The 115,343-nt window shown below is 38.9% G+C and carries 113 protein-coding genes, 5 tRNA genes and 1 pseudogene (1 of these 119 running past the window's edge); 63 read left to right on the forward strand and 56 right to left on the reverse strand.

Going from position 1 to position 115,343, the window contains the following annotated elements; all coding sequences use genetic code 11:
- Positions 1-41: 41 nt before the first annotated feature.
- Positions 42-254: a hypothetical protein gene (locus ACRWQL_RS00920; RefSeq protein WP_434951815.1), complete on the reverse strand. Its 213-nt coding sequence runs from the start codon at positions 252-254 to the stop codon at positions 42-44.
- 943 nt (positions 255-1,197) lie between these two features.
- Entirely contained in the window at positions 1,198-1,371 is a 174-nt protein-coding gene (locus tag ACRWQL_RS00925) for a hypothetical protein (RefSeq protein WP_434951816.1), read from the reverse strand.
- 135 nt (positions 1,372-1,506) lie between these two features.
- Between ACRWQL_RS00925 and ACRWQL_RS00930 the strand changes: the two genes are divergently transcribed.
- From ACRWQL_RS00930 to ACRWQL_RS00965, 8 genes are all read left to right on the forward strand, one after another.
- Positions 1,507-1,719 (forward strand): hypothetical protein, encoded by a 213-nt coding sequence (locus ACRWQL_RS00930; protein ID WP_434951818.1) that lies wholly within the window; start codon positions 1,507-1,509, stop codon positions 1,717-1,719.
- Complete coding sequence (locus ACRWQL_RS00935) at positions 1,706-2,866, forward strand: replication initiation factor domain-containing protein (protein ID WP_434951820.1); 1,161 nt, start codon at positions 1,706-1,708, stop codon at positions 2,864-2,866. The genes ACRWQL_RS00930 and ACRWQL_RS00935 overlap by 14 nt, the downstream gene beginning before the upstream one ends.
- A gap of 2 nt (positions 2,867-2,868) precedes the next feature.
- Positions 2,869-3,231 (forward strand): hypothetical protein, encoded by a 363-nt coding sequence (locus ACRWQL_RS00940; protein ID WP_434951822.1) that lies wholly within the window; start codon positions 2,869-2,871, stop codon positions 3,229-3,231.
- Positions 3,232-3,324: 93 nt separating this feature from the next.
- Positions 3,325-3,567 (forward strand): hypothetical protein, encoded by a 243-nt coding sequence (locus tag ACRWQL_RS00945; RefSeq protein ID WP_434951823.1) that lies wholly within the window; start codon positions 3,325-3,327, stop codon positions 3,565-3,567.
- 36 nt (positions 3,568-3,603) lie between these two features.
- Positions 3,604-3,813 carry a hypothetical protein gene (locus ACRWQL_RS00950; RefSeq protein ID WP_434951825.1) on the forward strand — a complete coding sequence of 70 codons (210 nt, stop codon included), beginning with the start codon at positions 3,604-3,606 and terminating at the stop codon, positions 3,811-3,813.
- A 99-nt stretch (positions 3,814-3,912) separates the two neighbouring features.
- Entirely contained in the window at positions 3,913-5,319 is a 1,407-nt protein-coding gene (locus ACRWQL_RS00955; RefSeq protein ID WP_434951827.1) for a hypothetical protein, read from the forward strand.
- Entirely contained in the window at positions 5,316-5,711 is a 396-nt protein-coding gene (locus ACRWQL_RS00960) for a DUF2523 family protein (protein ID WP_434951829.1), read from the forward strand. Before ACRWQL_RS00955 ends, ACRWQL_RS00960 begins: the two co-directional genes overlap by 4 nt.
- Complete coding sequence (locus ACRWQL_RS00965; RefSeq protein ID WP_434951830.1) at positions 5,711-7,033, forward strand: zonular occludens toxin domain-containing protein; 1,323 nt, start codon at positions 5,711-5,713, stop codon at positions 7,031-7,033. The genes ACRWQL_RS00960 and ACRWQL_RS00965 overlap by 1 nt, the downstream gene beginning before the upstream one ends.
- 132 nt (positions 7,034-7,165) lie before the next feature.
- Here the strand turns inward: ACRWQL_RS00965 and ACRWQL_RS00970 are convergent, their stop codons facing one another.
- The 3 genes from ACRWQL_RS00970 to ACRWQL_RS00980 all read right to left on the reverse strand — a co-directional run bounded on the left by ACRWQL_RS00970 (position 7,166) and on the right by ACRWQL_RS00980 (position 8,496).
- The gene (locus ACRWQL_RS00970; RefSeq protein ID WP_434951815.1) at positions 7,166-7,378 is read right to left on the reverse strand and encodes a hypothetical protein; all 213 of its coding nucleotides are present in this window, start codon (positions 7,376-7,378) and stop codon (positions 7,166-7,168) included.
- Positions 7,379-7,385: 7 nt separating this feature from the next.
- The gene (locus ACRWQL_RS00975; protein WP_434951832.1) at positions 7,386-7,622 is read right to left on the reverse strand and encodes a hypothetical protein; all 237 of its coding nucleotides are present in this window, start codon (positions 7,620-7,622) and stop codon (positions 7,386-7,388) included.
- A gap of 700 nt (positions 7,623-8,322) precedes the next feature.
- On the reverse strand, positions 8,323-8,496 hold the full coding sequence (locus tag ACRWQL_RS00980; protein ID WP_434951816.1) for a hypothetical protein: 174 nt from the start codon (positions 8,494-8,496) through the stop codon (positions 8,323-8,325).
- A 135-nt stretch (positions 8,497-8,631) separates the two neighbouring features.
- On the opposite strand from ACRWQL_RS00980, the gene ACRWQL_RS00985 reads away from it, so the two are divergent.
- The 8 genes from ACRWQL_RS00985 (at position 8,632) to ACRWQL_RS01020 (ending at position 14,158) form a co-directional block, all read left to right on the forward strand.
- On the forward strand, positions 8,632-8,844 hold the full coding sequence (locus tag ACRWQL_RS00985; RefSeq protein WP_434951818.1) for a hypothetical protein: 213 nt from the start codon (positions 8,632-8,634) through the stop codon (positions 8,842-8,844).
- On the forward strand, positions 8,831-9,991 hold the full coding sequence (locus tag ACRWQL_RS00990) for a replication initiation factor domain-containing protein (RefSeq protein ID WP_434951820.1): 1,161 nt from the start codon (positions 8,831-8,833) through the stop codon (positions 9,989-9,991). Before ACRWQL_RS00985 ends, ACRWQL_RS00990 begins: the two co-directional genes overlap by 14 nt.
- Before the next feature lie 2 nt (positions 9,992-9,993).
- Positions 9,994-10,356 carry a hypothetical protein gene (locus tag ACRWQL_RS00995; protein ID WP_434951822.1) on the forward strand — a complete coding sequence of 121 codons (363 nt, stop codon included), beginning with the start codon at positions 9,994-9,996 and terminating at the stop codon, positions 10,354-10,356.
- Positions 10,357-10,449: 93 nt separating this feature from the next.
- Positions 10,450-10,692: a hypothetical protein gene (locus ACRWQL_RS01000; RefSeq protein WP_434951823.1), complete on the forward strand. Its 243-nt coding sequence runs from the start codon at positions 10,450-10,452 to the stop codon at positions 10,690-10,692.
- Between the two features lie 36 nt (positions 10,693-10,728).
- Complete coding sequence (locus ACRWQL_RS01005) at positions 10,729-10,938, forward strand: hypothetical protein (protein WP_434951825.1); 210 nt, start codon at positions 10,729-10,731, stop codon at positions 10,936-10,938.
- Between the two features lie 99 nt (positions 10,939-11,037).
- Entirely contained in the window at positions 11,038-12,444 is a 1,407-nt protein-coding gene (locus tag ACRWQL_RS01010; protein ID WP_434951827.1) for a hypothetical protein, read from the forward strand.
- Positions 12,441-12,836, forward strand: a complete 396-nt coding sequence (locus ACRWQL_RS01015) for a DUF2523 family protein (RefSeq protein ID WP_434951829.1) — start codon at positions 12,441-12,443, stop codon at positions 12,834-12,836. The genes ACRWQL_RS01010 and ACRWQL_RS01015 overlap by 4 nt, the downstream gene beginning before the upstream one ends.
- The gene (locus tag ACRWQL_RS01020; RefSeq protein ID WP_434951830.1) at positions 12,836-14,158 is read left to right on the forward strand and encodes a zonular occludens toxin domain-containing protein; all 1,323 of its coding nucleotides are present in this window, start codon (positions 12,836-12,838) and stop codon (positions 14,156-14,158) included. Before ACRWQL_RS01015 ends, ACRWQL_RS01020 begins: the two co-directional genes overlap by 1 nt.
- 132 nt (positions 14,159-14,290) lie before the next feature.
- Here the strand turns inward: ACRWQL_RS01020 and ACRWQL_RS01025 are convergent, their stop codons facing one another.
- The 3 genes from ACRWQL_RS01025 to ACRWQL_RS01035 all read right to left on the reverse strand — a co-directional run bounded on the left by ACRWQL_RS01025 (position 14,291) and on the right by ACRWQL_RS01035 (position 15,621).
- Complete coding sequence (locus ACRWQL_RS01025) at positions 14,291-14,503, reverse strand: hypothetical protein (RefSeq protein ID WP_434951815.1); 213 nt, start codon at positions 14,501-14,503, stop codon at positions 14,291-14,293.
- A gap of 7 nt (positions 14,504-14,510) precedes the next feature.
- Positions 14,511-14,747 (reverse strand): hypothetical protein, encoded by a 237-nt coding sequence (locus ACRWQL_RS01030; protein ID WP_434951832.1) that lies wholly within the window; start codon positions 14,745-14,747, stop codon positions 14,511-14,513.
- Between the two features lie 700 nt (positions 14,748-15,447).
- Entirely contained in the window at positions 15,448-15,621 is a 174-nt protein-coding gene (locus ACRWQL_RS01035; RefSeq protein ID WP_434951816.1) for a hypothetical protein, read from the reverse strand.
- Positions 15,622-15,756: 135 nt separating this feature from the next.
- On the opposite strand from ACRWQL_RS01035, the gene ACRWQL_RS01040 reads away from it, so the two are divergent.
- The 9 genes from ACRWQL_RS01040 to ACRWQL_RS01080 all read left to right on the forward strand — a co-directional run bounded on the left by ACRWQL_RS01040 (position 15,757) and on the right by ACRWQL_RS01080 (position 21,282).
- On the forward strand, positions 15,757-15,969 hold the full coding sequence (locus ACRWQL_RS01040) for a hypothetical protein (protein WP_434951818.1): 213 nt from the start codon (positions 15,757-15,759) through the stop codon (positions 15,967-15,969).
- Positions 15,956-16,534: a hypothetical protein gene (locus ACRWQL_RS01045; RefSeq protein WP_434951834.1), complete on the forward strand. Its 579-nt coding sequence runs from the start codon at positions 15,956-15,958 to the stop codon at positions 16,532-16,534. The genes ACRWQL_RS01040 and ACRWQL_RS01045 overlap by 14 nt, the downstream gene beginning before the upstream one ends.
- A complete protein-coding gene (locus tag ACRWQL_RS01050) occupies positions 16,516-17,115 on the forward strand; it encodes a replication initiation factor domain-containing protein (RefSeq protein WP_434951836.1) in 600 nt (199 codons plus the stop codon). The genes ACRWQL_RS01045 and ACRWQL_RS01050 overlap by 19 nt, the downstream gene beginning before the upstream one ends.
- A 2-nt stretch (positions 17,116-17,117) precedes the next feature.
- Complete coding sequence (locus tag ACRWQL_RS01055) at positions 17,118-17,480, forward strand: hypothetical protein (RefSeq protein ID WP_434951822.1); 363 nt, start codon at positions 17,118-17,120, stop codon at positions 17,478-17,480.
- A gap of 93 nt (positions 17,481-17,573) precedes the next feature.
- Entirely contained in the window at positions 17,574-17,816 is a 243-nt protein-coding gene (locus tag ACRWQL_RS01060) for a hypothetical protein (protein WP_434951823.1), read from the forward strand.
- Between the two features lie 36 nt (positions 17,817-17,852).
- The gene (locus ACRWQL_RS01065) at positions 17,853-18,062 is read left to right on the forward strand and encodes a hypothetical protein (RefSeq protein ID WP_434951825.1); all 210 of its coding nucleotides are present in this window, start codon (positions 17,853-17,855) and stop codon (positions 18,060-18,062) included.
- 99 nt (positions 18,063-18,161) lie between these two features.
- A complete protein-coding gene (locus ACRWQL_RS01070; protein WP_434951827.1) occupies positions 18,162-19,568 on the forward strand; it encodes a hypothetical protein in 1,407 nt (468 codons plus the stop codon).
- Positions 19,565-19,960, forward strand: a complete 396-nt coding sequence (locus ACRWQL_RS01075; RefSeq protein ID WP_434951829.1) for a DUF2523 family protein — start codon at positions 19,565-19,567, stop codon at positions 19,958-19,960. The genes ACRWQL_RS01070 and ACRWQL_RS01075 overlap by 4 nt, the downstream gene beginning before the upstream one ends.
- The gene (locus ACRWQL_RS01080) at positions 19,960-21,282 is read left to right on the forward strand and encodes a zonular occludens toxin domain-containing protein (RefSeq protein ID WP_434951830.1); all 1,323 of its coding nucleotides are present in this window, start codon (positions 19,960-19,962) and stop codon (positions 21,280-21,282) included. The genes ACRWQL_RS01075 and ACRWQL_RS01080 overlap by 1 nt, the downstream gene beginning before the upstream one ends.
- 132 nt (positions 21,283-21,414) lie before the next feature.
- Here ACRWQL_RS01080 and ACRWQL_RS01085 read toward each other — a convergent pair whose 3' ends face one another.
- From ACRWQL_RS01085 to ACRWQL_RS01095, 3 genes are all read right to left on the reverse strand, one after another.
- The gene (locus ACRWQL_RS01085) at positions 21,415-21,627 is read right to left on the reverse strand and encodes a hypothetical protein (protein WP_434951815.1); all 213 of its coding nucleotides are present in this window, start codon (positions 21,625-21,627) and stop codon (positions 21,415-21,417) included.
- A 7-nt stretch (positions 21,628-21,634) separates the two neighbouring features.
- Positions 21,635-21,871, reverse strand: coding sequence for a hypothetical protein (locus tag ACRWQL_RS01090; protein WP_434951832.1), 237 nt, complete (start codon positions 21,869-21,871; stop codon positions 21,635-21,637).
- A gap of 700 nt (positions 21,872-22,571) precedes the next feature.
- Complete coding sequence (locus tag ACRWQL_RS01095; protein ID WP_434951816.1) at positions 22,572-22,745, reverse strand: hypothetical protein; 174 nt, start codon at positions 22,743-22,745, stop codon at positions 22,572-22,574.
- A 135-nt stretch (positions 22,746-22,880) separates the two neighbouring features.
- Here ACRWQL_RS01095 and ACRWQL_RS01100 point away from each other — a divergent pair, with 135 nt between their 5' ends.
- The 8 genes from ACRWQL_RS01100 to ACRWQL_RS01135 all read left to right on the forward strand — a co-directional run bounded on the left by ACRWQL_RS01100 (position 22,881) and on the right by ACRWQL_RS01135 (position 28,407).
- Positions 22,881-23,093: a hypothetical protein gene (locus ACRWQL_RS01100; RefSeq protein ID WP_434951818.1), complete on the forward strand. Its 213-nt coding sequence runs from the start codon at positions 22,881-22,883 to the stop codon at positions 23,091-23,093.
- The gene (locus ACRWQL_RS01105; RefSeq protein ID WP_434951820.1) at positions 23,080-24,240 is read left to right on the forward strand and encodes a replication initiation factor domain-containing protein; all 1,161 of its coding nucleotides are present in this window, start codon (positions 23,080-23,082) and stop codon (positions 24,238-24,240) included. The genes ACRWQL_RS01100 and ACRWQL_RS01105 overlap by 14 nt, the downstream gene beginning before the upstream one ends.
- Before the next feature lie 2 nt (positions 24,241-24,242).
- Entirely contained in the window at positions 24,243-24,605 is a 363-nt protein-coding gene (locus ACRWQL_RS01110) for a hypothetical protein (RefSeq protein ID WP_434951822.1), read from the forward strand.
- 93 nt (positions 24,606-24,698) lie between these two features.
- Positions 24,699-24,941: a hypothetical protein gene (locus tag ACRWQL_RS01115; protein ID WP_434951823.1), complete on the forward strand. Its 243-nt coding sequence runs from the start codon at positions 24,699-24,701 to the stop codon at positions 24,939-24,941.
- Between the two features lie 36 nt (positions 24,942-24,977).
- Positions 24,978-25,187, forward strand: a complete 210-nt coding sequence (locus tag ACRWQL_RS01120; protein WP_434951825.1) for a hypothetical protein — start codon at positions 24,978-24,980, stop codon at positions 25,185-25,187.
- A gap of 99 nt (positions 25,188-25,286) precedes the next feature.
- Positions 25,287-26,693: a hypothetical protein gene (locus ACRWQL_RS01125; RefSeq protein WP_434951827.1), complete on the forward strand. Its 1,407-nt coding sequence runs from the start codon at positions 25,287-25,289 to the stop codon at positions 26,691-26,693.
- Positions 26,690-27,085 (forward strand): DUF2523 family protein, encoded by a 396-nt coding sequence (locus tag ACRWQL_RS01130; protein WP_434951829.1) that lies wholly within the window; start codon positions 26,690-26,692, stop codon positions 27,083-27,085. The genes ACRWQL_RS01125 and ACRWQL_RS01130 overlap by 4 nt, the downstream gene beginning before the upstream one ends.
- Positions 27,085-28,407, forward strand: coding sequence for a zonular occludens toxin domain-containing protein (locus tag ACRWQL_RS01135; protein WP_434951830.1), 1,323 nt, complete (start codon positions 27,085-27,087; stop codon positions 28,405-28,407). Before ACRWQL_RS01130 ends, ACRWQL_RS01135 begins: the two co-directional genes overlap by 1 nt.
- A gap of 523 nt (positions 28,408-28,930) precedes the next feature.
- Here the strand turns inward: ACRWQL_RS01135 and ACRWQL_RS01140 are convergent.
- The 10 genes and pseudogenes from ACRWQL_RS01140 to ACRWQL_RS01185 form a co-directional block, all read right to left on the reverse strand.
- Complete coding sequence (locus ACRWQL_RS01140; RefSeq protein WP_427759101.1) at positions 28,931-29,449, reverse strand: 5-methylcytosine restriction system specificity protein McrC; 519 nt, start codon at positions 29,447-29,449, stop codon at positions 28,931-28,933.
- A gap of 66 nt (positions 29,450-29,515) precedes the next feature.
- The gene (locus ACRWQL_RS01145) at positions 29,516-31,633 is read right to left on the reverse strand and encodes a nuclease domain-containing protein (protein WP_434951838.1); all 2,118 of its coding nucleotides are present in this window, start codon (positions 31,631-31,633) and stop codon (positions 29,516-29,518) included.
- Positions 31,596-32,132 carry a hypothetical protein gene (locus tag ACRWQL_RS01150; protein ID WP_434951840.1) on the reverse strand — a complete coding sequence of 179 codons (537 nt, stop codon included), beginning with the start codon at positions 32,130-32,132 and terminating at the stop codon, positions 31,596-31,598. The genes ACRWQL_RS01145 and ACRWQL_RS01150 overlap by 38 nt, the downstream gene beginning before the upstream one ends.
- A 6-nt stretch (positions 32,133-32,138) precedes the next feature.
- A complete protein-coding gene (locus tag ACRWQL_RS01155) occupies positions 32,139-34,370 on the reverse strand; it encodes an McrB family protein (protein ID WP_434951842.1) in 2,232 nt (743 codons plus the stop codon).
- A 2-nt stretch (positions 34,371-34,372) separates the two neighbouring features.
- Entirely contained in the window at positions 34,373-36,259 is a 1,887-nt protein-coding gene (locus ACRWQL_RS01160; RefSeq protein WP_434951844.1) for a restriction endonuclease subunit S, read from the reverse strand.
- A pseudogene (locus ACRWQL_RS01165) lies at positions 36,259-37,745 on the reverse strand (N-6 DNA methylase). Before ACRWQL_RS01165 ends, ACRWQL_RS01160 begins: the two are co-directional and overlap by 1 nt.
- Before the next feature lie 137 nt (positions 37,746-37,882).
- Positions 37,883-40,351: an EcoAI/FtnUII family type I restriction enzme subunit R gene (hsdR, locus tag ACRWQL_RS01170; RefSeq protein WP_434951846.1), complete on the reverse strand. Its 2,469-nt coding sequence runs from the start codon at positions 40,349-40,351 to the stop codon at positions 37,883-37,885.
- 260 nt (positions 40,352-40,611) lie between these two features.
- Positions 40,612-40,881, reverse strand: a complete 270-nt coding sequence (locus ACRWQL_RS01175; RefSeq protein ID WP_434926144.1) for a hypothetical protein — start codon at positions 40,879-40,881, stop codon at positions 40,612-40,614.
- A gap of 266 nt (positions 40,882-41,147) precedes the next feature.
- On the reverse strand, positions 41,148-42,404 hold the full coding sequence (locus tag ACRWQL_RS01180) for a Y-family DNA polymerase (RefSeq protein WP_434951848.1): 1,257 nt from the start codon (positions 42,402-42,404) through the stop codon (positions 41,148-41,150).
- A 2-nt stretch (positions 42,405-42,406) separates the two neighbouring features.
- Entirely contained in the window at positions 42,407-42,826 is a 420-nt protein-coding gene (locus ACRWQL_RS01185; protein ID WP_226409880.1) for a LexA family protein, read from the reverse strand.
- 241 nt (positions 42,827-43,067) lie between these two features.
- Between ACRWQL_RS01185 and ACRWQL_RS01190 the strand changes: the two genes are divergently transcribed.
- Positions 43,068-43,820, forward strand: coding sequence for a phosphatase (locus tag ACRWQL_RS01190; protein WP_434953440.1), 753 nt, complete (start codon positions 43,068-43,070; stop codon positions 43,818-43,820).
- A 200-nt stretch (positions 43,821-44,020) separates the two neighbouring features.
- Here ACRWQL_RS01190 and ACRWQL_RS01195 read toward each other — a convergent pair whose 3' ends face one another.
- A complete protein-coding gene (locus tag ACRWQL_RS01195) occupies positions 44,021-45,760 on the reverse strand; it encodes a DUF885 domain-containing protein (protein ID WP_434951850.1) in 1,740 nt (579 codons plus the stop codon).
- A gap of 537 nt (positions 45,761-46,297) precedes the next feature.
- On the opposite strand from ACRWQL_RS01195, the gene ACRWQL_RS01200 reads away from it, so the two are divergent.
- Entirely contained in the window at positions 46,298-46,741 is a 444-nt protein-coding gene (locus ACRWQL_RS01200; RefSeq protein ID WP_434951852.1) for a SirB2 family protein, read from the forward strand.
- A 135-nt stretch (positions 46,742-46,876) separates the two neighbouring features.
- Here the strand turns inward: ACRWQL_RS01200 and ACRWQL_RS01205 are convergent, their stop codons facing one another.
- Together ACRWQL_RS01205 and ACRWQL_RS01210 are read right to left on the reverse strand one after the other, a co-directional pair.
- A complete protein-coding gene (locus ACRWQL_RS01205) occupies positions 46,877-48,289 on the reverse strand; it encodes a LysM peptidoglycan-binding domain-containing protein (protein ID WP_434951854.1) in 1,413 nt (470 codons plus the stop codon).
- 238 nt (positions 48,290-48,527) lie between these two features.
- Positions 48,528-49,184 carry a glutathione S-transferase gene (locus tag ACRWQL_RS01210; protein ID WP_434951856.1) on the reverse strand — a complete coding sequence of 219 codons (657 nt, stop codon included), beginning with the start codon at positions 49,182-49,184 and terminating at the stop codon, positions 48,528-48,530.
- Between the two features lie 891 nt (positions 49,185-50,075).
- Between ACRWQL_RS01210 and ACRWQL_RS01215 the strand changes: the two genes are divergently transcribed.
- Positions 50,076-51,095 carry a GGDEF domain-containing protein gene (locus ACRWQL_RS01215; RefSeq protein ID WP_434937733.1) on the forward strand — a complete coding sequence of 340 codons (1,020 nt, stop codon included), beginning with the start codon at positions 50,076-50,078 and terminating at the stop codon, positions 51,093-51,095.
- Between the two features lie 6 nt (positions 51,096-51,101).
- Here the strand turns inward: ACRWQL_RS01215 and ACRWQL_RS01220 are convergent, their stop codons facing one another.
- Positions 51,102-52,133 (reverse strand): GGDEF domain-containing protein, encoded by a 1,032-nt coding sequence (locus tag ACRWQL_RS01220; RefSeq protein ID WP_434953441.1) that lies wholly within the window; start codon positions 52,131-52,133, stop codon positions 51,102-51,104.
- A gap of 240 nt (positions 52,134-52,373) precedes the next feature.
- Between ACRWQL_RS01220 and eco the strand changes: the two genes are divergently transcribed.
- Positions 52,374-52,922 (forward strand): serine protease inhibitor ecotin, encoded by a 549-nt coding sequence (eco, locus tag ACRWQL_RS01225; protein ID WP_434951858.1) that lies wholly within the window; start codon positions 52,374-52,376, stop codon positions 52,920-52,922.
- A 169-nt stretch (positions 52,923-53,091) separates the two neighbouring features.
- On the opposite strand, the gene ACRWQL_RS01230 is transcribed toward eco, so the two are convergent.
- The 6 genes from ACRWQL_RS01230 to ACRWQL_RS01255 all read right to left on the reverse strand — a co-directional run bounded on the left by ACRWQL_RS01230 (position 53,092) and on the right by ACRWQL_RS01255 (position 58,292).
- Positions 53,092-53,367, reverse strand: coding sequence for a hypothetical protein (locus ACRWQL_RS01230; RefSeq protein ID WP_226409889.1), 276 nt, complete (start codon positions 53,365-53,367; stop codon positions 53,092-53,094).
- Entirely contained in the window at positions 53,364-55,322 is a 1,959-nt protein-coding gene (locus tag ACRWQL_RS01235) for a RecQ family ATP-dependent DNA helicase (protein ID WP_434951860.1), read from the reverse strand. The genes ACRWQL_RS01230 and ACRWQL_RS01235 overlap by 4 nt, the downstream gene beginning before the upstream one ends.
- A gap of 24 nt (positions 55,323-55,346) precedes the next feature.
- Positions 55,347-55,715 carry a hypothetical protein gene (locus ACRWQL_RS01240; RefSeq protein WP_434951862.1) on the reverse strand — a complete coding sequence of 123 codons (369 nt, stop codon included), beginning with the start codon at positions 55,713-55,715 and terminating at the stop codon, positions 55,347-55,349.
- Between the two features lie 89 nt (positions 55,716-55,804).
- Positions 55,805-56,566, reverse strand: a complete 762-nt coding sequence (locus ACRWQL_RS01245) for a tRNA-uridine aminocarboxypropyltransferase (protein WP_434951864.1) — start codon at positions 56,564-56,566, stop codon at positions 55,805-55,807.
- Between the two features lie 69 nt (positions 56,567-56,635).
- Positions 56,636-57,949 (reverse strand): CDP-diacylglycerol--serine O-phosphatidyltransferase, encoded by a 1,314-nt coding sequence (pssA, locus tag ACRWQL_RS01250; RefSeq protein ID WP_434951866.1) that lies wholly within the window; start codon positions 57,947-57,949, stop codon positions 56,636-56,638.
- Between the two features lie 10 nt (positions 57,950-57,959).
- Positions 57,960-58,292, reverse strand: a complete 333-nt coding sequence (locus ACRWQL_RS01255) for a DUF1904 family protein (protein WP_434926131.1) — start codon at positions 58,290-58,292, stop codon at positions 57,960-57,962.
- A 229-nt stretch (positions 58,293-58,521) separates the two neighbouring features.
- Here ACRWQL_RS01255 and dacB point away from each other — a divergent pair, with 229 nt between their 5' ends.
- Positions 58,522-60,021 carry a D-alanyl-D-alanine carboxypeptidase/D-alanyl-D-alanine endopeptidase gene (gene dacB, locus ACRWQL_RS01260; protein ID WP_434951868.1) on the forward strand — a complete coding sequence of 500 codons (1,500 nt, stop codon included), beginning with the start codon at positions 58,522-58,524 and terminating at the stop codon, positions 60,019-60,021.
- A 139-nt stretch (positions 60,022-60,160) separates the two neighbouring features.
- On the opposite strand, the gene ACRWQL_RS01265 is transcribed toward dacB, so the two are convergent.
- The gene (locus ACRWQL_RS01265) at positions 60,161-61,915 is read right to left on the reverse strand and encodes an acyl-CoA dehydrogenase C-terminal domain-containing protein (RefSeq protein WP_434951870.1); all 1,755 of its coding nucleotides are present in this window, start codon (positions 61,913-61,915) and stop codon (positions 60,161-60,163) included.
- Positions 61,916-62,104: 189 nt separating this feature from the next.
- Here ACRWQL_RS01265 and ACRWQL_RS01270 point away from each other — a divergent pair, with 189 nt between their 5' ends.
- The gene (locus ACRWQL_RS01270) at positions 62,105-62,944 is read left to right on the forward strand and encodes a hypothetical protein (RefSeq protein WP_434951871.1); all 840 of its coding nucleotides are present in this window, start codon (positions 62,105-62,107) and stop codon (positions 62,942-62,944) included.
- Between the two features lie 46 nt (positions 62,945-62,990).
- On the opposite strand, the gene ACRWQL_RS01275 is transcribed toward ACRWQL_RS01270, so the two are convergent.
- The 9 genes from ACRWQL_RS01275 to aroA form a co-directional block, all read right to left on the reverse strand.
- Entirely contained in the window at positions 62,991-63,542 is a 552-nt protein-coding gene (locus tag ACRWQL_RS01275; protein ID WP_434951873.1) for a DUF2058 domain-containing protein, read from the reverse strand.
- A 14-nt stretch (positions 63,543-63,556) separates the two neighbouring features.
- The gene (locus ACRWQL_RS01280; protein WP_434951875.1) at positions 63,557-64,369 is read right to left on the reverse strand and encodes an SDR family oxidoreductase; all 813 of its coding nucleotides are present in this window, start codon (positions 64,367-64,369) and stop codon (positions 63,557-63,559) included.
- Positions 64,370-64,419: 50 nt separating this feature from the next.
- Complete coding sequence (gene pyrF / locus ACRWQL_RS01285) at positions 64,420-65,118, reverse strand: orotidine-5'-phosphate decarboxylase (RefSeq protein WP_434951877.1); 699 nt, start codon at positions 65,116-65,118, stop codon at positions 64,420-64,422.
- Between the two features lie 69 nt (positions 65,119-65,187).
- Complete coding sequence (lapB, locus tag ACRWQL_RS01290) at positions 65,188-66,348, reverse strand: lipopolysaccharide assembly protein LapB (RefSeq protein WP_434926124.1); 1,161 nt, start codon at positions 66,346-66,348, stop codon at positions 65,188-65,190.
- Positions 66,349-66,350: 2 nt separating this feature from the next.
- Positions 66,351-66,659, reverse strand: a complete 309-nt coding sequence (locus tag ACRWQL_RS01295) for a LapA family protein (RefSeq protein WP_434931901.1) — start codon at positions 66,657-66,659, stop codon at positions 66,351-66,353.
- 122 nt (positions 66,660-66,781) lie between these two features.
- Complete coding sequence (ihfB, locus tag ACRWQL_RS01300; RefSeq protein ID WP_235084747.1) at positions 66,782-67,069, reverse strand: integration host factor subunit beta; 288 nt, start codon at positions 67,067-67,069, stop codon at positions 66,782-66,784.
- A gap of 79 nt (positions 67,070-67,148) precedes the next feature.
- A complete protein-coding gene (rpsA, locus tag ACRWQL_RS01305) occupies positions 67,149-68,816 on the reverse strand; it encodes a 30S ribosomal protein S1 (protein ID WP_226409904.1) in 1,668 nt (555 codons plus the stop codon).
- Between the two features lie 137 nt (positions 68,817-68,953).
- Positions 68,954-69,640 carry a (d)CMP kinase gene (gene cmk, locus ACRWQL_RS01310; protein ID WP_434951878.1) on the reverse strand — a complete coding sequence of 229 codons (687 nt, stop codon included), beginning with the start codon at positions 69,638-69,640 and terminating at the stop codon, positions 68,954-68,956.
- Between the two features lie 191 nt (positions 69,641-69,831).
- Positions 69,832-71,115, reverse strand: a complete 1,284-nt coding sequence (gene aroA / locus ACRWQL_RS01315) for a 3-phosphoshikimate 1-carboxyvinyltransferase (protein WP_434951880.1) — start codon at positions 71,113-71,115, stop codon at positions 69,832-69,834.
- A 453-nt stretch (positions 71,116-71,568) separates the two neighbouring features.
- Between aroA and ACRWQL_RS01320 the strand changes: the two genes are divergently transcribed.
- Positions 71,569-72,759 (forward strand): amino acid aminotransferase, encoded by a 1,191-nt coding sequence (locus ACRWQL_RS01320; protein ID WP_434926120.1) that lies wholly within the window; start codon positions 71,569-71,571, stop codon positions 72,757-72,759.
- 154 nt (positions 72,760-72,913) lie between these two features.
- Here the strand turns inward: ACRWQL_RS01320 and serC are convergent, their stop codons facing one another.
- Positions 72,914-74,005, reverse strand: coding sequence for a 3-phosphoserine/phosphohydroxythreonine transaminase (gene serC, locus ACRWQL_RS01325; RefSeq protein WP_434951882.1), 1,092 nt, complete (start codon positions 74,003-74,005; stop codon positions 72,914-72,916).
- 175 nt (positions 74,006-74,180) lie between these two features.
- Entirely contained in the window at positions 74,181-76,907 is a 2,727-nt protein-coding gene (gyrA, locus tag ACRWQL_RS01330) for a DNA gyrase subunit A (RefSeq protein ID WP_434951884.1), read from the reverse strand.
- Between the two features lie 379 nt (positions 76,908-77,286).
- On the opposite strand from gyrA, the gene ubiG reads away from it, so the two are divergent.
- The 5 genes from ubiG to yfaE all read left to right on the forward strand — a co-directional run bounded on the left by ubiG (position 77,287) and on the right by yfaE (position 83,126).
- Positions 77,287-78,009 carry a bifunctional 2-polyprenyl-6-hydroxyphenol methylase/3-demethylubiquinol 3-O-methyltransferase UbiG gene (gene ubiG / locus ACRWQL_RS01335; protein WP_434951886.1) on the forward strand — a complete coding sequence of 241 codons (723 nt, stop codon included), beginning with the start codon at positions 77,287-77,289 and terminating at the stop codon, positions 78,007-78,009.
- Positions 78,010-78,037: 28 nt separating this feature from the next.
- The gene (locus ACRWQL_RS01340; protein WP_434951888.1) at positions 78,038-78,715 is read left to right on the forward strand and encodes an HAD family hydrolase; all 678 of its coding nucleotides are present in this window, start codon (positions 78,038-78,040) and stop codon (positions 78,713-78,715) included.
- A 524-nt stretch (positions 78,716-79,239) separates the two neighbouring features.
- On the forward strand, positions 79,240-81,528 hold the full coding sequence (gene nrdA, locus ACRWQL_RS01345; protein ID WP_434926116.1) for a class 1a ribonucleoside-diphosphate reductase subunit alpha: 2,289 nt from the start codon (positions 79,240-79,242) through the stop codon (positions 81,526-81,528).
- 76 nt (positions 81,529-81,604) lie between these two features.
- Entirely contained in the window at positions 81,605-82,735 is a 1,131-nt protein-coding gene (gene nrdB, locus ACRWQL_RS01350; RefSeq protein WP_226409913.1) for a class Ia ribonucleoside-diphosphate reductase subunit beta, read from the forward strand.
- A complete protein-coding gene (gene yfaE / locus ACRWQL_RS01355) occupies positions 82,725-83,126 on the forward strand; it encodes a class I ribonucleotide reductase maintenance protein YfaE (RefSeq protein WP_434951890.1) in 402 nt (133 codons plus the stop codon). Before nrdB ends, yfaE begins: the two co-directional genes overlap by 11 nt.
- A gap of 238 nt (positions 83,127-83,364) precedes the next feature.
- Here yfaE and ACRWQL_RS01360 read toward each other — a convergent pair whose 3' ends face one another.
- Entirely contained in the window at positions 83,365-84,030 is a 666-nt protein-coding gene (locus tag ACRWQL_RS01360) for an SDR family oxidoreductase (RefSeq protein ID WP_434951892.1), read from the reverse strand.
- Positions 84,031-84,284: 254 nt separating this feature from the next.
- Here ACRWQL_RS01360 and ACRWQL_RS01365 point away from each other — a divergent pair, with 254 nt between their 5' ends.
- Positions 84,285-85,694: an anti-phage deoxyguanosine triphosphatase gene (locus ACRWQL_RS01365; protein WP_434926113.1), complete on the forward strand. Its 1,410-nt coding sequence runs from the start codon at positions 84,285-84,287 to the stop codon at positions 85,692-85,694.
- Positions 85,695-86,070: 376 nt separating this feature from the next.
- Here the strand turns inward: ACRWQL_RS01365 and ACRWQL_RS01370 are convergent, their stop codons facing one another.
- Positions 86,071-86,967, reverse strand: coding sequence for a DMT family transporter (locus ACRWQL_RS01370; RefSeq protein ID WP_434931912.1), 897 nt, complete (start codon positions 86,965-86,967; stop codon positions 86,071-86,073).
- A 192-nt stretch (positions 86,968-87,159) separates the two neighbouring features.
- Between ACRWQL_RS01370 and ACRWQL_RS01375 the strand changes: the two genes are divergently transcribed.
- The gene (locus ACRWQL_RS01375; protein ID WP_434951894.1) at positions 87,160-87,750 is read left to right on the forward strand and encodes a CoA pyrophosphatase; all 591 of its coding nucleotides are present in this window, start codon (positions 87,160-87,162) and stop codon (positions 87,748-87,750) included.
- Here the strand turns inward: ACRWQL_RS01375 and ACRWQL_RS01380 are convergent.
- Positions 87,743-88,078: a hypothetical protein gene (locus ACRWQL_RS01380; protein WP_226409919.1), complete on the reverse strand. Its 336-nt coding sequence runs from the start codon at positions 88,076-88,078 to the stop codon at positions 87,743-87,745. The genes ACRWQL_RS01375 and ACRWQL_RS01380 overlap by 8 nt on opposite strands.
- A gap of 237 nt (positions 88,079-88,315) precedes the next feature.
- On the opposite strand from ACRWQL_RS01380, the gene asnS reads away from it, so the two are divergent.
- On the forward strand, positions 88,316-89,716 hold the full coding sequence (asnS, locus tag ACRWQL_RS01385; protein WP_434926110.1) for an asparagine--tRNA ligase: 1,401 nt from the start codon (positions 88,316-88,318) through the stop codon (positions 89,714-89,716).
- Between the two features lie 78 nt (positions 89,717-89,794).
- On the opposite strand, the gene uvrB is transcribed toward asnS, so the two are convergent.
- A complete protein-coding gene (uvrB, locus tag ACRWQL_RS01390) occupies positions 89,795-91,813 on the reverse strand; it encodes an excinuclease ABC subunit UvrB (protein ID WP_434951896.1) in 2,019 nt (672 codons plus the stop codon).
- Positions 91,814-92,835: 1,022 nt separating this feature from the next.
- Here uvrB and ACRWQL_RS01395 point away from each other — a divergent pair.
- The 15 genes from ACRWQL_RS01395 (at position 92,836) to ACRWQL_RS01465 (ending at position 104,439) form a co-directional block, all read left to right on the forward strand.
- Positions 92,836-92,911 (forward strand) — tRNA-Asn (locus ACRWQL_RS01395).
- 32 nt (positions 92,912-92,943) lie between these two features.
- Positions 92,944-93,019: transfer RNA gene (locus tag ACRWQL_RS01400), tRNA-Asn, on the forward strand.
- Positions 93,020-93,040: 21 nt separating this feature from the next.
- Positions 93,041-93,116, forward strand: a tRNA-Asn gene (locus tag ACRWQL_RS01405).
- Between the two features lie 20 nt (positions 93,117-93,136).
- Positions 93,137-93,212: transfer RNA gene (locus tag ACRWQL_RS01410), tRNA-Asn, on the forward strand.
- A gap of 37 nt (positions 93,213-93,249) precedes the next feature.
- Positions 93,250-93,325: transfer RNA gene (locus tag ACRWQL_RS01415), tRNA-Asn, on the forward strand.
- Positions 93,326-93,573: 248 nt separating this feature from the next.
- Entirely contained in the window at positions 93,574-95,472 is a 1,899-nt protein-coding gene (locus ACRWQL_RS01420; protein ID WP_434951898.1) for an EAL domain-containing protein, read from the forward strand.
- Positions 95,473-95,618: 146 nt separating this feature from the next.
- On the forward strand, positions 95,619-96,197 hold the full coding sequence (gene rsxA / locus ACRWQL_RS01425; protein WP_235084718.1) for an electron transport complex subunit RsxA: 579 nt from the start codon (positions 95,619-95,621) through the stop codon (positions 96,195-96,197).
- A 2-nt stretch (positions 96,198-96,199) separates the two neighbouring features.
- Entirely contained in the window at positions 96,200-96,772 is a 573-nt protein-coding gene (gene rsxB, locus ACRWQL_RS01430) for an electron transport complex subunit RsxB (protein ID WP_434929039.1), read from the forward strand.
- Positions 96,772-99,117: an electron transport complex subunit RsxC gene (gene rsxC / locus ACRWQL_RS01435; protein WP_434951900.1), complete on the forward strand. Its 2,346-nt coding sequence runs from the start codon at positions 96,772-96,774 to the stop codon at positions 99,115-99,117. The genes rsxB and rsxC overlap by 1 nt, the downstream gene beginning before the upstream one ends.
- 2 nt (positions 99,118-99,119) lie before the next feature.
- On the forward strand, positions 99,120-100,172 hold the full coding sequence (rsxD, locus tag ACRWQL_RS01440; RefSeq protein WP_434951902.1) for an electron transport complex subunit RsxD: 1,053 nt from the start codon (positions 99,120-99,122) through the stop codon (positions 100,170-100,172).
- Positions 100,173-100,196: 24 nt separating this feature from the next.
- Entirely contained in the window at positions 100,197-100,826 is a 630-nt protein-coding gene (rsxG, locus tag ACRWQL_RS01445; RefSeq protein ID WP_434953442.1) for an electron transport complex subunit RsxG, read from the forward strand.
- On the forward strand, positions 100,819-101,514 hold the full coding sequence (locus ACRWQL_RS01450; RefSeq protein ID WP_434931919.1) for an electron transport complex subunit E: 696 nt from the start codon (positions 100,819-100,821) through the stop codon (positions 101,512-101,514). Before rsxG ends, ACRWQL_RS01450 begins: the two co-directional genes overlap by 8 nt.
- Before the next feature lie 8 nt (positions 101,515-101,522).
- Complete coding sequence (nth, locus tag ACRWQL_RS01455; RefSeq protein WP_434951903.1) at positions 101,523-102,164, forward strand: endonuclease III; 642 nt, start codon at positions 101,523-101,525, stop codon at positions 102,162-102,164.
- A 403-nt stretch (positions 102,165-102,567) separates the two neighbouring features.
- Complete coding sequence (gene gloA, locus ACRWQL_RS01460) at positions 102,568-102,978, forward strand: lactoylglutathione lyase (protein WP_434951905.1); 411 nt, start codon at positions 102,568-102,570, stop codon at positions 102,976-102,978.
- Positions 102,979-103,113: 135 nt separating this feature from the next.
- Complete coding sequence (locus tag ACRWQL_RS01465; protein WP_434950041.1) at positions 103,114-104,439, forward strand: IS4 family transposase; 1,326 nt, start codon at positions 103,114-103,116, stop codon at positions 104,437-104,439.
- A 104-nt stretch (positions 104,440-104,543) separates the two neighbouring features.
- Here the strand turns inward: ACRWQL_RS01465 and ACRWQL_RS01470 are convergent, their stop codons facing one another.
- The 9 genes from ACRWQL_RS01470 to ACRWQL_RS01510 all read right to left on the reverse strand — a co-directional run.
- A complete protein-coding gene (locus ACRWQL_RS01470; RefSeq protein ID WP_434951907.1) occupies positions 104,544-107,105 on the reverse strand; it encodes a TonB-dependent receptor in 2,562 nt (853 codons plus the stop codon).
- Between the two features lie 748 nt (positions 107,106-107,853).
- Positions 107,854-108,930, reverse strand: a complete 1,077-nt coding sequence (locus ACRWQL_RS01475) for a protein-glutamate methylesterase/protein-glutamine glutaminase (protein ID WP_434951909.1) — start codon at positions 108,928-108,930, stop codon at positions 107,854-107,856.
- Complete coding sequence (locus ACRWQL_RS01480; protein ID WP_434951911.1) at positions 108,927-109,397, reverse strand: hypothetical protein; 471 nt, start codon at positions 109,395-109,397, stop codon at positions 108,927-108,929. The genes ACRWQL_RS01475 and ACRWQL_RS01480 overlap by 4 nt, the downstream gene beginning before the upstream one ends.
- A gap of 38 nt (positions 109,398-109,435) precedes the next feature.
- Positions 109,436-110,236, reverse strand: a complete 801-nt coding sequence (locus ACRWQL_RS01485) for a CheR family methyltransferase (RefSeq protein WP_434951913.1) — start codon at positions 110,234-110,236, stop codon at positions 109,436-109,438.
- A 97-nt stretch (positions 110,237-110,333) separates the two neighbouring features.
- A complete protein-coding gene (locus tag ACRWQL_RS01490; protein ID WP_434926100.1) occupies positions 110,334-110,870 on the reverse strand; it encodes a chemotaxis protein CheW in 537 nt (178 codons plus the stop codon).
- Between the two features lie 9 nt (positions 110,871-110,879).
- Positions 110,880-112,496: a methyl-accepting chemotaxis protein gene (locus tag ACRWQL_RS01495; protein ID WP_434951915.1), complete on the reverse strand. Its 1,617-nt coding sequence runs from the start codon at positions 112,494-112,496 to the stop codon at positions 110,880-110,882.
- 43 nt (positions 112,497-112,539) lie between these two features.
- Positions 112,540-114,741 carry a chemotaxis protein CheA gene (locus ACRWQL_RS01500; protein ID WP_434951917.1) on the reverse strand — a complete coding sequence of 734 codons (2,202 nt, stop codon included), beginning with the start codon at positions 114,739-114,741 and terminating at the stop codon, positions 112,540-112,542.
- Between the two features lie 42 nt (positions 114,742-114,783).
- Positions 114,784-115,098: an STAS domain-containing protein gene (locus ACRWQL_RS01505; protein WP_434951919.1), complete on the reverse strand. Its 315-nt coding sequence runs from the start codon at positions 115,096-115,098 to the stop codon at positions 114,784-114,786.
- Positions 115,099-115,139: 41 nt separating this feature from the next.
- Positions 115,140-115,343: the 3' portion of a response regulator gene (locus ACRWQL_RS01510; RefSeq protein ID WP_434926095.1), read on the reverse strand. The gene runs 159 nt beyond the window's last position; only the last 204 of its 363 coding nucleotides appear in the window; the start codon falls outside the window, past its right edge — the gene reads right to left on this strand; it ends in the stop codon at positions 115,140-115,142.

Consider the following 115,343-nt stretch of genomic DNA (forward strand, 5'->3'; position numbering starts at 1 on the left):
TGCGCACAATGTGGTCACAGATTATGTATAAAAGCCATCGCTTAAAATTTTAAAAGCGGTGGCTCTTTTGCATAATCTGCATTGTGCGAATTGATATCATAATCTTTCCCAGGAACAAACATATTGCTATCAAAAATTGTTACCGGTGTTTTGTTTTTGATATCATAATCTTTCCCAGGAACAAACATATTGCTATCAAAAATTGTTACCGGTGTTTTGTTTTTGATATCATAATCTTTCCCTGGAACAAACATATTGCTATCAAAAGTACTCGTTTAGATTCGGGCTTTTAACATTCTTTAACTTCTCAATAGCCTTATTTTTTTCTCTTTCTGCCTTGACTAATTCACACAAAATTTCATCATTTTTAACAAGTCTTTCAGCGTTTTCAATTAACCAAAGTACAGCTTTGGTTTTCGCTGCAAAGTTGCTTTTTCCATAAATGAATCAAGTGCTTTTTCTTGTTTTTCGTCTGCTCTGATTGTGAAAGTTGCCATTATTAAATCTCCTTTAAAAATTTGTTAATACATGTTCTTACGCTTGCTGCGTTGATTTTTTTGTCTGGGTATAATTTGAATTCTACTACTAAACCGTTTGAACGTTTTTTTGTTACTAAAATCGAATCTGTGTTTATTTCCCAGTAAAACTCGTATTTTGCATTTGCATAACAAGACCACCATACGCAATTTTTTGAGTTTTCAGTTTTTACTATGTTTAAGTTTTCCATTTTTTCCGCCTTTGCTATCAATTAATGTTCTTTCTATGTGTTAATGATAGCAAATTGGCAGAATAAAGCAAGTAAATGATAGCAAAATATAGGTTTTATTTGCTTTTTTGCTATCTTTTTATTAAACCGAAGGTTTGATGTAAGCGGAGCGAAACGCTCTATAACAATGATGGCGTTTTTACTCTTTGGTTGATGCGTAAATTTGAAGTTTATAAAAACTCAATAATTCCACGCCCTATAGACATTCTTTTAAGCGATCACTTATTGCAATCAAACAGACTTTTGACGGCCGAAGGCAAAACCATGCTTTGGTCTATTCTTTTGATTTTATTTTTTTGATGTAAAAACCCCCGTCTTGTCTTACGGGGGTTAACTCTACAATTGCATAGGCTTCTTATGCTTGCGGTCGGACTCTACTAGCTTTAGGCTTGGTTTTTTTCTTGCTGAATCGAATACTCTTACAGACGGCCTTACTCTTTTTTTAGATCTCTAAAATCCTCTTTTTCTATTCCCTTTAGCCCTCTTTCTATTAGCCAGTTTAAAACGTCTGTGTCTTTTATTGGCTCTCTTGTTTCAATAACCGCTTTTACGGTCATTTGTTCCACTTTTCGCCATACGGCGTCATTTATGTGTTTTGTTGGCATTAGTCCTCCTCATTCCTATTTTAATCATAAACTAATTTCTTATAATTCTTGACAATAAGATTCTTATAACTTAGATTTCGCCTATATTATAAATTCTTAGATTGTTAGATTAAGTTTTAAAAAGGACTTTTATCGATGTTAGCCACAATTTACTTTAAAGATTTAACTAGCGAAGGACAGGGCATTTTTACTCTGTCTCTTTGTTGGGGTGAATTTTGGGCTAAATCGATGAGCCATTTAAAAATGGATCTAGTACATGATTTTGGTGATGACTACTCATTAGTTGATATCGACAGCCTTTCAGATGAAAAATATAGTGAATTGGAGGCCTTACATGCAGGCAACTAATTTATTAAGTCGTTTCTGGTTAACTGATAGATTCGGCAATGTTTGCCAGTCTAGACCAGTCAATAATAACGATATTGTTTTTAAGCGTGAAAAAACGCCTTTATTGCCTTGTTTTAGAGATAAGTCGATTTCATTTGCTGAACGTCTTGGCCAAGTAGGTTTTGACCATTTAGCTTTTTCCGTTCCGTTCCGTTCTTTTCAACGCCTTGATTGTTCTGCTTGGGCAAAACTTCCCGATTATTCAACATATCCTGATACTCAAGACGGTTTAGATCTTTTTCATGAGCATGTCAAAGAAACTGAACAATTGAGAGTAGAAGAGTTCGTTATTCGCGTCTTAGGTTTACGCCTTGGCTCAACCCGTTCTTATGGTCGTTTTTTCTATACTCACTCTAAAGAAATATTAGACGCAAAAAGAAAAAAAGTTATTGGTTTTGTCGCGTTCGGTGGCAATAACGATACTGTTTACTTTCAAATATCTGGCACTGGTTGCAAACATTTATTTAGTCATACAAATGGTCATAGGCTTCACCACTGGCTTAAGTTTATGGGCGTTACTCATTTGAAACGTTGTGATTTATTTTTTGACGATTTTGACGGTAATTTTGATTGTGAATATGCAATTAAAGCTTACAAAGATGAAGCTTTTAAACGATTTAAAGGCGGTTGTAATCCTAAAAAAATTAAGATTGAAAAAGATTATGACGGTGATCAAGTTACCGGTGAAATTGTCCGAATTGGTAGCCGTCAAAGCCTGACATACTGGCGTATTTATAACAAAGCTGCCGAACAAGGCTTAAAAGGTCAGGTTTGGTATCGCTCTGAAGTTGAATTAAAAGACGTTTCTATTGATGTATTAACGTCACCAGCTGAATGCTTCGCTGGTTTGTGCGTGTTTAGTCAAAGCATGAATTTAAGTGATAAATACTCTACTGATTTACTTTTTAAAGCTAAAAAAACGGCAATGCTCACGCTCGAGGCTAAGACCGAATGGCTTCGGAAAATGTGTGGTCGTGCAATATATGATTTGGTTGAAGATTGGGGTTTATCTGCTGAAGAAACTCTAATTGCATTGGTCGGTAATGACCCCAAACACGGCGGCAAATTGTCTGCGCCTTCTTATTACTCTGAACTTATAAGGTTTTAATTATGAAAAAAACATTCTTTGTCACTGGCTTTCAATCTGCCAAGGGCGTTGGTAAATCAAGCGGTAAATCTTACGAGTTTGCTAGCCTTTTCAATTTGTCACCTGTTCGCAATTGGGAAACTGAAAAAGGTCGCAGTGAATCAAAAGGTTTTACCATTGATGATGATAAGTGTTTAAAAGCTGATATTTCTTTAGTTCGTCAATTAAGCCAGTATGAATATCCATGTTTTATTAGTGCTGAAATTGATATAGACCCTGAAGATATGACCAGTACTATCTTGGTTGAAGTCTTTGGCCATACTCCACTTGATATGAATGTTCCTCTAGATAATAAGCCTAAGGGCACTTTGTCTGCGGGTAGCTAATAATGTTTTATACGGCACTGTTTTACATATCTCTTATTAGTTTAGTGGTGCTTTTATTTATACGTTTTAGGTTGTTAAAACGAAGGAAATTCGATGCCAAGTTGTTTTGAAGTCGATACTACAGGCCGATTGATTCAATCAAATGTCTGTGACTTTGTTGTAATGACCCAAAGCGAATATGAAGCGTTTGCTATTGATAGCTTATTGCCATTAATACAAACGTATTTTGAATTTGATGTTGGTCTTGCAGGTCAATTATCAGGTGCATTTTGCTTAACGTTTTTCGCAGGTCATGCGCTGGGCAGAATGGTAAGAACGATGGGTAAACACTCATAAAAACTTTTTTATAACTCACTTATTAAGGGACATACTATGTCTAATGCACAAAAATTAATGTTAAAAATGGCCGCTGTTGGTACTACTATCGCAGCTTCTTCAACTGCTTTCGCTGCTGATTATACTGCTGCTGTCGGCTCTGCTGTTACTGAAGCTTCTGGTAACCAAACTGCTGTTATTTTAGGTGTTGTAACACTTGCGGCAATCGGTTTCGGTGTTGGCCGCTTACTCGGCTGGTTTAAGTAATTGGTTATCACAATTTTTTTTGCTTGCTCCTTATTTTACTTTTTCGTTGAGGGGTTTAGCACTGGCGTTAGAGTAAGTTAAAAAGGAACAAGCATTAAAATGAATAGGCTATTATTAATTTCTTTAGGGTTAGTAATAGCCTTTTTCATTTCTACCGTTCAGGCTAGTATTTATGATAATTCAACTTATTTACCTCCAAAAATAGAAGCTTCAGTAAAATATAAATGTTCAGCTAATGCTAATGGTCAAGCTCCATTTTTCACACCTGACTATTCTTTATCTGCTGGTTCTTCTTCAGCTTCTGAATATTGTACTGGCATAGTTTTTGATAAATATAAATCTAACACTGGGATTAAATCGTGCTCGTTAGGTGTTTACGATTATGATTACAATATAATCAACTGTAGAAATGAAGTTGTTAGCTGGGACGGGAGCACTATTGTTCAAAGCCTTCCCTCTGGACGTTTTTATCCCGACCCAATCCCAGTTGATCAATCTGCTAGTTGTCCCCCCGATGAAAACTTATCTTATATATATGGTCATGACTCTAATAATGACGGGAAAATAGATAAATGTTTTAACCCACAAGAGCTTGATAACGCTTCTAATTGCCAATCTCAGCTTGGCTCTATGCTTCCGGCTTTAACTAATACTGCTCAAACAGTTTGTAAGACTGATTCCGCTACTGGCGCATCTTGTGCTTATTCTAAAGGCTCATTTGGTAGTGCTTATCATGTCAATTTAGAGCAATCATGTTTTGGTGATTCTGATAATAAAGCACCTGAATATGACCCCGAAGATATTATCAAGCCTGTCGCGCCTGATGAATGCGCTGCTGTTAATGATGGTTTAAAAGTCTGTACAGATACCGCTGAAAACAAATGCTCGTCTCAGGGTATCTGTGATGAACAATGCGGTTATGTAGGTAACGATTTTTTATGTTTTCATGCCTGCACAGGTGATGAATGTAATGACCCTAAAAAACCTGTTGAAGCAACTCCTGAATTTTGTACTGCTAACCCTGAGCATGCTTCATGTGTTGACAACCCAAAACCATGCACAGGTGATAATTGCCCTCCTGACGGTGGCGACTCCGGCACTGGTGGCGGTGGTGGTGCTTCTATTGATTTAAAACCTGTCGTTGATGAACTTAAAAAGTTAAATGATAAGTTAGATTTTACTGTTGGTTCAAGTTCATACTCTTGTGCTGATTTAGGCTCATTTTGTGATTTGCTTGATCAATCTGATATAGACGAATTAAAGACCCAAGTTGAATCTAAAAGAGAAGAGGCTTCTCAGTTTATTGCAGAGATGCGCAATGGTTTTGGTGATTTGTTTAGTGTTAAAAATGCCTCTGGTGGCGGTTATCAACCTATTTCACTTGTTTTATCAATGGGGACGTTTGATGTCGGTTTTTGGGATATGTTAAGCGCTAATTCTGGGATTATAGGCGCTGTCATTATGTTTTTAGCGTTTTTGATGGCTGCAAGGATTATTTTTGAATGAAAATTTTAATATTTATATTTTGTTTACTCTTATCATCGAGCGCTTTTGCTGCTGACGGTATAGAAGGTTTTGCTAATTCTGTTACTGATTTTTTCGGTCTTGTTGAGTATTTCTTTACCGAAGGGATACCGGACTTTGTAACAAGATTCACGGCTTGGTTTGTTGAATATTACATGCTTTTACAGGCTTATGCTTACCTTGCTAGTTTGCGTTTTGCTTGGGATGTTGCACAGCTAATATTGCAAGATTTATCTGTTGCTGAGGCTATTGGTGCCGCTTTTAATTCGCTGCCTCCTTCATTACGTACCTTTGCCATTGAATGCCGCATTGTTGACGCTATTAATGTGATCTTAAATGCCTATGTTACTAAAATTGTTTTTCGGATGATTTAATGGCTATTTCAATATTTCACGGTGAACCTGGTTCATATAAAACATCAACCGCAATTTGGTACTCAATACTTCCAGCTTTACGCCTTGGCCGTTTGGTTATAACTAATATCGAAGGTATGAAACCGCTTGATGTCATTGAAACTGAATTAGGTGAAAAGTTTCCTGATTCCGCTAAATTGTGGCGTGTTTCATCACAAAATGAAGAGGGCATTTTTTTATTAAGAAACTTCTATAACTGGATGCCAATCGGTGCATTATTGTTAATAGATGAAGTGCAGGGCGTTTATCCCACAGATAAAACTTTTAAAGCTGAATTATTAAAAGCTCATAAGCCTGATGAATTTGAACATCTACCACAATCTTATATTGATGAATATTATGCTCGGTTATCAATAATTAAGCCTGATACTTTAGAGGCTGGTGATACTGACGATTTAGGCAAAGCTTTATTTGATGAAAATGGTCTAATCATTTATCCGAATTCAATGTCAGATGCTTTTCTGCGTCACAGAAAATATCAATGGGATATTATCGTTTGTACGCCTGATATAGCCGAAGTGCATAGTCTTATTCGTGGCTCTGCTCAAAAGGCTTATGGTCACCGCTCCTGTGATGATGTAGGTCGTGTAATACCTTATTACAAGCGCAGGCCTCGTATACTTCCGCATCACCCTAAAAAAACAGGTACTACAGTCGGAAAAAACGATACTTACTTTCACAGAAAAGTACCGATTGAAGTTCATCAATTTTATAAATCAACCGCTACAGGTGCATTTAATGAAGCAAACGAAGGACGAACCCCGTTACAAGACCCTGTTGTTATCGGTGCGCTTATTGTTACATTCTTTTCTATTTGTTATTGGGCATGGTTTATCAATAGTAAGTTTCAAGATGATGACCCTGTTCCGATTGCTTACGAGCAAGTATCTAAAGCCATTTCTAGGGATGATGTTAAAGTTCTTGATACGTCTAATCGTGCTGATATTACTTCTGAAACTGGTAAAAGCGTGTACAGTTATGCTGATAGTCTAGGCTTGCCTTTTTCGGCTTTTAACGTTTATGTGTCTGGTGTCTTAACCAAATACAATAAAAATAGATTCGTTTTAGGACGTGATTTTTTCTTTAACTTAGAAACTGAAAAAGGTCAATTTTCAGTGAATAGTGATGATTTAATAGCGATGGGTTTTGAAATTGAATATAAAGCTGATTGTTTAGTTTTACTTAAAACTTCAACAACTGTGATACCTGCAATATGTGAACCTTCAAAAGTTGTCAGTAATGATTATAAAACTATAGATAAACCAAGTATTTCATTGCTTTGATGAGTAACGCTTGGCGGCGAAGTCTGAGCAAGCCAGCGTTACGAGGCAAAGCGATAATATTTATTTACTCTATTCTTCATTTAATAAAAAATGCGCACAATGTGGTCACAGATTATGTATAAAAGCCATCGCTTAAAATTTTAAAAGCGGTGGCTCTTTTGCATAATCTGCATTGTGCGAATTGATATCATAATCTTTCCCAGGAACAAACATATTGCTATCAAAAATTGTTACCGGTGTTTTGTTTTTGATATCATAATCTTTCCCAGGAACAAACATATTGCTATCAAAAATTGTTACCGGTGTTTTGTTTTTGATATCATAATCTTTCCCTGGAACAAACATATTGCTATCAAAAGTACTCGTTTAGATTCGGGCTTTTAACATTCTTTAACTTCTCAATAGCCTTATTTTTTTCTCTTTCTGCCTTGACTAATTCACACAAAATTTCATCATTTTTAACAAGTCTTTCAGCGTTTTCAATTAACCAAAGTACAGCTTTGGTTTTCGCTGCAAAGTTGCTTTTTTCCATAAATGAATCAAGTGCTTTTTCTTGTTTTTCGTCTGCTCTGATTGTGAAAGTTGCCATTATTAAATCTCCTTTAAAAATTTGTTAATACATGTTCTTACGCTTGCTGCGTTGATTTTTTTGTCTGGGTATAATTTGAATTCTACTACTAAACCGTTTGAACGTTTTTTTGTTACTAAAATCGAATCTGTGTTTATTTCCCAGTAAAACTCGTATTTTGCATTTGCATAACAAGACCACCATACGCAATTTTTTGAGTTTTCAGTTTTTACTATGTTTAAGTTTTCCATTTTTTCCGCCTTTGCTATCAATTAATGTTCTTTCTATGTGTTAATGATAGCAAATTGGCAGAATAAAGCAAGTAAATGATAGCAAAATATAGGTTTTATTTGCTTTTTTGCTATCTTTTTATTAAACCGAAGGTTTGATGTAAGCGGAGCGAAACGCTCTATAACAATGATGGCGTTTTTACTCTTTGGTTGATGCGTAAATTTGAAGTTTATAAAAACTCAATAATTCCACGCCCTATAGACATTCTTTTAAGCGATCACTTATTGCAATCAAACAGACTTTTGACGGCCGAAGGCAAAACCATGCTTTGGTCTATTCTTTTGATTTTATTTTTTTGATGTAAAAACCCCCGTCTTGTCTTACGGGGGTTAACTCTACAATTGCATAGGCTTCTTATGCTTGCGGTCGGACTCTACTAGCTTTAGGCTTGGTTTTTTTCTTGCTGAATCGAATACTCTTACAGACGGCCTTACTCTTTTTTTAGATCTCTAAAATCCTCTTTTTCTATTCCCTTTAGCCCTCTTTCTATTAGCCAGTTTAAAACGTCTGTGTCTTTTATTGGCTCTCTTGTTTCAATAACCGCTTTTACGGTCATTTGTTCCACTTTTCGCCATACGGCGTCATTTATGTGTTTTGTTGGCATTAGTCCTCCTCATTCCTATTTTAATCATAAACTAATTTCTTATAATTCTTGACAATAAGATTCTTATAACTTAGATTTCGCCTATATTATAAATTCTTAGATTGTTAGATTAAGTTTTAAAAAGGACTTTTATCGATGTTAGCCACAATTTACTTTAAAGATTTAACTAGCGAAGGACAGGGCATTTTTACTCTGTCTCTTTGTTGGGGTGAATTTTGGGCTAAATCGATGAGCCATTTAAAAATGGATCTAGTACATGATTTTGGTGATGACTACTCATTAGTTGATATCGACAGCCTTTCAGATGAAAAATATAGTGAATTGGAGGCCTTACATGCAGGCAACTAATTTATTAAGTCGTTTCTGGTTAACTGATAGATTCGGCAATGTTTGCCAGTCTAGACCAGTCAATAATAACGATATTGTTTTTAAGCGTGAAAAAACGCCTTTATTGCCTTGTTTTAGAGATAAGTCGATTTCATTTGCTGAACGTCTTGGCCAAGTAGGTTTTGACCATTTAGCTTTTTCCGTTCCGTTCCGTTCTTTTCAACGCCTTGATTGTTCTGCTTGGGCAAAACTTCCCGATTATTCAACATATCCTGATACTCAAGACGGTTTAGATCTTTTTCATGAGCATGTCAAAGAAACTGAACAATTGAGAGTAGAAGAGTTCGTTATTCGCGTCTTAGGTTTACGCCTTGGCTCAACCCGTTCTTATGGTCGTTTTTTCTATACTCACTCTAAAGAAATATTAGACGCAAAAAGAAAAAAAGTTATTGGTTTTGTCGCGTTCGGTGGCAATAACGATACTGTTTACTTTCAAATATCTGGCACTGGTTGCAAACATTTATTTAGTCATACAAATGGTCATAGGCTTCACCACTGGCTTAAGTTTATGGGCGTTACTCATTTGAAACGTTGTGATTTATTTTTTGACGATTTTGACGGTAATTTTGATTGTGAATATGCAATTAAAGCTTACAAAGATGAAGCTTTTAAACGATTTAAAGGCGGTTGTAATCCTAAAAAAATTAAGATTGAAAAAGATTATGACGGTGATCAAGTTACCGGTGAAATTGTCCGAATTGGTAGCCGTCAAAGCCTGACATACTGGCGTATTTATAACAAAGCTGCCGAACAAGGCTTAAAAGGTCAGGTTTGGTATCGCTCTGAAGTTGAATTAAAAGACGTTTCTATTGATGTATTAACGTCACCAGCTGAATGCTTCGCTGGTTTGTGCGTGTTTAGTCAAAGCATGAATTTAAGTGATAAATACTCTACTGATTTACTTTTTAAAGCTAAAAAAACGGCAATGCTCACGCTCGAGGCTAAGACCGAATGGCTTCGGAAAATGTGTGGTCGTGCAATATATGATTTGGTTGAAGATTGGGGTTTATCTGCTGAAGAAACTCTAATTGCATTGGTCGGTAATGACCCCAAACACGGCGGCAAATTGTCTGCGCCTTCTTATTACTCTGAACTTATAAGGTTTTAATTATGAAAAAAACATTCTTTGTCACTGGCTTTCAATCTGCCAAGGGCGTTGGTAAATCAAGCGGTAAATCTTACGAGTTTGCTAGCCTTTTCAATTTGTCACCTGTTCGCAATTGGGAAACTGAAAAAGGTCGCAGTGAATCAAAAGGTTTTACCATTGATGATGATAAGTGTTTAAAAGCTGATATTTCTTTAGTTCGTCAATTAAGCCAGTATGAATATCCATGTTTTATTAGTGCTGAAATTGATATAGACCCTGAAGATATGACCAGTACTATCTTGGTTGAAGTCTTTGGCCATACTCCACTTGATATGAATGTTCCTCTAGATAATAAGCCTAAGGGCACTTTGTCTGCGGGTAGCTAATAATGTTTTATACGGCACTGTTTTACATATCTCTTATTAGTTTAGTGGTGCTTTTATTTATACGTTTTAGGTTGTTAAAACGAAGGAAATTCGATGCCAAGTTGTTTTGAAGTCGATACTACAGGCCGATTGATTCAATCAAATGTCTGTGACTTTGTTGTAATGACCCAAAGCGAATATGAAGCGTTTGCTATTGATAGCTTATTGCCATTAATACAAACGTATTTTGAATTTGATGTTGGTCTTGCAGGTCAATTATCAGGTGCATTTTGCTTAACGTTTTTCGCAGGTCATGCGCTGGGCAGAATGGTAAGAACGATGGGTAAACACTCATAAAAACTTTTTTATAACTCACTTATTAAGGGACATACTATGTCTAATGCACAAAAATTAATGTTAAAAATGGCCGCTGTTGGTACTACTATCGCAGCTTCTTCAACTGCTTTCGCTGCTGATTATACTGCTGCTGTCGGCTCTGCTGTTACTGAAGCTTCTGGTAACCAAACTGCTGTTATTTTAGGTGTTGTAACACTTGCGGCAATCGGTTTCGGTGTTGGCCGCTTACTCGGCTGGTTTAAGTAATTGGTTATCACAATTTTTTTTGCTTGCTCCTTATTTTACTTTTTCGTTGAGGGGTTTAGCACTGGCGTTAGAGTAAGTTAAAAAGGAACAAGCATTAAAATGAATAGGCTATTATTAATTTCTTTAGGGTTAGTAATAGCCTTTTTCATTTCTACCGTTCAGGCTAGTATTTATGATAATTCAACTTATTTACCTCCAAAAATAGAAGCTTCAGTAAAATATAAATGTTCAGCTAATGCTAATGGTCAAGCTCCATTTTTCACACCTGACTATTCTTTATCTGCTGGTTCTTCTTCAGCTTCTGAATATTGTACTGGCATAGTTTTTGATAAATATAAATCTAACACTGGGATTAAATCGTGCTCGTTAGGTGTTTACGATTATGATTACAATATAATCAACTGTAGAAATGAAGTTGTTAGCTGGGACGGGAGCACTATTGTTCAAAGCCTTCCCTCTGGACGTTTTTATCCCGACCCAATCCCAGTTGATCAATCTGCTAGTTGTCCCCCCGATGAAAACTTATCTTATATATATGGTCATGACTCTAATAATGACGGGAAAATAGATAAATGTTTTAACCCACAAGAGCTTGATAACGCTTCTAATTGCCAATCTCAGCTTGGCTCTATGCTTCCGGCTTTAACTAATACTGCTCAAACAGTTTGTAAGACTGATTCCGCTACTGGCGCATCTTGTGCTTATTCTAAAGGCTCATTTGGTAGTGCTTATCATGTCAATTTAGAGCAATCATGTTTTGGTGATTCTGATAATAAAGCACCTGAATATGACCCCGAAGATATTATCAAGCCTGTCGCGCCTGATGAATGCGCTGCTGTTAATGATGGTTTAAAAGTCTGTACAGATACCGCTGAAAACAAATGCTCGTCTCAGGGTATCTGTGATGAACAATGCGGTTATGTAGGTAACGATTTTTTATGTTTTCATGCCTGCACAGGTGATGAATGTAATGACCCTAAAAAACCTGTTGAAGCAACTCCTGAATTTTGTACTGCTAACCCTGAGCATGCTTCATGTGTTGACAACCCAAAACCATGCACAGGTGATAATTGCCCTCCTGACGGTGGCGACTCCGGCACTGGTGGCGGTGGTGGTGCTTCTATTGATTTAAAACCTGTCGTTGATGAACTTAAAAAGTTAAATGATAAGTTAGATTTTACTGTTGGTTCAAGTTCATACTCTTGTGCTGATTTAGGCTCATTTTGTGATTTGCTTGATCAATCTGATATAGACGAATTAAAGACCCAAGTTGAATCTAAAAGAGAAGAGGCTTCTCAGTTTATTGCAGAGATGCGCAATGGTTTTGGTGATTTGTTTAGTGTTAAAAATGCCTCTGGTGGCGGTTATCAACCTATTTCACTTGTTTTATCAATGGGGACGTTTGATGTCGGTTTTTGGGATATGTTAAGCGCTAATTCTGGGATTATAGGCGCTGTCATTATGTTTTTAGCGTTTTTGATGGCTGCAAGGATTATTTTTGAATGAAAATTTTAATATTTATATTTTGTTTACTCTTATCATCGAGCGCTTTTGCTGCTGACGGTATAGAAGGTTTTGCTAATTCTGTTACTGATTTTTTCGGTCTTGTTGAGTATTTCTTTACCGAAGGGATACCGGACTTTGTAACAAGATTCACGGCTTGGTTTGTTGAATATTACATGCTTTTACAGGCTTATGCTTACCTTGCTAGTTTGCGTTTTGCTTGGGATGTTGCACAGCTAATATTGCAAGATTTATCTGTTGCTGAGGCTATTGGTGCCGCTTTTAATTCGCTGCCTCCTTCATTACGTACCTTTGCCATTGAATGCCGCATTGTTGACGCTATTAATGTGATCTTAAATGCCTATGTTACTAAAATTGTTTTTCGGATGATTTAATGGCTATTTCAATATTTCACGGTGAACCTGGTTCATATAAAACATCAACCGCAATTTGGTACTCAATACTTCCAGCTTTACGCCTTGGCCGTTTGGTTATAACTAATATCGAAGGTATGAAACCGCTTGATGTCATTGAAACTGAATTAGGTGAAAAGTTTCCTGATTCCGCTAAATTGTGGCGTGTTTCATCACAAAATGAAGAGGGCATTTTTTTATTAAGAAACTTCTATAACTGGATGCCAATCGGTGCATTATTGTTAATAGATGAAGTGCAGGGCGTTTATCCCACAGATAAAACTTTTAAAGCTGAATTATTAAAAGCTCATAAGCCTGATGAATTTGAACATCTACCACAATCTTATATTGATGAATATTATGCTCGGTTATCAATAATTAAGCCTGATACTTTAGAGGCTGGTGATACTGACGATTTAGGCAAAGCTTTATTTGATGAAAATGGTCTAATCATTTATCCGAATTCAATGTCAGATGCTTTTCTGCGTCACAGAAAATATCAATGGGATATTATCGTTTGTACGCCTGATATAGCCGAAGTGCATAGTCTTATTCGTGGCTCTGCTCAAAAGGCTTATGGTCACCGCTCCTGTGATGATGTAGGTCGTGTAATACCTTATTACAAGCGCAGGCCTCGTATACTTCCGCATCACCCTAAAAAAACAGGTACTACAGTCGGAAAAAACGATACTTACTTTCACAGAAAAGTACCGATTGAAGTTCATCAATTTTATAAATCAACCGCTACAGGTGCATTTAATGAAGCAAACGAAGGACGAACCCCGTTACAAGACCCTGTTGTTATCGGTGCGCTTATTGTTACATTCTTTTCTATTTGTTATTGGGCATGGTTTATCAATAGTAAGTTTCAAGATGATGACCCTGTTCCGATTGCTTACGAGCAAGTATCTAAAGCCATTTCTAGGGATGATGTTAAAGTTCTTGATACGTCTAATCGTGCTGATATTACTTCTGAAACTGGTAAAAGCGTGTACAGTTATGCTGATAGTCTAGGCTTGCCTTTTTCGGCTTTTAACGTTTATGTGTCTGGTGTCTTAACCAAATACAATAAAAATAGATTCGTTTTAGGACGTGATTTTTTCTTTAACTTAGAAACTGAAAAAGGTCAATTTTCAGTGAATAGTGATGATTTAATAGCGATGGGTTTTGAAATTGAATATAAAGCTGATTGTTTAGTTTTACTTAAAACTTCAACAACTGTGATACCTGCAATATGTGAACCTTCAAAAGTTGTCAGTAATGATTATAAAACTATAGATAAACCAAGTATTTCATTGCTTTGATGAGTAACGCTTGGCGGCGAAGTCTGAGCAAGCCAGCGTTACGAGGCAAAGCGATAATATTTATTTACTCTATTCTTCATTTAATAAAAAATGCGCACAATGTGGTCACAGATTATGTATAAAAGCCATCGCTTAAAATTTTAAAAGCGGTGGCTCTTTTGCATAATCTGCATTGTGCGAATTGATATCATAATCTTTCCCAGGAACAAACATATTGCTATCAAAAATTGTTACCGGTGTTTTGTTTTTGATATCATAATCTTTCCCAGGAACAAACATATTGCTATCAAAAATTGTTACCGGTGTTTTGTTTTTGATATCATAATCTTTCCCTGGAACAAACATATTGCTATCAAAAGTACTCGTTTAGATTCGGGCTTTTAACATTCTTTAACTTCTCAATAGCCTTATTTTTTTCTCTTTCTGCCTTGACTAATTCACACAAAATTTCATCATTTTTAACAAGTCTTTCAGCGTTTTCAATTAACCAAAGTACAGCTTTGGTTTTCGCTGCAAAGTTGCTTTTTTCCATAAATGAATCAAGTGCTTTTTCTTGTTTTTCGTCTGCTCTGATTGTGAAAGTTGCCATTATTAAATCTCCTTTAAAAATTTGTTAATACATGTTCTTACGCTTGCTGCGTTGATTTTTTTGTCTGGGTATAATTTGAATTCTACTACTAAACCGTTTGAACGTTTTTTTGTTACTAAAATCGAATCTGTGTTTATTTCCCAGTAAAACTCGTATTTTGCATTTGCATAACAAGACCACCATACGCAATTTTTTGAGTTTTCAGTTTTTACTATGTTTAAGTTTTCCATTTTTTCCGCCTTTGCTATCAATTAATGTTCTTTCTATGTGTTAATGATAGCAAATTGGCAGAATAAAGCAAGTAAATGATAGCAAAATATAGGTTTTATTTGCTTTTTTGCTATCTTTTTATTAAACCGAAGGTTTGATGTAAGCGGAGCGAAACGCTCTATAACAATGATGGCGTTTTTACTCTTTGGTTGATGCGTAAATTTGAAGTTTATAAAAACTCAATAATTCCACGCCCTATAGACATTCTTTTAAGCGATCACTTATTGCAATCAAACAGACTTTTGACGGCCGAAGGCAAAACCATGCTTTGGTCTATTCTTTTGATTTTATTTTTTTGATGTAAAAACCCCCGTCTTGTCTTACGGGGGTTAACTCTACAATTGCATAGGCTTCTTATGCTTGCGGTCGGACTCTACTAGCTTTAGGCTTGGTTTTTTTCTTGCTGAATCGAATACTCTTACAGACGGCCTTACTCTTTTTTTAGATCTCTAAAATCCTCTTTTTCTATTCCCTTTAGCCCTCTTTCTATTAGCCAGTTTAAAACGTCTGTGTCTTTTATTGGCTCTCTTGTTTCAATAACCGCTTTTACGGTCATTTGTTCCACTTTTCGCCATACGGCGTCATTTATGTGTTTTGTTGGCATTAGTCCTCCTCATTCCTATTTTAATCATAAACTAATTTCTTATAATTCTTGACAATAAGATTCTTATAACTTAGATTTCGCCTATATTATAAATTCTTAGATTGTTAGATTAAGTTTTAAAAAGGACTTTTATCGATGTTAGCCACAATTTACTTTAAAGATTTAACTAGCGAAGGACAGGGCATTTTTACTCTGTCTCTTTGTTGGGGTGAATTTTGGGCTAAATCGATGAGCCATTTAAAAATGGATCTAGTACATGATTTTGGTGATGACTACTCATTAGTTGATATCGACAGCCTTTCAGATGAAAAATATAGTGAATTGGAGGCCTTACATGCAGGCAACTAATTTATTAAGTCGTTTCTGGTTAACTGATAGATTCGGCAATGTTTGCCAGTCTAGACCAGTCAATAATAACGATATTGTTTTTAAGCGTGAAAAAACGCCTTTATTGCCTTGTTTTAGAGATAAGTCGATTTCATTTGCTGAACGTCTTGGCCAAGTAGGTTTTGACCATTTAGCTTTTTCCGTTCCGTTCCGTTCTTTTCAACGCCTTGATTGTTCTGCTTGGGCAAAACTTCCCGATTATTCAACATATCCTGATACTCAAGACGGTTTAGATCTTTTTCATGAGCATGTCAAAGAAACTGAACAATTGAGAGTAGAAGAGTTCGTTATTCGCGTCTTAGGTTTACGCCTTGGCTCAACCCGTTCTTATGGTCGTTTTTTCTATACTCACTCTAAAGAAATATTAGACGCAAAAAGAAAAAAGTTATTGGTTTTGTCGCGTTCGGTGGCAATAACGATACTGTTTACTTTCAAATATCTGGCACTGGTTGCAAACATTTATTTAGTCATACAAATGGTCATAGGCTTCACCACTGGCTTAAGTTTATGGGCGTTACTCATTTGAAACGTTGTGATTTATTTTTTGACGATTTTGACGGTAATTTTGATTGTGAATATGCAATTAAAGCTTACAAAGATGAAGCTTTTAAACGATTTAAAGGCGGTTGTAATCCTAAAAAAATTAAGATTGAAAAAGATTATGACGGTGATCAAGTTACCGGTGAAATTGTCCGAATTGGTAGCCGTCAAAGCCTGACATACTGGCGTATTTATAACAAAGCTGCCGAACAAGGCTTAAAAGGTCAGGTTTGGTATCGCTCTGAAGTTGAATTAAAAGACGTTTCTATTGATGTATTAACGTCACCAGCTGAATGCTTCGCTGGTTTGTGCGTGTTTAGTCAAAGCATGAATTTAAGTGATAAATACTCTACTGATTTACTTTTTAAAGCTAAAAAAACGGCAATGCTCACGCTCGAGGCTAAGACCGAATGGCTTCGGAAAATGTGTGGTCGTGCAATATATGATTTGGTTGAAGATTGGGGTTTATCTGCTGAAGAAACTCTAATTGCATTGGTCGGTAATGACCCCAAACACGGCGGCAAATTGTCTGCGCCTTCTTATTACTCTGAACTTATAAGGTTTTAATTATGAAAAAAACATTCTTTGTCACTGGCTTTCAATCTGCCAAGGGCGTTGGTAAATCAAGCGGTAAATCTTACGAGTTTGCTAGCCTTTTCAATTTGTCACCTGTTCGCAATTGGGAAACTGAAAAAGGTCGCAGTGAATCAAAAGGTTTTACCATTGATGATGATAAGTGTTTAAAAGCTGATATTTCTTTAGTTCGTCAATTAAGCCAGTATGAATATCCATGTTTTATTAGTGCTGAAATTGATATAGACCCTGAAGATATGACCAGTACTATCTTGGTTGAAGTCTTTGGCCATACTCCACTTGATATGAATGTTCCTCTAGATAATAAGCCTAAGGGCACTTTGTCTGCGGGTAGCTAATAATGTTTTATACGGCACTGTTTTACATATCTCTTATTAGTTTAGTGGTGCTTTTATTTATACGTTTTAGGTTGTTAAAACGAAGGAAATTCGATGCCAAGTTGTTTTGAAGTCGATACTACAGGCCGATTGATTCAATCAAATGTCTGTGACTTTGTTGTAATGACCCAAAGCGAATATGAAGCGTTTGCTATTGATAGCTTATTGCCATTAATACAAACGTATTTTGAATTTGATGTTGGTCTTGCAGGTCAATTATCAGGTGCATTTTGCTTAACGTTTTTCGCAGGTCATGCGCTGGGCAGAATGGTAAGAACGATGGGTAAACACTCATAAAAACTTTTTTATAACTCACTTATTAAGGGACATACTATGTCTAATGCACAAAAATTAATGTTAAAAATGGCCGCTGTTGGTACTACTATCGCAGCTTCTTCAACTGCTTTCGCTGCTGATTATACTGCTGCTGTCGGCTCTGCTGTTACTGAAGCTTCTGGTAACCAAACTGCTGTTATTTTAGGTGTTGTAACACTTGCGGCAATCGGTTTCGGTGTTGGCCGCTTACTCGGCTGGTTTAAGTAATTGGTTATCACAATTTTTTTTGCTTGCTCCTTATTTTACTTTTTCGTTGAGGGGTTTAGCACTGGCGTTAGAGTAAGTTAAAAAGGAACAAGCATTAAAATGAATAGGCTATTATTAATTTCTTTAGGGTTAGTAATAGCCTTTTTCATTTCTACCGTTCAGGCTAGTATTTATGATAATTCAACTTATTTACCTCCAAAAATAGAAGCTTCAGTAAAATATAAATGTTCAGCTAATGCTAATGGTCAAGCTCCATTTTTCACACCTGACTATTCTTTATCTGCTGGTTCTTCTTCAGCTTCTGAATATTGTACTGGCATAGTTTTTGATAAATATAAATCTAACACTGGGATTAAATCGTGCTCGTTAGGTGTTTACGATTATGATTACAATATAATCAACTGTAGAAATGAAGTTGTTAGCTGGGACGGGAGCACTATTGTTCAAAGCCTTCCCTCTGGACGTTTTTATCCCGACCCAATCCCAGTTGATCAATCTGCTAGTTGTCCCCCCGATGAAAACTTATCTTATATATATGGTCATGACTCTAATAATGACGGGAAAATAGATAAATGTTTTAACCCACAAGAGCTTGATAACGCTTCTAATTGCCAATCTCAGCTTGGCTCTATGCTTCCGGCTTTAACTAATACTGCTCAAACAGTTTGTAAGACTGATTCCGCTACTGGCGCATCTTGTGCTTATTCTAAAGGCTCATTTGGTAGTGCTTATCATGTCAATTTAGAGCAATCATGTTTTGGTGATTCTGATAATAAAGCACCTGAATATGACCCCGAAGATATTATCAAGCCTGTCGCGCCTGATGAATGCGCTGCTGTTAATGATGGTTTAAAAGTCTGTACAGATACCGCTGAAAACAAATGCTCGTCTCAGGGTATCTGTGATGAACAATGCGGTTATGTAGGTAACGATTTTTTATGTTTTCATGCCTGCACAGGTGATGAATGTAATGACCCTAAAAAACCTGTTGAAGCAACTCCTGAATTTTGTACTGCTAACCCTGAGCATGCTTCATGTGTTGACAACCCAAAACCATGCACAGGTGATAATTGCCCTCCTGACGGTGGCGACTCCGGCACTGGTGGCGGTGGTGGTGCTTCTATTGATTTAAAACCTGTCGTTGATGAACTTAAAAAGTTAAATGATAAGTTAGATTTTACTGTTGGTTCAAGTTCATACTCTTGTGCTGATTTAGGCTCATTTTGTGATTTGCTTGATCAATCTGATATAGACGAATTAAAGACCCAAGTTGAATCTAAAAGAGAAGAGGCTTCTCAGTTTATTGCAGAGATGCGCAATGGTTTTGGTGATTTGTTTAGTGTTAAAAATGCCTCTGGTGGCGGTTATCAACCTATTTCACTTGTTTTATCAATGGGGACGTTTGATGTCGGTTTTTGGGATATGTTAAGCGCTAATTCTGGGATTATAGGCGCTGTCATTATGTTTTTAGCGTTTTTGATGGCTGCAAGGATTATTTTTGAATGAAAATTTTAATATTTATATTTTGTTTACTCTTATCATCGAGCGCTTTTGCTGCTGACGGTATAGAAGGTTTTGCTAATTCTGTTACTGATTTTTTCGGTCTTGTTGAGTATTTCTTTACCGAAGGGATACCGGACTTTGTAACAAGATTCACGGCTTGGTTTGTTGAATATTACATGCTTTTACAGGCTTATGCTTACCTTGCTAGTTTGCGTTTTGCTTGGGATGTTGCACAGCTAATATTGCAAGATTTATCTGTTGCTGAGGCTATTGGTGCCGCTTTTAATTCGCTGCCTCCTTCATTACGTACCTTTGCCATTGAATGCCGCATTGTTGACGCTATTAATGTGATCTTAAATGCCTATGTTACTAAAATTGTTTTTCGGATGATTTAATGGCTATTTCAATATTTCACGGTGAACCTGGTTCATATAAAACATCAACCGCAATTTGGTACTCAATACTTCCAGCTTTACGCCTTGGCCGTTTGGTTATAACTAATATCGAAGGTATGAAACCGCTTGATGTCATTGAAACTGAATTAGGTGAAAAGTTTCCTGATTCCGCTAAATTGTGGCGTGTTTCATCACAAAATGAAGAGGGCATTTTTTTATTAAGAAACTTCTATAACTGGATGCCAATCGGTGCATTATTGTTAATAGATGAAGTGCAGGGCGTTTATCCCACAGATAAAACTTTTAAAGCTGAATTATTAAAAGCTCATAAGCCTGATGAATTTGAACATCTACCACAATCTTATATTGATGAATATTATGCTCGGTTATCAATAATTAAGCCTGATACTTTAGAGGCTGGTGATACTGACGATTTAGGCAAAGCTTTATTTGATGAAAATGGTCTAATCATTTATCCGAATTCAATGTCAGATGCTTTTCTGCGTCACAGAAAATATCAATGGGATATTATCGTTTGTACGCCTGATATAGCCGAAGTGCATAGTCTTATTCGTGGCTCTGCTCAAAAGGCTTATGGTCACCGCTCCTGTGATGATGTAGGTCGTGTAATACCTTATTACAAGCGCAGGCCTCGTATACTTCCGCATCACCCTAAAAAAACAGGTACTACAGTCGGAAAAAACGATACTTACTTTCACAGAAAAGTACCGATTGAAGTTCATCAATTTTATAAATCAACCGCTACAGGTGCATTTAATGAAGCAAACGAAGGACGAACCCCGTTACAAGACCCTGTTGTTATCGGTGCGCTTATTGTTACATTCTTTTCTATTTGTTATTGGGCATGGTTTATCAATAGTAAGTTTCAAGATGATGACCCTGTTCCGATTGCTTACGAGCAAGTATCTAAAGCCATTTCTAGGGATGATGTTAAAGTTCTTGATACGTCTAATCGTGCTGATATTACTTCTGAAACTGGTAAAAGCGTGTACAGTTATGCTGATAGTCTAGGCTTGCCTTTTTCGGCTTTTAACGTTTATGTGTCTGGTGTCTTAACCAAATACAATAAAAATAGATTCGTTTTAGGACGTGATTTTTTCTTTAACTTAGAAACTGAAAAAGGTCAATTTTCAGTGAATAGTGATGATTTAATAGCGATGGGTTTTGAAATTGAATATAAAGCTGATTGTTTAGTTTTACTTAAAACTTCAACAACTGTGATACCTGCAATATGTGAACCTTCAAAAGTTGTCAGTAATGATTATAAAACTATAGATAAACCAAGTATTTCATTGCTTTGATGAGTAACGCTTGGCGGCGAAGTCTGAGCAAGCCAGCGTTACGAGGCAAAGCGATAATATTTATTTACTCTATTCTTCATTTAATAAAAAATGCGCACAATGTGGTCACAGATTATGTATAAAAGCCATCGCTTAAAATTTTAAAAGCGGTGGCTCTTTTGCATAATCTGCATTGTGCGAATTGATATCATAATCTTTCCCAGGAACAAACATATTGCTATCAAAAATTGTTACCGGTGTTTTGTTTTTGATATCATAATCTTTCCCAGGAACAAACATATTGCTATCAAAAATTGTTACCGGTGTTTTGTTTTTGATATCATAATCTTTCCCTGGAACAAACATATTGCTATCAAAAGTACTCGTTTAGATTCGGGCTTTTAACATTCTTTAACTTCTCAATAGCCTTATTTTTTTCTCTTTCTGCCTTGACTAATTCACACAAAATTTCATCATTTTTAACAAGTCTTTCAGCGTTTTCAATTAACCAAAGTACAGCTTTGGTTTTCGCTGCAAAGTTGCTTTTTTCCATAAATGAATCAAGTGCTTTTTCTTGTTTTTCGTCTGCTCTGATTGTGAAAGTTGCCATTATTAAATCTCCTTTAAAAATTTGTTAATACATGTTCTTACGCTTGCTGCGTTGATTTTTTTGTCTGGGTATAATTTGAATTCTACTACTAAACCGTTTGAACGTTTTTTTGTTACTAAAATCGAATCTGTGTTTATTTCCCAGTAAAACTCGTATTTTGCATTTGCATAACAAGACCACCATACGCAATTTTTTGAGTTTTCAGTTTTTACTATGTTTAAGTTTTCCATTTTTTCCGCCTTTGCTATCAATTAATGTTCTTTCTATGTGTTAATGATAGCAAATTGGCAGAATAAAGCAAGTAAATGATAGCAAAATATAGGTTTTATTTGCTTTTTTGCTATCTTTTTATTAAACCGAAGGTTTGATGTAAGCGGAGCGAAACGCTCTATAACAATGATGGCGTTTTTACTCTTTGGTTGATGCGTAAATTTGAAGTTTATAAAAACTCAATAATTCCACGCCCTATAGACATTCTTTTAAGCGATCACTTATTGCAATCAAACAGACTTTTGACGGCCGAAGGCAAAACCATGCTTTGGTCTATTCTTTTGATTTTATTTTTTTGATGTAAAAACCCCCGTCTTGTCTTACGGGGGTTAACTCTACAATTGCATAGGCTTCTTATGCTTGCGGTCGGACTCTACTAGCTTTAGGCTTGGTTTTTTTCTTGCTGAATCGAATACTCTTACAGACGGCCTTACTCTTTTTTTAGATCTCTAAAATCCTCTTTTTCTATTCCCTTTAGCCCTCTTTCTATTAGCCAGTTTAAAACGTCTGTGTCTTTTATTGGCTCTCTTGTTTCAATAACCGCTTTTACGGTCATTTGTTCCACTTTTCGCCATACGGCGTCATTTATGTGTTTTGTTGGCATTAGTCCTCCTCATTCCTATTTTAATCATAAACTAATTTCTTATAATTCTTGACAATAAGATTCTTATAACTTAGATTTCGCCTATATTATAAATTCTTAGATTGTTAGATTAAGTTTTAAAAAGGACTTTTATCGATGTTAGCCACAATTTACTTTAAAGATTTAACTAGCGAAGGACAGGGCATTTTTACTCTGTCTCTTTGTTGGGGTGAATTTTGGGCTAAATCGATGAGCCATTTAAAAATGGATCTAGTACATGATTTTGGTGATGACTACTCATTAGTTGATATCGACAGCCTTTCAGATGAAAAATATAGTGAATTGGAGGCCTTACATGCAGGCAACTAATTTATTAAGTCGTTTCTGGTTAACTGATAGATTCGGCAATGTTTGCCAGTCTAGACCAGTCAATAATAACGATATTGTTTTTAAGCGTGAAAAAACGCCTTTATTGCCTTGTTTTAGAGATAAGTCGATTTCATTTGCTGAACGTCTTGGCCAAGTAGGTTTTGACCATTTAGCTTTTTCCGTTCCGTTCCGTTCTTTTCAACGCCTTGATTGTTCTGCTTGGGCAAAACTTCCCGATTATTCAACATATCCTGATACTCAAGACGGTTTAGATCTTTTTCATGAGCATGTCAAAGAAACTGAACAATTGAGAGTAGAAGAGTTCGTTATTCGCGTCTTAGGTTTACGCCTTGGCTCAACCCGTTCTTATGGTCGTTTTTTCTATACTCACTCTAAAGAAATATTAGACGCAAAAAGAAAAAAAGTTATTGGTTTTGTCGCGTTCGGTGGCAATAACGATACTGTTTACTTTCAAATATCTGGCACTGGTTGCAAACATTTATTTAGTCATACAAATGGTCATAGGCTTCACCACTGGCTTAAGTTTATGGGCGTTACTCATTTGAAACGTTGTGATTTATTTTTTGACGATTTTGACGGTAATTTTGATTGTGAATATGCAATTAAAGCTTACAAAGATGAAGCTTTTAAACGATTTAAAGGCGGTTGTAATCCTAAAAAAATTAAGATTGAAAAAGATTATGACGGTGATCAAGTTACCGGTGAAATTGTCCGAATTGGTAGCCGTCAAAGCCTGACATACTGGCGTATTTATAACAAAGCTGCCGAACAAGGCTTAAAAGGTCAGGTTTGGTATCGCTCTGAAGTTGAATTAAAAGACGTTTCTATTGATGTATTAACGTCACCAGCTGAATGCTTCGCTGGTTTGTGCGTGTTTAGTCAAAGCATGAATTTAAGTGATAAATACTCTACTGATTTACTTTTTAAAGCTAAAAAAACGGCAATGCTCACGCTCGAGGCTAAGACCGAATGGCTTCGGAAAATGTGTGGTCGTGCAATATATGATTTGGTTGAAGATTGGGGTTTATCTGCTGAAGAAACTCTAATTGCATTGGTCGGTAATGACCCCAAACACGGCGGCAAATTGTCTGCGCCTTCTTATTACTCTGAACTTATAAGGTTTTAATTATGAAAAAAACATTCTTTGTCACTGGCTTTCAATCTGCCAAGGGCGTTGGTAAATCAAGCGGTAAATCTTACGAGTTTGCTAGCCTTTTCAATTTGTCACCTGTTCGCAATTGGGAAACTGAAAAAGGTCGCAGTGAATCAAAAGGTTTTACCATTGATGATGATAAGTGTTTAAAAGCTGATATTTCTTTAGTTCGTCAATTAAGCCAGTATGAATATCCATGTTTTATTAGTGCTGAAATTGATATAGACCCTGAAGATATGACCAGTACTATCTTGGTTGAAGTCTTTGGCCATACTCCACTTGATATGAATGTTCCTCTAGATAATAAGCCTAAGGGCACTTTGTCTGCGGGTAGCTAATAATGTTTTATACGGCACTGTTTTACATATCTCTTATTAGTTTAGTGGTGCTTTTATTTATACGTTTTAGGTTGTTAAAACGAAGGAAATTCGATGCCAAGTTGTTTTGAAGTCGATACTACAGGCCGATTGATTCAATCAAATGTCTGTGACTTTGTTGTAATGACCCAAAGCGAATATGAAGCGTTTGCTATTGATAGCTTATTGCCATTAATACAAACGTATTTTGAATTTGATGTTGGTCTTGCAGGTCAATTATCAGGTGCATTTTGCTTAACGTTTTTCGCAGGTCATGCGCTGGGCAGAATGGTAAGAACGATGGGTAAACACTCATAAAAACTTTTTTATAACTCACTTATTAAGGGACATACTATGTCTAATGCACAAAAATTAATGTTAAAAATGGCCGCTGTTGGTACTACTATCGCAGCTTCTTCAACTGCTTTCGCTGCTGATTATACTGCTGCTGTCGGCTCTGCTGTTACTGAAGCTTCTGGTAACCAAACTGCTGTTATTTTAGGTGTTGTAACACTTGCGGCAATCGGTTTCGGTGTTGGCCGCTTACTCGGCTGGTTTAAGTAATTGGTTATCACAATTTTTTTTGCTTGCTCCTTATTTTACTTTTTCGTTGAGGGGTTTAGCACTGGCGTTAGAGTAAGTTAAAAAGGAACAAGCATTAAAATGAATAGGCTATTATTAATTTCTTTAGGGTTAGTAATAGCCTTTTTCATTTCTACCGTTCAGGCTAGTATTTATGATAATTCAACTTATTTACCTCCAAAAATAGAAGCTTCAGTAAAATATAAATGTTCAGCTAATGCTAATGGTCAAGCTCCATTTTTCACACCTGACTATTCTTTATCTGCTGGTTCTTCTTCAGCTTCTGAATATTGTACTGGCATAGTTTTTGATAAATATAAATCTAACACTGGGATTAAATCGTGCTCGTTAGGTGTTTACGATTATGATTACAATATAATCAACTGTAGAAATGAAGTTGTTAGCTGGGACGGGAGCACTATTGTTCAAAGCCTTCCCTCTGGACGTTTTTATCCCGACCCAATCCCAGTTGATCAATCTGCTAGTTGTCCCCCCGATGAAAACTTATCTTATATATATGGTCATGACTCTAATAATGACGGGAAAATAGATAAATGTTTTAACCCACAAGAGCTTGATAACGCTTCTAATTGCCAATCTCAGCTTGGCTCTATGCTTCCGGCTTTAACTAATACTGCTCAAACAGTTTGTAAGACTGATTCCGCTACTGGCGCATCTTGTGCTTATTCTAAAGGCTCATTTGGTAGTGCTTATCATGTCAATTTAGAGCAATCATGTTTTGGTGATTCTGATAATAAAGCACCTGAATATGACCCCGAAGATATTATCAAGCCTGTCGCGCCTGATGAATGCGCTGCTGTTAATGATGGTTTAAAAGTCTGTACAGATACCGCTGAAAACAAATGCTCGTCTCAGGGTATCTGTGATGAACAATGCGGTTATGTAGGTAACGATTTTTTATGTTTTCATGCCTGCACAGGTGATGAATGTAATGACCCTAAAAAACCTGTTGAAGCAACTCCTGAATTTTGTACTGCTAACCCTGAGCATGCTTCATGTGTTGACAACCCAAAACCATGCACAGGTGATAATTGCCCTCCTGACGGTGGCGACTCCGGCACTGGTGGCGGTGGTGGTGCTTCTATTGATTTAAAACCTGTCGTTGATGAACTTAAAAAGTTAAATGATAAGTTAGATTTTACTGTTGGTTCAAGTTCATACTCTTGTGCTGATTTAGGCTCATTTTGTGATTTGCTTGATCAATCTGATATAGACGAATTAAAGACCCAAGTTGAATCTAAAAGAGAAGAGGCTTCTCAGTTTATTGCAGAGATGCGCAATGGTTTTGGTGATTTGTTTAGTGTTAAAAATGCCTCTGGTGGCGGTTATCAACCTATTTCACTTGTTTTATCAATGGGGACGTTTGATGTCGGTTTTTGGGATATGTTAAGCGCTAATTCTGGGATTATAGGCGCTGTCATTATGTTTTTAGCGTTTTTGATGGCTGCAAGGATTATTTTTGAATGAAAATTTTAATATTTATATTTTGTTTACTCTTATCATCGAGCGCTTTTGCTGCTGACGGTATAGAAGGTTTTGCTAATTCTGTTACTGATTTTTTCGGTCTTGTTGAGTATTTCTTTACCGAAGGGATACCGGACTTTGTAACAAGATTCACGGCTTGGTTTGTTGAATATTACATGCTTTTACAGGCTTATGCTTACCTTGCTAGTTTGCGTTTTGCTTGGGATGTTGCACAGCTAATATTGCAAGATTTATCTGTTGCTGAGGCTATTGGTGCCGCTTTTAATTCGCTGCCTCCTTCATTACGTACCTTTGCCATTGAATGCCGCATTGTTGACGCTATTAATGTGATCTTAAATGCCTATGTTACTAAAATTGTTTTTCGGATGATTTAATGGCTATTTCAATATTTCACGGTGAACCTGGTTCATATAAAACATCAACCGCAATTTGGTACTCAATACTTCCAGCTTTACGCCTTGGCCGTTTGGTTATAACTAATATCGAAGGTATGAAACCGCTTGATGTCATTGAAACTGAATTAGGTGAAAAGTTTCCTGATTCCGCTAAATTGTGGCGTGTTTCATCACAAAATGAAGAGGGCATTTTTTTATTAAGAAACTTCTATAACTGGATGCCAATCGGTGCATTATTGTTAATAGATGAAGTGCAGGGCGTTTATCCCACAGATAAAACTTTTAAAGCTGAATTATTAAAAGCTCATAAGCCTGATGAATTTGAACATCTACCACAATCTTATATTGATGAATATTATGCTCGGTTATCAATAATTAAGCCTGATACTTTAGAGGCTGGTGATACTGACGATTTAGGCAAAGCTTTATTTGATGAAAATGGTCTAATCATTTATCCGAATTCAATGTCAGATGCTTTTCTGCGTCACAGAAAATATCAATGGGATATTATCGTTTGTACGCCTGATATAGCCGAAGTGCATAGTCTTATTCGTGGCTCTGCTCAAAAGGCTTATGGTCACCGCTCCTGTGATGATGTAGGTCGTGTAATACCTTATTACAAGCGCAGGCCTCGTATACTTCCGCATCACCCTAAAAAAACAGGTACTACAGTCGGAAAAAACGATACTTACTTTCACAGAAAAGTACCGATTGAAGTTCATCAATTTTATAAATCAACCGCTACAGGTGCATTTAATGAAGCAAACGAAGGACGAACCCCGTTACAAGACCCTGTTGTTATCGGTGCGCTTATTGTTACATTCTTTTCTATTTGTTATTGGGCATGGTTTATCAATAGTAAGTTTCAAGATGATGACCCTGTTCCGATTGCTTACGAGCAAGTATCTAAAGCCATTTCTAGGGATGATGTTAAAGTTCTTGATACGTCTAATCGTGCTGATATTACTTCTGAAACTGGTAAAAGCGTGTACAGTTATGCTGATAGTCTAGGCTTGCCTTTTTCGGCTTTTAACGTTTATGTGTCTGGTGTCTTAACCAAATACAATAAAAATAGATTCGTTTTAGGACGTGATTTTTTCTTTAACTTAGAAACTGAAAAAGGTCAATTTTCAGTGAATAGTGATGATTTAATAGCGATGGGTTTTGAAATTGAATATAAAGCTGATTGTTTAGTTTTACTTAAAACTTCAACAACTGTGATACCTGCAATATGTGAACCTTCAAAAGTTGTCAGTAATGATTATAAAACTATAGATAAACCAAGTATTTCATTGCTTTGATGAGTAACGCTTGGCGGCGAAGTCTGAGCAAGCCAGCGTTACGAGGCAAAGCGATAATATTTATTTACTCTATTCTTCATTTAATAAAAAATGCGCACAATGTATATTATGTTAAATAAAGTATTTGTGTATTACTATAACGTCCCTACATCTTGTGGTTTCTCATACCAAATGACTTTTGTCTCACTTCGTGGATCTGGCCTTTTAGTATTTAGAATCAGATGGTTATATTTAAATAAACGATTTCAGCGCACAACTTTGGTGCAATATTCTATTCAGAGCGCTTTTTGTTGTCAGTTTATTCCACCTGACTTTTTCAAATCCTGTGGTATGTTTTTGGTTTGATTGTCAGTGTGTTTTAGTAAGCGTTACTCTGGTTCTGTGATTAGTCATAACTGTTCGTTTGAAATGGTCATGTTGAAATTTCTCAAAACTCTCGTAGTTACCAAAAATAGAATCCATAGATTTAAGTTTTCGGTACTGTCACTCCGAACCCCAGCGAGATTATTTTCAACAATATGATTCATACAAATACACTCAGCGGCTCTTTTAAACTCACTAATGGACACTCGTCTGTTTCAAGATCATACGGCACCACATTCAGCCTTAACCCGGGTTTAAATTCGAAGTTTGCCAGAGGTTCAATAAAGCCAATATGCTTAGGATAAATCAAGTACAGATCACCCTGGCCTTTAAGGTACTTTTCACCATAAGCAAATAACTGGTACAAATCTGACTGACTCAAGTTGTACTTATGCTTTGTAGTATTAAGTGAAGCATCAAGCAGCTTCCACTTGGTATCCATCACAGTAACCACTTTTGATTTATCATAAACCACAATGTCAGGTTTTAGCCTAAACCAATCATTGCCGTTATGGTGGGTTAAGCAGTGGCTAGACACCTGCTCTCTTAACTTTAAATGTGTAGGTAACTGACGTTTTAGCTGCTTGGCTACATAGCGTTCAAATAATTGCTCCATAGGAAATAAAAAAGACAAACCACTATGCTTACCAACCATTGCTACCGGTGATTGATAACTCAAAATAATTAAATGTAATCAGTAATTCATGAGAATAGTGGAATTAGAGTTTAGTTCCCGAATTTAAAATCACACTGGTAACTCACAACTGGGACATTTAATGTTTGTCGGTTGCATTGGCATCAGTGAATGATAAGTCCAATACTCTCCATTTTTTATTAACCTTGTTTGACAATTCCAGCAATGGTTATAAGTTGTATGATGAGAACAGTTATTACATGTATACCATTTCTTTTTCGAATTTAACTTACCATTATAAGAAAAGGGCATATCATCCACTAGGTCCGTAGAGCCACAAGACATACAAAAATTATTAGAGTTCACATCATCATGACTTTGACATTTATAGCTTTCTTCAATTGAATACTGTAAGAACATCCCTATCAATCGCTGAAACTCGTCAAGATACCTAATAGACTTTGAAGGATTAGCCGACAAAGCACCATATTGATGTATAAACCTTGGGTTTTCCCATTCAAATAGCTTCAATTCGCCAAGATAACTGGTTTCAGCCCATTTTTGAGGAGATAACAATACACCACTCGAAGTAGCTGCCTTAATTGCATCCAGCGTTGGATGGATTATGAATACTGAATTCAAATTATTTTCACTATAATTTCGCTTGTGTGCCATTTCACAAACAACACCTGAAATTCCTCCCTCAGAGGCTAGGAACTCTGACGAATGGTACTTTGCATCAATAACAAACTTTTTAATTATTGTGGTGTTGTCTTTGTTTTTTGCGCCTACTGTCAACATAAAATCAGGTGTTCGACCATTTGCCATTAAAGGCTCATAGTCTAGATGGATCTTTCGCTTCATCAAATTATGTTTAAACGTAAGTCTACTGTTTTTATTATGGTTCTGGACCATATCTATCAATCTTCGCTTCCACGTTGAATCGCATAAAAAATGAAAGTTTTGAATTAAGACCTTAGTAATTTGCAGAAGACACCATCGTTCATACAAAATTGGCATGTTAATCAGTCCAATAGAGTCGATTTCTTCTAATGAAAGCAATAAATCATCATCGGCTAGCCCTATTTGCTCTCTTAATTTTCGATAGCCAGCATGCATATACTGATAATGTTGATTCTGAACGAATGTCATTGAATTTGGAAAGGAACTGGAAAGCTTGACACCCATCTTTTTAAAAGATTTTTCAATTACCTTGAACGCTTTAATTTTTGGTTCTAACGACTTAAGTACTGATTTTGCTTTTTCAGATTCGGTCTCAAAAAAACAGATACGACTTAGAATTGAATCACGCTCTTTTTGTTGTTCTATTAGCTCATCTCTATTTAATGCCCTAATCCAATTTGATGCCTCTAGAGTTTTAACCTCTAAATGATATTTAGTCAGATCTTGACGGTTTCGATTAAGCTGTTCAGACGACGAAAGAACCCTGATAGAGTCCACGTAATGAACAACAAAGCGCTCGTATCGATTCCCCTTCGTACTGACGCCTTTATTATGAACAACTGTCGCATTAACTTGGTACTCATAACCTATCTTCAAATCAAGCGCTGGAACCGCAGATATATCGAAGAATTTTGTTGCATGATCATTATTCTTGTCACTCCAAAAATCGGTTTCATTATATTTATATTCTACAAAGTAAGTTTTTTCGGAACCTTTCACATTGCCAGTTACTTTTATAAAGTAAATGTATATTTTATGAGCAAAGTCATTCGATCGACTTCTATCTAATTGCAAATATAAATCATCTGTTAGCTTATGTTCATCGCACAAGTTTTGCAGTACATGTAAATCTTTATACACCAAATCTTTATTAATCGTTCTATGATCTTTAAGGGCATCTAATCGCGCATTTAACTGTTCGATATTTCCTTGATAACGCGAGCCTTTACTTGAGGATATCTGGACTAGCTGTCTGATAAGTTTATAAGTGCTGGCTATCACATAATGAATATATTGATTTTCTACTACGTTATAAGTAGGCTCAGTCCCACGACTCGTCAGTGTTTTTGCATTACCTTTAGTAGATAGTTCCATAAAGGTTCTTGGAACCGGTTTGACTTGTTTACGCTCTTTTAAATTTTGTATTTCACGTAGCTCTGCTTTAGGCTTATTAGCGATGACTTTGGCATGAGCTAATAGGTTAGAGATGATTTTTAATGTCGATTCATCAACGCCTCCAGAATGAGTCTTTTTTAGCTTTACCACCTATATAGCTATTATCATCTAGAATAAGTTCCCAGAGATCATCTTTAAAATTCGCTAAATACCGTTCAAGCTCTTTATGACTGTCGTCAGATAGCCCAATGTATATTTTAAAGGTAGCATCACCAGAAATTACAGTTAGCGTCCCCGCTGTTCGAAATGCTTGTGTTCCCCAGCGTTTATATTTTTTTAGCCATACAGAGCCTTCTGTCCACCATACCTTTTTGGTTCGTGGGTTGACCACCTTCATTAATGGGATCTGTTCACCATTAGGTGAAAGAATATGAGGTGGGAGTTCCGGCTCTATATCAAAGTGAATGGCTAAATTGCACTTATCCATCTCATCTACTTTAGGATAAATAGTGGTATATGCTTTAAATGTATTTAAAGCCTCACCTAACTCAATTTTTAATGGATGAATTGACTCAACCAAACTAATTAACGTCTGCTCATCATGCCATACAGTTTCTATGTACTTAATTTCAAAGTCGGGTGCATACATCTGGAATTATGCCCAGTAGTTCACAATGCTGTCATTACTTTCAGCATTATCAATAATTTCACTTAGTGCTATATGTGCAGAAAATTCACCTTCAATACCATCAAGTAACTTTTCAAGTTCAGGATAAAAAACTTGTGCGACTCTTTGCAATTTATTCATACCGCCAGATTTTTTATCTCCATCGAAAGTAAATTTTGGCAATACCTTATGAATTATAAAGTTATTTATTGCTTGTGTACTATTGTCATTCACATCTTTAAAAAGTGCCAAGTAGTTTAAACCCTGCCTTATCGTTCGCATACCAAACTCAACCCCTAAAGGGTGAAAGTAATCGCTATTATATGCTTTGAATAGTGCACAGAACTCATTGTTGCCATCATACTTTGGATAAGGTGCTCTAACGCCTAATTCATCAATGGCAAATAACACTGGCTTTGAAACATCCGTAAACCCATACGCATCAACTTCTTTAAGAATGCTATCCCAATCACTGAGTAATGGGCTTTTAAACTTCATAATATGAGCGCGGTCAAGAATTTTTGGTGATAGATAATGGGTCGTCTCATCGATATTAACAGCGCCAATAATTCTCACATTTTCAGGGATGGTGATCGATGAAGGAGTGTTAATAATACCTGCTAGCATTCTACGAATTTCACCGTGATATTTAATAAGCGATTCTTTTTCACTAAAACCAAAGGCGCGTTTAATTTCGGCATTTACGTTTTCATCAGTCATCAGACTTACAAAGTCAGTAATACCACCTTGGCTATACTTCTCTTGAGCTGAAGTGATAACAGCATTCACACCTTTTAATTCTGATAATACATGCGAAGCTTCATCATCAGAATAAAGCTCTATTGTCGGTTGCTCTTTGCGCTCTTCAAGCTTTGAAAGAAAGTCAGCAAAATAGTACTCAACTCGTGCTAAATTCATCTCGTCCAAGCAAATAAAATACGGCACATCGGGATTTTTTTGCGCTTCAATTAATGCTTCTAAAAATGGTGTAGCAAGATATTTCTTTTCTAATGGATTGTAATAACCCAATAAATCTTCTGAGCTAGTCCAGTTTGGTTTAACAGGAATTATTTTCGATACACCACCAACAGCCTCAGCAAAAGAATTAACCAAATTTGTTTTACCCGACCCAGAATCCCCTGCAAGAATTATTAAGTCATTGGTCCTTAGTAGTGTAAGGTAGTTTTCTATGATATGTCTGGGATAGAGAATGTCCTGCTCTTTCAAATAAGCCTGTATGTAAGATACTGCAAGTTTATAATCCCCCTTTAACACATCCTTAAAACTCAATAACTCCGAGGTATCACGACTTTTATCCACTTTATGAATAAAATCATCAAAATCTTCTTCATCGATAAATTCAAATGTTTTTAGGAACACAGCTTTTTCTTCTATGAAGTTAGTAAGCTTTTCAATTTTACGTGCCATGATTTCCTCTATCTTCTTTTGTTGTAGCTTCAAATCATCAATATTATTCTTATGAACATCTATCGAGCGTTTTAATTCAGCATTATCACTACTTAACAGTTGATTCTTATCTTGGTTTTTTTGTAGCGTTTGTATTGATTTATTTAACTCCATTTTTTGAAGTTCAATATTAGTTTTAAGCGCCTCAGCTTCTTTGTGGTGCGTAGCTTCTAGCGCTTCTTTTTCTTTTGATATTTCTAATTTTTTATTTTCGACTGACTCAAGTAATGCTGATGTATCCGCAGCGACCCGAGATTTAACATTTTGTATTTCAGAGTCATATATAATCTTACTGATTAACAATCTATCTTTATCTTGAATGATAGATAGTCTTTCTGAATTCGATATAGAGTTCGGTAGATGGGTTAGCCGCTGAATTGAATCTTCTTTAACAGCCAGTAAAAAGGGGTTATCTTTTTTCTCCCTTTGAGTTCTATAAGCTAGTACAAGCTCGCATGAAACTAGGCACGTCTTTTCATCATTTAGTAAAAGTTTGGCAACTGCAGGGCTTAAAAAAACCCCAAACTGTAAATCTTGTGAGCCTTCTAAGGGATATTCTATCTCTTGATTGTCACTTAATTTTTTTGCATAACGAACCCCTGCCCAGTTACCTAAGTCGTTAATACTTAACTCACCCCATACCTCAATTTTTTCATTGGTGATCCCCCAGCTTTCATACATCTTTTGATAAAGCTGATCTTTAGTAAGGTTTTTCGCTACATCTAGACTGTATACGATATTTTCATCAGACATTGTTACATCGCCTGTTCGACGATTGCGTCGGTGAGGTGGAGTTGAGTTGTTTGGGCGTCACTTAAACGGGCTTTAAGTTGGTCGCAAAGGGTCATTAGCTCATCAACTTTAGCGACGATGCGGTGCTGTTCTTCGAGTGGAGGGAAAGGCAAAACTATAGCTCTGCTTTTTGTTCCCGAAATAAAATCTTGGCCAGCGGAACCTACGAGCTCAATTTGATTTAGAAAAATTTGTGCCGTCAAATAAGTATAAATATACAAATTAAGTCTAATTTCTAGTGGTCGAAAACAAATAATATTTTGATTACAATTCCATTCAGGGTAGGTATTCGGAATAATCGCAATCTTACCGAGCGGTGGCCCAACAAGGTTCATGACTACATCTCCAGGATATAATATTGAACGTTTTAGCTTACCTAAATGTGAACCTTCTGATACAAATAAAGTACGTTCCTCAAAGTCTATTACTTGATTTTGGATGTTATAGACCTTCAAGAACGGTATTCCACTTGTTTCGTTCAATTCGGATTTGGGAGGTGTAGAGCCTGAGCTTACAGACAAGCAAAGTTCATCTAGCCTTGTATAAACCCATCCATTAGGTAATTCAAATGACTTTTCTTCGTCGGTGATGACGGGAAGTGTTTTCTGTTTTTTGATTCTACCGTCTTTAATCAGTTGAGCTTTTTCGGCTGCGATACGCTCTAGTAGCTTAGTAGCAGGTTCGTCGTTTGGATCTTGTGGTACCAACTTACCCATGACGGCGAGTTGGAGGATGGTTTGTTTTAGGGTGTCGATGCTGGCTGCTGTGGTGAATAGCGTGTCGAAGTGTTCAGCGACACGTTGCCAGCTGTCTATAAAGCTATCATTAAGTGCAGGCTCAGGGCTGGCTGATTGGCTATCTTTTTGCTGAGTGATGTTAGGCAGTAGCAGTGCATTCAGTAGGGTTTCGACTAAGGTTTGGTGTGCCGCAATGCTGGCTTCTGTTTGCGCTTCGAGGGCATCACACAAGCTCATCAACTCATCGACTTTGGCGACGATGCGGTGTTGTTCTTCGAGTGACGGAAAAGGAAATGGTTCGTTTTTTAGTGTATCTACCGAAACCATGTTCTTTTGAGCTGTTCCTTGAAGATCGCTCAAGGTCACTGTTTGCATATAAAAAGCAGGAAAAAGTATTTTGAAATATGCATTAGTTAATGCAGCTTGGTTTAAAGTTATTTTTAATAACGCTTGGTTGATAATACCTTTATGCATCCATTCAGGAGCAACAGCTACCTTTCCGACTGTACCAGAACAGCTAATAATTAAGTCATTTGGTTTAACCTCGAATGGACTAAGCTCTTTAAACTTTTCTTCGGTAATGTAATATTCACCTAAAGCAAAATCATCTTTTATGGCATGTTGTTGTTCATACACTTTTACGCCATCAGATACAAAGTAGGCTTTCTTTAAAGCACTACCAAATGGACCTCTTTTGATTGCATATTTGTCGTAAGCGACTACCTCTGGAATATAAGCAATAGCCCAACCAACAGGTAGATTAAAGTCAACCTCATCAATTTTTAACTTTGGCAAAGGCTTTTGTTTTTTCAGCTTACCTTCTTTAACCAATTGTGCTTTTTCAGCAGCAATGCGTTTAAGTAATACTGAAGCGGGTTCGTCATTAACATCTTGCGGCACTAATTTACCGCGCACGGCGAGTTCTAAAATCAGCTCACGCAGTTTTTTGATGCCATACAAACTGAATTTTTTTGAGGTTCCACGACCTACAGAGGATTTTCGCTCAATGGCGGTCGTCCAAATATTAATATGGTTGGTGATTAAGCTTTCTGAAGAAGTGCTATCTAGATTCCCGTCTTCACTGGAATGACGGTTTAACATTGGATCAGCCATTACTTGCCCTCACCGTCTGATACTGCCGAAGGTGACGATAGTGCAGCAGACAAGATACCTTTTAGTTGATCACGCAGGGCTTGAATATCGGCTTGTTGTTTGGCGTAATCGCTTAGCAACGTTTGTGGATCATGGCTGATAACTTCGCCCACATGAGGGTTTTTAATGTCGAGGTTATAGTTACGCGCAATAATATCTTCAATCGACACTTTCCAGGCTTGCTCGTTTTCAACCCGCGATGCAAAGCCGTCGGCCTCATTACCCCACCATTGAAGCTCTGTTTCGAACTCTTCAAAGCGCATGGGCTTGGTTTTGTTGTAATTTTTTACCCCTGCTGGGTATGGATGCTCGTAAAACCACACGTCTTTAGTTGGCGTGCCTTTGGTGAAGAATAAAATATTGGTTTTAATGCCGGTGTAAGGATTAAACACCCCATTAGGTAAACGCACTATGGTGTGTAGATTACATTCATCCATTAGCATTTTTTTGATTTTGGTTTTAACACCTTCACCAAACAAGGTGCCGTCTGGCAACACTACCGCTGCTCTACCATTCTTTGCCAATACTTCAATAATTAGCTGTAAAAACAGGTCGGCGGTTTCGCGGGTTTGAAACTCGCTAGGGAAGTTCTTTTCTATGCCGTCTTCTTCAGTCCCACCAAATGGCGGGTTGGTGATAATGACGTCAACTTGCTCGTCCCAACTTGAAAGGGTTTGTTTAAGGTGTTGCCGTGCCTAATTTGCACTGGTACTTCAATGCCGTGCAACATCATGTTGGTGGTACACAATAAATGCGGTAGTTGTTTTTTCTCGACACCAAATATTTGTTGTTGCAGGGTTTGATGGTCGTCTGCTGTTTTAACGTAGTTGGCTTTAACGTGGTCAAAAGCGCAAGCTAAAAAGCCGCCGGTACCGCACGCAGGATCCATAATCGACTCACCCAGTTTTGGGTCGGTGACTGCAACAATAAACTTAGTAATGGCGCGCGGGGTATAAAACTCCCCAGCATTACCGGCACTTTGTAAGTCTTTTAATATTTGCTCGTATAAATCACCAAACAAGTGGCGCTCGTTTGAATCGGTAAAATCTATTTCATTAAGCTTGTTAATCACCTGGCGTAACAGCGTGCCGTTTTTCATGTAGTTAAACGCATCAGAAAACGCCGCTTTTACCACAAAACCACGGGGATTTTTATCTATTGGTGCAGTGAGGTTTTTAAGCTGTGGGAATAGCTCATCATTTACAAAATCAAGTAACTCATCACCGGTAATGCCTTCATTATCTGCCGCCCAGTTGCGCCATAAAAACGCTTCAGGGATTGGCTCGCGGTAATCGTCTAGTTCTAGCTCTAACTCTTGTTCTTGGGCATCAAATACTTTTAAGAATAGCAACCAAGACATTTGCCCTAATCGCTGGGCGTCGCCATCGACACCGGCATCTTTACGCATAATATCTTGGATGGATTTAATTGCTGAACTGATAGACATAGTATTCTCTTAAATGGTTACTGCGGCTGTTATTGGCCGCAGTATAAAATGATGTTGTGTCTTATTTTTAACAAACAGAGCTAATATTAAGCGCTTATTCAACCTACTTTGCCAAAGTGCTTATGCAAGAACAGATGCTAGGCTGATTGCTGATGAATTTGATAAATCTGCGCTTCTAATTCACTGATGGCTTGCTCGTATTCTTGTTTGCCGCCAAAGCCTTTTTTAACGATCTCACTCAAATTGCCGTACTCGGTAAACGGCGCGACTTTAAGCACTTGCATGTTTTCAATTTCTTGCACGCCGACATCGGCATATTTTACCAGTAAATTTTGCAGTACGGCTTGTGCAGTGTCTGAGTATTTGGTGAAGTAATTGCGCTTTTGCACATTGTTTGCGCGATCTTTTCGAGTTAATGGGGGTTGGTCGTACACCACGTGGCAAATCATGTCGAAAGGGTCCATGTCTTTACCCACTTCTTCCTCTAAAGCTGACCAAATAATACCTTCCAGTGCCAGTTCATCAATTACCGCTTGTTTACGATCAGATTCATTCCAGCGCTTAACGAACTCATCGAGTGAGCTAAACTGCTTAGCCATGGTTTTGCGGGTGTAATCTTTAAATGATTCGGTGACTAATTTACCGTCGCTTTCGTAATACTGCACTCGTTCAGCCACTTTGCTGACAGTCACACCTGACACGCGGTACTTGTTGATTTTACGGGTTTCACCTTCGTCCCATTCACCATCGTCAAAGCTACCATCGCCTTGAGGATTATTTATCGTGTCATTTTGAGTCGCATCAGATTCATCATCTTGGTAGTCACCTTGATTGTCTGCCGCACCGTTATTACCATTTAGATCGTCGTCAACAGAGTCAATATCAACATTTTCATCTTCGATGTCTTCAGGGGTCACTTTAATGATTTTTTCTGGTGTCCCATCAAAGCGTTCGTCGGCAAATAATTCGGTGGCTTTTTTAAAGTCCAGAATGGTGAACCACAGCTTGCCGTATCGGTCGTCAATACGGGTGCCTCGGCCAATAATCTGCTTAAATTTGGTCATGGACTGAATGTTTTGATCCAGCACCACTAACTTACAGGTTTTAGCATCTACCCCTGTAGACATTAGTTCTGAGGTGGTTGCAATAACAGGATAGGCTTTTTTGGGATTAATGAAGTTGTCTAACTGCGCTTTGCCAAGCTCATCGTCACCGGTGATTTTCATCACGTACTTTTCATTCTTGGCCATTTGCTCAGGGTTAAGATTAGCAATAGCACGGCGCATGCGATCGGCGTGATCAATATCGTTACAAAACACGATAGTTTTGGCCATCGGGTCGGTACGTTTTAAATAGTTGGTAATGGTTTCGGCAACCAATTGGGTGCGTTCATCAATTACCATGGTGCGGTCGAAGTCTTTTTGGTTATAGATTCTGTCTTCTATCACTTCACCATTGTTATCGATTTGGCCTTTTGTGGGGCGCCAACCTTGTAAATCAACATCGATATCGACGCGCACCACTTTATAGGGCGCTAGGAATCCATCCTCAATGCCTTCTTTGAGTGAATAGGTATAGACAGGCTCACCAAAGTAGTCAGAGTTTGATACCTGATCTGTTTCTTTAGGGGTGGCGGTAAGGCCAACTTGGGCCGCGCTGCTGAAATATTCTAAAATTTCACGCCAGGCGCTGTCTTCTGAAGCGCTACCACGGTGGCACTCGTCGATAATGATTAGGTCGAAAAAGTCTGGGTCGACTTGTTTAAAGGCTTTTTGGCTTTCTTCAGGGCCGGTTAATGCTTGGTATAAGGCTAAATGAATTTCAAATGCAGGATCAACCGTGCGCCCAGTGATTTTGGTCATTGAAGTGCCAAAGGGCTGAAAATCATTAATGCGAGTTTGGTCTACCAAAATGTTGCGGTCGGCTAAAAACAAGATGCGCTTCTTGGCTCGAGACTTCCATAAACGCCAGATGATTTGAAATGCGGTGTAGGTTTTACCCGTACCGGTCGCCATGACAAGTAACACGCGGTCTTTACCCGATGAAATAGCTTCAATGGTTTTATTAATGGCTTGCAGTTGATAATAACGAGGGTGCTTACCCGTGCCATCATCATGATATTCTTGATTGATAATAGGTAATTGGGTTTGGGTATAACCTTTCCACACGCAGTACTTATTCCATAATTCTTGTGGTGATGGAAAGTCTACTAAGCGGATTTCTGTTTCGAGTTGGTGCGCTTCGCTAGTCCCGAGCTTGGTTTTATCATGGAAGATAAAGCCATCGCCATTGGAGGCAAAAATAAAAGGAACTTCAAGCAAACGGGCATAATCTAGCCCCTGTTGCATGCCTTTACCCACTTCATGCTTGTTTGCTTTAGCTTCGATAACAGCAAGCGGCATACTGGGTTTGTGATACAGCACGATATCAGCAGACTTAACCGTTTTACGCACACCCAATTGACCACGCACAATGACTTTACCGTCACGCAATTTCACCTCTTGGCGAATTTGCGACATATCATCCCACCCAGCGTTTTTGATAGCTGGCATGATGTATTTAGAGATAATATCGGTTTCGGTAAGCTTGGCTTTATTGATACTCATACGAGATCTAGATCCTTCTAGCACAACATCAAACTGCAATATAAATGATTTTGCCACAAAGTCTGAGTATCACCAATGATTACATGCAGATACAGAACTTAAAAATGTAAAAACGTGATGTTGACTAAACATTTAGATTGTTGGATGTTAACGAAGGATCTTGATATTAGATTGCACATAAGATGGCTTCACTAGGTTTTCTCATTAATAAAACGACACACGAGTTGTACTGTTCAAGTCAAACAGGAATTTATGAGTTATTAATCTTCCATCCAATCTATATTCGGTAGTGCATCCAAATGCTGGCTATAACGTATTTCGTTAAAAGAGGCACCATTTTTCATGACATCGAAAACTTCGATAGCCAACGCGCAAGCCATCAATTGAATAGCGTCTTCACGCGGTGTACCTGTCATGACTAAACGCATTAGGGTTTCTTTTACTTTTTTGGGTTCACTGTCGGCGATTTGATTTTCGACGACTTCAATGAGCGTTTCTTCAGTCATGTAACTATCTTGCTGATTATCCATTATAACGACTCTGTTTAAATACTTAACGTCATTATGCCGCAAGCATGGTGCAAGCAATAGCGTAAACTCCGCATTATTTGAGCATTGCTGTCAAGAATGTAACGTCAAGGTTGAGTAAAATTTACCTGTGTTGATAATCTGATTGGATTTTGTGCACCGTAACGACATTTTTTGAGACGACAATATCATCGACTAACACTTTTATCTTCGTTTCGGAATGTTCAGCCAGTGCAAGTTACCTTACGATTTTTAAATTAGCTTACTCTTTAGCACTTAATGAATGGCAAGCTTTTCCAGTCGGTTGTGTATTGCGGCGTCAGTAATTCTCGTCGCATGGCCCATTTATGTTCAATGCCTTGAGCGGCTACAAATAAGGTATCTGTGCCATAGCGTTGATTGATAGCATCAAGCGTTTTCATCAATGCTGGATTAGCTTTAGGTGGGTTAAATAAATCGAATTGGGTGTGTTTTTCACAGCTTAAATCAAGCAGACCTACGCCAATTTTGTAATAGTGAACACCGGTTCTAAATAGTTTTACTGCTGCGTTGCTCATGGCCTGGGTTAACTCTTTGGTACAATTTGTCGGGCATGCAAATGATACGAGTACTTTGAAGTTGACGGGATGGTCATCATAGGGTGAGTTACTGGCAAACAGCATCATTGTTTTGCAATCTGAACCCTGCTTGCGTGCCTTTACCGCCGCAATACCAACATGTTTACTTAATGCTTGCAGCAATGAGTCATAATCAACAATACGCTCACCGACACTGCGGGTAGAAAAAATTTGTTGCTTATCTGCCCTCGCCTCATCCCATACTTTACATACCTGGCCGTTTAACTCGCGCACTGTACGTTCAATTTCAATGCTGAATTGTTTACGTGCTAATCCTGCTGGCATATTGGCCAGTTCAAGTGCACTATTGATATTCATTAAAGCTAATTTTTTACTAATACGCCGACCAACTCCCCAAACATCACCGGTACTCATTGATTGTAAAATAGCTATTCGCTCAGGCTCGTTATCAATCACACAAACACCTTTGTAGACTTGTATTTTCTTCGCGGCATGATTGGCCACTTTCGCTAAGGTTAAGGTGGGTCCCATGCCCACGCAAACCGGCAGACGCGCTTCTTTCCATACTGCACGACGAATTAATTGACCCTGGGTGCGTAAACATTGAATGGCGGGATAACACTGCTTGAATGAAAGAAAGCTTTCATCGATGGAATACACATGCTGTTCGGGGGCAAAACGGCCAATGATACTCATCATTTTCATCGATAAATCGGCATAGAGTTCGTAATTACTTGAGCAGGCTATAACGCCTTTTTGTTGGCACAAGTGCTTAACCTGAAAGTAAGGCGAAAACTTTGGTACGCCAAGCTCTTTAGCCTGACGGTTAGCCGCAACTATGCAGCCGTCGTTATTACTCAACACTATAATGGGTTTACCGCGCCAGTCTGGACGAAAGACTTGCTCTGCACTGCAATAAAATGAATTAGCATCAACTAAAGCAAACATGGTTAACTCACCTGGGGCGAGCTAGCCAGTAAAGGGCTTTGGCGATGACAACGAATAGAGCGAATCACCACGCCTTCAATATTGAATGAATCATAATAGTTTATCGCTTGCGGCTGATATAACTCATTAGATGATAATAATAACCTGCGGTTTTTATCCAGAATTTTACACACAAACTCACCATTAAAATTGGCAACAATCACATCACCATGACGGGCGGTTTCATGGCGATCAACAATCAATAGGTCGCCATAAAAAATACCGACGCCCTGCATTGAGTCACCACTTGCGACACCAATAAAAGTGGCATTAGGATGTTCAATCAATAGTTCATCTAGGCTTAACGATAACTGTAAATACTCAGATGCAGGACTCTCAAAACCGGTAATCCCCGCACTGGCATGAATAGGAATAATGCGCATAATAAACACCACTGTATAAATATACAGCTATTGTATTATATTGAAGGATTATTGCCAGTTTTTAATTAAAATCAAAAAATCATCACCCTATTTTTTAGCTTTAGGGCAAGATCAATCAACAAGGTAATTTAAGTCGGAGGCGATTTATGAATGGTCTAAACCGCGTATATTTCATAGAGAATAGATGCTTTACAGCGTAAACTGTTTGTTTATATTTTTAATAAAGAGAGCCAGATCCGTGATTAAATTCTCTGTTGATACCCACGCACACACCATAGCTTCAACCCATGCATACAGTACTGTTCATGACTATTTTTCGATAGCCAAAACTAAAGGCATTAAACTTTTTGCTATTACTGATCATGGGCCTGACATGGCAGATGCGCCCCACTTTTGGCATTTTGTGAATATGCGAGTATTGCCAAGAATTGTGGATGGTGTTGGTATGCTGCGCGGTATTGAAGCAAATATAAAAAATGATCTAGGTGAAATTGATTTTTACGGCAGCTATTTAACCGATCTCGATATTGTCTTGGCGGGTTTTCATGAGCCGGTATTTCGACCATCTAGCCAAGAAGCGCATACACAAGCACTTATCAATTGCATTGAAAGTGGCCACGTTGACATCATTACCCACCCCGGGAATCCGTCATATCCGATTGACATTAAACGGGTTGCGAAAGCCGCCGCTGAGCACAATGTCGCGCTTGAAATTAATAACTCGTCTTTCTTAACCTCTCGTAAAGGCAGTTTAGCTAACTGCACTGACATTGCGAGTGCAGTGAAACACGCTGGCGGATTATTAGTGATGGGATCGGACTCTCACGTTGCATTTAGCTTGGGCGGCTTTGAAAAGTGCATTGAAGTTATTGATGCAGTGGATTTTCCAATCGAGCGATTATTAAATCGCAGCCCTGAAGCATTACTGTCATTTTTAACGGCAAGAGGCCACACCAATTTAGATGAATACGCGGTGTTAATCGATTCGCCATAAAATGAGTCACTGCATCAGCTTTAATGTGAGTGCATGGTGAGTGTTATGGCGTTTGTGCGCGCGAGTAATGAATTGAATGTTAAATAAAAAATCCCATTAAAGTGCTCTTTAAATGGGATTTTTATCGCTGAGCTTATCGCTGAGCTTATCGCTGAGCTTATCGCTGAGCTTATCGCTGACCGTATAGCTCGCGTAATAGATTAGTTTTGGGTTAAAAAACGTTGTTTAACTGCTTCAGCCATTAAGTGTGGTGGAATTAAGCCTTGTTCTAGCACGAAGTTATTAAAGGCTAAACGGTCAAATTTGTCACCCAAGGCCAATTCAACATCGGCTCTTATTTCAAGTAACCTTGATAAACCATAAAAGTAGCTGCCCGCCTGTCCAGGCATGCGCATGGTGTAACGGTCTACTTCTTGTTTTACTGCGGCTTTTGAGAACACCACATCATTGCTTAATAAATTGTAAGCCTGCTCTTTGGTGGCTAACCCTAAATTTAGCATCGGGTCTAACATGGCACGGGCGTTACGTAATAGTCGATGTTGCAAGGCGATGAGTTGGCCTTCAATGGGTAAATAAGGCAGCATTTCAGCTTCAGCATAAAGTGCCCAACCTTCTACGTTGACGCTATTAAACGCATAATACACTCGAGCCAATGACACACCTTGCTCCAGCATGACGGCAAATTGCAGTTCATGTCCTGGTCGACCTTCGTGAGCACTTAATGTGTACGCAACCGCGTTAAAGTTAAAGTCATCATAAGCGGCATCACCACTTAATGCGGGGTTGCCGGTTGTCAGTACAAATTGACCTTGCTCGCCAGTGTTACCAATAAACGGGGGTGGCAACATATGCGGCGCTGGGCTGCCCGCAGCCTCTGCATCGCTGGCAAGACGCATAATCATATTACGTTTTGGTAAGTCGACAACCGCTTGCGCAGTAATAATACCTTCAAGTTTAGTGTTAATTTCGCGATAGTGGTTTTCAATTTTATTATTGGCTAATGAGTCTTTTTTAAGCGCTTTAATCACATCGCGATAATCACTCGATGGCATATCAAACTTTGCTGCCACTAACGGAGCCAAAGCTTGCATGTTCGCTTTGGTGATCATGTAACTTGCTTTTGCACGTTCAATAAGCAAATTTGGGTCTATATCAATTCCTGCACTTTTAAGTTTTAACGCATAAATTTCAGATGGCAATTTATAGTCAGTACGCGCATGAGGAATAACCGTTTTTTCAGCCCATTGACGGTAATCTGTAATTTGTTTTTTTAACAGCGCTAAATTATCGTCGGCTTGACTGAAGTCATTTTTATCAAATAATTGCTGTAAACCTTGCAGTAAGGTGTCGGTTCTGGCTAATGCTTGTTCTACTTCTTCTTTAGTTGGGCCGAGTAATGCTTTATTGTTTAACGCTGTTTCAAACAAGGTTTTTGCTTGCTCAGTTAATGCGGGTTGACCGGTTTTACCGACATAACAAGCCAAACGCGTTATAGCAGCTTGTTTGCGGCTGTCAGCCATTTGCTGATCCAATAATGCCGATACCCCTCTAAAAATAATTAATGGGACATCAACCCAAGGTAACATGTACTTATCATCTAACTGGTCTGCCAAAATAGTCTGATCAATATCGTCGATAATAATATTAAGATCTTGGCGAACAGGTAAAAGAGTTTCTGTTTCCAGTGCTTTTAGTAAGGTTTTCTTACTGTTATTAAGCGTTTTAATGTACTTATCTTGTTGTGCTTTGGTAATACTGCTACACAGATTGTCGGCTTCTGTAATACCGATTGAGCTGGCCATTTCGGGTTGAAACTGGCTGGTTATCTGGATCTGTTTATTGGTGTATTGATTACTCACATCTACCCAAGTACTCGCAGAAGCAGTCATTGGAATTAACATCAGCAATGGGATAATTGTGGTGAGTTTTTTGCCTGACATCGACTAAATCCTTTTTATTTGGCCTTTATTTCGGCTTATTATTTTAGGCGATTACTATAACTGAATTTCAGCACCAATAGATAAATACCCAGTTAGCTATTCTGTAACGAATCGTTATCAATACTGAATTGTAAGCCGAGTGGCACGTCATCTCTATTTGCTTGCTTTATCGCGAGTATAATGCACTTTTCATCAAGACACTTAATCACCAAGGGTAGATATAGGTACATAGATTTTTGCGTGATAGAACACTTTTAATGTGAAATATAAATGTACTATTAATATTGAATAAAGAACTGAATGTTAACATGCATATCGAACGTCATATTTTTGATCGTTAAGGTATCTTTGATTTAGCATTTTAAGCTGGATTGAACATAACGTTGCTGTTTCGCGTAGTGATACATAAAGTATGTATAAGAATATAAAGACTTTGTAATAATAATTTTAATTTCAGAGACTTATAATTAACTTTGTTTTAATTAATAAATCAATAGTATCAGTTTTAATCAACATCACTTTTTAGGGAATAACACCATGTACATGATAGTTAAACACGCCCATCTGACAATAATTGCACTGACATTTATATTTTTCATCATCAATTTTGTGTTAACGATGAGAGGTTCTGACAAGGTGAATAACAAACTGCTAAAGGTCGGCCCGCATGTTTTGTACACGCTATTTATCTGTAGTTTTATCTACCTTGTCGTGGTTAACCCACTTAACTTATATCCATTCGTAAATGGCTGGGCCTCTTCTAAGTTAGGCGGCTTTGTGCTTTATGTATTATCTATTACGTTGGCACTTAAGTGGGCAAAGTCAACCTTGTGGCGTGTAGTCGGTTTGCTGAGTGCCATATTTTGGCTAGTGATGAGTGCACGATTAGGGTTTGCTGATCATCTTAAATCTAAAGGTATTGTTGAAAATGCCAATGTTTATTTTGATTTAAGCCAGTCGATACTAACAACTATTACTTAGGTCTGTGCTATAACAAGGAGCTGCACAACGAGTGGTGCAGCTCATCAATATTAGTCATCCTAAAACAGATCTTTAGAGCAACCTGGTCATTTTGACATGGGAGCTTTTTACCTAACGATAGGTGTTACCCGAAGGTCATTGAGTTTGTTGTTTGCTATATGGCTGATGATAAAACATTAATGTCTTACCCACACTTAACCTGTCTTTATCGGTCATATTATTCCAGCGAGTGATCTGCTCTACACTGACTTTATATACCCTGGCGATGCTCCAAAGTGTATCGCCATACTGAACTGTGTGGTTACCGTTAACGGCAGTTTCACCTTTAGGCGTTCGAACTGTATTTGCCATTGTGGGTTTATTCGATGAAACTTGAGCAGATTTGGCGGCGGCCAGTTCTACATCGAGTATTACTTGTGACGTTAAATGTGGCATAAAAAGTATTTGGCCTGCGATAATTCGATCACCACTAATGTCATTCATTTCTTGAATTTTAGACACGCTTATTTGATGACGTTTAGCAATAGCACTTATATTGTCACCTGCTTTTATCTGATATTTGAACCATTTAACTCTTTCACTAATGTCGGTGTCTTCAAGCGCTTTTTTAAACTGATTTACTTTACTGACTGGCACAACCAATTGATGTGGTCCGTCGGGCGATGTTGCCCAGCGATTAAACCCCGGGTTTAACTTTTGCAGTCGAGTAATGGGTATATTCGCCAGGTCGGCTGCTACAGCGATATCAATTTGACTACCGACATCAATCACTTCAACGAGCGGTTTGTTAGGAATTGATTGAAGGTTAATGCCATAACGTTCGGCATGTTTTATGACATCTGCAATTGCCAGTAATTGCGGTACGTATTGTCTGGTTTCTTTGGGTAAGGGTAAAGCCCAAAAGTCGGTGCTTAAGCCTCTAGCTTCATTGTATCTGATAGCCTCTCGCAACCGCCCTTCACCCGCATTGTATGCTGCTAATGCGTATAACCAGTTGTCAGTTTTTTTATACAAGTATTCCAACATATCTAATGCTGCAGTTGTGGCTGCAGGGACATCTCTTCTGCCGTCATACCACCAATTCATTTCTAATCCGAAATGACTGGCCATGGGAGAAGTAAATTGCCATAAGCCTGATGCATCGGCGCTGGAATAAGCAAGTGGATTAAAAGAGCTTTCAACCATAGGTAATAAAGCCAGCTCTATGGGTAAGTCTCTATCGTTAAACTCTTCAACAATTAAATATAAAAATGGTTTCGCACGTTGTGAAATACGTTCTAGATGCTGTGGATTATTGATATACCATTGTCGATATTGATTAACTAACTGTTCATCTGGAATAGGGATATCCATCGAAAAACGGATACGTTCCCACACATCACCACTATCTTGATATGGGCGACGGACTAAAGACTTAGGCACTTTTGATGATGTTGTATTATCAAGATTACGAGAGATTTTTTCTGTTTCGACATCTTTAACCGTCACGGTTTGGCAACCACTTAACAGGATAAAACCTGTAGCAATAACAAAAATTGATATTCTCAATTAAAGATGTTCCTTGGCAATGGCGTCGATATTTATGTGATTCGATCGCAAATTTTTTAAACAAAAAGTTAGACATTGTAATTTAGTTTTATTTTTCTAGCCATATGTTTAACTGCCTCATCTGTTGAAACGATATCAACAACAGATGAATACTGAAATAATCCCTCTTACAAAGAGGTGTTAATAATAGAAAACAATATTGCGTTAATTAAGTATTACTCTTCTATCGAAGATGAGCCTATAAAAGGTTGCCAAAAACAACGTCTTCTTTTAAGTCTAACCACATTGGCTGCTGGGCCATTACCTTGGTAAACATTCTGCTTTGTAAATAACCGTTAAGCCACTGACGCAGCTTTGGATAAGGAGATTGCAAATACCATTGCCGCTCTACCCTAGCAAACTGGCGTAAAAACGGCATTAAAGCTAAATCTGCCAGGCTTGGTTTATCTGACATTAAATATTGATGCTGGCAGAGTCGCTTTTCAAGGTCTGCTAGATAAGGTTCACACTTTTGCCTGTCATCAAGAAGTGAAGTCTCATGGTAACGTTTAGAACAGCGATATTGCTCTAAATGTCCTTTAAACTCACTATCAAACCTTTCAATCATAACTCGCATTTCAGATAAGGCATTGGGTGCTGATTTGTGGAGATAGTCATTGGGATCGGTTTGCGAAAATGCCCACTGCATAATCGATAAACTTTCATCAATGACCGCATTATCAAGTGTGACTAATACAGGGACAGTCCCTTTAGGCGATACAGCAAGCATTTCCGCGGGTTTATTACTCAATACTAAATCGCGTAAATACACCTGCTGACCAGAGGCGTATATAGCTAATCTAGCGCGTATCGCATAGGGGCAATTTCTTAAAGAATAAAGAACAGGTAATGGCATGAAATTATTTCATCAGTAATCCGTTTAAAGAAAATATATTATATCACATTGCTAACTTAACTCTGATGCCATTAATATTCGCTATATTAAAAATGCACTAATACCGAACGTCTCTCTGAGTGTGTTGTAAACCGCTATATATCTGATAATAAACAAGCAATGATTGAAAATAATCAATAGCAGATTAGACTTGTGGGTGGGATAATCACCAAACTAGACCTCCGTGGATAATCCCTTACCGTTCTCAACAGTGATTCTGAGTATAGATTATCATTAGTCCCGCTTGGATGACTTAGTTCGCTTTTTCAGTGGTATAACATGTTGGCTTTTTATGAAAATTACTCGGCTTCGCTTTACTTTGGTAATGCTGAATACAATACACGGTAGAAACTTGAATCAGAAGCAATATACTCACCTCTTTCGGCGAGCCGGGGACAATTTTCCTTGACGGTAATGAGGTAAAAGCTTCACTGTTACACGCATCAATTACAGATTATTTATCCGATGAACTTACTTTGAACACGTTTAAACCTGAGGTATTAAATTGCTTTTACCACAATGCAGGGTTGAGAGCATGATGCCTTTAATAATTCACTTACTTTAACTTACCCCCCTGTTTATTGGTAAATTAATTGAGGCGACAAATATCCTGATACAAGGAGATATATGTAAAAGGCCGAGATTGTTATCTGAATTATTAGAGGGTTAACCAAGCAAAAGACCAAGTGATACTGTATTTTTATTGTAAAAAGCTAGGGATCTATTAACAGTGTTGTAACTAGATACCTTGCGTATATCAATTGCGGTGTTATTATTTGATTAATTATTACCTTTGATCATAAAAGGATTACATTCATAGATAATTCAGATACTAAGCTCGAAAGCTTTGGCGTGTTGCAACAAACTCGTGTAATTGCTTTATTCTCCCTCGTTGGCATGTCAATCACCTTCGCCATGGCGCTTTTTGCTATTTACGATAATAATTTTATATTATTTCTAGCCTTAGGCCTATCTAGTGTCATTTATGCTGCTGCCTACTATCTTGTTAAACAGAAAAAACATGTTAAGTTAAGTTCGTACATTGTTATTTATTCACTTTATGTATTGATGTTTTACTTAATTTACTCGGGTGGAGTTGCTTTAACGGGACCGCTGTGGATTTTTATTGTTCCTCCCGTATCTTTGTATATTCATGGTTTCAAGCGTGGCTTAATCAATATTGTTATCTTTATCGTAATAAGTTGTCTGATTATGTTTTGGCCACAACACATTTATCCCCACGCTGTTTACCCTACCGAGTTTAAACTTAGACTACTGTATTCATTTTTAACCATCAGTTTTTTATCTGCCCTGTATGAATTTTCTAGAAATGAATTGTATAACAATGCGTTAGTTCTTAACGCTAAGTTACATCATCTTGCTCATTTTGATGAGCTGACTGGGTTACATAATCGCAGAAATGCGCAAGGCATATTAAATCAATATGTCAGTACTGCAGACGTTTCAGCGCCTTTTTCGGTATTATTATGCGACATCGATTATTTTAAGCAGGTTAATGATAAGTATGGTCACAATGCGGGGGATAAGCTGTTAGTTGATATTGGAAAGGTATTTAATCATAACTTAAGAGATTTAGATTATGTCGCACGATGGGGCGGAGAAGAGTTTCTTTTTATATTAACCGATACGGATAAAGTAAAAGCTTTTGATGTTGCAGAAAGGGTTCGTTGTGCAGTATCACAACATCTTTTTAGTCTGGAAGAGGAAGATATCAGCGTAACAATTAGTATTGGTATAGAAGAATACCACTCTCAGTTAACCATAGATCAGTTAATTAATTACGCCGACAAGCATCTCTATGAAGCAAAAAGATTAGGTCGTAATCGCTCAATTCCAGTACCAAAATATTAAACAAGCTTAATCCTGTATATAGTATTTAACGCAGTTTCTACCGTCAGATTTCGCTAGGTAAAGCTGTTTATCGGCACGTGCAAGTAAGGTATCGACATCATCACCCGTTTTAAAGTTTGAAATCCCTATAGATACCGTAACATGACCAAGATTTTGTTTAGTCTCTTTACCAATTGTTAGCTGTTTAGCAGATATTCGAGTTCTTAATTTCTCGGCGACAATCACGGCATCACTTATTTTGGTGTCTGGCAACATGATAATGAATTCTTCACCGCCATAACGAGCAACGAAATCTTCACCTTTAACGGCATTTTTCAAGGCTAAAGCGACATAAGCTAGCACCTTGTCACCTATCAGATGGCCATATGTATCATTAAAGGCTTTAAAATTATCGATATCAATCAGTAATAAGCAGCAGCCTGTTTGTGTTTCTTGAAAAGAGGTGAGTTGCTCTAATGCAAAAACTTCATATGCGCGACGATTATTTAATGAGGTTAATTCATCTGTCATTGCCACCTTACTTAAATTTTCCATTTCACCTTTTAAGTTAAGCAGTTCCTCACCAAGTGTGACAAGATCAGACTTCATTCTATTATTATCAGCAACAACCTGCTCTACTTCTGCCGCTATATTTAGTACTAAATCGTCCAACATTTCTGACGATGGGTTTTGTTGTAGTTGCTCACTAAACCCGGATAAATTCTCACCAAATGAGGCTGTACCTTCGGTCATTTGATCAATTTTATTAAATAAGCTTTTTATTAGAATATGCGTTTCAATCTGAACATTTTCAATGATTTCTGGGCTACGCTCTTCAATAAAGCGATTATAGAGACCTGAAGTGACGCTGGGAGTAAACACGACTCCATTGGCAATTAAACCATCAATAGCTCTTTTTAAATTAAGATTCGATTCGGCAAAATACTCATACCAAATGGCATAATTTTCTGGGGTCACGGGAATATTAAGCGCTGTCATTTTAGGTACGGCGAGTCTAAGAATATCTGCTGTTTGCTCTATATTTTGGTTATGCTGCATCATCTACGACTATCCTAATGACATTGTGACTGGTGTTAATGACTATAATAATGTTATGTCACACTTGTTACAGAAAAACAATTGTTTACGTGTAAATAGGTGTTAATTTGTTAGTGGCCGCATCAGCCATTTCTATTATAATGTTAAAGATTAAATTTAATTTTATTTTTAACCCTTTTGTTATCTCTGTGCGTTTACAATTATATATTAGGCAATTATTTGGACGTCAAAGAGGTTTTTATGAATTATGTATTACCATTATCAGTTGTACTTTTATCAACTGGTCTATCATTTTCAGCTAATGTGATGGCGACAAGTCCCGTTTATCAAGAGCAACTAAATACTCTGTCAGCTAAAACAGATGTGTATACCGCAAGTGATTATGTATCTTCAGAGCAAATTAAGATGTTTCCTAAGCCTGATGACAATATGAAACAGCATGTTATTACACTGCCTACATTATCAAATGAAGACCAGTATATGCTTGAAATCCAGATTGGTCAGAATAAGTTAGTCGATTGTAATCGACATAAACTTATGGGCGAAATTGTGCAAAAAACGGTTGAAGGCTGGGGATATAATTACTTTCAGGTAGATAAAATAATGACTGGCCCAAGTACCATGATGATGTGCACTGAGCCTAAGACGACTCAGTTTGTGATACTAGGGGAAAGTATAAAAGAGAATTATGATAGCCGTTTACCAAAAATATACTACTTACCACATGATGCACAGCTAAGATATCGAATTTGGCGCGCTGAAACACCTTTTAACTTTAGTGGCAACTAACTCTGTAATATATTGTATTTAAATAAGAATTAAGCTCGGTTGCAGTCATGTTTGGCGATACTAATTTGTATTAACGTGTACTTATTGCTATGTACTCATTAAAAGGTATTCGCTCACAGTGGATATATAGCCGAGCATTAAGATAGCGTATGTTGATACCTAGTAATTATTAATATCGTCTTACTCGAACAACTTGCATTGTTTCAACTTTGAAACCCGCTACAGTCTGCTCTCGTGGATAATAAGTTAAATTCACTTTTTGACCCGCCAAGCTTTTAAATTTTTTATTACGACGATATTTGAAAGGAACATCAAAACCTTTAATCATTAAGGTTTGTAATACCCATTCACCCTGCTCTCGCTGAGTATGCGACTCAACCGTCACACCGTCACTGTGGATTAGGTTTGAATGTTTTTTGAGTAACTCATCACTGTCAGTAGTCATTTATCCTCCAAAGTGTTTACAACATTTACGATCTCTTGATAGCGCCATTCGCTTAATGCACCATATCCAGCAAGATTTTTAACTTTTAATCTGGCAAGAATGGGCACACTCATACCCGCAAGAAACTTTATTAACGTAGAATGAGTGATAGTAATATTTTTAACTTTAACCTGTTGTTCTAATTCAGTTATAAACTGATTAAGTTGGTTTTTATCAATTTTTTGGCTTGTATGGGTAACAGGCAACTTTGCGACTTTACCGTCACACACACTGCAATGATGGCATTCAATTGGCGCGTTCATATCATCAAAGTAACACGCTAAGTTTCGCGATAAACACTTACCTAACTCGAAGAAACGGACTAACTGGGCAATACGCAGTATCTCTTTAGTCTCTTTATCTTTAAAGTATGTATGCATTTGCGAAGCAATAGAAACTTCAACAATAGCGGTCATATTAACATAAAATACTTGAGTCATTTTCTTTGTTTCTAAAATAATTAATTCTTGCTCGGCTAAGTACTCAAGTGCGGCAACAACTCTTGCTCTAGGCTCATTTGTAGCTTGATGTAATCCATCAAAATCAAGTTGGCCCCAGATTTTTTTGAACTGAGTATGGTCAAATATCTTTTGAATAAATGCGGCTCTAGATGGATCAAAACGAGCCAATAAATCCAGCTTGTCAATTAACAATTGGTATTTGAAATCTGCAAAATAAGCAAACGTAGGTTGGATAACGCCCTGCAGTTCAAGTTGAACCAATAGTGTTTTCAAAGGCAATGTTTTAATATTACAGGCTTTGGATAGTGCCAGCTCTTGCATCTCCCATTTACCGGCTTCATCGGTTTCTGTTTGAATAATATTGAGTAACTTCTCGATATCTTGCAAATCTGGCGTATCAGCGTAAACGAAATTCTCAATGGTGTTTAAACCATCTAAATTGGCTAAGGTGATACACGTTGATGCTTGGCCATCCCTACCTGCTCGTCCTATTTCTTGACTGTAATTTTCGATTGATTTAGGTAAATCGTAATGAATGACAAAACGAATATCAGACTTATCTATGCCCATACCAAATGCAATAGTCGCTACAATAACTTGGACTTGGTTGCTCATAAACTGTTGCTGGATTGATTGCCTAGCCTGGGTATCCATACCAGCATGATACGCCTGCGCATTGATACCATTGCTTACTAGCGTGCTAGCAACTTGTTCTGCGGTTTGTTGCAATGTCACATATACAATACCACTGCCAAATAAGGCTTGGATTTGGCGAGTTAATTGTTGTGACTTATCCAGCTTAGCAACAGGAACGACCTGTAAGTTAAGATTGTCTCGATAAAACCCAGTTTGAATGACATGTTGAGCTTTAATACCAAATCGGGCACACATGTCCTGCTTAACTTTCTTGGTTGCTGTCGCGGTTAATAACAGCACTTGTGGAATAGAAAATATTTGGCAAATTTGCGGTATTTTAAGATAGTCAGGCCTAAAATTGTGCCCCCATTCTGAAATACAGTGAGCTTCATCTACCACAAGCTGAGAAATAGTCACTTGGGAGAGGAACTGCCTGAATCTTTCATTTTTAAACCGTTCAACCGACACCATCAGTATTTTACATTCACCCTGCTTTACCGAGTGCATGACAGATTGAATTTCTTGTTGATTAAGGCTTGAATCAATACTTGCTGCGTTTATGCCTGTTGATTTAAGAAAAATCAATTGGTCTTGTATTAACGCAAGTAAAGGGGAAATGACCAAAGTAAGATGGGGGAGATTAATTGCACTGAGTTGATAACAAAGGGACTTACCTGATCCCGTAGGAAATATTGCTAGCGTAGACTGTCCTTGTATAACCTGCTGTATAGCCTCTAACTGACCGTCTCTGAAAGTATCAAAACCAAATTGTTGTTTTAATTGCTGATACAAATATGGTGCACTGTGGCGATCGGTCATCAATCTATTCCTAACGTTATCATGCTATTTTTGTGCGGGAAGTTTCCTCGCAATATATTTATTGATCAGCTCAGTTAACTTATCTTCAAAAAACTCTTCAAGTTGGGCTAAATCAGCGTCACAGGCTAAAACATATTTAGCCGCTTTATCTTTTGTTAATATTTTACCTGCAAGACTGTATTGTAACTCATCTAAACTTTTATCAAATCTGGGAGTAAGTTGCCATTGGCAGATATCAGCATTGAGTGACTGTAATGCACGTTCTGCTATGGAGCAAAATATTTCAATATGATCAATTCCATCTGGCCCTAAGCAACCAGGTTCTAGGCGATACAGTATCACCATTTTGCTATTAACCATGCTTTGACTATGTTGAGTAACGCCATCACCCATGAGGAAATATCCTTAATATACCTGCATCAATTCAGTACTATAATCTTACTTGTTATTAATTTAGATCGCGAATAAATTAACATTGGTGACTATTTCGCTGCATTTACAGCATCAAGATACTGCTGTTGATAATCACTAATTGGCGTTAATGTGTCTTTTGCGCGTCGATTTCTACCCAGTAATGATGACTCAACAAACAAATCGAACCATTTCTGAAGTACGGCACCATTTAAAGGCTCTCCAGCAGCTTCAAGGGCTAATGCTGCAACTTCCGCCGTGCCTAATTGAAAGTCATGGCTCCCTTTTCTAAGTGCATAGGTTGCCAAGATCTCAGGAGAAAAAGACAGTACCGGCATACTGTGAAGATAAGTACTTTTACGATACATTTTTATGGCTTCGCGCCAACTGCCATCAAGCATCACTAATAAGGGACGTTTGCCCGCTAATTGCTGCGTGGCAACATGATTGATAACAGGCTGATGACTTTCAATGTACTGCTGAGGAAAAATTAAATAAGGCTGATAGATGGGGTTATCTAAGAGTGCCAACATTGCTTGAGGCGGACTGGTTCTGTCCCATAAAAAAGCATGAGTGTCTGGAATCAGATCGGCAATTAATCGACCAGAGTTAGTCGGCTTTAACACTTCATCATTATACATTACCAACAAAAAACTCACTGTCGATGTCAGTAACTGACGTAACGCACAGGTACAAAATTGTTCACCTAATAGGCACAGGTCACAACGAACGAGCTTCTTTCCTCTGGCACCAAATGGCTTAGTTGAGAGTGACTTTCTATATAAATAGAGTTGATGAACAGCGTGCTGTGGCGCATTTGACTTGTCAGTCATAACTTTCACTTATGCAATGAAAAAATCACCACTTAGATAAGTGATGATTTTTAGATAATTAGCTGGCTATTATAAAATACGTTTTAGCAAAAAGTCTGCTTTTAATCGCCGTATTCGATTCATTATCTTTTGAACCGGCTGCGGGTAAGTACGTAATGCGTCTAATTGACTGTAGTGAAATAAGCGCTCTGTATATTGCAGAATATGGATTTGCTCATCAATAAACTGTTGCTTCCAGCTGCCGGATTCATCATGCAATAACAGGCCGTTTTCTAGATCTAATGCCCATGCCCTAGGGTTTAGATTTGAACCGGTTATCAAATGTTTTCTATCATCACAACTGATGCCTTTAAGATGATATGAGTTATGTTCATGCTTCCACAAGTGGATACTCAATAGTCCTGATTCAATGGCCCATTGCTGACGTTTGGCAAACTTGCGTAACGACTGCTCATACATATAAGGTAAGGCGCCAATGGTAGAGAAATCTTTTTCTGGTGGAATATAAAAATCATTGGCGGTTTTATCACCGACAACGATATCCACTTTAACGCCTTCTTTTAGCTTCTTGTTTATCACTTTAGATAACGCAGCTGGCGGATTAAAATAGGGCGTACAAATGAAAAGGCGTTTTGATGCACTGTCAACCAAATCAATAATCACTTGATTTAACGTATTGTCTTTTTTTCCAAGTCCAACAAGTGGCGTGACTCTATTGCCAATACGAGTAGACACATATTCGTAGTGAGCTTGTGATAAACGGTTTTTAAAATTGCGAATATCATTTTTGTCACTAACCACTTCGGTTTCAACTGGCTGTGTTAATGCTGTTACCGCAGGATCGCTAATAATGTAATCTTGGATCATGGCTCGCATACTTTGTGCAAGTTCAGCACTTTTAATCAGATGGTATCGATCAAAGCGATATTTATCAGCTTGCTGCATGTAAATATTATTGATACTTGCGCCACTATAAATAACTGTGTCATCAATAATAAAACCCTTTAAGTGCAACACGCCCATAAACTCACGTGACTTTACTGGAACACCTAAAATATCAATGGGATATTGTGCTGCAGCAATGGCTTTTCTATATAAGATATAATTACCGCTATCCCCTTTTTGGCCAATCAAACCTCTTCTAGCCCGATGATAGTCAACCAGCACTTTAACATCGAGTGAAGGATTATTGGCTTTGGCGGTTAATAATGCTTGTAGCACTTCTCTACCCGCTTCGTCATCTTCAAGGTACAAAGCAGCAATATAAATTGATGTTTTAGCTGACGCGATTTGACTCATTAACGTTTGTTTGAAATTTTTGGGTGTTAATAACCAATTTAACGCATCAGGTGATAATGAAATTCCACCAAGCTTGTCCAGCAAGGCATCCTCCTTAAAATTGTGTACCATTGCGATAATACCTTTCACGCTCTAAAACATGAAAAATGACAACAATATCTTTAATTGATGACTGTACCGTTAATATGATATCGCGAACGGCGTACTCGACAGCATCTTGAATAAGTTTATCACGGGGGAACCAAGATATTTCGATCAACACCAGCCCTAAAAACGGACTTGCACCACTAAATTGCTTTGATTCAATCCACTCTAATGTATAACTACTCTTTGCATTACCACAGAGTTTAGAAAGCTGCTCAAATAATGGTTGGCTGATCTGCTCCGCAACGCGTTGGTTAACACCACGTATTGTTATGTGGGGCATATCGTTAACTCTGACTGTGAACAAGTTGGCATAGAAAGTACCGATTTAAAAACTATTGAGCAAGAAATTTCTGTTAAAACCCCTCATACCAGCATTTTTAGCAGTTTAAATGCTCACTTTTGTGGCGTAAAGCCCGTAATAATTGTAAATTTTTATTTTATACAAATCATTTTAAAACGCTTACAATTGCCGTAGTTTACCTAGATTGATTACCTTAAGTTGCTGATATATGCGTTTACATAAACCGTTGAACTTGTTCATTACCGCTTTAGTGTTATTTTGCCTAGATAGCTCAGCACAGCAAGTATTAACTCATACACAAATTGAACAAGATAGTGCTGAGGATCAGCTACATGTTGCTGCAATAATGAATTTGATCAAGCCGGAATCATCACTCATAGCATTAAGTGTGTGGGATTTAGCTGATAATAGGAGCGTATTTAAACAAAATTCAAATGCCTTGATGAACCCTGCCAGTATACAAAAATTACTGACGGCATTAGTCAGTGCAAAACAACTGGGTCAATCATTTCAATATAGAACCCAGCTTTTAAGCGAGCAGAAACTCGACATAACAAATGGTATATTGAAAAATGAGCTTTTTGTTACTTTTTCTGGTGATCCAACTCTAAAGCAACGCCATTTAATTACCTTGATTAATCAATTAAAACAAGCAGGTGTTCACACTGTTAATGGCAACATACATCTTATTGGCCATCACCAAGATCAGCTTCAAGCACCTGGTTGGGTGTGGGATGATTTAGGCATTTGTTATGCCGCCCCTATCTCTAGTTTTATTATTGATAAAAATTGTGTTTTCGCTAGGCTTAGCGCAAATGGTTACAACAAAAAGGCGACCTTAAAAGTCATGGGGAAAAGACCGATATATGTTGAAAATGAAGCCGTTTTCGCGCCATATCAGCCAAGTGCTATTCCATGCGATTTACAGTTAATAAGAAAAGACAGTAATCATTTTACTCTTAAAGGTTGTTACGCTGGAGCCAAATCTTTACCGTTAGCCATTGCAATTAACGAACCTCAAGGTTATGCCGTCAATGTTGTTAAAGCGATTTTTAAGCAACAAAAGATAAGGTTAACCGGTAAAGTTGTTGTTGATACAACACTGGCCATACCAAATGGAGAATTGCAGCCTATTGCCACGCATTTATCAGCACCTTTGCCTAAGCTGATTGATGAGATGTTACTTAAATCAGATAACCTGATGGCTGAAGCCTTATTACGCACCAGCGCCGAGGATTTTAAACAACAGCCATTAAACTTTAAGCAGACAACACAAGCTTTAGTCGTCATGTTACGGGAATTGGGGATTGAGCTTGAAATGGCAAACATTGCCGATGGCTCAGGCCTTTCTCGCTATAATTTATTATCCGCAGAACATGTTATGGCTGTTTTAAAAGTCATTGCCACTGATCAGGATTATCAATATTTACTCGGCAGTCTGCCTGTTGCGGGCATAAAAGGCACCTTAAAGTACAAGCGTTATTTCACCAAACCGCCTTTAAAGTTCAAAGTCATGGCGAAAACCGGCAGTATGTTAGGCGTGTCAAACTTAGCGGGCCAGTTTCAAGCATCTAATGGTAAAATGTATCTGTTTGTGTTGATCGAAAATGGACTTAGTCCGAAAATCAAGAGAAAACAAAAAGCCCCTTTCTCGGCTATTTTATTGCAAAACTTGATGGATATGCCATTAGTTCGTCTACCAAATTAGTTCGTCTAACAAATTAGTACGTTTACCAAAAGATCACTCTATTCAGTAGGGTAAAGTCAAATAACTGCCAACAAAAAAAGCACCTTTCAGGTGCTTTTTAAACGGGTGCTATTACCTTTGTTAGTAAATGATGACTTTGTTAAAACATTTCAGCCGGCATCTGCATAATAGACACATCACCCTGATTAACCTGAGACAAATGGTAATCCACTTTGACCAGTAATTTATCCATATAAAAGTCAGCTACATAGCGCTTTTGTTGGCTAAAGTCTTTATCAATGTGATGAGTAGACTTATCCGCCATAACTAACCAGAAATATCCATATAATGCATAACCAAATGCATCCAAATAATCGACCGCACTAGCATTAATCAATGCAGGATGAGCTACTTTGTTATCGTTAATGTAGGCCGCTGTAACTAATAAAGCATTCAATCGTTCACTGACTGCTGTAATATGCTTTTCGGATACATGGGTAAGGGTTTGCAGAGTTTGAATTGATTCTTCAATAAATAATGTCAAAGCAACTAAATTATCTCCGGTCACTTTACGGCCTAAGAAATCAATGGCTTGAATACCATTTGTACCTTCGTAAATTTGAGCAATTCGAGTATCACGTACAAATTGTTCTATACCCGTTTCACGAATATAACCATGACCACCAAAAACTTGCTGCGCCATAATAGTCGCATCAAGGCCTCTATCGGTTAAAAATGCTTTCGCAACAGGCGTTAATAATCCGACATATTGGCTGGCTTTGGCTTTTACATCGCCTTCGCCATATTTAGCCAAATCAAGTTGCTTGCCAGTTAATACCGATAAGGCGCGCCCAGCTTCTGTCATTGCACGAATTGTGAGTAACATACGACGCACGTCACCGTGCACAATAAGGGGATCTGACACGCCCGTTGGCTTAGTGCCTGCGGCTACGCCTTGCAAACGCTCTTTAGCATATTCACTGGCCATTTGATAAGCTGCTTGTGCGTTTCCTAGCCCTTGTATGCCAATCGCTAAGCGTTCATAGTTCATCATGGTAAACATACACACTAGGCCACGCTCTGGCTCGCCTATCAAATAACCAATGGCGTTATCATAATTCATTACACAAGTCGCTGAGGCTTTCAGCCCCATCTTATGTTCAATTGAACCAACCGTTACGCCATTAGCCTCGCCTAAGCTGCCATCAAGATTAACCTTAATTTTTGGCACTAAAAATAATGAAATACCTTTAGAATCTGGTAATTTTGCTAACACTAGATGGATAACGTTCTCAGTTAAATCCTGATCGCCACCAGTGATAAAGATTTTATTACCTGTGATGGCGTAACTGCCATCCTCTTGTGGTATGGCCTTAGTGCGAATACCACGTAAATCAGACCCGGCATGCGGCTCTGTCATATCCATGGCACCTGCCCATTGGCCAGAGTATAAATTAGGTAAGTAGGTTTGTTTTAACTCATCACTAGCATGGGCATTAATACACAGTGCGGCGCCAGCGGTTAGCGAACTATAGAGAACGAATGAATTACAAGCACTGTAGCCCATTTCGTCGACCAAAATACCTAGCATTTTAGGCATACCCATACCGCCAAATTCGGCATCACCACAAAGACCAACCCAGCCGCCTGCAGAAAATTGATTGTATACTTCTTTAAATCCATCGGGAGTAATAATTTTATTGCCATCATGGACGACGCCTTGTTCATCACCGCTTCTATTAATAGGGTGAAGTAAGTCGCGACTGATTTTGTTGGCTTCATCAAGAATAGCAACTGCAGTGTCCATATCAACCATGTCAGCTAATTCTGGTAATTGTTGCCAGGTATTTGTGGCATCAAATACGTCTTCTAACAAAAATTTCATGTCCTTTAGGGGCGCTTGGTATGGGTTCATATCAGTCTCTCAAACGAATAATTAAAACAGGTGTTTAAATTTATATAATTTACTCGCTGAATACAAGTGTAAACTGGTTCATTTACGATATTGCGTTAAAATTATACTACTTAATATATTTACGAATGCTTAACCGTTTTAGGCCATTTTTAAGTTAGAATAACTGCAATTGTTAACGATGTAGATGTAATGATGCCCCTGCAAAAGTTTTATGACTCTCTTGAACAAGTAACTATAATTGGTAATGCTGATGGAGATTGGCTGCCATCAGCTAATGGCGTTTCGATCACCTTCAATGCTACGCAACATAAAGACACTATTACTATTTGTAACGGTCCTTATGCCGGTGTAGACGAGGCATTTACAGTAGAAAGAAGTCATAACGATGCTATTTTTGTGCAAATATTAACCACAGTTGCTAACAGCTTAATAAAAAGAATTGATTGTTGGCCGTCATCTGGTCTTGTTACTGCAATAATGTCTGCGATGATATCTAAAACTGTTTACTTAACTCGCATGTCATTATTGCCTTCATTGGCAAGAAGCGTAACCATGGGGGAAACAGAAACTTTACCGTGTATGGTTCATAATTGGCTTGGTGAGAGGCGTATTGCATTAGGGATAGCACTCACTCATCCTCATCTGCATTGGCCCGAACTTTATGTGAAACCCAAATTTAACTCATCAATAGCTACCCAAAAGGGATTTAATCCAATTTCAGCATTATTGGGTGAGCATAATGATATGCAGACCCCGGCTTTAAAATGCCAAGTAACGCTACCTGATGACTATGTTGAGCAGCTGCAAATACTGAAACAAATAGCGAGTTTAGACGCACACTTCTGGCTTGAAGCAGCTGACATAAATAACCTACTTAAATGTGAAAAACTATTTTATAATCAAACACCTGAAAATGGATTGTCCAATTGGTTTTTGATGGATTTTAATGCATCTCAGCATCTAGATGATATTCGCCATCATCTAGCATATTGCCAACAAATTTTGGCATTTAAAGCATTAAGGGTATAAAAAAAGCCTCAATCAATTGAGGCTTTTTTTATGTTGCAGTAATTATTTACCACATCAGATCATCAGGAATAGCATAATTAGCATATGGGTCATCTGCATCAGCAACTTGTGCGACTGCATCTTGTGCGCTTGAATCCCATAAATACCCGCACCACTGAGGAACCAATAAATTAACTCTCACCGCCAACTTGTGGGGGACTAAATAGCTTTTATCTTCATAACGAATAATGCCCAATGAACCATTTAATAATTGGCCTTGAATTTTGTCATTAATATAGACAGAAAAAATCTTTTTTTCTAAGGTGTAGTTAAATTTAGTCTCAGCATCTTTTGGAATAGAGATGGCAAATTTTATGAATTCAGAGATTAAACCTTTCACTTGGCCTTTTTCAGTTGCTTCATTAAAGCGTTGTTCGTTCAACTGCTTATCTTTTTTAGCTTGAAGCTGTTTTTGCTCTGCTATTTGTTGCTTTAATACCGTGCTACCGTCGTCAACGTTGGCTTTCTTATCGCGACGCTTCTGTGTTTTCACATTTTTAACGCTTTGTTTGCTAGTTAAACCCGCTTTTAGTAATTGATCTTGTAATGCATTTGCCATGGTAGAACCCTTAATTATAATCCGTGTTTTGCTGCCAAACTGCCTAATTCGGTCATTGCGATACTCGCGCCCCCAAGTGACCAGCCACCGTCCACTGGCAACACGACGCCTGTGATATAAGAAGCCATATCGGAAGCCAAAAATAATGCGGCATTGGCAATATCTTGTTTCTGGCCATTACGTTGTAATGGCACACTTGAAGCGACTTTTTGTTGTAATGCTTCACTGGGGGCAAGTCTATTAAAACCTTCCGTTCCCTCAATTGGCCCTGGCACGATTGAATTTATCCTGACTCCCTCTATCCCCCACTCTAAAGCTAAAGTGCGCGTTAACATATCGACCCCAGCTTTAGCAGCGCAAACGTGAACCTGCAAAGGCATAGCGATATAGGCTTGAGGTGCTGAAATTTGGATAATAGAAGCTTTGGGGCGTTTCAGTAAAGGATAAGCTTGTTTAAGCACTTGAAAACTGCCAATAAGATCAATATCGATAACTGACTTGAAGCCATTATTAGACAGTTTAGCTGCACTGGCAGGAAAATTACCTGCCGCACCACTCACTAATACATCGATATGGCCATAGGTTTGTGCAATAGTGGCAAACCCTATCGCTAAAGCGTTTTCATCTCGTACATCAAAACTGACGCCAATGTGTGTGCCACTGGGGTTTGCTTGCTTTAATAATTCAACAGCTGAGTTCACTTTGTCTGCATTTCGACTGGCGACGGCTACATTGGCGCCAGCTTGGGCGAAACTAATGGCAACGTGTAAATTGATCCCAGAAGTGCCACCGACAACAACGACATTTTGACTTGTATAATCAAACATATTTTATCCTTAATACGTTCAGCAAGTGAGCTATAAAATTAGCGATACTATTAGACTTGTAAAGATTGATGTATTGCCTTCAGCGCTGCGAGAGGATCTGCAGCCTGGGTAATAGGCCGACCTATTACTAAGTAATCAGAACCTGCGATAATAGCTTGTGGTGGCGTCATAATCCGATGTTGGTCGCCTGCATCACTTCCTACAGGGCGTATGCCAGGGGTAATTAAATTAAAATCTTGACCAAAAGTCGATTTCAATAATTTTGCTTCCTGGGCCGAGCACACCACACCGTCTAAACCAGCTTGATGTGTTAGCTTAGCTAAACGTAACACATGTTCAAATGCTGGTACGTTAATACCAAGCAAGACTAAGTCTTCATCAGACATTGAAGTTAGTACAGTAACCGCAATTAATAATGGTGCATCTCTACCATATTTGTCTAGGGATTGTTTTGCCGCTTGCATCATGGCTAAGCCGCCACTGGCGTGCACATTGGTCATCCAAACGCCCAGATCCGCAGCAGCACTAACAGCTTTAGCAACAGTATTGGGAATATCATGAAATTTAAGGTCTAAAAACAAATCAAATTTACGCTGATGAATATCGTTGACAAGTGTTGGCCCAAACAAAGTGAACATTTCTTTGCCGATTTTTAACCGGCATAAAGCAGGATCAAGTTTATCAATAAGCGTTAAAGCTTCAGCTTTGTTGTTATAATCTAAAGCCACAACAATAGGTTTATCAGTCATACTTTCTCCAACGTTTACAGTCAATTTTTTGAATTTTTATTTGTGCTAAAACTCAATGAGGACAAAAATCTATTCACCATCAAGCCCTTTTATTCGCTTAATGCTGCCCCAATGCTTACAAGAAGGACAATGCCAATACAAGGCATGCGCAGGAAAGCCACACTCACGGCAGCGGTAGCCAGGTCGAAATTTAATTTGTTGTTCTACTAATTTTTCAAGCATAGATAAACTTTGTTTAGCTTTACCATCTTCAGCTTGCTTAATATGTAGCTTCATTAAGTGCTGAAAACCTTTCATGGTGGGATGTCGATATAAATTATCTAACATCATAGCTTCAGCTGAATCACTATTATTTTTTGAAATCTGATGCTCTGCCAATGCAATAGCAACACTCGCACCCGCGCCTTGTTTTAATGCCAGACTCAAAAGTTGCTCATAACCTTCGCTGTCCGATGACTGGCGGTAAACTTGTTTGGCAATGTTAATACTGTCGGGGAACAGTGCTATATCAGCATCAATTAATTGAAGTAACGAATCCTTACATTCTTTTATCTGATCACTATCGAGATAAATATTCGCTAATGCAAGCCATGCACGCCCACAACTGGCGTCCTGCTTGATGGCTAATTGAAGTTTTTTAATTTTGACGAGCATGTCTGTAGCTTCATCAGCAAGCTGACAGTAGAAATGTGCGGTGGTAACTTTGAACACTTGCTGACGCTTTTTGGGCAGTTTTTTTGTCACATCAATGGCATTTTGCCATTCCTTAGTGACCTGATAGATTGAAATAAGCTGAGATTCGGCTTCTTCACTGTGATCATCTTGATTGACAAGATTAAGAAAGATTTCTTCTGCCCTATCGTAAAAGCCGGCAGCCATATAATCTTTACCTAACTCCATCATAGCGATATCTCGTTGTTCAGCGGTCAAGTTTGGTCTAGCGATAAGATTTTGATGAATACGAATAGAGCGGTCAACCTCACCGCGTTTTCGAAATAATGAACCTAATGAGAGATGAGTATCTATCGTTTCATCATCAACATCTAGCATACTAATAAATAGGTCAACGGCTTTATCTGACTCATTAGAAAGCAAAAAATTCAAGCCGGTAAAATAATCACGGCTTAATTTTTTACTTTTTTGACTATCGCGTTGCAGAATACTTCTGCGCCCCATGTACCAGCCGTAACCGGCTGCGATAGGCAATAATAAGAACAAAATTTCAAGCATAGTTAGCTAACGGTATCCGCATTAAGTTGCTCTGTTGTACGGTTAGTCGGTATAGCCGTAATGTGACCAAGTTTGCTTAGACTTTTATTGGCTTTACGCAGTGCCAACTTCATTTTCATGATGTAAAAACTGGCTAATAACCAACTCAACATAAAACCCGATAAAAATACCACAGCCAAAACAACCGGTAAACGGTACTGTCCCTCTGCGATAAAATAACTCAATGTCACTACCTGCTCATTTTTAGCGCCAAACAATAATGCCAAAATAAACAACAACCCAACAATAATGATTGCAAAAAAAGACTTCACGGGATTCTCCATCAGAACAAAGCAATATAATGATTATCTAAGATATTTACGGCGCTGACCAGCTTTGACTTTCAATAGGTACAAAAAAGCCTCCAATTGGAGGCTTTTTATTCAAGCGTTAATCATTGATTAACCGCATCGACACGTTCGCGCAGTTCTTTGCCTGGCTTAAAGTGCGGTACATATTTGCCATCCAATTCAACTGAGGTACCAGTTTTAGGATTACGGCCAACACGTGGTGCACGATAATGAAGCGAGAAACTACCAAATCCACGGATTTCTATACGATCTCCGCCTTCTAATGTTGTCGCCATTTGGTCCAACATTTCTTTTATGGCAGCTTCAACCTCTTTCGCCGACAGTTGCGACTGCCTAGTGGCGAGTTTTTCGATAAGTTCAGATTTTGTCATCTTAGTTATTTCCTATTTCCAAGCCAAACACAGTCGCCTAATGGGGAGGCTCTCTCCCCATACAACAGGCGATTTTCGATTACTTACGAGCAGCTTTAAACGCTTCAGCCATTGCATTGCTGATAACCGCGTCATCTTGCTTGTTCAAAGTAGCGATAGCTTCTTTCTGTTCAGCTTCATCTTTCGCTTTGATAGATAAGCTGATAGAACGATTCTTACGATCTACGCCCATGAACTTAGCTTCGATAGCATCACCTACTGAGTATACAGTAGATGCATCTTCGATGCGCTCAGCAGAAATGTCAGCAACACGGATGTAACCTTCAACAGTATCAGCTAGTTCAACTGTAACACCTTTAGCATCAACAGCAGCAACGGTACCGTGTACTACGGTGCCTTTCTTCTTGTCAGCTAAATATGCATTGAATGGATCATCTTCAGTTTGCTTAACACCTAGGCTGATACGTTCACGCTCTGGGTCTACTGAAAGAACCACTGCATGGATTTCGTCGCCTTTCTTGTACTCAGACACTGCATCTTCGCCAGTACCGTTCCAAGAAATATCAGATAAGTGAACAAGACCATCGATTCCACCGTCAAGACCGATAAAGATACCGAAGTCAGTGATTGACTTGATCTTACCAGATACTTTGTCGCCTTTGTTAAACTTAGTTGCGAAGTCATCCCATGGGTTAACTTTACACTGTTTAAGGCCAAGAGAAATACGACGACGTTCTTCATCGATGTCTAATACTAACACTTCAACTTCATCACCTAAGTTAACAACTTTAGATGGGTGAATGTTCTTGTTAGTCCAATCCATTTCAGAAACGTGAACTAAACCTTCAACGCCTTCTTCGATTTCCACGAAACAGCCGTAGTCAGTTAAGTTAGTTACGCGACCAGTAAGACGTGTGCTTTCTGGGTAACGCTTGCTGATTTCTAACCATGGATCTTCGCCAAGTTGCTTAAGACCTAGTGACACACGAGTGCGTTCACGATCGTACTTAAGTACTTTAACGTTGATTTCGTCACCAACATTAACGATTTCAGATGGGTGCTTAACACGTTTCCACGCCATATCAGTGATATGTAATAGACCGTCAACACCACCTAAATCTACGAATGCACCGTAGTCAGTAAGGTTCTTAACGATACCTTTAACTGCTTGGCCTTCTTGTAGATTTTCAAGAAGTGCATCACGCTCAGCACTGCTTTCTGATTCGATAACAGCACGACGAGAAACAACAACGTTGTTGCGCTTCTGATCAAGCTTGATAACTTTGAATTCTAATTCTTTGTACTCTAAGTGAGCGGTGTCGCGAACTGGGCGCACATCAACTAGAGAACCTGGTAAGAAGGCACGGATACCGTTTAATTCAACAGTGAAACCACCTTTAACTTTACCATTGATGATACCGATTACAGTTTCAGCATCTTCGTACGCTTTTTCTAGAACGATCCAAGCTTCATGACGCTTAGCTTTTTCGCGAGACAGTTGAGTCTCACCGAAGCCATCTTCAACAGAGTCAAGCGCAACATCAACTTCATCGCCAACTTGAATTTCTAAAACGCCTTGTGCGTTTTTGAATTCGTCAGCATTGATTGGGCTTTCAGACTTAAGGCCTGCGTCAACAAGTACCATACCGTTTTCGATGGCAACAACAGTACCACGAACGATAGAACCTGGACGGAACTCAAGAGTTAGAAGGGATTGTTCAAATAGATCAGCAAAAGATTCAGTCATGTTTTTGGGTTACTTTATGTAATAAACCACCATCCATCCTAGATGTGGAGTCTAGTAATATAATCCACGTCATCCATAACGCGAATACCTACAGTTAGTTTAGCTTAAATAACTAATAAAGTTACTATTTATCTTAACTAGTCTGTAATTTTTTTATTTACGTGCTCTAACACTAGAGCCAGTACGCCTTCAATTGAAATGCCGCTAGTGTCTATCACTAAGGCATCTTCAGCTGGCACTAACGGAGAAGCTGAACGATTGATATCACGTTCATCTCGTTCGATAATTTCAGCTAAAAGGCGGTCGATTTTAACATCGAAGCCCTTGTCCTGCAACTGATTAAAGCGTCTTTCAGCACGCTCTTGGGCAGAAGCAGTCAGGAATATCTTGGCTGGGGCTTGGGGGAACACGACGGTTCCCATATCTCGGCCGTCAGCAACTAAACCTGGCATGGCAGAAAAAGCACGTTGGCGGCGTAATAATGCTTCGCGTACACGCGGTAATGCTGCGACCTTAGAAGCCGCATCTGAACATTCTTGACTGCGGATGGTTGTCGTCACATCCTCGCCTTCAAGTACCACTTTAATGGCATTACTGTCTGCGTGAGTCAAAAACTGCACATCTAAATGAGCAGCCATTAACGTTAATGCTTCTTCATTACTTAATTCTATATGATGGTGGATAGCCGCAAGTGCTAGTACGCGATATATTGCGCCGCTATCTAATAGATGCCAACCTAAATGTTTGGATAATAATTGGCAAATAGTCCCTTTTCCTGCACCGCTTGGACCGTCCACAGTCACTATTGGAGCCCGTTCAGTCATAAATTCCTCCGAAAAACATCATCCCTGAATATAAAAAAGGGTTTAGCCAAAAATAAGCGGCAGCATTGTATAACAATTTTCAATAAAAAGCCGTTGCTAAGATAAAATTAACTCAGAAGTGTGTGTTAATAGAGCTTTTCTGCTCTATTAACACCATACCTAAGAATTGAATTTTAGGGGTTTAATCTATTTTAACAATCAGTTAAACGTTTAAACTCACTAAAAAAGGTAGGAAATGTTTTTGAGGTGCAATCGGGATCATTAATTGTGATCCCGCAGTCTGCAAATGCCAATAATGAAAAACACATCGCCATACGGTGATCATTATAAGTATCAATTGCTGCAGTATTAATATTTTCCGGCGGGGTAATTGTGATGTAATCATAGCCTTCATCAACTATCGCCCCTACTTTGCGCAGCTCTGTCGCCATTGCTGCTAAGCGATCGGTTTCTTTAATTCGCCAGTTGTAAATATTGCGCAATGAAGTGGTTCCTTTGGCAAATAGAGCCGCTGTCGCAATGGTCATTGCCGCGTCTGGAATATGGTTCATATCCATATCGATGGCGGTTAATGTTGATTTTCTGGCGATAATATAATCATCACCCCACTCAATATTAGCCCCCATCGCCGCTAATGCATCAGCAAATTGGACATCACCTTGAATACTTAACTTACCTACTCCTGTGACTTTAACTTCACCGCCTTGAATCGCACCAGCAGCTAAAAAGTAAGAAGCCGATGAAGCATCTCCTTCAACTAACACTTTGCCCGGTGAAATATATTGCTGCCCTGTTAGAATTTCAAAACGCTGATAATTATGGTTAATCACTTCAACGCCAAACTGTTTCATTAGTGCGATAGTGATATCAATATAAGGTTTTGAAACTAATTCACCTTTAATAATGATATTAACGCTATCTTTGGCCAACGGTGCAACCATAAGTAGTGCAGTTAAAAATTGACTAGATAAATCACCCGCAATTTCGACATTACCACCATTTAACCCCGTAGCATTAACGGTTAATGGTGGAAAGCCAGGGTTTTTAAGGTAACTAATTTTGGCGCCAAGCTGTTGTAAGGCATCAACTAAATCACCGATAGGACGTTCTTCCATTCTGGGCTCACCCGTTAAAGTGAACTCACCTTGGCCTAACGTTAAAGCCGCGCAAAGTGGCCGCATGGCGGTACCTGCATTACCGAGAAAAAGCGTTTGAGGTTTTTCGCTGTTTAATGTTCCAGCCAGCCCTTTAACTTTACAAACAGTATTATTTTCACTGAGTTCAAATTCAACTCCAAGCTGTTTCAAAGACGCTAACATGTAGCGTATGTCATCAGAGTCGAGTAAGTTGGTCAGTGTTGTCGTGCCTTTAGCTAATGTGGCAAGCAACAATGCTCTGTTCGAAATGCTTTTGGAGCCAGGAATATTTATTTCGCCATTCATGTTAGCGATAGGCTCTAAATGCAGTTGCTTCATTTGCTTTCTTCTTATATAAATTGATTAAAGTTTCGTTAACCAGGTTTCAAACATCCCTTATTCTATCGTTAAAAAATAGATTAAGTGGAACAAATTAATTACGACATAAATATGACACAAACCATAATTAACACACTTATTTACTTACGCACTGTGACTAATTGTTGTGTGTTGATTTAGCATATAACCTCAACCATGCTCATTATCTTTATCAAATAAGACATAGCTCGTAATGGGTAACCATTACAGCAGAATAGTTTCAAAAATAACAGAATTATTTATTTGTCAGCATAAGTTTCCAACTGAAAAATACTCAACTAGAAATTAAAAGCCATTGTTTAGATTAATGACTTTAACTATCTGTTTAAAGCACGTTATCCTAAGAGCAATTCGCTAAGTATGCGCGATAATTTAAAATAGTATAAGTAAACAGCGCTAATAAAAGGTATCCACATGTTTGAATTATTAACAGCCTTACCAGCCGATCCTATTTTAGGATTATTAACCCAATACCGTGCAGATAATCACGCCAATAAAGTCGATTTAGGTGTAGGTGTTTATAAAGACCCTAAAGGTCACACGCCAATTCTAGATTGTGTCAAAGTTGCAGAGCAACGTCGTACCGACACTGAAGATACTAAGGTGTATATTGGTCCAACCGGTTCACCTTTATTTAATCAGTTAATGACTGAGCTCGCTTTTGGTAAAAGCCATCCAGCTCTTCTGGCTAACCGTATTAGAACGGTTTCAACTCCTGGCGGCACTGGCGCGCTGCGTGTTGCTGCCGATTTCATTAAACGCTGTCGCCCTAATGCAGTATTATGGGTAAGCGATCCAACATGGGCCAACCATACTGGTTTATTTGAAGCCGCGGGGATCACAGTTAAAACCTATCCTTATTATGATTACGACACAAAATCATTAAAATTTGAACAAATGATTGCCGCGTTGAAACAGATCTCAAAAGATGATGTTGTGCTATTACATGCTTGCTGTCATAACCCAAGTGGTATGGATTTAACCACAACGCAATGGGATGAAGTCATCAAGGTGACTGCGCACCAAGGTTTTACACCACTAATTGATATGGCTTACCAAGGTTTTGGTGACGGTGTAGACGAAGATGCCTACGGCGTAAGGGAAATGGCCAAAGCAGTTGAGAACATGATTTTATGTAGTTCCTGTTCAAAAAACTTTGGCCTGTACCGAGAGCGCATCGGTGCATGTTCAATTATTGGTAAAGATGCCGCTCAATCTGATGTGGCCTTTTCCGTATTACTGTATGTTGTTCGTTGCATTTACTCTATGCCGCCAGCACATGGCGCAGCTATTGTTGAAACCATATTGGGTGATGAAACACTAAAACAGCAGTGGCTTGATGAATTAGCTGTGATGCGTAATCGCATTAATGGCAATCGTGCAATGTTAGTTAACAAGTTAATTGAACAGGGTGTTAGCCAGGATTTCAGTTTCATTGCGGCACAAAAAGGCATGTTCTCTTTCTTAGGGATCAGCCCTACCCAAGTTGAAACACTTAAATCTCAGCACAGTATTTATATGGTCGGTTCTAGCCGGATAAGTATTGCTGGGATCAGCGAGTCAAATGTAGACTATCTGGCTAAATCAATTGCAACAATATTATAATTGGTTAGCCATTATTGGTTTAATCATTGTGTTGTTAATAGTTCATTTAACGGTTAATCAACTGATGAAACGTAACTAGCTATTTAGTATGTTGTAATAGATTAAAATTAAAAAGGGCTGATAATTCAGCCCTTTTTGCTATGAAAAAATTTGATTAACTGTGCTTCTTTGCGAACGCATGCATAAAGTCTACTAGTTTTTGTACACCTTCTAGTGGCATGGCATTATATAAACTCGCTCGCATACCACCAACTATACGATGGCCTTTTAATGCCACTAAACCTGCGTTTTCTGCGTCAGCTAAAAACTCAGCATCAAGTGCACTATCAGCTAGTTGAAAAGTCACATTCATTCTTGATCGATTATCAATAGCAACGCCATTTTTATAAAACGCTAACTCATCAATACAGGCATAAAGTAGCGCAGCTTTTTGCTTATTTATACTTTCAATTACCGCAACACCACCCACACCTTTTAACCATTTGAACACTTCTGCCGCTAAATACCAGGCAAACGTAGGCGGGGTATTAAACATTGAATCATTATCTTTGGTGATAGTGTAATCCATCACTGATGATTGCACTAAGGTTGGCATTGCTAACATATCATCACGCACTATCACTATCGACAAACCCGACGGACCAATATTTTTTTGCGCGCCAGCATAAATAAGACCAAATTGGCTTACATCAATGTCATGGGACATGATAGTTGATGATAAGTCAGCAATCACAGGCCATGGGCTATTTAATGTGTCAAATATTTCAATACCATCAACGGTTTCATTAGCACAGTAATGTACAAAGCGATAATCTTTATCCATGCTGATTAAATCTGGAAGGCATACTTGATGTAAACCATTTATCGTTTCGACTATATTGATTTCATCAATTTGTGACTCGCCAGCAATGCGTTTAGCTTCTTTTACCGCTGAACTTGACCATTGGCCCGAAGTTAAATACAAAGCTCGGCCATTATCGCCTAAAAAGTTTGTCACTACATTGGTAAACTGACCTCGACCACCACCATGCATAAATAGCACATGGTAATTTTGTGGAATGTTCATGAGTTCGCGAAGATTTTTTTCTGCTTCTTGTGTTAAGGCAATAAACTCTTTACTGCGATGACTTATCTCCATCACGGAGACCCCTAGCCCATTCCAATCAATTAATTCCTGTTGTGCTTTTTGCATTACCGGTTGCGGTAACATCGCAGGACCTGCACAGAAATTATAAATTGTGCTCACAGACAACTCCTTCACTCTACTAATGATGATAGATTTTTATGTTCAATGTCAGTAATACTAAGGACTTTATCAACTGTTGAATAGCGCTTTTTTGCATGTTTTTGATGAAAATTTTTCCGTAAAACAAAACGAGCGCCAAAAGGCGCTCGTTTTCAATTAATCAACACTGACAATATTATGATTGCTCGTCTGACTCATCTTTAACTTCAGTATCACTATCTACTTCAACTGTATCCACATCCGTCGTTGCTTCATCTGCTTCTGCAGTAGGATCAACAATGATTGGGTTGCCGTCTTCATCTAATTCGTCATCAGATTGGATTTCTTCGATACGCTGCAAACCGACCACTTTCTCGTCTTCTGCTGTACGAATAATCGTGACACCTTGCGTGTTACGACCAATGACTGATACGCCTTCAGCTGGAGTTCTTACTAAAGTACCTTTGTCGCTTATCAACATTATTTCGTCAAAAGCACCAACTTGAACAGCGCCAACAACAGCACCATTTCGATCGCTGACTTTAATAGAAACCACACCTTTAGTGCCACGACTCTTAGCTGGGTATTCACTCAGTTCAGTGCGCTTACCGTAACCGTTTTCCGTTACAGTTAAGATAGCACCATCACCTTTTGGCACAATCAGGGATACCACGCGTTGGCCATCTTCTAACTTAATACCGCGAACACCTGTTGCTGTTCGGCCCATAGGACGTAGTGCAATGACTTCTTCGCCGGTTTCGGCGTCAATTTTCACTTCACCCGTTTCAGAGTCGCGTGCTTTTTCATTAAAGCGAACCACTTTACCGGTATTAGAGAACAACATGATGTCATCACTACCTTCAGTGATATCAACACCAATGAGCTGATCGCCCTCTTTCAGGTTTACAGCAATAATACCGTTTGCACGTGGATTACTGTAAGCAGTAAGTGCAGTTTTCTTAACGGTACCGTGCGCGGTAGCCATGATGATATATTTGTCATCAGCATATTCGCGAACCGGTAATATGGCGGTAATGTGTTCACCTTCAGATAAAGGTAATAAGTTAATAATTGGACGGCCACGCGCAGTACGGCTAGCCAATGGCAATTGATACACTTTAAGCCAGTACATTTTACCAAAGTCAGAGAAGCAGAGAATAGTATCGTGGGTATTAGCCACTAGTAGCTTCTCAACAAAATCTTCATCTTTTACTTTAGTTGCCGCTTTACCTTTACCACCACGACGTTGTGCTTGGTAGTCAGAAAGGGGTTGATACTTGGCATAACCTAAATGTGATAAGGTCACAACAACATCTTCTTCGTTGATCAAGTCTTCAAGACTCATATCAATTTCATTAGCGTTAATAATTGTGCGACGTTCATCACCGTATTGCTCAAGTATTTCTTCTAACTCTTCTTTGATGACTTCCATCAAACGCTCAGGACTGCTTAAAATCAGCAACAAAGCGGCAATAACAATTAATAACTCTTCATATTCAGCAAGAATTTTGTCATGTTCAAGACCGGTTAAACGGTGTAAACGTAACTCAAGAATAGCCTGTGCTTGTTGCTCAGTTAAATAGTAAGCCCCATCACGAATACCGTATTCAGGTTCTAACCATTCTGGACGAGCAGCATCATCACCCGCTTTTTCTAACATGCCTTGTACGTGACCTAATTCCCAACCTTGAGCAACAAGCTTGGCTTTCGCTTCCGCTGGTGTTGGTGAGGCTTTAATTAAGGCAATAATCGGGTCGATGTTAGCCAGTGCTATAGCCAGAGCTTCAAGAATATGAGCACGTTCACGGGCTTTTCTTAATTCAAATACTGTACGGCGGGTAACCACTTCACGGCGGTGAAGAATAAAGCACTCAAGCATTTCTTTAAGGTTAAATAACTTAGGTTGGCCATTTGTTAGCGCGACCATGTTAATACCAAACGAACATTGCATCTGAGTTTGAGCATAAAGGTTATTAAGAACAACCTCGCCCACTTCACCACGTTTTATCTCAATAACAATACGCATACCGTCTTTATCAGACTCGTCACGTAAACCACTGATGCCTTCAATTTTTTTATCTTTAACAAGCTCAGCAATTTTTTCAATTAGACGTGCTTTGTTAACTTGATATGGAATTTCATGAACAATAATACGTTCACGACCATTCTCATCGGTTTCAACATCAGCCTTTGAGCGCATAATTGCGCGACCACGGCCAGTGTTATAAGCATCAATAATGCCTTTTCTGCCGTTAATCGATGCTGCTGTAGGAAAATCAGGACCAGGAATATATTCCATTAGCTGCTCAATTGATAAGCTAGGCTCTTCAATTAAGGCTAAACACCCTTTAACAACTTCGTTTAAGTTATGTGGAGGAATATTGGTTGCCATACCCACAGCAATACCTGATGAACCGTTAATGAGTAGGTTCGGTACTCTAGTTGGTAATACTGCTGGAATAAATTCTGTGCCGTCATAGTTAGGTACAAAATCGACCGTTTCTTTCTCTAAATCAGCCAATAAAGAATGGGCTAATTTCTGCATACGAATTTCGGTATAACGCATCGCAGCCGCTGAATCACCGTCAACCGAACCAAAGTTACCTTGGCCGTCTACTAATGTGTAGCGTAATGAGAATGGCTGTGCCATACGAACAATAGTGTCATAAACGGCGGTGTCACCATGAGGGTGATATTTACCGATTACGTCACCGACAACACGAGCGGATTTTTTATAAGGTTTGTTCCAGTCGTTTTTAAGTTCGCTCATTGCAAACAAGACACGGCGATGTACAGGCTTTAGGCCGTCACGCACGTCAGGCAATGCACGACCAACAATTACACTCATAGCGTAATCTAGATACGAATTTTTGAGTTCGTCTTCAATATTAATTGGCGAAATAGATGAAGCCAGATCAGTCATAAACTGCGCGTTCCCCTGAAATTGAGCTGACGATTTTTAATCTATAATATCGTCAAGCTTTAAAACGTGATTTGGCATTCTAACACAGATATTTAATGTCGCCAGAGCAAACCTAAACCAAATTGACTTTAGTGTTAATAAAAAGGCTAACTTACTCATTTACCAGTAACTTAGTACTCTAGCAAGTCCAGATTTAATGGTTTAAGAATGTTTATTTTGAGTAACAAATAAACAATCTAACCGATAGATTGTTTAAATAACCACCTGAACATAGCAAAAGTTGGCTGGGATCATCAGCATTGGCGTATTTTAGCCCTATTAAAAACTGCATCAATGGATATAATGTCATCCATAATGCATAACAATATCTAGGTAAATCATGTCTACTGAAACTGCTGCGAATAAAAATGTCGACCCCGATGAGATTGCTAAATTTGAAGCAATGGCACAAACCTGGTGGGATCCAAATGGCTCCTTTAAACCGTTACATCAGCTTAATCCATTACGTTTAAATTATATCGATCAAACTGCACAGGGCATTTTTGGTAAAAATGTGCTCGACATTGGTTGTGGCGGCGGAATTTTATCTGAAAGTATGGCTAAAATCGGCGCCCATGTAGATGGCTTAGATATGGGTAATGAACCACTGGAAGTGGCTCGCTTACATGCATTAGAAACTGGTGTAACAGTCAATTACATCAAATGCACCGCTGAAGAGCACAGAGATACGCATCAAGCTTATTACGATGTGGTGACCTGTATGGAAATGTTAGAACATGTCCCTGACCCGCTATCTGTCATACAAGCATGCTGTGACATGGTGAAACCAGATGGCTATGTGTTTTTCTCTACTATTAATCGTAATTGGATGTCTTATTTAACCGCGATTGTCGGTGCAGAGTACCTACTTAAGATGCTGCCAGTAGGCACCCATGATCACAGCAAGTTTATTCGCCCTTCTGAATTAATAAATCTTGTCGATAAAACAGACTTATTGTGCAAAGACGCATTGGGCATAGCCTATAACCCACTATCTGGTGTGTTTAAATACACTAACAGTGTTGATGTTAATTACATGATTGCTACACAAAAAGTCGATTAGCATTGTCTGCTACCGCTTAGGAGTCTGCGTGTTAAAGCCCTTGATTAAAGGTGTGTTATTCGATTTAGACGGCACACTTGCCGATACTGCGCCAGATTTGGTCTATGCACTGAACCTTGGCATGGCTGATTGGGGTTATGCTCCATGCAGTCTTGAAAAAGTGAAGCACGCTGCTACTCATGGTAGTTTGGCGCTGGTTAAGGCTGCACTGCCTAATATTAGCGATGATGAGCAAAAACAGATTCAACAAGCATTATTGCATCATTACCAGCTCATTAATGGTGACAAAAGCATTCTATTTGATAACCTTGCAGAGTTATTGAATCATTTTGATGATAACGGTACTCCCTATGGAATTGTGACTAACAAGCATGCTCGCTTTGCCCGTCCTTTGGTTGACAAACTCGGCTTGATGTCGCGAATTAAAACTCTTATCAGTGGTGACAGTACTTTGCACCCTAAACCTCATCGCGCACCTATGCTACTTGCCGCGCAGCAGATGAACATCAGTCCTGAATCGATTATTTATATAGGAGATGCTGAACGTGACCTTATCGCGGCTCAAAATGCCAATATGATTGGCGGAATAGCGCATTGGGGTTATTTATCGCCCCAAGACAAACCTGACACTTGGCCTGGACAACTCCATTTTAAAACCACACAGTGTTTATATGACTATTTTGTATTGAACCGTCAACTTACTTAATATTATTGATATAAACGGTGTTGTTAAACGGCTTTTAAGCTAACTCAAACAATCAATCAAAGATCAATCTAAAAATCAGCTAATAGAATCGATCGCTGATATTTTTAGCGATCAAATTCTTTTAAAATTACGGACAATTATTCTACAGCCCACAGAAAAGCTATATAAATTTGGGGTGTAGGGTTAGCTTTTACTAACTGTTGCGATTATCCTCAACTTATCCACAAGATGTTCTAGAAATTGTGGCTTGCAAAAACCCTCCAACCTCACTATCTTGTATGTTAGATTTTAAAAAACACCATATCTTGTGTGTCAAATGCAATCACAGACACTAATGAGTTGTTTAAAATAACTCATTTAATTAAGCTGAACGGGTGACTTAGCGTGCTAAAATGTCTCAATCCGTCGTATTTAATGCTTCAGCATGATTGTTTTTACATAAAAACGTAAACGTGGTTAGACACGATCGCTTTTGGTATTAAGCGCTCAATCACAATAACAGATATAATCAAGGCCTCTCTGCAATGAATAGCAATATGACTGTCACTAAACGCTGTGGCGAACGTGAAAATATCGATTTAGACAAAATCCATCGCGTTATTACTTGGGCAACCAAGGGATTAAAAAACGTATCTGTATCCGAAGTTGAACTCAGATCGCATCTACAATTTTTTGATGGTATTCCAACAGAAGCGATTCATGAAACGATCATCAAAGCCGCGGCAGATCTTATTTCCCCTGAATCACCCGATTATCAGTTTGTGGCAGCACGCTTAGCAGTATTCCATTTACGTAAAAAAGCATTTGGTCAGTTCGAACCGCCTAAATTATATGACCATGTCACCAGACTGGTTGAAATGGGCAAATATGATATGCATATTTTGGCTGATTACAGCCGCGAAGAGTTAGACATCTTAGATACTTATGTTGACCATTGGCGCGACATGAACTTCTCTTATGCCGCCGTTAAGCAACTAGAGGGTAAGTATCTAGTTCAAAACCGTGTCACCCACGAAGTATATGAAAGTGCTCAGTTCCTTTATATATTAGTTGCTGCGTGTTTATTTTCAAAGTACCCCAAAGACACTCGTTTACAGTTCGTAAAAGATTTTTATGATGCGACATCAAGCTTCAAGATCTCTTTACCGACACCGATTATGGCAGGTGTGCGCACACCGACACGTCAATTCAGCTCATGTGTATTGATTGAGTGTGACGATAGCTTAGATTCTATTAATGCCACCGCCTCATCAATTGTGAAATATGTCAGTCAACGTGCTGGTATTGGTATTAATGCTGGTCGTATTCGTGCTTTAGGTAGCCCTATTCGTGGAGGTGAAGCCTTTCACACCGGTTGCTTACCCTTTTATAAGTATTTTCAAACTGCGGTTAAGTCATGTTCACAGGGCGGCGTTCGTGGTGGCGCGGCTACACTGTTTTATCCAATATGGCATTTAGAAGTTGAATCTTTACTTGTACTGAAAAATAACCGTGGTGTTGATGATAACCGTGTTCGCCATTTAGATTATGGTGTCCAGTTAAACAAGTTGATGTACCAACGTTTAATTAAAGGCGAAGATATCAGTTTATTCAGTCCATCTGATGTACCGGGTTTATATGATGCATTTTTTGAGGATCAAGTTGAATTTGAACGTTTATATGTTCAGTATGAGCAAGATCCAGCTGTGCGTAAAAAGCAAATTAAAGCGGTTGAGTTATTTTCGTTAATGATGCAAGAGCGCGCTTCTACAGGCCGTATCTATATTCAAAACGTGGATCACTGTAACACCCACAGCCCATTTGACTCAAAAGTAGCGCCAATTAAACAGTCTAATTTGTGTCTAGAAATCGCCCTGCCGACTAAGCCATTAAAGAACATTGATGATCCTAATGGTGAAATTGCACTTTGTACTTTATCTGCACTGAATTTAGGCACCATCAAGAATCTAGAAGAATTAGAACCGCTAGCTGAGCTTGCAGTTCGTGCGTTAGATAATTTACTTGATTATCAAGATTATCCGATCATTTCGGCGCAGTTAGGCTCAATGAATCGACGTACTTTGGGTATAGGCGTCATCAATTACGCCAATTATCTCGCTAAAAATGGTAAGCGTTATTCCGATGGTTCAGCCAATAATTTAACCCATAGAACATTTGAAGCGATTCAATTTTATCTATTAAAAGCCTCAATGAAACTTGCCCAAGAGAAAGGCGCCTGTCCGTTATTTAACGAGACAACTTACTCTAAAGGCATTCTACCCATTGATACTTACAAGCGTGACTTAGATAAAATTTGTGATGAGCCACTGCATTTAGACTGGGAAGGTTTACGTACCGATATTTTGCAATATGGTTTACGTAACTCAACATTATCAGCATTGATGCCGTCTGAAACCTCGTCGCAAATATCTAACGCCACTAATGGTATTGAACCGCCACGCGGTCTTATTAGTGTCAAAGCCAGTAAAGACGGTCAATTAAAACAAGTTGTACCCGATTTTGACACATTGAAAGATCAATACGAGTTATTATGGAACATGCCAAATAACGACGGGTATTTACAACTTGTCGGCATTATGCAGAAGTTTGTTGATCAGGCGATATCTGCCAACACTAATTACGATCCAATGAAGTTCCAAAGTCGTAAAGTACCTATGCAAACGCTATTAAAAGATTTGCTAACGGCTTACAAGCTGGGTGTAAAGACATTGTATTACCACAACACCCGTGACGGTGCGTCGGATCAACAAGATGAGATAATATCCATCGAAAAAGAAGATGATGATTGTGCCGGTGGTGCGTGTAAGATATAAACCTCTGGTTTATTGATATCACTTAATTAAGAAATTAAATGCGGGGAGCACTCCTCGCTTTTTTGGGAAAAGAAGCATGGCTTATTCAACATTTTGTCAAACACCTAATGATGCGACTCAAGAACCTATGTTCTTTGGTCAACCCGTTAATGTGGCGCGATATGACCAACAAAAATACGAGATTTTCGAAAAATTAATCGAAAAGCAGTTATCTTTCTTTTGGCGACCAGAAGAAGTAGATGTCAGCCGTGACAAAATTGACTTTGCCAGCCTTCCTGATCATGAAAAGCATATTTTCCTGTCAAACCTTAAATACCAAACTTTACTTGATTCGATTCAAGGCCGCTCACCTAACGTAGCTCTTTTGCCGTTAGTCTCATTGCCAGAACTCGAAACCTGGATTGAAACCTGGTCTTTTTCAGAAACGATCCACTCTCGCTCATATACTCATATTATTCGTAATATCGTGAACAACCCATCAGTGGTGTTTGATGATATTGTTGAAAATGAGCAGATTTTGAAACGTGCTGGTGATATTGCTAAGTACTATGATGATTTGATCTACCTCACCCAAGTTAATAATTTACACGGTGAAGGTACTCATTTAATTAATGGTCAAGAAGTAACGGTTAACTCCCGTATTCTTAAGAAGACCTTGTATCTTTGTATGATGTCAGTCAATGCATTGGAAGCAATTCGTTTTTATGTCAGTTTTGCATGTTCATTTGCCTTTGCTGAACGTCGCTTAATGGAAGGTAATGCCAAAATCATTCGCTTAATTGCACGTGATGAAGCACTTCACTTAAATGGTACCCAACATATTTTAAGTTTAATGCAAGGTGGCAAAGACGATCCAGAAATGGCTGAAATTGCCATTGAGTGTTATTCAGAAGCCTATGACTTATTCCACAAAGCAGCTGAACAAGAAAAAGAGTGGGCTAAATACTTATTTAAAGACGGCTCAATGATCGGCTTAAATGAACAAATTCTTTGTCAATATGTTGAGTACATTACCAACCAACGTATGAAAGCGGTAAACTTACCCTTACCTTACGAAGAATTATCTAATCCACTCCCTTGGATGAAGAACTGGTTAGAAAGTGATGCTGTGCAGGTTGCACCCCAAGAAGTTGAAGTATCATCTTATCTTGTGGGGCAAATTGACTCGGCTGTCGATGGCGATGAGTTTTTAGATTTTGACTTATAAACACTTTTTCATTACAGCGCCGATTGTTAGCTTAAAGGGACAACCGGCAATCTTGTTCGACGGTAAACAAGCAACATTGCTTGAGGCGCTTGAGGACAAGAAAGTAAAAGTTTTTTCGGAGTGCCGTAATGGATTTTGCGGCGCCTGTAAAACAAAAGTCATTTCTGGTGAAGTCACTTATACCAAGCAGCCGTTGGCTGAACTTGAGCAAAACGAATGCCTACCCTGTTGCTGTATTCCAAAAACTGATTTAAATCTTTCATTGTCGAAGGACGATAGTGAACAGGTTAGTGCAAGCAAAGTAAATCCTACCCAGTCAATGACAAATAAATCACAACAAGGAGTTGAAATGGCTTTTCTTCTAGATGATGCAATACTTGGTGGGAATTGACATCAAATAAAATCACTGCATTAACAGTATAAAATCTCGTATAATCAAAAATTTAGCTAAAAAATAAAGTCATGATGATTTATATCAAGTTTTAGATGAATTATATCGACACAAGATACCTAGATAGATTTTTGTTTGAACATACCCTTTACGACAAGGTATGAAGTAGATAGTACTATCAGCACTATGAACTACTCCATCGGCCGCCCTTTTGTCTTCACATCAAAAAAGTAACCATTTACCAAGGTAAAACTTGACCATTTGCATGTTTAAACACCCCTGTTTGGCTTAGATCAAGTTTATTAATTAATTTGATTAGTCGGCCGGCGGATTCTGTTGCTGAAATATCGCCATTATGATTAACCATATCTGTTTGCACATATCCTGGATGGTAAATACCCACAGCGATATGTCTTTCGGCCAAATCAATACTCAGTGACATTGCAGCAGCATTTAACGCTGCTTTAGACATCCTATATCCATAGCGTCCACCTGAACCATTGTCTGCAATAGATCCCATTCTTGAGGTGATCATCGCCACTTTACTTCCATGACTTAATTGATCTTGTAAAGTATTCACAATTAATAGTGGTGCTAGTGCATTCACTTCAAACTGTTCTCTAATGCTACTTATATTTAAATCAAACAGACTTTCATCACGTAATATGCCCGCGTTACAGACTAATATATCAATATGAATACCCCGCAAGCCGTTTACCATTGCAGTGATACCTGAAGCGGTTGCGACATCAACCCCGGTTATGACATTAACCGATAATGCAGCTAATTTATCGGATGATTGACGGCATATAGCATACACATTAAAACCTAAATCTTTAAAACCCTGTGCAAACGCTAAACCTATGCCACGATTTGCGCCAGTGATGACCACATTTTTACTCATTCCATTTTCCTATTATTGTTGGTTAACGTAAATGATGATTCAACAGATTGTAGCCTCACTCACTCTTTATCCAGAGTAGCAGCTAACTACATATCTTAGTTCAATAAAACTGCTGAATAGCATAGCAAGATACTAATGGGCAGAGTAATGTTAAATCAGGATATTATTTTATAGAGACTTTCAGCCAACTCTAGTACCTTAACGACAGTATGTTTAAACCTATTATTAATATTAATGCATAAGGACACAGGGCTATGTCATCATTGTCAAACACATCATCCAAAGCATTAGCTAGCCTAACTCTGCCTAATGATATTAAAGCCCATGAAAATATATGGCATCAACGTATACTCGGTGAAGACAAGCAACGTAGAAACGATCACCGCAGCCCTTTTCAGCGAGACCGAGCCCGTATTCTTCACTCAGCTGCATTTAGACGTTTACAGGCGAAAACCCAAGTATTAGGGATTGGCATGAACGATTTTTATCGTACTCGTCTTACACACTCACTTGAGGTATCTCAAATTGGAACCGGTATTGCTGCCCAACTAAGACGTAAGTATCCGAATCTTAAATATTTACTTAATTCAATGAGCTTAATTGAGTCACTGTGCCTAGCACATGATATTGGTCATCCTCCATTTGGTCACGGTGGCGAAGTCGCATTACACTATATGATGCGTGATCACGGTGGCTTTGAGGGCAATGGTCAAACCTTTAGAATATTAACCCGACTTGAACCTTATACGCCTGATACTGGTATGAATTTAACCCGCAGAACCCTATTAGGTGTACTGAAATATCCTGCACCCTACTCTCAGTTAAGAATCGATACTCATCAAGCTGAGGTTAAACATCATCGCCAGTTAAAACCATCACAATGGCCGCCAGTTAAGGGCATTTTTGATGACGATAAACCGATACTCGATTGGGTACTGTCTAGCTTGACCGAACATGATCAACAATTGTTTCTGTCCAGTGAGCAAAGTCTGATTCATCCTGATTACCCACACTTAAAAACAAAGTTTAAATCACTCGATTGCTCTATTATGGAGTTAGCTGACGATATAGCCTATGCGATACATGATCTTGAAGATGCCATTGTCATGGGTATTGTGAGTGCCAGCCAATGGCAACAAGATGTCATGAGTCAACTGCAAGGTATTGAAGACAATTGGCTTAAAAAGGAATTTATCACTATTGGTAATAAACTATTTTCTCACCAACATCACTTACGTAAAGACGCTATAGGCACTCTCGTAAATGCATTTGTCACCGCAATCAATATACAAATTAAGCCTGAATTTGATGAACATTTATTAAAATACAATGCAGAACTAGAAACAGATTTTGCACTAGCTTTAAATGTCTTAAAACAGTTTGTGTTTAAATTTGTTATACGCAAACCTGAAATTCAAATGCTCGAGTACAAAGGCCAACAAATTGTAATGGAGTTGTTTGAAGCATTTGCATCCGATCCCGAACGATTACTGCCTTTAAATACCGGTGAACGTTGGACTAAAGCTGCCCAAGCAGATAACAATCCGATGAGGGTGATGGCGGATTATATATCTGGCATGACTGATGGCTTCGCAGCAAGATTACATCAACAATTATTTGGTGGCCAAGCGTCAGGAATGCTAGATCTCAGCCGAGAACCTTAACCATATTAATGTATAGCTTAAACGTCACGCCCTATTCGCTAACCTTTTAACTTTAGCATATAGGGCGATAAATACTTTTATAGGTATGGCTAGGCCCTAATGCAATGTTGATTACAACACTCAGCGACCTAGAAAATAGGATAAATATGGCTAACCTCAGCTCGGGATAATAAACGCTTACCAAACAGCCCTTTGTCTTGCTAACTGCGTTATTTTTTTCACAAGAGTACGTGCAATAGGCCAGCTATTGACGTGTTAATGCGCCTTGTTTTCAAAACAAATAGCAAGTTTGCTACAAAATAAGCTAAATCTGTTGAATTCAGCTTATTGAGCCCATCTCTTAACCCGAGTTGAGGTTAACTAAAGCTCAATCTGCTTATACTGTAGGGTGTTTTTGTTGACCCCAAGATTTGACAAAATAGCGTAATGGTATTTGTGAGACTAAAATGCCCATCAGCATTAATCCACACCCGAGTAATGCCCTAGCATCTAAGGTTTCACCCAGAATAACAATGCCACCAATTGCTGCAAACACAGTCTCTAAACTGAGAATAATGGCAACATGCGCTGGATGGGCATTTTTTTGTGCGACAACTTGTAAAGTATAACCCACGCCCACTGAAATAATCCCTGAATACGCTAGTGCGGCCCAGGCTAATCCAATATTAGCAACCACAGTCGTTTCAATCATCATAGAGACCGTAATACTTAATAAGCCACAGAAAATAAATTGTAAATGCGACAATAATATCGGTGAGTGTTTTTTGGCAAAGTGGTCGATGATCAGGATATGTATCGCCCAAAATACAGCGCCAATTAATTGCAATAAGTCACCATAGCCGATGCGCATGTCATCTTTGATGCTTAAAAAATATAATCCCACCACAGCAATTGCACAGCCAATCCATGTATTAACACCGGTTTGATGTTTAAGAATAAGTCCAAGCACTGGCACTATTACGATATATAACCCTGTGATAAATCCAGCATTAGCCGCGGATGTATACTGTAACCCCACTTGTTGCAATGACGCGGCAATAAACAATACCGAGCCAGCACTAATTGACGCTATCAAAAGTGATTTCTTTTGGCCAACTAGTAAGGTTTTTTTATTGGCGAAATACCAGATCAATGGCAATAAACTCAGAGCACCAATAAAAAATCGTAAACTATTGAACATAAAGGGCGCTAAATGATCCATCCCCAAAGATTGCGCAACAAATCCAAAGCCCCAAACAGCTGCTGTTAATAATAATAATAAATTAGCAATCACAGTTATTTCACCGGAAAAAAGAAAACAAGATTACTCAAGTTGTTAACTGACTACAAGATAGCCTGCTAATTTATCCTTCTAACATAAAAAACAGATAAAGCTTTTTAATCTACGCGAGCTAGGTTAGCCTAATTATTAACAAGTTTGCTAAGCCATTTTATTGATAAGCTTCATCGGAATTAATCACTCACCATGCAATTAAATGAATTTTTGATACGCTTTCAACTGCAAGCTCTTTCAGCCAATAGCATTACCTCTGCACCAGCACATTATCCTGGCAGAGAAGCCGCTGTGCTTATCCCTATTCAGCAGATTGGCGGTGAGCTATATCTCATCTTAACTAAACGCGCGATGCATCTTCGTCACCATCCTGGTCAAATAAGTTTTCCAGGCGGAAAATTTGAGCAAAGTGATCGTAATGCAATTGATACCGCACTTCGTGAAGCACAAGAAGAGATTGGTTTGCTAAAAACCAACGTCGATGTGATAGGCTCATTTCCACCGCACAAAACATTCACCGGATTTGAAATCACGCCAATTGTTGGCATTATCAAACAACCTTTTAAGCTAACAATTGATCCTGGTGAAGTAGCCAGCTGCTTTAGGGTGCCACTTAATTACTTTAAACAAACGAGTAATCGTCATTTAGGCCAACACTGGCGCAAAGGCAAGTGCTATGAAGTGCACTATATGCCGTTTGAGGATAAATTTATTTGGGGCGTGACGGCTGCGATGATTGACCTATTGTGTCGACATATTGACAACTATGGCTTAATCAAATAACAAAGCGAATATATAAACCAGCAGATAGGGACACTAATAATAACAAGGGAATATTAAACCAGACTCCCATTCGAGTAGTCGTTTTTGCGTAAAAGTTAACCAGCAGGTTGAGTAAACTTACCCCCGCACACCACCAAATAATATATTCTAATTTTACCGTTAAAGCGGCATCCCAATCAAAACGTACCTCAACACCTTGTGATAAGAAATAACCTACCGCACGATCAGGTCTTGCCTCACCGTAAATAAGTAATGCATAGATGGCCAAACTCCACCCTAACAAAGATAATATGGTTAATATGACTTGTAATACACCTAACCGCGACATGCTATTTCCTTAGCGACTTTAAAAAACCATTAATTCAAACTAAATCTGAGAAGCTAAATAACTCATATTCAGCGACAAACAGAAATATACGTTAATTTCAGCTAGTATTTAAACCTGTGAATTAACACTATCACAATAATATCCCTAGAATAGCGTTTTCAGCTTGAGAAAAGCCACCATAAAGGTAAGATAAAGGCAAAATTACTTACTATTTTAATGTTGGAGAATAAAGCAACAATGAGCATTGCATCTGTCGCTTCTGTATTTAAAGGTGAACACGTCGTTGGTTCGCAAGTCACTGTACGTGGCTGGGTGAGAACTCGTCGCGATTCAAAAGCTGGTATCTCTTTCTTGGCCGTGTATGACGGCTCATGTTTTGACCCAATTCAAGGCGTCGTGCCAAACAGCCTAGCCAATTACAATGACGATGTATTGAAATTGACTGCTGGCTGTTCTGTCGTCATGACCGGTGAAGTGGTAGCCTCTCCGGGTGCGGGTCAAGCATTTGAATTACAAGTGTCTGAGTTATTAGTCACAGGTTTTGTTGATGACCCTGATACTTACCCAATGTCTGCGAAACGTCACTCGATTGAGCATTTACGTGAGCTTGCACATCTACGTCCACGTACCAATATTATTGGTGCTGTTGCTCGTGTACGTAACTGTTTATCCCAAGCTATCCATCGTTTCTACAATGAAGAAGGCTTTATCTGGGTCTCTACCCCGCTAATTACCGCATCTGATTGTGAAGGCGCCGGGGAGATGTTCCGCGTGTCGACATTAGACATGGAAAATCTACCTCGCACAGCTGAGGGTAAAGTTGATTACGATAAAGATTTTTTCGGTAAAGAATCATTCTTAACCGTATCAGGTCAACTAAATGCTGAAACTTATGCTTGTGCACTGTCTAAAGTGTATACCTTTGGCCCAACTTTTCGTGCAGAAAACTCAAACACTACTCGCCACCTTGCCGAATTCTGGATGGTTGAACCTGAAGTAGCATTTGCGACCTTAGATGATGCTGCTGAACTAGCTGAAAAAATGCTTAAATTTGCATTTAAAGCTGTACTTGAAGAGCGCATGGACGACTTGAATTTCTTTAATGAGCGAGTTGATAAAACCGTTATTGAACGTTTACAGTCATTTGTTAACAGTGATTTCGCCCAAGTCGATTACACCGATGCGGTTGAAATTCTTAAAAACTGCGGTAAACAGTTTGAGTTCGATGTGGAATGGGGTATCGATTTACAGTCTGAACACGAGCGTTATTTAGCTGAAGAACACTTTAAAGCGCCAGTTGTCGTGAAAAACTACCCTAAAGACATTAAAGCTTTCTACATGCGCTTAAACGATGACGGTAAGACAGTTGCCGCAATGGACGTATTAGCACCAGGAATTGGTGAGATCATTGGTGGAGCACAACGTGAAGAGCGTTTAGACGTACTTGATGCTCGCTTAGCTGAAATGGAGTTAAGCCAAGAGGATTACTGGTGGTATCGTGACTTACGCCGTTATGGCACAGTACCCCATGCAGGTTTTGGTTTAGGCTTTGAGCGTTTAGTGTCATATGTGACTGGTGTTAACAACATTCGTGATGTTATCCCATTTCCTCGCGCACCACGTTCAGCAAGTTTCTAACACTTATTGGTCATAAAAAACGCGCTGTTATAGCGCGTTTTTTTATGTTTTGAATTTAATTAGCTCAGTTTGATAATGCTAAGATGTTAAAATTAATTGATCTCTTAATTGCTTAACCTCATCACGAACGGCGGCGGCCTGTTCAAACTCGAGATTTTTTGCATGTTCATGCATCTGTTTTTCAAGTCGATCAATTTGATGGCTCAAATCTGCAATGCTGGAATATTGGGTATGAGGCTCAGCCACTTTATCATATAGAGTGTTTTTATTTGCTCGCTTGTCTTGCTTACTGTCCCCCATATCCATCACATCTGTGATATTTTTAACCACACCTCTTGGGGTAATCCCATTTATTTCATTATGCAGTCGCTGCTTCTCACGGCGTCTATCCGTCTCTCCCATAGCCTTAGCCATTGAGTTAGTGATCCTGTCTGCATATAAGATCACTTTACCGTTAATATTGCGGGCGGCCCGACCGATGGATTGGATCAATGAGCGCTCTGAACGTAAAAAACCTTCTTTATCCGCATCTAAAATGCATACTAAGGAGACTTCAGGTAAATCTAGACCTTCACGTAATAAGTTAATCCCAACAAGTACATCAAAATGTCCTAAGCGAAGATCACGAATGATTTCCATCCGCTCGACAGTGTCAATGTCTGAGTGTAAATAGCGAACTTTAACCCCATGTTCATCTAAATAATCAGTTAAGTCTTCACTCATTTTTTTGGTTAACGTGGTCACTAAAATACGTTCATTAACCGCGACTCTTTTATGAATTTCAGACAATAAATCATCAACTTGTATTCCAACAGGCCTGACTTCAATAACAGGATCAAGTAAACCCGTTGGCCTAACAACCTGTTCGGCAATTTCACCTTCACTTTTATCCAACTCATATTGACTTGGGGTAGCTGACACAAAAATGGTTTGTGGCATCAAGTTTTCAAATTCTTCAAATTTTAATGGTCGGTTATCTAATGCCGAAGGCAGTCGAAACCCATAGTCGACTAAATTAGTTTTCCGGCTTCGGTCACCCTTATACATAGCGCCAATTTGTGGCACGGTGACATGGGACTCATCGATGATAAGCAAACCGTCTGCAGGTAAATAATCCAATAGTGTTGGCGGCCCTTCTCCTGGAGCCCTACCAGATAGGTAGCGTGAATAATTTTCAATGCCAGAGCAATATCCAAGCTCCACCATCATTTCAACATCGTACTGCACTCGCTCAGTGATCCGCTGAGCCTCAATTAACTTGTTGTTCTCGAGTAAATATTCTCGTCTCTCGCGCAGTTCTTCTTTGATGAATTCAGTTGCGGCCAAAATCTTTGATTTCGGAGTCACATAATGGGTTTTAGGATAAATAGTCGTTCTAACAATACGCTTAATAATGTGTCCGGTTAACGGGTCAAACTCACTTAATCGTTCTATTTCGTCGTCAAACAGCTCAATTCGAATTGCATCTCTTTCAGAATCAGCAGGAAATATGTCAATCACTTCACCACGAACCCGGTATGTACCACGCTGAAGTTCAATATCATTACGCTTGTACTGCAATTCACTTAGCCGGATCAATATGTCACGCTGCCCCATAAAATCGCCTTGGCGCAGATGTAATAGCATTTTCAAGTAAGAATCTGGATCGCCTAAACCATAAATGGCTGAAACAGAGGCAATTAATACCACATCTTTACGCTCTAAAAGTGCTTTAGTCGCTGATAGTCGCATTTGTTCGATATGAGCATTGACCGATGCATCTTTTTCAATAAAGGTGTTTGACGCGGGGACATAAGCTTCAGGCTGGTAATAATCATAGTAAGATACAAAATATTCAACCGCGTTATCGGGGAAGAACTCTTTCATCTCACCATAAAGCTGAGCTGCAAGGGTTTTGTTAGGCGCCATAATAATCGTTGGACGTCCCATAGTCTCAATAACATTGGCAATGGTATAGGTTTTCCCCGATCCTGTAACACCTAGCAAGGTTTGACTGGCAATACCATTGCGTATCCCTTCGACCAATTGCGCGATTGCGGTTGGCTGATCACCAGCCGGGGTATATTGAGAGGCTAAACGAAAAATCTTTTCTGGCACGCAGGTTCTCTAATGATTAAATGTCGCCATTATCATAATAAAAAATAGCCATTAACCCTAGATAATATTTTATGGCGTTGTAAACGAAAAAAATTAATGTATGACGATTTAACGATCAAATGATGAAATAATTAAACAGGATCTAATTTGCCAGTAAACAGCTCAATTACTAAGCTAAACCGCAGTGAAAACTGCAATTTAATGCACAATGCTTGTTTGAAACTGATTACATTTTTGCAACAGTGAATATGTCGTGATAAAGAAACATGTTGCATTTTTTTACTGTATAAAAAACAGTTACTTAATCACTTGCTAAATAAATCTACCATTTTAAGTTGAACTGAGGCTTAATCAGCGTTTGCAGGCAACAAAACAGAGTAACCCACAAGCTTATCCACAGATTTAGTGGATAACTCATACAACCTCAGTCAGGGTGCGGGGTTGACGTTATGGTCAATTCATTAAAGTGTCATCTTGGCTTGATGAAAGTTTATTACATTTGAAAGCTAATCTCACCTTGCCATGAACACAACAGCATTGTCCCTTTCTTTTTGCATTGTCCAATAACATGCCTAAACCACATCAAGCATACTAGCAAAGGAACTCTCCCAAAAAATAGTGGTTACTTCAAATTCAATATAATCTAAAGTCTTGCATTAGAAAATTACTGTGTACTTACTATACCCACAAAAAATGTTGGCTAAGTAGTGCTATTAACCTAATTGTTGATTTTACAGAACTAATAAAAAATTGATGCGATTTCTCTAACACGACTAAAAATGCAATTACTTCATTTACTTGAGTGAAGTATCACCATATTAGATAAAATATTATTATCAGCTAATAATTGCTACCCACTAAAAACTACCAAATTTGACAATAAGTGCTGAAAAGTCGTGCACGATGCACATTACATGAGCAGTTAACAAGTTAATTGCACTTTTTTTTATAACTCGAGTTGACTCATGCTACTAGGCGTTTTACTATGCGCTCCGTTCTCAGCAATACATTGCTAAAACGATTCCCCAGTAGTTCAGTCGGTAGAACGGCGGACTGTTAATCCGTATGTCACTGGTTCAAGTCCAGTCTGGGGAGCCATTAGTAAAATTGTTAGGGTAATATTATATAATTCCCCAGTAGTTCAGTCGGTAGAACGGCGGACTGTTAATCCGTATGTCACTGGTTCAAGTCCAGTCTGGGGAGCCATATAATGTCACATTTAAGTATTCCCCAGTAGTTCAGTTGGTAGAACGGCGGACTGTTAATCCGTATGTCACTGGTTCGAGTCCAGTCTGGGGAGCCACTTAAAAGTATTTGATCAATTCCCCAGTAGTTCAGTTGGTAGAACGGCGGACTGTTAATCCGTATGTCACTGGTTCGAGTCCAGTCTGGGGAGCCATCAAAACTAATAGCAATCAAAAATAAGTATCCTCAATTCCCCAGTAGTTCAGTTGGTAGAACGGCGGACTGTTAATCCGTATGTCACTGGTTCGAGTCCAGTCTGGGGAGCCATACATCAATTTCTTATTAAAACTTGTTATTCACCCCCCCTATTAGTATTAAGCAAATATTTAAATAACTGCTAAAATATAGTCTATTCAGGCTAATGTTTTCAGCTGTATAATCCTGTTATCCTTCACATCCTTTTAATGACCCCGTTTATAGGACTTACAAGAAAACTCAAAAGCTTAACTTGTTTAAATATTGCTCTGCCTTTAGTGTTAGTTAATAAAGGATCACTTTTATAAAATGGATATGTTATGGGCTTATCAAAATCCTTTCATCTGGTACTGTTAATCGTCTTCGGCTTGCTCTTTTATCAAATTTATACCATTGAAAACAACCAGGTCCGAATACAAGGCGATGCTGCACGACAACATTTTGCCGAATATATTGAGAAATACAGTTATTGGACTGGAAATGGTGATGATTTATTTAAAACATTCAGCAGAGACTATGACTTCCAGTTTTTCCAATATGTGCATAACTCCGATAGCATCCATAACTTTACTTATGGTTCGCTAGCAAAAACAGACCAATCGTTTGCAGATACCGTATTTAATATCGACCTTGGATATAGCTTTACTTTTCCTGATGGCCGTATGCAAGTGAAACTAAACCCTATTGCAGCAATAGAAACCAGTCTGTACAAACTTGAACAAGTCACTCAGCTATTAATTTTGGCCTACGTGATTCTGATGCTGTTATTCACCATACTCATTTTAGTGCATAAACGTCGAATCAAGTATGCGGCACAATATATTGATAACATTTCCACACTTTCTTTTCAGGCGGTAGAAATGTCACGCCTTAGGGGCGTATTAAAACCTCTTGGTAATGCATTAGAAAAGTGCCGTTCCAAACTAAAAGAAAGTTTAGAGATCATTAGAGTTGACAATGAAAAACTCACAAAAGAGGCCTATCAAGACCCAATTACTGGTTTCTCAACCCGTCATAGATTCAACGCATATTTAGAAAAAATAACACAGTCACAAAAAAATCTTTTTGGTACTTTAGTTGTCGTCAAAGCATCTGAATTAACCAATGTGAATCAATTATATGGACGGATTGCTGGCGATAATTATTTAGCAAAATTATCAGACTGTATACGTAATGCAGCCCCAAGACAGGCAAAACCAGAACATTTTAGAATATCAAGTAGCGATTTTGCGGTTTTTTTGGATGGTGTTTCCATAAAAGAAAGCATTAATTACATCGAAAAACTTAAACAACAACTCGATGACTATACTCAAAGTACTCAACAAGATTCAGTTGCTCACATCGGAGTTGTACCCTATATGTCTGACAATGATCCGATCACTTTACTCGCGATGACAGATTCAGCGGTCAGTATTGCGCAAACCTTAGGACCCAATCGTTATCACTATTTAGAGAAATTTGACGGTAATGAAACATTTGGAGATGAACATTGGAAAATCACCATCAACGATATTATTAATCGTAGGGGAATAAAGTTTTTCCAACAACCCATTTTACCCTGTAATACCGACAACGACTTATATCGTGAATTACTCGCAAGATTTTACAATGCTGAGGGTAAACATTTACCTACAGCATCAGTTATTGCGATGTCAGAGCGATATGGCCTGAGTATTGAATTAGATAAAATGATTATTACCAGTACCTTACAATTGATGAAAGAAAACCCATTATTGACTGGCATGTTGGGTGTCAATATCAGTGCAACATCAGCCTTGCAAGCAGTTTTTGTTTACTGGTTAAAAGAGGTATTAACTCACCATCGTACAGAAGCATCTAGATTAGTCTTCGAGGTCAATGAGTCTGGTATGCAAACTAATTTAGCGGCAAGTTTTAATTTTGTATCAGAAATACATAAAGTAGGTGCAAAAGTTGCTGTCGAGCGATTTGGTTTAGGTTTTACCTCGTTTAAGTTTTTCAGAGAGGTTCGCCCTGATTACATTAAATTGGATAATAGCTACAGTAATTCGATTGAATCAGACAATAACAATAAATTTTTTGTTCGAATGATTGTCGATATAGCAAAGCGTCTTAATATTTTGGTTTTAGCGACAGGGGTTGAACGTCAAGATGAAAAGCTAACCCTAGAGAAGTTATTAGTCGATGGCCTGCAAGGATACTATATTGCCAAACCAGATAGCGTTATCAACACTGATTAATAGGCTATTAATTCATTTTCTGGCAAGCAAAATGAACATTTTTTATCAAGGTTAATGATTATCTCGTTAACCTTGTTTTTTATCCGTTGTTTATCAGTGCTAAACCTTAGATAATACCCAGATGTTTTATTAGAAAATGTGCAGCAATGACAGAGTATCTCCTCTTATTGATTGGTACCGTACTGGTCAACAACTTTGTATTAGTTAAATTTTTAGGTTTATGTCCGTTTATGGGTGTATCCAGTAAACTGGCATCGGCTGTGGGTATGTCTATGGCTACCACCTTTGTACTTACTTTAGCCTCAATTCTTAGCTATTTAACTAACGAGTTTCTACTACAACCATTCGACTTATCCTACTTACGTACCATGAGCTTTATTTTGGTTATCGCTGTGGTTGTTCAGTTCACTGAAATGTTAGTTCAAAAAACCAGCGCCACTTTACATCGTGCGCTAGGAATTTATCTACCTCTTATTACGACTAACTGTGCAGTGTTAGGCGTAGCCTTGCTCAACGTTAATGAAGACCATAACTTTATCCAATCCGCTGTTTACGGATTTGGCGCCGCGGTTGGTTTTTCTTTGGTGCTGATTTTGTTTTCTGCGATGCGTGAGCGCCTTGCGGCGGCAGATGTCCCCTTGCCATTTAAAGGCGGCGCGATAGCAATGATTACCGCAGGCCTTATGTCACTTGCCTTTATGGGCTTTGCAGGGCTGGTTAAGTAATGATGACAAGCATTTTTATTGCAGTAGCTGTCTTAACGATAGTGGCCATTGTTTTTGGCGTTATATTAGGCTTTGCTGCAGATAGATTCAAAGTTGAAGGCGATCCGATAATCGATCAAGTTGAAGCATTACTACCACAAACCCAATGTGGTCAATGTGGATATCCAGGTTGTAGGCCATACGCAGAAGCCATTGCTAATGGTGATAAAGTCAATAAATGCCCTCCTGGTGGCACAGCCACAATGGAAAAGCTTGCTGAATTAATGGGAGTTGATCCAGAACCACTGAATGCTGAAGCCCAAGAGTCGGTTAAAAAAGTCGCTTACATTCGGGAAGATGAATGTATTGGTTGTACCAAATGCATTCAGGCATGTCCAGTAGATGCTATTTTAGGCGCTGGTAAGCTAATGCATACCGTTATTGCCAAAGATTGTACTGGCTGTGACTTGTGTGTTGAGCCTTGCCCGGTAGATTGTATTGATATGATCCCTGTTGAAACAACCCTTAAAAATTGGGACTGGAAGCTCAATACCATTCCTATTACTGTGTTGTCTGAAACTCGAGAGGAAATATAGTGTTAACTTTATTAGAACAATTAGATAAAGGCTCACTGTGGCAATCTCCTGGTGGCATACATCCACCTGAGCTTAAACACCTTTCTAATCAACAACCGATAGCTCGACTGCCATTAGCGAAACAATTCATTGTGCCTGTACCTCAGGTGGGTGAACAAGCTCGATTAATTGTCGAGTTAGGTCAATCTGTGTTAAAAGGTCAAGTGTTAACCGAAGGGAGTGGGTTTATCTACTTGCCAGTACACGCTCCCACTTCAGGCATAATTATGGGTATTGAATCTGTTGCAAGTAACCATGCATCGGGTTTGCCCGTAATGAGCTGTATCATTGAAGCAGATGGTTTAGATACCTGGTGCGAGTTAGCACCCTCGGATATTTTATCCGTTAGTAATGATGAAATAATCGCTAGAATTAAACAAGCTGGGATTGCGGGTATGGGCGGCGCGGCCTTTCCTACTCATATTAAGCTCAATACCGCCAGTAAAATTGATCTCGTGATTATCAATGGTATTGAATGCGAGCCTTATATCACATCAGATGATCGCTTAATGCGTGATTACAGTAATGAGATATTGGCAGGTATAGAGATTATTTACCGCGTGATTAAGCCGCAACGGATTATTATCGCCATTGAAGATAATAAGCCAGAAGCGGTTGAAGCAATGAAAGTTGCTATCAGCCACAGTCAGTTGCCTCCAAACAGTACCAGAGTAACCGTAATACCAACTAAATACCCTTCTGGGGGCGAAAAACAACTTATTCAAATTATCACTGGCAAAGAAGTGCCTAGTGGTTGTCTACCTTCTCAATTAGGGATAGTGGTCCAAAACGTCGGTACCGCATTCGCCATTCAAGATGCTGTCATTCACGGGAAGCCTTTGGTTGAACGAGTAGTCACATTAACCGGTAACAATATTCACCGCCCGGGGAATTATTGGCTGCCCATCGGCACGCCGATTTCAACCGTACTTGATCAAGTTAATTTTAGCGTCGAACAAAATCAAAAAGTCATTATTGGCGGCCCAATGATGGGCTACGCTATTCAAAATACCAATGTACCTATTCTTAAAGGGACTAACTGTATTTTGGCGCCATCTGCTACCGAAATAGCTCCTGACAGTATAGAGAAAGCCTGTATTCGCTGTGGTGAATGCGCTATTGCTTGCCCTGCACTATTATTACCACAACAATTATTTTGGCACGCAAAGGCAGAAGAATATGACAAAGCCGCCAGTTTTAACTTACAAGATTGTATTGAATGTGGCTGCTGTAGTTATGTGTGCCCAAGTGATATACCGTTAGTTGAATATTATCGTATTGCGAAATCAGCACTTAAAATTGAGGCTGAAGAAAAAGTGCAAGCTGATAAAGCCAAAGTGCGTTTTGAAGCACGACTACAACGTTTGGAAGATGAAAAGCTAGCACGCGAAGCCAAAGCTAAAGACGCGGCAGCAAAACGACAAGCAAGTATGAAAACGACTGACAAAGATGCTGTTGCCGCTGCTATGGCACGTATTGCCGCTAAAAAAGCATCTGCCACGCAAGATGATAATGTCATGGCGACAGAATTAACGCCTAACACACAAGTTAGTCAACAACCCAGTAACGATGTTAATAACACCTCTGACAAAAAGTCCGCTGTCAGCGCAGCAATTCAAAGAGCGAAGGCAAAGAAAGCCGCCCAAGTGCAAAATAGCGATACACCAGCGACTGATAGAGTCGTACTTGATTCGACACATGCTAATAATACTGAACCAGTTAAAGCAGCCTTGTCGCAACAAGAAAGAGCTGCGGCTGCTGTTGCACGTGCCAAAGCCAAAAAGGCGTTGCAGACACAACAAGCTGAAATCGTTAGCACTGAACAAGCGAATAGTGACGAACTTAACAATGCGATAGCTGACGTCGCTGAACAACCTTATGTGTCAGCACAAGATACAGATAAACAAGCAAGAGTGGCTGCGGCAATTGCTAAAGCAAAAGCTAAGAAATTACAGTCAGTAGTGGCTGACAACACAATAGCTGACCAACTTGATAAAAGTGCAGAATTAGCTGCGTCAGCAGAACATAAGCCAATCTTGACAGAACCAACAAATGATATAAGCCAAAGTCCTGATGACCTTAAAAAAGCCCGAGTTGCTGCCGCAATTGCAAAAGCAAAAGCGAAAAAAACGTCATCAGTAGCCCTAACGGAAGAAGCGCCAGTAGGTAAAAGTACAACTAATATTGCATTAACAAAAGACAGTGCAGCCGAACATACAGTACAAGATAAACAAGCAAAAATTGCCGCAGCAATTGCTAAGGCAAAAGCTAAAAAGCTCGCTCAACAAGCAGAGAAAGAGGATTAAACATGGCATTTAAAATTGCCTCATCACCCCATGTAGCCACCACACTGCAAACGGCTAAAGTTATGCAACGCGTTGCTTTATGCCTACTACCTGGGATTGCTGCACAGCTGTATTTTTTCGGCTTTGGGACTTTATTACAAATCGTGCTGGCTGTCATAACCGCTTATGTGGCAGAAGCTGTTATATTACGCCTGCGTAATCGTCCTATAGTCCCCACACTAGCAGACAATAGTGCACTGGTAACAGCCCTTTTACTGGCCATTGCAATTCCCCCGCTAGCCCCTTGGTGGATTATCGTTATTGGTACACTTTTCTCTATTGTTATTGTTAAAAATTTATACGGTGGGCTGGGAAATAATCTTTTCAATCCTGCTATGGCTGGCTATGTTTTGTTGTTAATTTCTTTTCCTGTGCAAATGACTGATTGGGTATCTCCTGTGTCTGTAGCACAACATTCGGTTGACTTATCCTCTGCATGGCACGCGGTTATAGGCTCATCGTCAGAATGGGTTGCTATAAACCATAATCTTGCTATTGATGGCACCACTATGGCCACGCCGTTAGACACCCTTAAAACAGATTTATCTATGGGGCTAACCACTAACGAAAGCTTAACTAAACCGATATTTTCTGGAATGGTGGGCGCTGGCTGGTTTGCCGTCAATCTTGCCTTTTTAATAGGCGGATTAATCATGTTAAAGCTCAACGTGATCCGCTGGCACATTAGTACTGGAATCTTAGTCGCTTTGTTTGTGTGCTCCAGTTTTGGTTTTTTACTTAATCCAGATACCCATGTCAGCCCAATAATGCACTTATTTTCCGGTGGCACTATGTTGGCCGTTTTCTTCATTGCCACCGACCCAGTCACTGCAGCAACCAGTGCAAAAGGAAGACTCATTTTTGGTGCAATGATTGGCATACTGATTTATGTGATTAGAACTTATGGAGGCTACCCTGATGCGGTTGCATTTGCAGTTTTACTTGCCAACATGTGTGCTCCATTTATCGACCACTATGTTCGACCAAGAACTTATGGTCATCGCTCAGGGAGTTAATCTGTGTCATTAAAAGATAATTCAATGCTTAAAAACGGCACAATCCTCGGTGTATTTGCACTGTGTTGTACCGGTTTAGTTGCCGTGGTCAATGGCTTAACCAAAGATACCATTCACCAACAACAAGTCGCTCAGTTAAGTCAAACATTAACCCAAGTGATCCCTGCTCAATATCATGATAATGAGCTAGTTTCACAGTGCATTTGGGTTAACTCCCCTGATTTACTCGGCACATCTGATGACTTACCCGCTTATATCGCTATGAAACAACAGCAGCCGACAGCAATAGCTATAGAAGCAATTGCCCCAGACGGCTACAACGGCGCGATTAAGATTATTATTGGTATCGACAACGATAATAGAGTACTAGGAGTTCGTACCCTCACCCACCAAGAAACACCCGGTTTAGGGGATAAAATTGAGGTAAGAAAATCCGATTGGGTAACTGAATTTACTGATAAAATTTGGGAACAAGAAGATAAATCCTGGTTCGTAAAAAAAGATGGCGGCCAATTTGATCAATTCACTGGCGCCACAATCACCCCAAGAGCATATGTTAAAGCCATTCGCAATGCGGTCGCCTTTGTTGAGGCTAATCGCAAAGATTTGTACCTAGGTGGACGACCTTGTGGAGAAACAGAAACACATGAGTAAGTATCAAGAAATTGCCAAGCAAGGCTTATGGTCAAATAACCCCGGATTAGTCCAGCTACTCGGTTTATGTCCGTTATTAGCGGTTACCGCGACAGTCACAAATGCGTTGGGTTTAGGCCTTGCCACTTTATTAGTATTGGTAGGTTCCAACATTTTAGTGTCTTTAGTTCGTGATCTTGTGCCTAAAGAAATCCGCATACCGGTTTTTGTGATGATCATAGCCGCACTCGTCACCTGTGTTCAATTACTGGTTAACGCTTATGCCTACGGCTTATATTTATCCCTTGGAATATTTTTACCATTGATAGTGACCAACTGCGTCATTATTGGCCGTGCCGAAGCATTTGCATCTCGTAACTCCCTCGCCCACTCGGCATTTGATGGCTTAATGATGGGGTTAGGATTTACTGCTGTGTTAATAGTTTTGGGCGCAACACGTGAAATTATTGGTCAAGGAACCCTATTTTACGGCGCGGATTTATTATTAGGTGATTGGGCTAAATCATTAACCATACATCTTTGGCAAGTTGATAATGCCTTCCTGTTAGCACTACTACCACCCGGTGCTTTCATTGCAATGGGTTTATTAATTGCACTTAAAAATTGGATTGATGATGCGATAAGACAACGTCAGCCTAAGGTGCAAACAGAGGCTGTAGCCCGCGTAAGAATTACTAAAGTGAGCTAGCATTACTGATGAATAAAGATAAGCGTGCACAAATCCTAACCCGGTTAAGAGATAACAACCCTAAGCCAGAAACCGAGCTTAACTTCAGTTCGCCCTTTGAATTGTTAGTTGCGGTGACACTGTCCGCACAGGCGACTGATGTCAGCGTTAACAAAGCTACCGACAAGTTATTTCCTGTTGCCAATACTCCACAAGCTATTTACGACTTAGGTGTCGATGGTCTAAAGAACTATATTAAAACGATTGGCCTGTATAACAATAAAGCCATTAATGTGGTGAAAGCCTGTAAAATGCTAATTGACCTTCATGGTGGTCAAGTACCCGAAAATAGAGAAGCATTAGAAGCCTTGCCTGGTGTTGGGCGCAAAACCGCTAATGTTGTACTCAATACAGCATTTGGCTGGCCTACCATAGCTGTGGATACTCATATTTTTAGAATGGCAAACAGAACTAAATTTGCCCCTGGAAAAAATGTCGATCAAGTCGAGCTTAACATGCTAAAAGTGGTGCCGAGTGAATTTAAAGTCGATGTTCATCACTGGTTTATTTTACATGGTCGTTATACATGTCTGGCGCGAAAACCACGTTGTGGTTCTTGTATTATCGAAGACTTGTGCGAGTTTAAAGAAAAGGTTTACCCCAATGAATAAGCGTTTATGATTAAGTTGGGATCAAAAAAGCCGCTAATGCGGCTTTTTTATTACTTAGCATTAATGAACTATTGTGCTCTTAAAAAAGTGACACGAAGAATGCACTGAAACAAATTGCAATGATCACTGTAGTACCTAAAGCCATTTTAAGTTCGGTTGTCATGTTTAACCCTCCCATCTATTATGGGTAAATAATAACGCGATAGAAATAATTTCATAGGGAGAAACAACACAATTGTGATGTAAAGCAAATATTTCATGCTTTATCGCATGCCTGTAAAATAATACTCAAGCGAATATCTAGGTTTACCGACCAGATCTGACACTCTGGCCTATTATACACCCGTTACTCTTGATATTATTCTGGTTCACTCTTTATACCTGTTTTGAAAGGACAATTAACATGTCACAGCTTTTACACACCATGATCCGTGTGGGCAACTTAGATCGCAGTATCGCTTTTTATACTGATGTAATGGGAATGAAATTACTCAGAAAATCTGAGAATGCGGAGTATAAATATACCCTAGCATTTGTCGGCTTTGGCGAAGAGTCTACCGGACAGGCTGTTATTGAACTGACCTATAACTGGGGTGTTGAACAATATGATTTAGGTACTGGATTTGGTCATTTAGCAATAGGTGAAGAAGATATCTATGCCCGTTGTGAAGCCATTGCCGCAGCAGGTGGTAAAATTACTCGCGCACCTGGACCAGTCGCTGGCGGTAAAACGCAGATCGCTTTTGTAGAAGATCCTGATGGATACAAAATTGAATTAATTCAAAAGAGTTCAGCAACGGCCGCATTAGGATAATGCTTTAGTCCCACACAGTTTACTAGTGAAAAAAAGCCAGCTTACGCTTAACACCGATCAGTTAAGAAACTGATCGGTTGACAGCAAAAATGATCCTACGAAAATGGCTCCTTCTTTTGAACGGAGTCATTTTTTATGTTGTCTAACTGGCTTATTGATACTGAATTACTTGTCGCCCCCGAAGAACTATCTATCTTTCAAAAAGAATTGCCGTTGGAATGGATTGAACAAGCTTTGGAGCTAACCAACAAAGCAAGTATTAGGCGCAGAAAACTTCCAGCAGAATTAGTCGTTTGGCTCATCGTTGGAATTGGCCTCTACCGAAATCGTTCCATCGCTGAAGTCGTCTCCAAGCTCGACTTAACGTTAGTTGATAAGTTGGGAGAAACCGTTGCACCAAGTGCTATCCCGCAAGCCAGACAGCGACTAACAGCCGCTCCCCTTAAAGCCCTTTTTGATATCACTTCTAAACACTGGTGTCATAGGGAAGACAGCCAAGATACATGGCATGGTCTTCAGTTATTTTCTGTTGATGGAACGACATTTCGATGTGCAGAAAATACCGAGAATTCAGAGCATTTTGGCTATATCAGTAATCAGCATAGGAAGCAGTCCGTATACCCAGTAGCCCGCTTATGCGCACTCATGTCATTACGAAGTCGTATGATAAGAAATGTAAAATTTGGTCCGTGTAGTAAAGGGGAAATTAGTTATGCTCGAGAGCTAATTGGATCAGTTCCAGCTAATTCTCTCACTATTTTTGATAGTTGTTACTTTAGTGCAGATCTTATGACAAGTTGGTGGGGAGCCAACCAGAATAGTCATTGGCTTACACCACTCAAAAGTAATACACGCTTTGAAGTCATCGAGCAATACGCTGACAACGATTATCTAGTTGAGATGCCAGTATCACCACAAGCGAGAAAAAAGAACCCAGAGCTACCTGAAAAGTGGCATGCAAGACTAGTGACCTATCAAGAAAAATCCCAGGGCAATCATATTACAGGTGTGCTGAGTTCATTAACCAATAGAAGCCAATACTCCTCTCAAGATATATTAGATGTCTATTTCGAACGCTGGGAGATAGAAAATGGCTATGGAGAAATCAAGCAATATCAACTTGATGAGAGTATTTTATTAAGAAGTCAGACAGTTGAAGGTATTTATCAGGAGATTTGGGGATTACTGATAGCGTACAACTTGATCCGAGTTGAAATAAGCCAAATCGCTAAAGAGGCAGAAGTGTCACCATTACGGATTAGCTTTGTAATGGCGATGCGCTATATACAGGATGAGTTGATGTGGTGCGCAATTGCTTCGCCAGGAACAATCCCTAAAAAGCTCAAAGCAATGAGGGAAAACGTTAAGCAATTTATCTTGCCCAAAAAACGAAAACGGCCCAAAAGTAGGACCGTTCGAATTAACAAAACCCGCTATCCAGTTAAGAGAAGAAACCCTTAACTGAATGGTGTTAAGCTTACGCTGGCTTCTATTTATCAGTTTGCTGTCTTAGCGCAATTCCTTGCTAGCGCTAACTCAGATTTTAATTTAAGTTTTTATTTGACTTAGAACTTCATTGAGAAGCCGGCATAATACTGACGTCCAATAACATCATACACTTCAGGTACAGTGCCACCATCTGAACCATTGGATACACTAGAGGGCTCTTCATCAGTCAGGTTCTTAACACCCGCACTGACCGTCATATCATTGTTGATATGATATGTACCAGAGATGTTGTGATAGAGCACTGAATCAGCCTTAGCTAGCGCAGCAATTGGATTATCATTTTCATCATAATCAGTATAGTGGTCGTCCATTGACCCAATATAGCGATTAAAATACATCACACTCCAATCACCTTGAGACGCTTGAATACTGAAGTTATTACGCACTTTTGCATAGGCGCCAAAATTGCCGTCAATTGTGCCCGTGTAATCTTCGTTATCTTGCTCAAAGTTCAGCAAGTAAGTAGTATCGTTACTGATCTTCCAGTCTAGGCCTAAGCCTTCAAAGGTATACGCTAGGTTAAAGTCGATACCTGAAGTATCTTGAGAGCCCACGTTAGTCAGTGAGCTAGTTAAGTTATCAAACTTAGCCGCTCCGGCCGCTGGGTCAATGCCAAAGGTTTCACAAGCAGTGTTGTCGTTACCAACTAAACATGCATTAATGCCTGATTGCACATCAAGACGTGTAATCGCATTAGTCACTTTGAAGCTCCAGTAATCTAATGTTAACGATAAACCATCAATCGCGCTCGGTGAATACACTACACCTGCGGTTAATGATTCAGATTCTTCAGCTTGCAAATCATCATCAGAAGTATAACGAACCAGAATTTGTGGGTCCTGCTCATGACCTAACGGATCGGTTAGGTAATCGAATGAACCTGTGTCTCCGCCGTATAATTCGCTGATGCTTGGTGCTCTGAAGCCTGTTGCAGCAACACCACGAAGCATTAAGTCATCAGTGGCTTCATAGGTTAAACCCACTTTCCAGGTAGTCGCTTTACCAAAGGTTGAATAATCATCATAACGTAGCGCAAATTCACCGGTTAATTTATCAGTAAACGGTACACTCACTTCTTGGAAGATAGATAACACGTTATAGTCGCCATCTGTTGCATCCTGTTGCGCTGCAGTGCTGTCACCATCCTGAATAACTTGATCAGGAGTATAGTATCCACTCTCATAGCGGTACTCTGCGCCAATAGCAAAAGCAACTGCACCGGCATCTAAATCAAATAACTCACCGTTTAGACCTGCAGAGAAAGTATGTTGCTCATTGCCACCACTATTTTGTTCGGTAAAACTAATGTCGTCGATAATAGCTTGATTTAATGGGTCGCCACTAAACCATGCATCCTGGTTAGCATAAACAGAGGCTTCCATGTTTGTCGCATTAATTGAATTATCAACCTGTGTTTTCGCTTTGTTGTTGCCGTAGGTATATGAAGCATCCCAGTTGAAACCAGTATGAACATCCAAAGTACCTGCTAAACCTGCAGACAAACGATATGTATCGGTATCTTGCGAACTTATACGCGGGCCTACATCAATGGTACGACGGCGATAATTGACACGGCCGGTATCATCAGCAGCAATACCGCCAGCAATCATTGCATCATTAAACGTGAAACAAGACTCTCCTGGTAATGTGTTAGCATCACCGCACACATTTAACATGATATCAGCTGGTTGAGCTGACATTTGCTGACTAGATTTACGTTTGGTATATAAAAAATCACCGCTAAATACAATATCATGGTTAATTTCTTGCACCATGTTAGCAAACACACTGGTACGTTCATTTGGGGTTTGATAGAAACTGTCTTGGGTATAATCATAACCACTATCGCGATTAACCCACTCCCCCTGATCGTTAATTACCTTGCCACCTAATGAACCCGTCGGGATAAAAGAGCTATAACCAGGATCTGTCCAGTCGCGATCTGATTGAATCACGCTTTCACGTTTAGAATAGGCAACCCCAAAAGTATAGTTTCCTGAGTCAGTGTTCATGCCATAAAGCGTACTGATTTCACCGTTTTCGCCATCGCTTTTATCAGTCATCCCACCTTGAACATCAAACTGAAAACCTTCAAAGTCTTTTTTGGTGATAATGTTTACCACACCCGCAATAGCATCAGACCCATATACGGCAGAAGCACCGTCTTTTAAAATTTCAACACGGGCAATCATGGCGACAGGAATCGCGTTTAAATCGACAGCGCTATCTGCACCAGAACCAGAATTGACCATACGACGGCCATTCAATAGCACCAAAGTACGTTGAGAGCCCATACCGCGTAAATCAACCTGGGCTATACCATCGGCACCATTATTTGTGCTCGAACCAACCGCGGCACCAGCCATTGATGTTTGTGCCTGTAACAACTCATCAACAGAAGTAAATCCTTCAGCTTTAATCGCAGCGGCATCAATTACGGTAACTGGTGAGGCAGTTTCCATATCCTGACGTTTAATCCGAGAACCTGTGACTTCAATACGTTCTACTTTAACCTGCTCATCCGCAGCGAATGCAGAGATTGAAACACTTGAAGAAACGGCAATTGAAGCAATTAAGGCCGATTGAATACTTGTAGAAATAATTTTTTTTTGGAACATAGTAATTAACTCCCAGTCATATTTATTATTATATTTTCGTTACCTTTAACTTGGTAAATATAACGACGACTAGATAGTGAATAAATTTATTAAACAGGTCAAACATAAAGGAACTAACTTAGCAGAGACAAAGGTTGCAATCACTTTGAAAATAATAATTGTAATTGTTAAGATTAAATAATATTTACTTTAAAACGGATAATATAGCGTCAAACACCCTAGCTCTAGTTACTTTTAAAGCTGAATCCTCTGTAGAAATAATAACATTAAACAAGCCCGACAAATTAACAAAACGTGATGCAAGTCACACAAAATGCCGTTAGGCTGATGATAAAGCAACAAATCTCGCTGTTAACCAGTATTGATATGGCCATTTACTAAACAAAAAAATATTTAACTTAACTTTTCAGATTAATTACTATTCATAAACCTCACTAATTTTGTATCAGACAATTTAAATAAAACATTAAATTAACACCTTAGATATTTAGAGTTAATGCGACTTACGCTGATATTTTAATAAAAATAGCAACAACACTTTAACCCGGCGGATACACTTGTTAATATTCCAGTGGAATAAGGAAGTATTTTAACAGATGCAACCTAGGTGTTATATTTATAATATTGATTTAAATAAGAAGATAAATGCATTATTTAATAATGATATACTCTAGATTACCTTTTGAATTAATGATTAATTTTCAATAATGTAATATCTATAGTCTACACTCTGATTTTAACTATTTTGCTAGTCTTTTAAATGCGCATAGCGCATAATTTCTTGCGGAATTTGATTTAGCGACAATACTTTGCTTGCAGCCCCTAAGGCGATTGCTTCTTTTGGCATGCCAAATACTACACAAGATTTCTCATCTTGAGCCACCGTAGGCGCGCCAGCATCCAGCATATCTTTTAGTCCTCTTGCACCATCATCGCCCATGCCGGTTAGAATAAATCCTACCGCATTCTTGCCAGCACATTTAGCGGTCGATCTAAAAAGTACGTCTACCGAAGGCTTATGACGATTCACTAAAGGGCCATCAATAACTTCCACTATGTACTGTGCGCCATTACGTTTAAGCAACATGTGTTTTCCCCCCGGGGCAATAAGTGCATGGCCAGGTAAAACACGATCATTGTTACGGGCTTCACTTACACGTATATCGCAAACATTATTAAGTCGCTCAGCAAAAGATGCGGTAAACTTTTCAGGCATATGTTGAACAATCACTATGCCAGGACAATTAGAAGGTAAAGCTTTTAGAAGGTACTCTAAAGCTTGAGTGCCACCTGTGGATGTACCAATGGCGACCACATGTTCGGTCGTTTTAGACATAGCCGATGCCCCGCAAGGTATTAAGCTTTCTACACTATTTTTTACTCTTACAGTGACCGCAGTCTTAGGCATACGAATATTGCTCATATTTGCTTTTGCTGCGGCTTTAACTGCATTTGTAATATCACTCGCGGCATCTTGGATAAAATCTTTTAAACCTATTTTTGGCTTGGTCACTATGCTAACGGCACCAGCAGACAAAGCCTGCATAGTTGTTTCAGCACCTTTGTCTGTTAATGTTGAGCAAATCACAACTGGAGTTGGCCGTTCTGCCATGATTTTTTTAAGGAAAGTGACGCCATCCATCCGCGGCATCTCTATATCTAAAACAATGACATCAGGCCACTGAATTGCCATTCTATTCATGGCAAATAAAGGGTCAGCAACAGCACTAATGACCTCAATGCCAGGGTCTTTATTCAATACACTTTGCAATACCTGTCTGACGATGGCCGAATCATCGACTATCATTACTTTGATTTTTGTCATAGCGCTTCTCTAGTAAGATCGCGTTCACCGTATTTTACCCATACATCACCATTCCATAATTCTAGATAGACTTGTCTGTGAACCAAGCCTCCTAAATCCATGTTTTGAATATTAAAGCCATGCGATGCCAATAACGTTAATCCCGCATCTATATTTTTTTCAGCAACGTTAAGAAAATGATGATTAATATTGAGCTGATGAAGCATGTTACTGCCACCAAATAGTTTGACATGATAATCTTGAGGTAAGGTTTTATATTTTCTTATTTCCTTTAAAAACAGTGAAATAGCTCCATCGGCAAAGAAACCAACATCGAGTCTTTTAGAGGTGCCACAGCAAGGCAACATATAGTGGCACATTCCACCTAAATGTTTTTCAGGATGCCATAAGGTGATGGCAACACAGGAACCCAGCAAGGTATTAATTTTTACCTTTCCTTGGTTAAAGTGAAACTCACCTGGTTGCAAGGTTATGCTCTTAAAATCAGTGTTTGGCAATACAGTATTCATCGTTTTTGATACACAGAAGGAACAATGACTTTCAGGTTATCCACAACACCATTGAGACTCTCAGAATGGCCAACTATAAAGTATCCATTGGGTTTTAGTTGTCTTAGTAATTGATTAACAACTTGTTGCTTTGTTTTCATATCAAAGTAAATGAGTACGTTGCGAAGAAAGATCACATCAAAACTACCAAGTTGACCAAGGTTATCTTTTAAATTGGCATGTATAAATTGCACTTTTTGCCTCAGCTCAGGACACACGATGAACGTGCCTTGCTGCTGCCCTGTTCCCTTGAGGCAATACTTAGTCAGATAGTTTTTTGGAATATTATCTGCTTTTTCAATAGCGTAATGCCCGCTTCTGGCTCTATCTAATATTTGAGTACTGATATCTGTACCCAAGATTTCCCAATTTTTACTACCAGCATGTTCTGCCAGTATCATTGCCAGAGTATAAGCTTCCTCACCGGATGAACTTGCTGCGCTCCAGACTCTGTAATGAACACTATTCCAAGTTGGGATAATGATATCTCGAATAAAGTCGAAGTGTTTGGGCTCGCGAAAGAAAAAAGTCTCATGGGTCGTCAGTAAGTCTATGGCTATTTGATATTCGTTATGAGATTTACTCTGCAGTAACTCAAAATATTGCGTATAACTATTTAATCCAAAATGTTTAACCCTTTTAGCAAGCCGGCTGCTGACAAGAGCTTTTTTATTTTCAGATAAATTAATACCAGCTATTTCATAAATCATTCGTTGAAATAAGCAGAACTCTTTATCACTGAGGTTTAAAATATCCATACTTATCCTCAAAACAGCAGTTCAAAAATATTCCCACACCTGTTAGGTTTTGAAAGCGTAGGAATAAAGCCTTGATTTACAGTTTTTTTTGTTCAGATCACTGTTTGTTATTAGGCAATTGATCTTGAACTAAGGTGCTTACCATAGTCATTTCTTGGACGGACAGGACCTTATCTACCTGTAAGATAATCACAAACTTACCATTTATCTTACCCATTCCTTGAATAAAATCTGCCCTTATTTGTGCGCCAAAGGCTGGTGCAGGTTCTATATCTTTGTTACTTATTTCAATCACTTCAGAAACAGCATCAACCATTACACCAATAACTTGCATTACATCTTCATTCAGTACTTCGATTATGACAATGCAAGTCCGTTTTACAATATTGCTTTGTTCTGCCCCAAAGCGAGCAGCTAAATCCACGACTGGAACCACAGAACCTCTTAGGTTTATCACACCTTTGATGAAATTTGGCATCATAGGAACAGGTGTAACATTACTGTACTCTAGAATTTCCTTTATATGTAAAATACCAATTGCATACATGGCTTCTTTTAAATTAAAGGTTAAATATTGCCAATCATCTTCAATATTGTTATCAATAGAACTGGCCAGCTTGCTGGGAAAATTCATTATTACCTCCTAAAAGCGTACAAAGTCATGTTCGCTAGTGGCAACAGAACGATCTTTGGTCCTGGTTCTTGATTTATCTGCTTGACCTTGATGATTTGTTCTCTTGCTATTCATTTGAGTTGAGCTGGAAATTTCAACCTTAAAGAAGCTAATAACGTCTTGAAGTAATTCAGCTTGACTACTCATTTCCTCAGCGGTGGCGGCAAGCTCTTCAGATGCAGAAGCGCTTTGCTGAGTAATTTGACTGAGCTGTTCCATTGCCGTGTTAATTTGCGCGGCTCCGGAAGATTGTTCTTCAGAAGCGGCGCTGATCTCTTGGACAAGATCCGCTGTTTTCTTGATAGAAGGTACAATCTCATCCAGAAGCTTACCCGCTTTTTCAGCCAACCCGACACTATTTGCCGCCACGCCGCCAATTTCTTGGGCAGCTACTTGGCTGCGCTCAGCGAGTTTGCGAACTTCAGCGGCAACAACGGCAAAACCTTTACCATGCTCACCGGCCCTGGCAGCCTCAATAGCGGCATTAAGCGCTAATAGATTAGTCTGATAGGCGATATCATCGATAATACTGATTTTATCGGCTATTGATTTCATGGCAGTTACTGTTTGCTGTACCGCGATTCCACCTTCGTCAGCTTCTTTAGCCGCCTTAGATGACATACCATCAGTAACCTTGGCATTTTCGGTATTTTGACTGATAGATGCGGACATTTGCTCTATTGAAGCAGAAGTTTCTTCCACACTTGCCGCTTGCTCACTCGCCCCTTGACTCATGCTCTGAGCCGTTGCAGAAACCTGTTCAGAGGCACTAGAGAGATTATCGGCTGATGCACGAATGCTAGTAATGATTTCTGAAAGCTTGGTTACCATGGTATTAACAGCAAAAAGCATACTTGAGGTGTCATTAGCTTTAACGTCTACTTTAACTTGTAAGTCACCATTAGCGATTAAACTGACGACCTGAGTAACGTAACTAGGCTCACCACCAAGTTGACGGGTAATGGATTTAGTCACTGCAATCGCGCCTACTATGGCGACTACGAAAGCAAGTAACCCCGCAATCCCCATTGCCCAAATACCATCTTCATAGCTCTGCTGAGAGACTTCGGCTGAACCTTCTAGCACAGAGCCTTGAAAACTAACCAATTCTGCAGCTGCTGCTAAATAAGCATTAAGAATAGGCATGGCATCATCGAGCATCACTTTGATGGCCTCTTCTTTTAACCCCTTGTTAATCAGATCATTGATTTGATTAAACTCTGTTTGAAAATTAACCCTCATCTCTTTAAGTGCTGCCATTTTAGCCTTTCCATCGGGCAATTTAATCATTGCATCAAGTTCGGCGGTTTTTTGGTCTATAGCAGTCTTATTGCTTTCTAGTCTTTCATGCAGTGATTTTTGATCGCCTGGATCGTCATTTATTAATAATTCTAAACGGCTTTTTGCATTGCTATTCGCCAAATCTATTAAGTCATTGGCCAAAACTGTTTTACGCCAATCATCGGTGACGATCCGATAGGTAATACTATTAACAGTCGACAGCTCTTTTAAGCCAATCCCGATAATGACTAACATTAAGACGATTAGCAGCGCAAAGGTAAGACCTAGACGCATACTTAGTTTCATATTATTAAACATCCATTTATTCCTTTCGTTAAGAAATTCGAAATCAAGCTTGGCTATAAAGGGCTTTGGCTGATTCAGTTGTTAGTATCTTTTGTACTAAGTTAGGCACGTCAAGGATTAGCGCAACTTCGCCACTGCCCAGCACAGTTGAACCACTTATTCCTTGTATATGACTAAATATGTTACCTAAGGGCTTAATAACAGTTTGAAACTCCCCTACTAGTTTATCGACCGCCAACCCTACTTTGTTGCCAAGGTAAGAAATGACGATAACATTTTCTCGTTTAGGTGGACGCCCGCCTAAATTGAACAAACGCCTAAGTCTAATAAAGGGCAATACTTCTCCCCTTAGATTGATATAACTTTGCTGTGAATTAGGGGAAATGTCCGAGTTAGCTTCATTCAACTCAACACACTCAAGCACCATGTTGAGCGGTATTACAAAGGATGATTTTTCGATTTCGACTAGGAAACCATCAATAATGGCCAGGGTCAGCGGTAGACGAATGCTAAATGTTGCTCCTTGACCAAGAATACTTTGCACTTCCACCGTTCCCCTTAGCGCGGTAATATTGCGTTTTACCACATCCATGCCTACACCACGGCCTGACAAATTAGTTACCGCATCAGCAGTGGAAAAACCCGGTTCGAAAATCAGATTATTCACTTCCTGAACATCTAGGCTTTCTCCCTCAGGAATTAAACCCTTTTCTTGAGCTTTCTTGAGAATTTTTTCATAATTAAGACCAGCACCATCGTCAGAAACTTCGATGACTATCATGCCTGAATCATGATAGGCATTAAGAGTGAGCCTGCCCTTGGGATCTTTCTGTTTTTGAATACGCACATCTGGTGCTTCAATGCCATGATCCATAGAGTTTCTAATTAAGTGCATTAACGGGTCGCTAATTTTCTCAACAACCGTTTTATCTAATTCAGTTTCAGCTCCGGTTATCACTAGCTCAATATCTTTGCCTAATTCTTTTGCTACATCACGAACCACCCGTTGAAAACGCGTAAATGTGGCACCAATCTGTACCATCCGAAGCTGTAAAGCAGCATCACGTACTTCTTCTACCAAACGAGTTAACATGGAAAAAGATTCAATTAAGATCCGATCACCGGAACTATGTGCGTGCAAACTAGAGCCTGCACCCGCTATTACAAGTTCTCCTACCAAATTTATCAATTGGTCAAGTTTATCTGCATCGACTCTTACCGATTGAATTTCCTTTGTTTTCCCTTCACGTATCTGATTTTGTTTAGCAATTGCTGATTCAAGTACAGGTTGTGGAGTCAAACCGTTATTTACAACAATCGATCCTAGCGGAACATTAATTGACTGATTTTTGAGATCTCTTTGAAGCCCTAAAGCATATTCAAGTTCATTAGGCGTTAATGAGCCTGACTGGACTAAAATATCGCCTAATTGAAAATCTTGCTCAGGCAGTGCCTTTATAAGAGCAATATAATCACTTACACGACTAGTCGGAGGTAATATATGCACTTGACTATCTTCGCGAATAAATTCAAAGGCACCTTCAATTTCAAGTTTGTCAGCTTGGCTATTAAAGTTAATTTCGTAACCTAAATAACAGGTTTCAGGATCCATCTCGGAGGCAGGAGGTAAGTTGGGAAATAACGTGGTAATTGACTCTATTGCCCCTAGGGTAGCCAGATAACGTAAAATAGCTAAAGGGTCCATACCGAAGCGGAATGAATCTGGATGATAACGTACTGAAATATGCCAATTATCACTTTTAACTTGGGGACTATCCTCCCTTTCAACTGCTTGAGTTGTTGTCAGCTGAGTATTGATAGTTGCCGACTCTTCTGCGCCATCGGTTCCCCCCTGCTTAACAACAATAACTAGCGTTTGAAGTAATGCTCTACCATTAAGATCATCATGCTCTGATAAGGCTGTTTTGTATTCGACATTATCTATAAGTAAGCTTATGTGATCTTTACAGTCTAACAATAAAGAAGTTAACTCAGAATTAGAGGGAATTTTTCCATCCCGCATTTTATCAAGCAAACTTTCTACACCATGTGTGAAGTGAACTACGGCATCGAGCGAGAAAATTCCGGCCGAGCCTTTAATTGTATGCGCAGCACGAAAAATACCATTAAGACTTTCACTCTGGTTTTCTTCATGTTCTAAATTAAGTAAAAGAGACTCCATTTCGTCAAGTAACTCTCTACTTTCTGAAATATACAAACCCAATACTTGTTCGAATTCATCCATGACAATATCCTTATTAATTTCTTAATAATTACACTGACAACGTTATTGTCTAGTAATCACCACAGGGTCATTGAACCAACTGATTAATCCCATAATTTCAATAGCTTCTAATACAGCCGCACTATGGCTTACCAAAGTAAGCTCATGCTGTGTTAAGGTTTGTTGTTGCTTTGCCATTATCAAAAGTTGTAATCCTGCAGCATCGATTTCGGTCACAGCCGCCAGATTTAACTCAAGATCTTGGCCAGTATTTAAGGCGTCAATAAATTGAGCTTTTAAGTCTAGCGCATTGTGAATTGTCATTGGGCCTTCGATATAGGCTCGGGCCCCTAAATCTGTTTTTGTGAAAGTCAGCATAGTCGTTAAATCCTTTTAATCACTAGGATAAAAAGCAATAGTTATATTAACTTAGCTACAGCAGCGAGCATTTGTTGTGGCTGAAAAGGTTTAACAACCCAGGCTCTTGCGCCGGCTGCTTGACCCTCTGATTTTTTGTCTGCCTGAGACTCCGTGGTAAGCATTATGATGGGAGTAAATTTATGTGCGGGGAGTTTTTTAACTTCTTTTACCATGCTAATACCGTCCATGTTTGGCATATTAAC

Source organism: Shewanella sp. HL-SH4 (assembly GCF_051164845.1).
Lineage (GTDB): Bacteria > Pseudomonadota > Gammaproteobacteria > Enterobacterales > Shewanellaceae > Shewanella > Shewanella glacialimarina.

Excerpts from the sequence above, each read along its gene's own strand:
- ACRWQL_RS01010 (WP_434951827.1), top strand. The coding sequence starts at position 11,038 with ATGAATAGGCTATTATTAATTTCTTTAGGGTTAGTAATAGCCTTTTTC.
- ACRWQL_RS01210 (WP_434951856.1), bottom strand. The coding sequence starts at position 49,184 with ATGCCATTACCTGTTCTTTATTCTTTAAGAAATTGCCCCTATGCGATA.
- ACRWQL_RS01110 (WP_434951822.1), top strand. The coding sequence starts at position 24,243 with ATGAAAAAAACATTCTTTGTCACTGGCTTTCAATCTGCCAAGGGCGTT.
- ACRWQL_RS01185 (WP_226409880.1), bottom strand. The coding sequence starts at position 42,826 with ATGCGCATTATTCCTATTCATGCCAGTGCGGGGATTACCGGTTTTGAG.
- ACRWQL_RS01500 (WP_434951917.1), bottom strand. The coding sequence starts at position 114,741 with ATGGATGAATTCGAACAAGTATTGGGTTTGTATATTTCAGAAAGTAGA.
- nrdB (WP_226409913.1), top strand. The coding sequence starts at position 81,605 with ATGGCTTATTCAACATTTTGTCAAACACCTAATGATGCGACTCAAGAA.
- ACRWQL_RS01025 (WP_434951815.1), bottom strand. The coding sequence starts at position 14,503 with ATGTTTGTTCCAGGGAAAGATTATGATATCAAAAACAAAACACCGGTA.
- ACRWQL_RS01245 (WP_434951864.1), bottom strand. The coding sequence starts at position 56,566 with ATGACTGACAAGTCAAATGCGCCACAGCACGCTGTTCATCAACTCTAT.
- ACRWQL_RS00995 (WP_434951822.1), top strand. The coding sequence starts at position 9,994 with ATGAAAAAAACATTCTTTGTCACTGGCTTTCAATCTGCCAAGGGCGTT.
- gyrA (WP_434951884.1), bottom strand. The coding sequence starts at position 76,907 with ATGACTGATCTGGCTTCATCTATTTCGCCAATTAATATTGAAGACGAA.
- ACRWQL_RS00935 (WP_434951820.1), top strand. The coding sequence starts at position 1,706 with ATGCAGGCAACTAATTTATTAAGTCGTTTCTGGTTAACTGATAGATTC.
- ACRWQL_RS00980 (WP_434951816.1), bottom strand. The coding sequence starts at position 8,496 with ATGCCAACAAAACACATAAATGACGCCGTATGGCGAAAAGTGGAACAA.
- ACRWQL_RS01420 (WP_434951898.1), top strand. The coding sequence starts at position 93,574 with ATGGGCTTATCAAAATCCTTTCATCTGGTACTGTTAATCGTCTTCGGC.
- ACRWQL_RS01150 (WP_434951840.1), bottom strand. The coding sequence starts at position 32,132 with ATGTATGCACCCGACTTTGAAATTAAGTACATAGAAACTGTATGGCAT.
- nrdA (WP_434926116.1), top strand. The coding sequence starts at position 79,240 with ATGAATAGCAATATGACTGTCACTAAACGCTGTGGCGAACGTGAAAAT.
- ACRWQL_RS00955 (WP_434951827.1), top strand. The coding sequence starts at position 3,913 with ATGAATAGGCTATTATTAATTTCTTTAGGGTTAGTAATAGCCTTTTTC.
- ACRWQL_RS01095 (WP_434951816.1), bottom strand. The coding sequence starts at position 22,745 with ATGCCAACAAAACACATAAATGACGCCGTATGGCGAAAAGTGGAACAA.
- ACRWQL_RS00945 (WP_434951823.1), top strand. The coding sequence starts at position 3,325 with ATGCCAAGTTGTTTTGAAGTCGATACTACAGGCCGATTGATTCAATCA.
- rsxD (WP_434951902.1), top strand. The coding sequence starts at position 99,120 with ATGGCATTTAAAATTGCCTCATCACCCCATGTAGCCACCACACTGCAA.
- ACRWQL_RS01080 (WP_434951830.1), top strand. The coding sequence starts at position 19,960 with ATGGCTATTTCAATATTTCACGGTGAACCTGGTTCATATAAAACATCA.
- ACRWQL_RS01465 (WP_434950041.1), top strand. The coding sequence starts at position 103,114 with ATGTTGTCTAACTGGCTTATTGATACTGAATTACTTGTCGCCCCCGAA.
- lapB (WP_434926124.1), bottom strand. The coding sequence starts at position 66,348 with ATGCTTGAAATTTTGTTCTTATTATTGCCTATCGCAGCCGGTTACGGC.
- asnS (WP_434926110.1), top strand. The coding sequence starts at position 88,316 with ATGAGCATTGCATCTGTCGCTTCTGTATTTAAAGGTGAACACGTCGTT.
- rsxB (WP_434929039.1), top strand. The coding sequence starts at position 96,200 with ATGACAAGCATTTTTATTGCAGTAGCTGTCTTAACGATAGTGGCCATT.
- ACRWQL_RS01075 (WP_434951829.1), top strand. The coding sequence starts at position 19,565 with ATGAAAATTTTAATATTTATATTTTGTTTACTCTTATCATCGAGCGCT.
- hsdR (WP_434951846.1), bottom strand. The coding sequence starts at position 40,351 with ATGAGTATCAATAAAGCCAAGCTTACCGAAACCGATATTATCTCTAAA.
- ACRWQL_RS00985 (WP_434951818.1), top strand. The coding sequence starts at position 8,632 with ATGTTAGCCACAATTTACTTTAAAGATTTAACTAGCGAAGGACAGGGC.
- aroA (WP_434951880.1), bottom strand. The coding sequence starts at position 71,115 with ATGAAGCAACTGCATTTAGAGCCTATCGCTAACATGAATGGCGAAATA.
- ACRWQL_RS01045 (WP_434951834.1), top strand. The coding sequence starts at position 15,956 with ATGCAGGCAACTAATTTATTAAGTCGTTTCTGGTTAACTGATAGATTC.
- ubiG (WP_434951886.1), top strand. The coding sequence starts at position 77,287 with ATGTCTACTGAAACTGCTGCGAATAAAAATGTCGACCCCGATGAGATT.
- ACRWQL_RS01055 (WP_434951822.1), top strand. The coding sequence starts at position 17,118 with ATGAAAAAAACATTCTTTGTCACTGGCTTTCAATCTGCCAAGGGCGTT.
- ACRWQL_RS01280 (WP_434951875.1), bottom strand. The coding sequence starts at position 64,369 with ATGTTTGATTATACAAGTCAAAATGTCGTTGTTGTCGGTGGCACTTCT.
- ACRWQL_RS01175 (WP_434926144.1), bottom strand. The coding sequence starts at position 40,881 with ATGGATAATCAGCAAGATAGTTACATGACTGAAGAAACGCTCATTGAA.
- ACRWQL_RS01195 (WP_434951850.1), bottom strand. The coding sequence starts at position 45,760 with ATGTCAGGCAAAAAACTCACCACAATTATCCCATTGCTGATGTTAATT.
- ACRWQL_RS01000 (WP_434951823.1), top strand. The coding sequence starts at position 10,450 with ATGCCAAGTTGTTTTGAAGTCGATACTACAGGCCGATTGATTCAATCA.
- eco (WP_434951858.1), top strand. The coding sequence starts at position 52,374 with ATGAATTATGTATTACCATTATCAGTTGTACTTTTATCAACTGGTCTA.
- ACRWQL_RS01275 (WP_434951873.1), bottom strand. The coding sequence starts at position 63,542 with ATGGCAAATGCATTACAAGATCAATTACTAAAAGCGGGTTTAACTAGC.
- rpsA (WP_226409904.1), bottom strand. The coding sequence starts at position 68,816 with ATGACTGAATCTTTTGCTGATCTATTTGAACAATCCCTTCTAACTCTT.
- ACRWQL_RS01090 (WP_434951832.1), bottom strand. The coding sequence starts at position 21,871 with ATGGCAACTTTCACAATCAGAGCAGACGAAAAACAAGAAAAAGCACTT.
- ACRWQL_RS01220 (WP_434953441.1), bottom strand. The coding sequence starts at position 52,133 with ATGCAGCATAACCAAAATATAGAGCAAACAGCAGATATTCTTAGACTC.
- ACRWQL_RS01115 (WP_434951823.1), top strand. The coding sequence starts at position 24,699 with ATGCCAAGTTGTTTTGAAGTCGATACTACAGGCCGATTGATTCAATCA.
- ACRWQL_RS01240 (WP_434951862.1), bottom strand. The coding sequence starts at position 55,715 with ATGGGTGATGGCGTTACTCAACATAGTCAAAGCATGGTTAATAGCAAA.
- ACRWQL_RS01160 (WP_434951844.1), bottom strand. The coding sequence starts at position 36,259 with ATGGCTGATCCAATGTTAAACCGTCATTCCAGTGAAGACGGGAATCTA.
- ACRWQL_RS01100 (WP_434951818.1), top strand. The coding sequence starts at position 22,881 with ATGTTAGCCACAATTTACTTTAAAGATTTAACTAGCGAAGGACAGGGC.
- ACRWQL_RS01020 (WP_434951830.1), top strand. The coding sequence starts at position 12,836 with ATGGCTATTTCAATATTTCACGGTGAACCTGGTTCATATAAAACATCA.
- ACRWQL_RS01505 (WP_434951919.1), bottom strand. The coding sequence starts at position 115,098 with ATGCTGACTTTCACAAAAACAGATTTAGGGGCCCGAGCCTATATCGAA.
- ACRWQL_RS01380 (WP_226409919.1), bottom strand. The coding sequence starts at position 88,078 with ATGTCGCGGTTAGGTGTATTACAAGTCATATTAACCATATTATCTTTG.
- ACRWQL_RS01365 (WP_434926113.1), top strand. The coding sequence starts at position 84,285 with ATGTCATCATTGTCAAACACATCATCCAAAGCATTAGCTAGCCTAACT.
- ACRWQL_RS00930 (WP_434951818.1), top strand. The coding sequence starts at position 1,507 with ATGTTAGCCACAATTTACTTTAAAGATTTAACTAGCGAAGGACAGGGC.
- ACRWQL_RS01120 (WP_434951825.1), top strand. The coding sequence starts at position 24,978 with ATGTCTAATGCACAAAAATTAATGTTAAAAATGGCCGCTGTTGGTACT.
- gloA (WP_434951905.1), top strand. The coding sequence starts at position 102,568 with ATGTCACAGCTTTTACACACCATGATCCGTGTGGGCAACTTAGATCGC.
- dacB (WP_434951868.1), top strand. The coding sequence starts at position 58,522 with ATGCGTTTACATAAACCGTTGAACTTGTTCATTACCGCTTTAGTGTTA.
- pyrF (WP_434951877.1), bottom strand. The coding sequence starts at position 65,118 with ATGACTGATAAACCTATTGTTGTGGCTTTAGATTATAACAACAAAGCT.
- ACRWQL_RS01495 (WP_434951915.1), bottom strand. The coding sequence starts at position 112,496 with ATGAAACTAAGTATGCGTCTAGGTCTTACCTTTGCGCTGCTAATCGTC.
- ACRWQL_RS01265 (WP_434951870.1), bottom strand. The coding sequence starts at position 61,915 with ATGAACCCATACCAAGCGCCCCTAAAGGACATGAAATTTTTGTTAGAA.
- ACRWQL_RS00965 (WP_434951830.1), top strand. The coding sequence starts at position 5,711 with ATGGCTATTTCAATATTTCACGGTGAACCTGGTTCATATAAAACATCA.
- ACRWQL_RS01235 (WP_434951860.1), bottom strand. The coding sequence starts at position 55,322 with ATGACCGATCGCCACAGTGCACCATATTTGTATCAGCAATTAAAACAA.
- ACRWQL_RS01105 (WP_434951820.1), top strand. The coding sequence starts at position 23,080 with ATGCAGGCAACTAATTTATTAAGTCGTTTCTGGTTAACTGATAGATTC.
- ACRWQL_RS01060 (WP_434951823.1), top strand. The coding sequence starts at position 17,574 with ATGCCAAGTTGTTTTGAAGTCGATACTACAGGCCGATTGATTCAATCA.
- ACRWQL_RS01035 (WP_434951816.1), bottom strand. The coding sequence starts at position 15,621 with ATGCCAACAAAACACATAAATGACGCCGTATGGCGAAAAGTGGAACAA.
- ACRWQL_RS00950 (WP_434951825.1), top strand. The coding sequence starts at position 3,604 with ATGTCTAATGCACAAAAATTAATGTTAAAAATGGCCGCTGTTGGTACT.
- ACRWQL_RS01050 (WP_434951836.1), top strand. The coding sequence starts at position 16,516 with ATGGGCGTTACTCATTTGAAACGTTGTGATTTATTTTTTGACGATTTT.
- ACRWQL_RS01475 (WP_434951909.1), bottom strand. The coding sequence starts at position 108,930 with ATGACAAAAATCAAAGTAATGATAGTCGATGATTCGGCCATCGTCAGA.
- ACRWQL_RS01130 (WP_434951829.1), top strand. The coding sequence starts at position 26,690 with ATGAAAATTTTAATATTTATATTTTGTTTACTCTTATCATCGAGCGCT.
- ACRWQL_RS01135 (WP_434951830.1), top strand. The coding sequence starts at position 27,085 with ATGGCTATTTCAATATTTCACGGTGAACCTGGTTCATATAAAACATCA.
- rsxA (WP_235084718.1), top strand. The coding sequence starts at position 95,619 with ATGACAGAGTATCTCCTCTTATTGATTGGTACCGTACTGGTCAACAAC.
- ACRWQL_RS01015 (WP_434951829.1), top strand. The coding sequence starts at position 12,441 with ATGAAAATTTTAATATTTATATTTTGTTTACTCTTATCATCGAGCGCT.
- ACRWQL_RS00920 (WP_434951815.1), bottom strand. The coding sequence starts at position 254 with ATGTTTGTTCCAGGGAAAGATTATGATATCAAAAACAAAACACCGGTA.
- ACRWQL_RS01320 (WP_434926120.1), top strand. The coding sequence starts at position 71,569 with ATGTTTGAATTATTAACAGCCTTACCAGCCGATCCTATTTTAGGATTA.
- ACRWQL_RS01450 (WP_434931919.1), top strand. The coding sequence starts at position 100,819 with ATGAGTAAGTATCAAGAAATTGCCAAGCAAGGCTTATGGTCAAATAAC.
- cmk (WP_434951878.1), bottom strand. The coding sequence starts at position 69,640 with ATGACTGAACGGGCTCCAATAGTGACTGTGGACGGTCCAAGCGGTGCA.
- ACRWQL_RS01005 (WP_434951825.1), top strand. The coding sequence starts at position 10,729 with ATGTCTAATGCACAAAAATTAATGTTAAAAATGGCCGCTGTTGGTACT.
- ACRWQL_RS01040 (WP_434951818.1), top strand. The coding sequence starts at position 15,757 with ATGTTAGCCACAATTTACTTTAAAGATTTAACTAGCGAAGGACAGGGC.
- ACRWQL_RS01180 (WP_434951848.1), bottom strand. The coding sequence starts at position 42,404 with ATGTTTGCTTTAGTTGATGCTAATTCATTTTATTGCAGTGCAGAGCAA.
- ACRWQL_RS01030 (WP_434951832.1), bottom strand. The coding sequence starts at position 14,747 with ATGGCAACTTTCACAATCAGAGCAGACGAAAAACAAGAAAAAGCACTT.
- rsxG (WP_434953442.1), top strand. The coding sequence starts at position 100,197 with ATGCTTAAAAACGGCACAATCCTCGGTGTATTTGCACTGTGTTGTACC.
- ACRWQL_RS01125 (WP_434951827.1), top strand. The coding sequence starts at position 25,287 with ATGAATAGGCTATTATTAATTTCTTTAGGGTTAGTAATAGCCTTTTTC.
- ACRWQL_RS01375 (WP_434951894.1), top strand. The coding sequence starts at position 87,160 with ATGCAATTAAATGAATTTTTGATACGCTTTCAACTGCAAGCTCTTTCA.
- ihfB (WP_235084747.1), bottom strand. The coding sequence starts at position 67,069 with ATGACAAAATCTGAACTTATCGAAAAACTCGCCACTAGGCAGTCGCAA.
- ACRWQL_RS01470 (WP_434951907.1), bottom strand. The coding sequence starts at position 107,105 with ATGTTCCAAAAAAAAATTATTTCTACAAGTATTCAATCGGCCTTAATT.
- ACRWQL_RS01070 (WP_434951827.1), top strand. The coding sequence starts at position 18,162 with ATGAATAGGCTATTATTAATTTCTTTAGGGTTAGTAATAGCCTTTTTC.
- ACRWQL_RS00925 (WP_434951816.1), bottom strand. The coding sequence starts at position 1,371 with ATGCCAACAAAACACATAAATGACGCCGTATGGCGAAAAGTGGAACAA.
- ACRWQL_RS01485 (WP_434951913.1), bottom strand. The coding sequence starts at position 110,236 with ATGGATATTTTAAACCTCAGTGATAAAGAGTTCTGCTTATTTCAACGA.
- ACRWQL_RS00970 (WP_434951815.1), bottom strand. The coding sequence starts at position 7,378 with ATGTTTGTTCCAGGGAAAGATTATGATATCAAAAACAAAACACCGGTA.
- ACRWQL_RS01200 (WP_434951852.1), top strand. The coding sequence starts at position 46,298 with ATGTACATGATAGTTAAACACGCCCATCTGACAATAATTGCACTGACA.
- ACRWQL_RS00940 (WP_434951822.1), top strand. The coding sequence starts at position 2,869 with ATGAAAAAAACATTCTTTGTCACTGGCTTTCAATCTGCCAAGGGCGTT.
- ACRWQL_RS01230 (WP_226409889.1), bottom strand. The coding sequence starts at position 53,367 with ATGACTACTGACAGTGATGAGTTACTCAAAAAACATTCAAACCTAATC.
- ACRWQL_RS01085 (WP_434951815.1), bottom strand. The coding sequence starts at position 21,627 with ATGTTTGTTCCAGGGAAAGATTATGATATCAAAAACAAAACACCGGTA.
- ACRWQL_RS00975 (WP_434951832.1), bottom strand. The coding sequence starts at position 7,622 with ATGGCAACTTTCACAATCAGAGCAGACGAAAAACAAGAAAAAGCACTT.
- ACRWQL_RS00960 (WP_434951829.1), top strand. The coding sequence starts at position 5,316 with ATGAAAATTTTAATATTTATATTTTGTTTACTCTTATCATCGAGCGCT.
- ACRWQL_RS01270 (WP_434951871.1), top strand. The coding sequence starts at position 62,105 with ATGATGCCCCTGCAAAAGTTTTATGACTCTCTTGAACAAGTAACTATA.
- nth (WP_434951903.1), top strand. The coding sequence starts at position 101,523 with ATGAATAAAGATAAGCGTGCACAAATCCTAACCCGGTTAAGAGATAAC.
- ACRWQL_RS01255 (WP_434926131.1), bottom strand. The coding sequence starts at position 58,292 with ATGCCCCACATAACAATACGTGGTGTTAACCAACGCGTTGCGGAGCAG.
- ACRWQL_RS00990 (WP_434951820.1), top strand. The coding sequence starts at position 8,831 with ATGCAGGCAACTAATTTATTAAGTCGTTTCTGGTTAACTGATAGATTC.
- ACRWQL_RS01155 (WP_434951842.1), bottom strand. The coding sequence starts at position 34,370 with ATGTCTGATGAAAATATCGTATACAGTCTAGATGTAGCGAAAAACCTT.
- ACRWQL_RS01360 (WP_434951892.1), bottom strand. The coding sequence starts at position 84,030 with ATGAGTAAAAATGTGGTCATCACTGGCGCAAATCGTGGCATAGGTTTA.
- ACRWQL_RS01065 (WP_434951825.1), top strand. The coding sequence starts at position 17,853 with ATGTCTAATGCACAAAAATTAATGTTAAAAATGGCCGCTGTTGGTACT.
- ACRWQL_RS01490 (WP_434926100.1), bottom strand. The coding sequence starts at position 110,870 with ATGAATTTTCCCAGCAAGCTGGCCAGTTCTATTGATAACAATATTGAA.